This is a genomic window from Segatella maculosa OT 289 (assembly GCF_000243015.1).
Taxonomy (GTDB): domain Bacteria; phylum Bacteroidota; class Bacteroidia; order Bacteroidales; family Bacteroidaceae; genus Prevotella; species Prevotella maculosa.
Map to the genome: position 1 here is coordinate 403700 of NZ_JH594501.1, position 107184 is coordinate 510883.

Consider the following 107184-nt stretch of genomic DNA (forward strand, 5'->3'; position numbering starts at 1 on the left):
GCAATTGGAAGCGATGATGGGATTACCCTCATATTTCACCCAATCGAGCAGGTTGTTGCTGCGCACGAGGCCCGCCTTTCGCAGGTGAACGTCGTTCTCATAGTGGTCAAGGCCATAGTAGCCCCAATACTTGTAGCCGTCCTTGTTGGCCTCAACCACCGAGAAGGTGTGCACGGTGCCGGCATCCCAGCCGCATTTGTCGCCTTGAATGACCAGCTGGTCATCGGTGGCTTGCGGGTAAACGTTACGCTGTCCGAAGGCATTGACGCTCAATGCCGCGAACAAGCTCAATGCAATGAATGATTTCTTTGTTCTCATACTTTCTTGTTTTTATGTGTTATGAATGTTTCTTCTTACCAAGTCACCCCGACAAGCCATGAAGAAAGTAACACGAACCTTACTCGTATGAGCTTCCTGCGTGCAGACTTTACACCATGTACACCTCCACTTTGTCGGTCAGAAGCGAGCGGAACTCCTCGTCGGTGAACCGTTTCGTGGTAATGAGCTTGTCGATGTGCTTCACATCGGAAATGACACCGAGACTCCGCCGCCCGAACTTCGAGGAGTCAACCAGCAGGAACACCTCGCCCGCGGCCTCCATCATCACCCGGCTTGTCTTGGCTTCGTTGATGTCGGGCGTGGTGAGTCCAACCCTAAAGTCAACGCCGTCGACGCCCATGAAGAGCTTGTCGGCCGACACACGGCGCAGGGCTTCGTCGGCCAAAGGGCCCACGAGCGTAGCCGCTTTCTTCAACAGACTGCCGCCCACCATGATAACCTCGATGGAAGTATTGCTCAGTTCGGTGGCGATGTTCAGCGCATTCGTGATCACTACCAGCCGCTTGAAGCCCTTGATTTCCTTGGCCAGCAGACTCGTTGTGGAGCCCGCATCGAGGATAATCGTGTCGCCTTCGGAGATGAAAGCCGCAGCCTTGCGCACGATACGCATCTTCTCTTCGAGGTTGATTTTCTCCTTTTCGTTGAGCGCAAGGCCCGGATAGAGTTGCTTCACCTTGACGGCTCCGCCGTGCGTGCGCTTGAGCAGGCCGCGCTTCTCAAGCAACAGCAAATCCTTGCGCAGCGTCACGGGCGTGGCCCCCAGCGTATCGACCAAGTCTTTGGTCACCAAGCGTCCCTCTTTCTCGAGCAATGCGATGATCTTTCCCAGCCGCTCTTCTTGGAAGAGCACGTTCTCTGTCGTTCCTTTCTGTTGTTCCATGCTGAAATCTGATTAAGTCCGTAGTGCAAAAGTACGAAATTCCGTTTACTTTCGTTTCTTTTTGCCCCTTGATTTTCGGTTCCTGCATGCCGCCGGCAGTCTTACCGGCCCGAAAGGTGGGTCTCGTTGTCGTCCAAAGTGTGAAAGATCGCTTGTCTTGTTCGGCCCGAGGCCGATGGTAAAGGGCTGCGGAACGGGTCTACAGTGCCCTGTGTCGGCTGATGCTTATAGCTGTCCTTGCCTCCTGATACCGTCATTCTTATCGGAGAGATACTTGGCATTGCGAATTATCACCATGGTGAGACGAATTTATCTGCATGCAGAGAAATATTTATCACCATGGTGAGAAATATTTATCACCGTGGTGAGACAAATTTATCTGCACGCTGATAATTCGATACATCAAGTATCTTGGCCCCTTGCATCAGCCTTATTCGATGACGGTATTCCTATAAGGACGACCGAAGCCGGCCCGTTAGGAAGAGGACGACGGGTGCTTTTGGCCCGCGATGCTCAGGGTTTGCGCTTGAAACTCCAGCCCCAACCTTCGCCCGAGCCGGGCGTCGTGGGAGCCTTTTGCAGCTGCCAAAGCACCAGTTCGTCGTCGGTGAGCTTCTTGATTTGGTAGACGCCCGTGGCCGCAGCGGCCGAGTTGGTGCAGGCAGCATTGTGGTCGAGAATGAAAGGGTTCTTCACCGTGAGCGTCATCTTCTCGGTGTCGAGAATGAAAGTGCCCTTCACGCCGGCGTCTCCTGCCACATGATGATAGGTGAAGTTGATGCCGCCGTCGAGGTCGAACGTCATTTCGCCGTTGATGTCGGGCGTGATGCGGTCGCACTGTCCCCAACTTGCCGAGGGCATCCAGTTGTCGGGATAGTTCACGAGGTCGCCCGTCGTCTGGTAACAGTAGTCGGGCGAGCCGGTCAAGGGGTTGGTGTTATAGACCCACGTGCGTCCTGCTCCGCCGCCCGTCAGCTCTTTCCACACGGGTTTGTTGGCTATGGTGGGGTCGGTCTTCGCCACCTTGTAAGTGGTTTCGGCCGAGGTTTCCTGCGCACCTTCGCCGTATATGGTCACGCCCACGGTGTAGGTGCCGGCAAAGGGATAGTAGGAAGTGGCGGAGTTTGCGCCGGGTGCGATGGTCTGTCCGTTGCCCATGTCCCAGTGGAAGATGTAACCTCGGTCGGCCTTTGCCGTGAACACGGGGTTATAGGGGTCGGTAGCCTTCGTCTCGATGCGTGCGTTCGCAGGTCCGGGGCCCATTTCTCGCGTCTCCATCTGCTGCGGTTCGCAGGCTGCCAGCAGCGTGATAAGGGCGGCAGCCGGGTAGATATGCTTTTTCATTGTCGTTTGGTTTTAAGTTGATGTGCGTCAATAAGGGTTCTGTTTCAAGTTGGGATTGAGGTTGATTTCCTTCTGCGGTATCGGGAAGTAACGCTTGCTGTCGGTGTAGCCCTCCATGAGCGAGCCGCGTCCCGTGCGCACCAAGTCCCAATAGCGGTGACTCTCCAAGGCAAGCTCCACACGTCGTTCGTGATAGACGGCTTTGAGCGGGTCGGCCTTGTAGGGACTTTCGCCCAATCCCACTCTTGCCCGCACGCGGTTGAGCGGTGTCTGCCAGTCGCTGTTGTTGTGAACGGCGGCCTCGGCCTGCCACAGGAGCACGTCGGCAAAGCGAACGACGCGCACGTTGAGGCTGGCAGCGTCGGTCATATCAGGCCGTTGGCTCTTGGGTAGCGTGCCTTTGCGCTTACAGTAGCCGATGCGCGGTGCATCGGGGTTGTGAACGGGGTCGTAGTTGGTGTAGATGGTCTCCTCGTCTGCCGTCCCTTGCCAGAGCACGTCGCCGTTTTTGATGATGGTCCACTCGCGTCGGATGTCTCCCGGCTCGAACTCATCGTACAGACTCTGCGTGGGTTGGTCGAAGCCCCAGCCGCCATTGCGGTCGTCGCGGCTGCGCTGATAGATTTCGAGCATGCTTCCTTCGTTCTCGTCGCCCCACTGCGTCATCTTGAAGTCCTTGAGTTGAATGTCGAACACCGACTCGATGCCGTTATCGGTGGCTATCGTGAAGAGGTCGCCGTAGTTGGGTTGCAGGTCATAGTCGCCCGAAGCCACGATTGCTTTGGCCTGCGCTTCGGCCGGTTTCCACTTGGCTTGGAAGATATAAGCCTTGGTGAGGAAGGCCGCAGCTGCTCCCCATGTGGCCCGTCCGAGCTCTGTAGCCGGCATGGCCTTCTTGTGTGGCAGTCCTTCCATGGCTGCCTTGAAGTCGTTTTCTACGAAGGTCCAGCACTGTTCCAGTGTGTTTCTTGGGCCTTTGTATTCGGAAGGGGCGAGGATATGGTCTACGATGGGCACGGCACCGAATACCTTTATCAGGCAGAAGTAGTAGTAACCGCGCATGAAACGAGCCTCGGCTATGAAGCGTTTGCGCACGTCTTCCTTGACGGCCGTGTTGTCTTTGAGGCCTTCAATCAGTCGGTTGGCGCGGTTGATGCCCTCATAGTTCTGCTCCCACACGGTGGAAAGCGTTGCCATTTCGGGTGTGGCACGGAAGTGTTCGAGGTCATAAATCTGCGGTTGGTCGCTGTCGCCGCCTCCGCCTTTCGTGGCATCGTCGGACACAACGTCGCCGATGGCCCAGTCAAGAGACTGAATATATTCCATCCAACCGGCCGGATCGTAGATGCCGACCAATGCACTATAGGCGGTTTGCTCGCCGGAGAAGAACGTATGTTGGTCGATGCTCGGCACGTCGGTGTCCAAAAAGCCTTCGCACGAGGTGAAGCCAAGGAGTGCAAACGAGAGCACGTAGGTTAAATATCTTTTCATTGCTGTGTTGTTTTAGATTGTTTTGTTGTGTTGCATGACGTATTCTCCTTTAGAAGGTCACGTTCAATCCGATGCTGTACAGGCGTGGCATGGGATAATAGCCGCGGTCTACACCGATATCCAACGGATCTTCGCCGCCTTTCATGCCGATTTCGGGGTCGAGTCCCGTGTATTTCGTGAAGGTATAAAGGTTCTGTGCGTTGAGATAGACGCGGGCCGACTTGATACCTGCCTTTGCCGTGAGTGCGGCGGGCACGGTATAGCCGAGCTGTACCATCTTGATGCGTAGGTAAGAGCCGTCTTCCAGGTAGCGATCGGACTGGAGAATGGAGTTGTTGGCGTCCAATCCTCCCAAGCGAGGATAGCGGGCGTCGGTCTGTGTTCCCTCTCCTCTCCAACGCTTTGTCATGTCGCGGGAGTAGTTGTAGGTGAGGTTTTGCGTCGAACGGGTATAGGTTGACGGGCCGTTATAAATCTTGTTGCCATAGACACCTTGCAGGGCTACGCTCAAATCGAAGCCTTTATAGCTCACGGCACCGTTGACGGAGTAGCTGAACTTGGGTAGCGGACTTCCCAAATAAGTGTAGTTCTCGCTGCTGAAAAGGTTCTCCTTGTTCACTAATTTGTATCGTACATCACCCGGAGCAACGTTCTTCTGTGCCGTCTGTGCATGCACTTCGTCCCAGTTTTGGAACAGTCCGTCGGTCTTCAGTCCGTAGAACTGTGCGATAGGTTTGCCCACTGCGGTGCGCGTAAGATGTACCGTATTCATGAAAGAAGCTCCTTCGATGTAGGCATTGTTAGCTCCCAAACTGAGCACACGGTTCTGAATTGTGGTGAAGTTTGCCCCGACGGAGTAGCCCACAGGGTGGTCGTAGTTCTTATATTGCAGCGAAATCTCCAAGCCACGGTTGCGCATCTTGCCTGCATTCTGGAAAGGCGGCTCGCTGATTCCCGTCTGTCCGGGAACGGGAACACGCAGCAACATGTCGCTTGTCACCTTGTTGAAGAACTCTATTGTGCCGCTGAGCTTGCTGTTGAAGAAGCCAAAGTCGAGCCCGATGTTCGTCGTTGTGGTCTTTTCCCACTTCAGTTCAGGGTTGCCGGTGCTGTTGAAGCTGAAGCCCGGTGCAAAGGTTCCGCCGAACAGATAGTTGGAACCGGCGGAGGCAAACGTGGCATATGAATAGGCATCGACACTGCCTTCGTTACCGATTTGTCCCCAACCTAAGCGGAGTTTCAGGTTGTTCAGCACCTTTACTTTCTTCATAAAAGGTTCCTCGGTGATGCGCCATCCGACAGAAACAGAGGGGAACGTGCCCCATCGATGCCCTCTTACGAACTTCGAAGAACCGTCCATTCGCACGTTAGCCGTCAGGAGATAGCGTTCCAAGAAGTTGTAGTTTAGGCGGGCAAAGCCCGAAGCCTGTTTACTTTCCGTGGTCATTCCTTGGGCCGCAGCAGCGTTGTCTTTCGTGCGGGCATTGTCGATATGCATCACACGTGGGTCGTTACTGGGAACGTCTTTCGCTGAAGCTTGGAGCTTTCTGTAGGTGACGGCATACGTTTCGCAGCCCAACATAGCCGAGAACGTGTGCTCTTTCAGCTTCTTGTCGTAGGTCAACGTGTTGGTGAACTGTCTCACATAAGTGCTGTAGGTGTAGTTTGTCAGCGAGTTCACATTGGGATTCTGCTGTGCAGAGAACACGTAATAAACCGGTATGTAGCTTGAAAATTCGTTGTTGGTATACTCGGTTGAGTAGGCAGAACGGAACTTGAAGTTCTTTAAGAAATTGATTTCTCCATAGATATTTGCCAGCACCCGGTAGGCGGTATTCTTAGGATTGTTGTACTCGATGGTTGCCAACGGGTTCCAAATGTCGCTGAACGTGGACTTTGTGAAGCTGCCGTCCTCATTGCGGATGGGTGTAATCGGGTCGCGGGTATAGGTGGTCATGATAGGACTTGTCCACTCGTCGTTCTCAATTCCACCTTTGTGGTTCGTACGAATCAGTGTGATGTTCTCGCCGACCGTGAGCCATGAGTTGGCCTTGAAGTCGCCGTTGGCACGCAAGGTGACGCGATCAAAGGTCGTCTTCTTGATGATTCCGTCTTGACTAAAGCCGTTCAAGCTTAAGAAATACGTTCCTTTTTCGTTGCCACCTGATATGGATAGGTCGGCATTCTTCACCGGTGCATCTTTGTGAAGAATGGCATCGAAGTAGTCAACCGTGGGCAATGTGCGCGTATCCTCTATGAGTGTGCCACCGCCAAGGCCTGCCGACATCTCGTTTCGTAGCATGCCCCACGTCGGACCGTCGCACATATTGTTCGACTTCCACACGTTCTGAACGCCATAATAGGCTGACAGATTGATGGTGGCCTTGCCCGTATTACCTTTCTTTGTGGTGATGATGATGACGCCGTTTGCACCGCGCGAGCCGTAGATAGCCGTGGCCGAAGCGTCTTTCAGTACCTGAACCGACTCGATGTCGCCCGTATTTAAGAAGTTGATATCACCCACCATCATGCCGTCGACCACGAATAACGGATCGGAATCATTCAGTGTTCCGATGCCTCGCACGCGTACCGTGATACCCGAACCGGGCGACCCTGAGAAGCTCGTCACGTCAACTCCGGCCACTTGTCCCTGCAAAGCATGGCTCAATGTCGATGCCGAAAGTTTATTCACCTCTTTCATATCCACTACGGAAATGGCTCCCGTGAGGTCTTCTTTCTTCTGTGTTCCGTAACCAACGACGACAACCTCGCCCACAGAATTGGCTATTTCCGAGAGCGAAATACTCAACCGGCTCTTTCCCACCACGCTTACGTGCTTGGGAGAGTAGCCTATATAAGAGAAAGATAGCGTGGAGTCATTGGGCAGAACCTTGATGACAAACTTCCCGTTCAGGTCGGTCGTCACCCCCGTTCCACTCTTTGGAGAGCGCACGGTTACGCCTATTAGCGGCTCACTTGTTTCGGCATCCAATACAACGCCTGCGATTGTCCGTTCTCCTCCAGTCTGTCCTATTATATAAATAGGTATAAAGGAGAGCATGAACAACATCAAGAATCTCATTCTTTTTGGTCTCATAGCAGTAATGATATTAATGTATATAGGTTATTTTCAATCACAAAGATAATAAAAAGAAAGCAAACGAAATTCATTTGCTTGTATTTTATCTGTTAATTAACATTATTTACATAGATAAACCACTATTGTTAATATGTATGAGTTGTTAAATAATGATGCTAAATCCATTTATGCGACTCGTTGTCGGAACAATTTCTCTATGTAAAACAAACTTAAAAAACCACGGAATATTCATTATTTTACATAATAATGGGGAGGAATAGCGGTCTATTTGCGGAATTCTACTTAAATTTGCAGGCAAGAACCTGTGAGACAGGGTGTCTCTTCGGGATTAAACAACATAAAATCGTGTGAATGAAAAGGAAGCTATTATCTTCAGTACTGCTGTTTTCAGCTGTTTTTGTTTTTACATCATGCTTGAAAAGTAACGATGACGACCAGACAAACTATGCTGATACGGCCATTACGGCTTTCTCTCTGAACACACTGAAACAAACCAAACACGTCAAGACGAAAGCTGGAAAGGACTCCACTTATCAGGACAAACTGACGGCAAGTGGCTATAAATTCTATATCGACCAACTCAAGCACGAAATCTATAATGTTGATTCTTTGCCCTATGGTACCGATGCACGAAAGGTATTGTGCACGATTTCGGCAAAGAACGGCGGTACGGTTGTTTATAAAAGTCTTACGTCTGACACACTTCACTACTATACAACGAAAGATTCTGTCGACTTCTCTAAGCCGCGGGAATTCCGTGTTTACAATCGTGAAGGAGCCTATTGCAGTTACAAGGTGACGGTAAACGTCAGAAAAGTGGCCGAAGGCGTGTTCGCTTGGCATCGCGTCAGTGCGCAAGATGCACGTCTGGGTGCCCTTACGGCAATGAAAGCCGTGGCCTTGAACAGCAAAGTCTACGTGATGGGAAACGAAGGAAGCACGGTCAAACTCTATGCTACGGCCGACAATAACATAGCCGGTTGGCAGCAATTGGCCCCAAATGTAACGCTCGACGGGCAGGCTTACGCCAACTTGATGGCGCTGAATGGCTATCTTTATACCTATAGCAATGGCCGTGTACTGCGCAGTCAAGACGGTATTACATGGGAGCATAGGGGCAATGTCGCGCTGAAACAATTGGCCGGTGGCTACAACAATATTATATATGGTGTCACCGAAGGAAGCGTTCTTCTGTCTGAAGATGGTGGAACTACATGGAAGAGTGATGCCATGGGCGCCGAAACGGGCTATCTACCCACGCAGAACGTGCGCTTGTTCGGCTTTGATTCAAAAGTGAACGCCGGTGTTTACAACCTCGTGTTGACAGGTATTCGCCCGTCAAACTATGTCGATGACAGTGGTATGGTGTGGGGGCGATTGCTTGGAACGAATGACAACACGCAGACATGGAACTACTACGGACAAGGCTTTTCGCCCTATCAGACTCCGCGACTCACCAATCTGCAAGTAGTTAAGGTGGGCAGTCAGTTGTTAGCTTTCGGTGGTGTAGGTCTCGGAGGCTACAAGGCAAAGGCCTTTGCACAGTTCCATTATAGTGTGGATAAGGGTGTTACGTGGCGGAAAAACGACAGCTATTCGTTGCCGAAGAACTTTGAAAGCGATGCAACATCGTTTGCCATGACCGTCGATGAACACCACAATCTGTGGCTGATAGCCGGAAAGAGCGGGCGTGTTTGGAAGGGAAACCTTGCCGGAATGCTTGCAAAAGAATAACAGACCGAGATGCGAAAGGTGACGCTCTTGCTGCTGCTGATGGCTTCAACGCTTGGAATCAATGCACAAACCGACGATGAATACCTGATGGAAGTAGGCGGAGGCATGGGGCTCATGGGCTATCTGGGCGACTATAATGGGTCGTTGACGCGTGGCCTGCAGCCGATGGTGACACTGATGGTGCGCCGTAATATGAATGCTTATATGTCATTTCGGCTTGCAGTTTCGATGGGAAGGCTGAAAGGAGACGAAAGGAATGCCGGCACGTATTATCCACTCATGGGCGGTACGGCTTATGCTTTCAACCGTTCGGTGACCGATGTGGGCCTGACATATGAATATAACTTCTGGCCTTATGGCACGGGCAACGACTATTATGGAGCCAAACGACTGACTCCTTTCGTCTTCATCGGAGTGGGCGGAACGTATGTCAGTGGGGCGGAAAAAGTCTTTACGGCGAATGTTCCCCTTGGTCTTGGCTTTAAATATAAAATAGGTGAACGCATGAATGTTGGACTTGACTGGGCCATGCACTTCTCGTTGAGCGACAAACTCGACGGAAGGAAAGACCCTTACGGCATTCCTTCGACGGGAATATTCAAGAACACCGACTGCTATTCCGTGCTGCAACTGACGTTGACTTACAGCTTCATGCCTAAATGTTCAACTTGCAATAAAGATTAAAAAAGAATATGGACACTTCATTGGATATGACACGGATACCCGAACACATTGCCATCATTATGGATGGCAACGGGCGTTGGGCCTCAGAAAAAGGGCAACCGCGCAGCTACGGCCATCAGGCTGGGGTCGATGCCGTGCGTCGTATCACATCGGAAGCCACACGGTTGGGTGTCAAGTTCCTTACGCTCTACACCTTCTCCACCGAGAATTGGAGCCGACCGGCTGACGAAATAAGTGCTTTGATGGGGCTTGTGCTGACCTCACTTGAAGACGAAATATTCATGAAGAACAATGTGCGCTTCCGTGTTATCGGCGAGGTGAAGCGTCTGCCCGACGACGTTCAGCAGAAACTTCGCGAGACCGAGGAGCATACGGCAGGCAATACGGCCATGACAATGGTGGTGGCTCTGAGCTATAGTGCACGTTGGGAAATCACACAGGCAATGAAAGACATCATCGCTGCGCACGAAATGGGCGCTAAAACCCCATCTCATCGGCCTCTTTTGCCGGCAGATATCACGGAAGAACTCATTGCCAAGCATCTGCAAACCAACTTTATGCCCGATCCCGACCTGCTGATCAGAACGGGTGGAGAGCTGCGCATCAGCAACTACCTACTGTGGCAAATTGCCTATTCCGAGCTGTATTTCTGTGATACCTATTGGCCCGACTTCAGTGAGGCAGACCTTCGGATGGCTATTCTGAGCTATCAGAACCGGCAACGTAGGTTTGGAAAGACCGAGGCACAGGTGGAAGCCGAGGCAACCGAATAGTAATAAAGCGTTGAAACATCTTTGATAATGAACCCTATAAAGAAAGTTTTTTTCATATTGGCAGCGGGAATCACTTATGGAGTGCCTGCTTTTGCGCAGGATAAGATACTCTTTCCCGATATATCCTACGCCGGAACACCACGCTCATGTATCATCGGAGGCATCAATATCTCGGGGGTTGAGGGCTATGAGGACTATATGTTGTCGGGCATTTCCGGCTTGCAAGTGGGACAGGAAATCACGGTTCCGGGAACAGACATTACCAATGCGGTGAAGCGTTATTGGCGTCATGGTCTCTTTTCCGATGTCCGTATTTCGGCCGACTCCATCGTCGGGCGAAAGATTTATCTGCATATTGCCCTGAAAACGCGGCCACGTGTCTCCACAATCAACTACGAAGGACTGAAGAAGAGCGAGCGCGAAGACATGGAAAACAAGTTAGGACTGCTCAAAGGTTCGCAGATTACGCCTAACATGATTGACCGTGCAAAGATTTTAGCCAAGAAATATTTCGACGATAAAGGCTTCAAGAACGCAGAAATCACCATCAACCAGCGTGACGATGTGGCTAACAAAGGCCACGTAATCCTTGATGTTATTGTCGACAAGAAGCAGAAGATGAAGGTGCGCAGCATCATCATTGAGGGGAACAATGCCCTGAAACTTTCAAAGATAAAGGGCGGATTCTTAAAGAAAGGAGCCTTTGCTAAGACGCACGAGGCTGGAAAACTCGGCTCGTTCCTCAAAGCAAAGAAGTTTACCCCCGAACGTTGGGCGACGGACAAAAAGAACTTAATCGAGAAATACAATGAATATGGCTACCGCGATGCCGTCATTCTGAAAGACAGTGTGTGGAATGCCGACCCGAAACATGTCAATATCTATCTGAAAGTCGATGAAGGTCGGAAATACTACCTGCGCAACATCACTTGGGTGGGCAATACAGTCTACTCAACGCAGCAGCTGAACCATATCTTGGGAATGAACAAGGGCGATGTCTACAATCAGAAATTGCTCGAAAAACGCGTTTCAAGGGACGAAGATGCAGCCGCTAACCTCTATTACAATAATGGTTATGTGTTCTCAAGCATCAGTCCGACCGAGGTAAACATCGACGGTGACTCGATAGACCTTGAGATGCGCGTCACTGAAGGGCCGCAAGCCTATCTGAGTCACGTACGAATTAATGGCAACACACGCCTGTATGAGAATGTAATCCGTCGAGAACTGCGCACCAAACCGGGCGACCTTTTCTCACGAGAAGCCTTGATGCGCTCGCTACGTGAGATACAATCCATGGGACATTTCGACCCAGAGAAGAGTAGTCAGCCTGATGTGAAGCCTAATCCCGAGGACGGAACGGTCGATATCACCTATAATTTGGAGCAGAAAAGCAACGACCAGATTGAATTTTCCTTGGGTTGGGGACAGACTGGTGTCATTGGTAAGATTGGTTTGAAGCTCAACAACTTCTCCATGGCCAATCTTTTCAAAAAGAATAAGGAGCATCGTGGCATCATGCCTATCGGTGATGGCGAGGTGTTGAGCCTCGGTGCACAAACCAACGGTACCTATTATCAGAGCTATAATGCCAGCTATTCCACCAATTGGTTTGGTGGCAAGCGGCCTAATCAGTTCAGTATCGGTCTCTATTTCAGCAAGATGACCGACGTTTCGAGCAGTTATTACAACGATGCCTACCGTCAGAACTATCTGAATTCCTATTATGGCGGCTATGGTTACGGCTATGGCAACTATAACAACAATTATTACGAGAACTATTACGACCCCGACACCTACATGCGCATGTATGGTATCAGCTTGGGTTGGGGAAAACGGTTGCGTTGGCCTGACGACTACTTCGTGCTTTCGGCACAGTTGGCTTATCAACGCTATGAGTTAAAGAATTGGAAATACTTCCTGATGACCAACGGAATAGCCAACAACCTGAACTTGAGCATCTCTTTGAGCCGCACGTCAACGGACAACCCGCTCTTCCCACGCCGTGGTTCGGAGTTCACGGCCAGCGTTACGGTCACTCCGCCATGGAGTGTATGGAGCCATAAGGACTATAAGAACCTTGCCGTGAACCCTTATTCGCCCACCTATTCGGCCGAACAGCAGGAGAAATATCGCTGGGTGGAGTATCATAAGTGGAAGTTTAAGGCCCGCACCTATACCGCGCTTAGTGGCGGACAGAAGTGCTTCGTGCTGATGACCCGCATCGAAATGGGTTTGTTGGGCAGCTATAACAAGTATAAGAAGACGCCGTTCGAGACCTATTATGTGGGTGGTGACGGTATGAGTGGCTCTTCTTCGAGCTATGCCGACGAGACAATCGGACTGCGAGGCTACGACAACGGTTCGCTGGCTTATAATGGTTATGCCTACGACCGCTTCTCTTTGGAGCTTCGTTATCCGTTCCTCTTGGGCAACACCACTATCTATGGTCTTGGATTTGTTGAAGCTGGTAACGCTTGGTCAGACACGAAGTATTTCAATCCGTTCGATATGAAGCGCAGTGCCGGCCTTGGTGTGCGCATCTATCTGCCGATGGTGGGTCTGATGGGCATCGATTGGGCCTACGGTTTCGATAAGGACAACGTGAACAACAAGAAAGGCGGAAGCCAATTCCACTTCATCTTGGGACAAGAATTCTAATGAGAGTTGACGAGTTGATAGTAACCGGGTAAACAAGTGAACAGATTGACGAGTCAATGGTAATGTTTATAAAAAGAATAATGGTTGACAACGTGTTCGAATGGACAAGCCATTTGCCTGTTCGTTCACTCCTTTCTCTCGGAAGGAATGGGCTGGGTGCGTCCTCTCATCCGCTTGTCTGCCAGTAAACTAAATATAAATGGATATGGAAAAGAAGATTTTAAGAAAGGTACTAAGGTTTGTTTTACCTTTTTATCTTTTTACCTTTTTACCTTTATCTGCCTCTGCGCAGAAGTTCGCATTGATCGATATGGAGTACATTCTGAAGAATGTTCCGGCCTATGAACGTGCCAATGAGCAGTTGAATCAGGTGAGCAAGAAGTGGCAAGCCGAGGTCGAAGCACTCAATACCGAGGCAAGCACGATGTATAAGAACTATCAGAACGAGTCGGTCTTCCTCTCACAAGAGCAGAAAAAGGCTAAACAAGAGCAGATTATGAACAAGGAAAAGGCTGCAGCCGACCTGAAAAAGAAATACTTCGGCCCCGAAGGTGAACTCTTCAAGAAGCGCGAAGCCCTCGTCAGTCCTATTCAAGAAGAGATTTACAACGCCGTGAAAGAAATCTCGGAGCTGCGCGGCTACAGTCTTGTTCTCGACCGTTCGAGCGACCAAGGCATCATCTTTGGCAGCCCGAGGATTGATATTTCCAATGAAGTGCTGCAAAAATTGGGCTACGGAAAGTAAGCAAAAAATAATTATACAACAACAAATAAAATTCAGAACAACATGAAGAAGATGATTTTAATGATGCTGATGTTTGCCCCTTTGGCAACATTTGCACAGAAGTTTGGCCACATCAACGCACAGGAAGTGATGTCGCAGATGCCCGAGTTTATCAAGGCTCGCGGCGAAATGGAAGCTAAAGCCAAGCAAATGGAGAACGATCTCAAGGCCATGCAGGACGAACTCCAGCGCAAGAGTCAGGAGTATGACAAGAACAAGTCTACGATGAACGCTACCAAACAGCAGGAAACGGAAGCCGAACTCAACACTCTTTACCAGAAGTATCAGCAGGCTTTGCAAGACAACCAGCAGACACTGTCCAAAGAACAGCAGGAGAAGATGCAGCCCATCACGACAAAGCTGGTCAATGCCATTAAGGAAGTGGGCAAAACCGGTGGCTATGTCTACATTATGGACGTAAGTTCAGGTATTCCTTACATCAGCGACACCCTGAGCAAAGACGTTACTGCCGAGGTAAAGACGCAACTCAACAAACTGAAGTAATTCACGATACAGAACAATAGTGGTGGGGGCGGAATTCTTTTCCGTCCCTCTTTGCACTTTACAGGGGTTTTGCTCCCTCGTCATTCAACATTCTTTTAATTTCAAACCAAATTTTATAGCGATGAAAAAGCTATTCCTGTTGCTCGCATTCACGGCACTGACGCTCTCTGCCAATGCACAAACACCTTTGAAATACGGCTATTTCAGCTTTTCAGAAGCATTGAAAGCCATGCCCGCCTATGCGGTTGCCGAGCGCAATATGGCCGACCTTCGGGCCAAATATGCCGAAGAAGGCAAGCGCGTTGAGGACGAATTCAACAAGAAATACGAGCAGTTTCTTGACGGACAGCGCGACTTTGCACCGTCGATATTGCAGAAACGGCAAGCCGAACTGCAAGAGATGATGGAGAAAAACGTGGCTTTCAAGACCGAGTCACAACGGCTGTTGGCACAGGCCGAGGCCGACAGTAAGGCCTCATTGAAGGTACGTTTGCGTGCCATTGTGGCAAGGATAGGTGCCGACCGCGGCTATGCTTTCATTCTCAACACCGACAATGATGCCGTTCCCTACGTCAATAATGTCGTCGGCGAGGACATCAATGCCTTGGTGAAAGACGCAGTAAGAAAGTAAAATGACGCCATTTCCCAAGCTACCCGGCCCCATCGGTGTGTTCGATTCGGGCTATGGTGGACTGACCATCCTGCATGGTATCCGCCAATTATTGCCCATGTATGATTACGTTTACTTGGGAGATAACGCCCGTGCACCCTATGGTACGCGCTCGTTCGACGTGGTTTATCAGTTCACCCGGCAGGCCGTGATGAAGCTTTTCGAGATGGGTTGCCACCTTGTTATCCTCGGTTGCAACACCGCTTCGGCCAAGGCTCTGCGCAGCATTCAGCGCAACGACCTGCCCGAACTTGACACTTCGCGCCGCGTTTTGGGTGTGATTCGTCCCACGGCAGAGGTCATTGGCACGCTCACAAAGAACAACCACGTGGGCCTTTTGGCCACCGAAGGCACCGTGAAAAGCCACAGCTACGACCTTGAAATCCGCAAACTGTGGCCCAAAATCAAGGTAACGGGCGTGGCATGTCCGTTCTGGGTGCCGTTGGTTGAGTACAACGAGGCTGACAGTCCCGGTGCCGATTACTTCGTCAAGAAGCGCATTGACGAGCTTATGCGGCGCGATCCCGACATCGATTCCATCATTCTGGGTTGCACACATTACCCCCTTCTGATGCCCAAAATCGTGAAATACGTGCGCCCGGGCGTGCGCATCATTCCGCAAGGTGAGTATGTTGCGGGCAGTCTCCAGGCCTATCTCGAACGTCATACGGACATCGTAGCGAAGCTCACCCGTGGCGGTTCGTGCCGTTATTTCACGACCGAGAGCCCCGAACGCTTTGAGGAAAGCGCCCGCATCTTCCTGCATGAGAAGGTGAAAGTGGAGCATGTGGAGCTGTGACAAGCCCTCTTGCCTCCCGCTTTCAAAGCCTGAGAATACCGATTTCCCCTTTTCGGAAATCAATGTCACTCCTATCGCAATTCAATATCAGCCATTTCATCGCCTAATATCACCCATATTGCACGATGAAATGGCCCATTTAGCACGGTAAAATGGCTGAGATTGGAACGCAATGTGTAAGTTGTTGATTGTCAATAGGGTTGACACTGAGAATCAGTTGAGCGCATGTAGGGACGCCCGGCTCGTTCGTCCGCTCCAATAAACAGGTGTATATACTTGTCGGTTCACTTTGGGCGAACATCCGAACAGTGCGTCCCTGCATTTCTAACCCGACCACTTCGCCGTGCAATCTCACCCGTATTGCGCGACAATAGGACTGAAACAAAGTTGTCGAATGCATACAATCATCAAACAGCGTGATGTGCTGTGCGGCGCGATGCGGTTATTCCCGTGTCGTCGGTTTGTTGTTTGTGGCCTTCAAAATATGGAGAATTGACGCTATCTAAGGCGGGAAGGCAGACTAATCTGCGGCTTTTCAGCCTTCGTTTTTTGCACACCTTTGTACTAAATAGTGTTAATTTTCGTCTTTTAATGTATGATAGTGTTTCTTAAAATTGTATATTTGATGCAGTCAAACCATGTTGACACGAACACCTGTCAGGCACTTCACAAGCGCAACTCCGGGCTATAGGAAATCCATGTAAGACCTATTTGTCAATCTAAATACTATTAAACCAATCTAAATTTAATTTTCATGAACAGTAAAAACATTGCAAGACGCACGTTGCTGTTGCTTTTCAGCATCGTTTGTGCTGCTTATTCGCATGCACAGTCTGTCGTTCAAGGAAGTGTTAAAGATGCTTCGGGCGAGCCATTGATAGGGGCCACGGTGCAAGTGAAGGGCGTTCAAGGCGGTACCGTCACCGATATTAACGGCCATTATGTGCTCTCCGACGTGAAAAACAATGCCACGTTGGTCTTTTCCTATATCGGATATAGGAACAAAGAGGTGGCCGTCGGGCATCAAACCACGGTCAATGTTTCTCTTGAAATGGACCATCAGCAACTCGACGAGATTGTTGTCGTGGGCTATGCTGTGGGAACCAAGCGTACGGTTTCGGGCGCAATCGACCGCATTGGCAAGGCCGATATGAATAAAGGCGTGGTGACATCGGCGTCGGATGCGCTGAAAGGTAAGGTGAGCGGCGTCGTTATCAGTCAGAACGGAGGCGACCCGATGGGGACAACCAGCATACGTGTGCGTGGAACCTCGTCGTTATCGGGAGGCAACGACCCACTCGTCATCATTGATGGTGTGTTTGCCGACATGACAATGTTCAATGCCTTGCAACCCGGAGACATTGAGTCGATGACCATATTGAAAGATGCTTCCGAGACAGCCCAGTATGGATCGCGTGGTGCTGCAGGCGTTATTGTGGTGACAACGACCAAGGGAAGGAATGGATTTTCGAGCATTAACTATAGTGGAACCTTTGGTGTGAATACTGTTTACAAGAACCTGAAGATGCTGAATGCTGCAGATTATCGTGCAACGGCAACCCGTTTGGGCATTGCCTTCACCGATTTGGGCGGAAACTCCAACTGGTTCGACGAGATAGAACGGTCTGTGGGGCTTACTCAAAACCACAATGTATCGTTCTCTTCGGGCAATGACACCGGCAATTATCGTGCAAGTTTGGGTTTCATTCAGCGTGAAGGAGCCCTCAAGAACTCGGATATGAAGAACTATACAGCCAAACTCGATGCCATGCAATATGCTTTCAACAAGCGATTGAAGCTCGAATTGGGCATCTTCGGTAGTGAACGTGACGGCAAGATGCAGTATGATCCGCAGAAAATGTTCTATTCTGCAGCGGCATATAACCCCACTTATCCCACTTACAAGAACAAAAATACGGGCGAATGGGACGAGGACAGACTCGCAAATGAGATATATAACCCCATGGGACAGCTGGAAGTGACGGACCGTTACGATGTGGGCTCGCTCAATGTGCATGGAAAAGTAACCTATACGCTCTTGGACGGCTTGTTCCTTAGCGCATTTGGCAGTTATACAAGGCTGAACCTCGACCACAAACGCTATGTTCCCAACGACATTCAACAAGGACGTATCAACGGAAACGGCTGGGCATACATCAAGAATATCAAACGTACGGACCTCATGGGCAATCTACAGCTCACTTATACGAAGGACTTTGGTAAGCATCATATCGATGCTTTGGCCTTGATGGAGGGGCAGCAATACAAGAGTTTCGAGAACATGGGGCAGGCTTTCAAGTTTGATACCAACTATTTCGGCTACAACAACATGCAATCCGGGGCGAATGTGTCGTGGGGCGACGTGACTTCGGAGGCGAAAGAATATAAATTGATGTCCTATATGGCCCGCCTCAACTACATGTTTGCCGACAAATACATCGCAACAGTGAACTTAAGGACCGATGGTTCATCTAAACTCGGCAAAGGACATAAGTGGGGTTGGTTCCCTTCGGCATCTGTTGCGTGGGTCGTTTCACAAGAGAATTTCATGAAAAATGCCAAATGGATAGACAATCTCAAGGTCAGAATGGGCTACGGTGTGACGGGTAATCAGGACGTCATCGAGCCTTATCAGTCGTTAGCACTCTATGGTCCGAACGGTGTTACAACCGTTAACGGTGCCAAATCCACCACTTATGCAATACAGAGTAACGACAATCCCGATTTGAAATGGGAAGTAAAGCAGACCTTCGACGTGGGCGTGGACTTCAGTGCCTTCAAAAACAGACTGAACGTGACGCTTGATTGGTACACTTCCACAACCAAAGACCTGCTCTATCTCTACACGGTTCCCGTGCCTCCTTTCACATATAACACCTTGTTGGCCAATATGGGAAAGATGACCAATATGGGATTTGAAATCGGTGTCCGCGGGGATATTGTCCGTTCAAAGGACTTTACCTTCAACTCCGGCCTGAATCTCAGCTTCCAAAAGAACAAACTCAATTCATTGAGCGGCTATTATAAAGGGCAACTGCTTACAACAAGCGAGCATATTGCCGTGGCAAACATCAATGCGGCAGGCTTGACACAGAACACCGGCGTTAGTTATCTCATCGAAGGACAGCCCATCGGCGTCTTCTATCTGCCTCATTGTGAGGGAATCAACGCCAACGGACAGTATGTTATCTCCGATCTCGACCACAATAAAACAATAGATACCGGAGATTCCGGCGACAGAAAGGTCTGCGGACAGGCCATTCCGAAGGCTTATTTGGGCTGGGACTTCACGTTTAAGTATAAGAATTGGGACCTGACGATGCAGTTCAACGGTGCGTTCGGGCATAAAATCTATAACGGAACAGGCATGACATACAGCAACATGAACAACTTTCCTACCTATAACGTGCTGGCCGAGGCTCCCCAAAAGGGAATCAAGGATATTCAAATCTCCGATTATTGGTTGGAAAAAGGCGATTATGTGAACTTTGAATACGTCACCTTGGGCTACACGTTCGGCAAAAAGCAGCTCAAAGCCAACTGGATTCAGAGCCTGCACTTAGGGTTATCGGTCAACAATGTGTATATGTTCACCGGCTATAAAGGACTCTCTCCGCTCATCAACTCGACCTCTTTGGTACGCGTCGACGAGGGAAGGACCACTTATGGCACCATCGGTGTAGACGATAAACGCCTTTATCCGCTCTCACGCACCTTCTCTTTCAATGTAAGCGTCACATTCTAAATGTCAAACTTAAAAGTGAATACAATTATGAAACATTATATTTTTATTGCATCCTTGCTTTCAACGGCTCTTCTTGCCAGCTGTTCCTTGGACGAAAGTCCTAAAAGCAAGTTCAATGAAAGCGAAGCTTTTGGCAATTCTACCCTCACTTACGTCAATTCGGTAGCCAATGTTTACGCTGCAATAGGTGATGGCATCTACGGGGGAACCGATGCTATCCATTGTTTACAGGAGTTTACCTCCGACGAAGCAATCCTTCCGGGCCGGCAAGGCGACTGGGTTGATGGCGGAAAGTGGCAGAATTTCTTCTTACATAACTTCGCTTCGTCGGTCAATACCTATAACGACAACTGGAAGAACATATATAAGATCATCGGTCTCTGCAATTCTTCCATTGATAAGCTGACGCCTATGATCTCACAGCGGCCCGATTACAAGAAATATGTAGACGAGTTGCGGGCCTTGCGGGCCATTTATTATTACTATGCCATGGACCTCTTCGGACAAATCCCTTTGGTTACCTCGTCTTCACAGACCATAAGGAGCGTGAAACAAAGCAACCGGTCCGAAGTTTTCAAGTTTGTCACCACCGAACTGGCTGCCGTCATTCCCCATCTTTCAGCAGAACCCAGCCAGAAAACGGGCACTTATTACGGTCGGATCACGCAAGCCGTGGCCTACATGTGTATGGCTAAATGTGCCATCAATGCTCCTGTTTACACCACTGACGCCACATCAGTCAGCAGTTATAAGGCTTTCGTGGGCGATGACATGTCAAAACAGAATAAAGCAAGCGAGACTCTCGGCGCACATGTATCAACCATGGGAGCCGGTATCAGTATCACTGTCGACGGAACGGCCCGAAATGCGTGGCAAACCGTGGTTTATTGCGTCGACAAACTGGCTGCGTTGGGCTATGGTTTGGCAGCAAACTACAGCGACAACTTTGTCATGCAGAACCAAAACTCCAACGAAAACATTTTCACGCGGCCGAATGACGACAAGACCTATAAGATAACGGATTATAACCTCATTCGTTCCGTGCACTATAACCATGCAAGTGCTGCCGGATTCAATGGTTGGAACGGCGCATGCGCCACTGTTCAGGCTATGAAGGTCATGGGTTATAACACGCCGAACGAGGACCCCCGCTTGAGAATCAACTATTGGGTGGAACGTGAATACACGCAGCAGACGGGCGGAAAGACCGTAGACGACGGTGTAGGAGGAACCTTGGAGTATCGTCCTTTGGCCGTTGTTGTTGATTTCAACAACGCAGCTGACAAGCATGATGTGAAGTGTGCCGGGGCAAGATTCAAGAAATACGAATACGACCCCACGGCCGCAGCACAGGGACAATACAACAACGACCTTGTTGTTTGGCGTTATGGCGATGCCTTATTGATGAAGGCCGAGGCCGAATATCGCTTGGGTAACACGTCGGGCGCATTGACATTGGTCAATCAAATACGCCATCGTGCGGGTGCAACGGCCTTGACTTCGGTCACGTTGAACGACATTCTCAATGAGCGCATGATAGAGTTGGCATGGGAAGGGGTGCGTCGTCAAGACCAAATCCGCTTCTGCACGTTTACCCAACCCACCATTGATCGCTATCCAAATGTGTGGCATAACGCTTCTGCCGGCGATTTTAATGAGGATAAAACAGGCTATACTTGCCTTTATCCCATTCCTTATGAGGTGCTAAACTTGAATAAGAACCTGCATCAAAATCCCGGTTACGCCAAATAGAAACGGTCAGTTTACCGAGGCACTCCATGATGTCTGTTTAATGACAAAAGGCTCATGGAGTGCCTTTTTTCATGTGGTAATTTGCCATATCGCCCAACCTGTTTTCTTATTTAACCCATTTTACACCGCGTCCCCACATGCTTTTCGGTGCAGTTTGATGGAAACAAATGGCCGACAATCCCTTTTCAGTGCATAATTTCAAGGTTCAAGTGCCGGGATATGGTGTTTTTTTAATAAATTTGTGCACACGATAGTTTCTGTCGTGACCTTATAAGGAGCATAAAAACGACAGAAAGCCGACTTAAAAAGTCGGGTGTACCCATTTATATCAAGAAAAAAGAATGAAAGAACTCATCTGTCCCAATTGTCATAAGGCCTTCACGGTAGACGAAGCAGGCTATGCTTCTATTGTGAACCAAGTGAAGAATGCCGAGTTTGATGCCGAAATCAATCGTCGTCTTGTTGAATTACATGAACGTCATAAGGCCGAAGAGGCTCTCGTTGCGGCCAAAGCTGAGCAACAATATCAGCAAGAACGAAGCAGGCAAGCGCAGAAGTTATCGGAAAAAGAGGCCGAGATAGTCCGTTTGCAGACGGAACTCGGGCATGCGGAAGAGAAGAAAAAGGGCGAAATTTCGCTGGCTTTGGCTCAGAAAGACCAAGAGATTGCAGCCTTGCAAGCCTCGCTCAACGAGAACGACAGCCGGTTGAAGATGGCGGTGATGGAAGAACAGCGCAAAGCACAAGACAGTTTGCAGCATCGGGAGGCGGAGATTGCGCAGTTGAAGGCCTCGGTGGAACTCGACAAACAGAAGGCGGCCAACCACGAGAACGCTATCAAGGAGCAATATGAGCTGAAACTGAAGGCTGCACAGGAGCAGGTGGAGTATTACAGAGACTTGAAGACGCGTATGTCGACCAAGATGATTGGCGAAACGCTTGAGATTCATTGCGCAACGCTGTTCAACCAGACCATGCGTTCGATGCTTCCTAACGCCTATTTTGAGAAAGACAACGACGCATCGGGAGGTACGAAAGGCGACTTTATCTTTCGTGATTATGCCGAAGATGGTACGGAATACGTGTCGATTATGTTTGAAATGAAAAACGAAGCTGACGAAACAGCCACGAAACACAAGAATGAAGACTTTTTCAAGAAGCTGGATAGCGACCGACGTGCAAAAGGTTGCGAGTTTGCCGTGCTGGTGTCGCTCTTGGAACCCGATAACGAACTCTACAACGGTGGCATCGTAGACGTCTCTTATCGCTATGACAAGATGTATGTCATTCGTCCGCAATTCTTTCTGCCACTCATTTCGCTCTTGGTCCAGACCTCTAAAAAGAGCCTGGCATATAAGCAACAGCTGGCAATCGCACAGAGTCAGTCGGTCGATGTCACCAATTTCGAGAGCCGGCTCATGGATTTCAAAGACAAGTTTGCCAACAACTATCGGCTGGCCAGCGAGAAATTCCAAAAAGCCATTGAGGAAATCGATAAGTCGATCGAGCATCTTCAGAAAATCAAATCGGCCCTCTTGGGCAGCGAGAACAATCTGCGACTGGCCAACAACAAGGCCGAGGCGCTCACAATCAAGAAACTCACCCACAACAACCCCACGATGAAGGCCAAGTTTGATGAGGTCCGCCGGCAAGAAGAGGACACGGACGAGGAATAAGGGCTCGGGCTTCTGCGAAATAGTGGGTTGTCTGTTGGGAACGACAGCCTTGCGGTCTGCAGTCGTCTCCGTTTTTCCGGAGAAAGGAAAAGGACATGCGGGGCAAGACAAGTCTTTGTGGCGTCAGGAGTGCGGCCGTTGCGGTGGAACATCAGCCGCATTGTACGATAATATGGCCGAAGTAGCCATGTAGGGACGCACGGTTCGTGCGTCCGATCAAGTTGATTTAAAAAGACGCTCCATCTCCAATCGATCATTTGAAAAAGATAGTGACACAATAGCCAATGACCGATGAGATTAAAACACCGTTTTTTCAACCGATTTTTTGCTTGATTTTTTGTTCAAATGTCGTGTAAATTAATGTTAAACAACAAAAAGTTTAAATTAATTAACAAATGGAAAGCTTGATAATCAGTTGGTTATGTTTCTAAAGAACAAAGAACAAGAAAAAAGAAAGACGAAGAAAAAGAAGTAGAAAGAGTTGTCGTCGCCGCCGTTCCTTCTCAAGATGGTTTTTATTTTCGCCGCCGTCGTCGTTTCCGCTTTTTTGCTTAAAAAACATTGCCGGCCGTTTCGATTATAAAAAAAAACTGCGAAACTCTTGCAATCGCTTGCAAAATTTTGTATATTTGCATCAGTACGAAATCGAAAAACATTTTCCTGGGATTCGCCTTCCATGCCGGTTGGGGGAGCAAGGTGGCAGAAGCGAACCAATATGACTGATATTGCGAACCAATGTGGCTGATATTATCGTGTGAAATGATAGATATTGGTTCGCACAATGGCTGAAACAGCGTGGCAAAATGGCTGATGTCGCACGGGTACAATACCGTGGGTAATCCATATAATGAATAGGTACATATGAGAGTGATACGAAAGATAATGTTTTGTGCATTGACTGGGATTGCTTTATGTTCATGTGAAAGCGTTATATATCTGAATGGTATTGTTACAGATGCCAATAATGTTCCATTAGATAGCGTTATCATTACAAGTAGCGGTGTAAAGGTTCGTACTGATTCTGCAGGAAGGTTTAAATTTATCAGCATGGCAGGATGGAAGCACCGGGGTGAAATGAACTTTCTTTTTTCAAGAAAAGGCTTTATCGAAAGCAGACAGAAACTGAAAATAAATACAGATAGCATTGCAATCATAATACTGAAAAGAGAAAAATGATATGGAAAAGATAAAACAACACTTTCAGATTCTGCATTTTTGTAGTACGCTCGGCTCAGTTTCTTACATTGACAAAATCATACAGTTTTATGCAAGATCGTTAGATAAACTAAATAAAGGAACATACGAATTATTTATTGAATTGTCGTGTTCTGATAGTGATAGCATAAGCGTCATTCGTGCGAAAAACAGAGTTGATTGCATATATCCAAACTATTTATAAAGTAGTAAAATTTGGCGTAATGGACATTTGGTAGACTGGTAAATATTCAGTATAGGATAGTAGATTTTGTGGATAATTATAATGTCATAGCAAAAGAAAGCGCATATAATTGTGGATATGACTGGCTATTAGGTACACACACACATAGTACTTACTGGACAGAGACTTGGGCAAACTATTTGGCAAAGCAATACTTTGGAACAAAATGGCTTGGAATGGAGAATCTTTCACCAAAGAATTGGCAATTTTACTATCCATCAAAAGAACTTAATACATTACTTAAGTTTGCAAAATTTGGTTGGAAAGGTTTTTGTTTTTAAATGATGCTAGAACTACTAGAACCATTAGTAAATACATAGGCTTATGAGTAAACAGAAAATTGATAAAATTCTATTTTTAGCGTCTATTATTTTAGGAGTATTTGTACTCTATTCTTGTGTTATGGACAGAATTACTGCATTTTGTATAAGAAATTGCACAAATGATACTCTTTATATTGAACTATCAGAGTCGGATACTCTTGACAATTGGATATATTGGAGTAAATATCCTAAAGACACTAAGAGGCCTATTATGCCAAAAGATACAACTTGGATTTATATACATAGAGAAAAAGTGGTTATTGATAATTTTTTCTATGCACCGCCAGATTCTATGGTATTTGCTAGTCCATACTCATTTAAAAATAACGATACGTGTTACATATATGCCATAAAGCACTGGGTGGTAACACACTATTCGTTGGAAGAGATTCGTACAAAAAAACTTTATGACAGAAAGACTGTAATCAAGAAGGATTTTTGTAATAGCCTGTATGAATACAGGGACGTAGATTCTGCTGAAGATCATTCACTAGTGTCCACTAAAATCGATTAACAAATGGCATAATATGCTGAACGATAAATAAATACGACCCCTAAATGGACTCTATGGGTTAGAACTGGCTAACTTTGCAGGAAGTAACAATCTGTAAGTATCAGTACACCCATGAATCAAGGTAAATACATTTTTAGCCAGTTGACAGACTTTCTCCCGAAAATAAAGTTTGATTGGCTTGTAAAGAAATATGAAGGTAATAAATACGTAAAGAAGTTTACTTGCTGGAATCATTTATTGGTTATGATTTTCGCACAGCTTACACAGCGTGAGAGCCTAAGAGACCTCGTTTCTACACTCAATGCGCATAAGTCCAAGTTTAACAGACTTGGATTTGGCGAGGCTGTGACAAGAAGCAATCTCTCGAAGGCTAACGAACAGCGCGAAGCTAGGATCTTCGAAGAGATGGCAGTTTATCTTGCACAGGAGGCTCGTGAGTATCGGATTGGAAGTGTCTCTGAAGATTCCTTCTATGAAGGTTCTGTCTATGCCTTTGACTCTACGATGGTTTCCCTCAGTCTTCAGATATTCTGGTGGAGCAGGCTTCATCATGACAAGGGAGCAGTTAAGATGCATACCTTGTATGATGTCAAGACGGACATCCCTTCTTTCTTCGTGATTACAAACGGAGACATCCACGATTCAAAGATGATGCACCTAATCCCCTATGAACAGGGTGCTTTGTATATCTTCGACAGAGGCTACATGAACACGGCCCAGCTTTGCCTTATCAAACGTATAGGAGCCTTCTTTGTTGTCAGAGAGTGTACGTTGTCAAATAAAAGTGCACAACTGGGACCTCAATTAAGTTTGGGGTTTTAGTATGAATTATATTAATAAAAAAGTATATTTGCACAATGACAACAAAAAAGAATCTTTCAGCAGGTTCTCAGCAGAGAACGTCAGAATCCTTGTTAAAGGATATTCGTCGTAACACGAAACGAATTTTCACTTCAGAATAAAAGGTTTTAATTGTGATGGAAGGAATCCGTAGCGAACAGAGCATCGCAGAGCTCTGCCGTAAATATGGCATATCCGATAGTACTTATTACAAATGGAATAAGGAATTTATTGAGGCAGGTAAAGCTCGCCTTGATGGTGACATCGTCCGTGAAGCAACAAGTGATGAGGTGAAGGAACTTCGTCAGGAAAATATTCGCTTAAAGAAAGCCCTTGCCGATTTGGCAGTAAGATATGACGTTGTAAAAAAAAGCTTGAAACTCATCGAATAAGCCCTATGCATGAATCGTATATACGTTATAGCGCGGAAGAGAAAGAGACTATAGTTCTGTCAGTAAAGCGTTCAGAGTTAAGTATTGTTCAGGCCCTCAAACGTTTAGGTAGTCCAAGGCGTACTTTTTATAACTGGTATCAGAAATATGCCACTGGGGGAGTGAATGCTCTTAGAGAAACGCCTTATAGGAGGCAGACGACATGGAACCGAATCCCCGACAATATTCGACAAATAGTGGTTGAACTTTCTTTAGAGCATCCTGAGCTCACTCCCAGAGAGTTATCCGTCCTTTTATTGGAGGAAAGTCAGATATTCGTTTCAGAATCAAGCTTTTATCGTATTTTGCGCGAAAGAGGTCTATTGGAACGTATGGAGCATGATTTCGTCCTTGCAGCCGACGAGTTCCATCATAAGACTAAATTTGCCAATGAGATGTGGCAGACCGATTTTACCTATTTCAAAGTCAAGGGTTGGGGCTGGTATTATCTCTCTACGGTAATCGATGACTACAGCATGTATATTATCCATTGGGAGCTATGCTCGAGCATGACCTCTGAAGATGTATCCAAAACAATAGACAAAGCAATTGAGAAGGCAGGAGTTACACTTCAGAATCCTCCTTGCTTACTATCTGACAATGGGCCATGTTATATTGCTTCCTCGCTCAAGGAGTATCTCGGTAAGGTATATAACATCAAGCATATTCATGGCAAGCCCTTGCATCCACAGACGCAAGGGAAGATAGAGCGATATCATCGATCAATGAAGAATGTGATAAAACTAAATCATTATTTCTGCCCCTCTGAATTAGAAAAGGCTATTGATGAGTGGGTGAAATACTATAATGAGAGGAGGTTTCATGAATCGTTGGATAATCTTACACCTAGAGATGTATATTTAGGGCAAGGGGAGAAAATCAAAAAGATAAGAGAAATAATAAAGCAAGATTCAATCAACAAAAGAATTTTTGAAAATAAAAGAATGAAGTATCGGAGTAAATAACTATATTTGCAGTTGTGCACTTTCGTTTGACAACGTACAGATGGAAGCAATGGGTTAGGTTAGGAAATTCTTATTCTAAGAGTGGAGACTTTCAAACAAAATCTCTTCGCTGGGGGGCATCACCATATTACACAAAAAAGATAGGTAATCCTACTTTAAGAAACATAAATCAAAATTTGAGAAATACAAAATTTCCTTATGACAATTGGCGCACTGCTGATCCAGGACATATTCATTATAAATGGCGATTAAATGATGAAGACTCATGGCATTGGTTTCGTTAAATATTAAGTAGTACAAATTTATGAAATATTTTATTTTAAAGTGGTCATCAGAAAAAAAGCAGAACAATAAAACAAAACGAAGCTTATGGTGTCGTTTGCTGCATAAGATGATCGTTCCACTCAGTGCAAATCCTGATTTTGATGATAAAATAGAGGATGTTACTCTATGGTTTATTGAATATGACGATGTGGTAAATCATATTGCAAACAGAGAAATTGGATTTGCTAAAGATGGTAGGATTATTGTAAAAATGCCAGACGATAGAAATTATGGTTATTGGCTGGATACAAATTGCGAATTGGAAGATTTCAAAAAGATGGGTATAAATATGATAACCGAAAAGGAATTTAACGACTTATGGAATTCGGTCTATTACGATAGAGAAGCAAAAGAATTCAAGCAGACTGTTATCAAAAATGGAGACAAACGCAAACAATGTGCTTGCTAATAAGGACAACTAAATGTACAAAATGGAGAACCTATTTTACCTTATCTTTTTATTTGCAGGAATTGTTGTTCCTGGGTATCCTTCGAATCCGAGAGTGGACAGTAATAACCGTATAAGTGTTACAGGGATAAGGAAGATTAGTACTACAACACACGACAAATGGAGCATTGTTTGTCATTTCGCCAGACGAGGCTTTCTTATTCGTGAGCAGAGCTTTTACAAAGGAAAATTGAAGTCTGATTATACATATGATTACAGGATCATGGACAGTGTCGTAGTGACAAGTATAACAGACATGAGTGCTCCGTACCCCAAATTGGTGAAGAAATACGAAGACTACTTTTCTCCTTCTGGAAAATGTTACAAACGCAGGGTGTACATGAATGGTTCGGCAACCGTATCATTATATATAGACAACTTTGTATATGACGGTGATTTGCTGATAAGCTATGAAGAGGCAACCGCTTGGCAAAAGGAAAATGGCAATGTCTCGAAAGTGAATTGTTATTATAATAAAAAGAAGCAGAAAATTCTAGAAACCAAGTCTTTCAATGGAACAGACAGTGTATTCTATTCCTATAATGAAATGGGGCAATTAACAGACGAGATAAGAAAATCAGATAGTCTATCAGTTTTGAGTGGTATTGTTCCCTATGCTGACAGCGAATTAAATAAAGTACAACTCACATATTCTAATTTTGATAATAAAGGAAATTGGACGAAGAGTTATTATGCTACTCAAGAAGGAAAGAAAATGCGCTCAAAAAGAAAAATAGAATATTGGTGATCAGCGACATATTGGCGAGGATTGGCCGTAGGAAGCTAAATGGACTGGACAGATTTCGATTGTTTTTATAGAATTATTCTGTAAATTTGCACTTGCTTGCTGAATTCGTCCCGGAAATGAAAGAGCAGAAATATGAACAGAAAGTGAAATTGTTCAGGAATAGCTTGGCTTCATACATAACAACACGCCACAAAGAAGACCTTCTTGCCATTCAAGATTCCGTAGTCGTAAACGTCGTGGTGAATGGAAATGGACGGGTAGACACTGTTTGGTTGGTGCATCCGAAGTCATTCCCTTTTGAAAATATGTATCGGTTCATCAAAAGCTATGATTTCAAAGGGCCATTGATAGAACATTACACTACCGAACCAAAACAAGGACCTTCCCAATGAAACTGAAATTGGTCTTGGACAAGAAAAAAAGAATGTTACATATCTCCTTTCATTATTTGTCGGTAAAGGAAGAAAGAGAATAGTTCTTGCGATACACATATGGAAAGGAGATGTTTAATTTTTGCTATGAGTTGTTTGTTTTTTGAGTATTTCAAAAGCTCAGGCTTTAATTGCGCAGATTGAACATGCTTAAGTACGCTTGACTCTGCTTGGAGTGGCGTGGGAAGAGATGCCGCTGAAGACATGTTTCCTTGCAAATGAAAAACAGCCTGCAACAGGGGGTGACCGTTGCAGGCTGTCGGTGGAAACCGCGAAAGGGAGGTTATCCGTCAGAGTAGGCTCTTGATGGCAGCATCAATGTCTTTCACTTGCACGTCGCGCAGCTTCACTGCGTTGTCTTTTCCGATGAGGAAGAACGTAGGAAGGCTTTGTACGTTGTAGAGATTAAGCGTCTGTGACTCTGTTCCGGCCTCGTCTCGGACGCTGATCCAAGGTAGTGCGGCCGTCTGTGTCTTCCAGAAATGTTCGTCGGGGTCTACGGAAACCTGATAGATTTCAAAGCCTTGGGCGTGATATTTATTGTAGAGGTCGCGCAACATCATGATGCGTCGGGTGCTATTTTCGCCGGCAAAGACGTGGAAGTCGAGCATGACTACCTTTCCGGAAAGGTCGGACAGGCGACGAATGTTGCCCTTGTTGTCGGGCAATGCAATGTCGATGATGCCGCTCACTTTCACCTTTTCGGCACTGAGACGGGCCCGTTGCTGTTCAGCTTCGATGAGGCGGGCGTCTTTCATGCCCTGCAGGGCGATATTGTGTAGGTTGATTCCGCGCTCGGCTTTTGGGTAGAAGGTGTCCCAACTCGTGGCCACGGCCGCATATACCTTGTTGTCTTCCTTGCTATTGCGCGGATTGAAAATCAGATGTTGCTGGTCGCCCAGTACAACGGTTTGGAAAAGGGCAAAGTAGGCATATGCTTTCATGGGTTCCTTAAAGATATAATTGCGCTTCACCTTGTCCTTATAGGCCTCAAGGGTCTTTGCGATGGTGGCCTCTACAGCGTCGATGCCCAGATCGGGACGCTTGATGATGTTGTCAATCTGCGTCTGAAGCGCCTGTTGCATGCGTGCCAGCTCCTTGATTTTACGGCAGTTCTCGCTTCCGTTGACCTCATATTGGGTGGCCATTGCAGGATAGGTGGCCTTGATGTGCACGGTTTCGGTGGAGTCGATGCTCACATTGATCATCTGTCCGGCAATACGCAGGCGATAGAAATCGGGGGCTTCGGGGGCCTTTTCACTGAAAGAGAAACTCCCGTTCTCGCCTAATTTCACGGAATCCACAATGACAGGGCCGTTGAGGCTCATGTTTTCGAAATACAGCATGGAGTCTTTGGCGTTGGAAATCTCACCCTCAACGCGGAATTTCTTGTTCGTGCAGGAAGTCAGGCCCAAGGCGGCAAGCGCGAAGGCTGCGATCATAAAGCGTTTTCTTATTCTCATTTTCTTATGGATTTTTCATGTTCCGAATGCAAAAGTAGTGCAATTAGGGCAAACGACAAAATTTGAAAGGAAAAAAACGAAGGGAATCCGAAAGTAAACTGGGCGGAAACGGAATGAGAGCGTAATGACGTTGTGATGGAACGACAGGGAGAAGAGACGATATTCCGTTAGAACAACCTGATAATTTGCAGGCCTGCATAGACTGCGATGATACCTAAGAAGACGCTTCCTCCTATATAAGCAGTCGCTTGCCACAGCTGATGGGCGCGAAGCAGCGTCAAACTCTCGTTACAAAAGGTGGAGAACGTAGTGAAACCGCCGCAGAATCCCACGGTCAAGAAGAGCTTCCAGCCTTCCTGTATGCCTGTCCCTCGGTCGGCAATGCCATAAAACAAGCCGATAAGCAGGCAACCTAAAAGGTTGACGGTCATCGTTCCCAATGGGAAGACGCTTAAAAACGTGCCCTGCAACAGCTTGGGTAGCAGCCATCGCGAGACAGATCCCAAAGCACCTCCGGCAGCAATACACAGTATAGAACGTATCATCATCGGCTACAAAGGTACGAATTTATCCTTTGGAAGCGCTATTGCCGGTTCTTTTTTGCATAAAATAATGAAATAATGGGCCTTTTACTTTTTTTTCTCATATATAATAGGTAACTTTGCGCGGATTTTAAGATGTTAGATAAAACAATAAGAATTATTTAGATGAACGTTATTACAAAAACAGTTCAATTGCCTGATGGGAGAACCATCACGATTGAGACCGGAAAAGTTGCAAAACAAGCTGATGGTGCTGCGGTGCTCCGCATGGGCAACACAGTGCTCTTGGCAACGGTTTGTGCAGCAAAGGATGCCGTTCCGGGTACAGATTTCATGCCTTTGCAGGTTGATTACCGCGAGCAGTACAGTTCTGCAGGTCGTTTTCCGGGTGGTTTCACCAAGCGCGAAGGCAAGGCGAGCGACAATGAGATATTGACCTCGCGTCTCGTTGACCGGGCACTTCGTCCGCTTTTCCCGTCTAATTACCATGCAGAAGTTTATGTTCAAGTGATGCTTCTTTCGGCCGATGGTGTAGACCAGCCCGATGCTTTAGCCGGTTTTGCAGCTTCTGCGGCTATGGCTTGCTCTGATATTCCTTTCGAACATTATATTTCCGAGGTTCGTGTTGCCCGCATTAAGGGCGAATATGTCATCAATCCTACCTCCCAACAGATGGCAGATGCCGATATGGACTTGATGGTTGCTGCCACCAAGGACAACATCATGATGGTGGAAGGCGAGATGAAAGAGGTTTCAGAACAGGACCTTATCGGTGCGTTGAAGGTTGCAGCTGAGGCCATCAAGCCGATGTGCGAGCTTCAAGAAGAGCTGGCTAAGGAACTCGGTAAAGACGTGAAGCGCGAGTATGATCACGAAATCAACGATGAAGACTTGCGTGAACAAATCAAGAAAGAGCTTTATCAGCCCGTTTATGATATCAATAAACAGGCGCTCGAAAAGCAGGCACGCCACGATGCTTTCGATAAGATTTTGGCCGATTTCCTTGAGAAATACGATGCTGCGCACAGCGATTTGTCAGAAGAAGACCTTGAAGAGAAGCACGCAGAGGCCAACCGTTACTATGAAGATGTGATGCGTGATGCCATGCGTCGCTGTATTCTTGACGAAGGACAACGCCTCGATGGTCGTAAGACCACGGACATCCGACCCATTTGGTGTGAGGTTTCTCCGCTCCCAATGCCCCACGGAAGTGCGCTTTTCCAGCGTGGTGAAACTCTCTCCCTCTCCACTTGTACGCTCGGAACAAAGCTCGATGAGAAGCTTGTAGACGATGTTTTGGAGAAAAGCTACCAGCGTTTCCTCCTGCATTATAACTTTCCTCCGTTCTCAACCGGTGAGGCCAAGGCACAGCGTGGCGTAGGTCGTCGTGAAATCGGCCACGGTCATCTGGCATGGCGCGGACTGAAGGGGCAGATTCCCGAGGATTATCCTTACACAGTTCGCTTGGTCAGCCAGATACTTGAGTCGAACGGGTCTTCTTCTATGGCTACCGTTTGTGCCGGAACCCTTGCATTGATGGACGCAGGTGTGCCGATGAAAAAGCCTGTCAGCGGTATTGCTATGGGCTTGATCAAGAACCCCGGCGAAGATAAATACGCCATTTTGAGTGACATTCTTGGTGACGAGGATCACTTGGGTGACATGGATTTCAAGACCACCGGCACACGTGACGGTCTGACCGCCACGCAGATGGATATCAAATGCGACGGTTTGTCGTTCGAAATCCTTGAGCAGGCATTGATGCAGGCCAAGGCCGGCCGCGAACATATCCTGAATTGCATGCTCGAAACCATTTCCGAGCCTCGTGCAGAGCTTAAACCACAGGTTCCACGCATTGAAGCTTTCGACATTCCCAAGGAGTTTATCGGTGCAGTGATAGGCCCCGGCGGTAAGATTATCCAGCAGATGCAGGAAGAAACCGGTGCAACCATCACCATTGATGAGACCGAAGGAAAGGGTCATGTGACCGTTTCGGCACCCAACAGAGACAGCATCGAGGCCGCAATGAACAAAATCAAGGCCATCGTAGCCGTTCCCGAAGTGGGCGAGGTTTATGAAGGTACGGTTCGCAGTGTGATGCCTTACGGTTGTTTCGTTGAGATTCTTCCGGGCAGAGATGGCTTACTTCACATCTCGGAAATCAGTTGGAAGCGTCTTGAAACCGTTGAAGAAGCCGGCATCAAAGAGGGAGACAAGATCAGAGTGAAGCTCATGGAGATCGATCCCAAGACTGGTAAGTACAAGCTTTCTTGCCGTGCACTGCTCGAAAAGCCTGAAGGTTATGTAGAACGTGAGCGTCGTCCGCGTCCTGATCGTGGCGAACGTCGTCCTCGTCGTGACGGAGATTACCGCGAGAACAACCGTGGTCGTCGCTTCGAACACCAAGACAACGATGCAGATAATGGCGCCGTTGAGTAATCCTTAACGGACATTCCAACCTAAAAACAATCCCTGTACATGGTGAAAGCCATCGTGCAGGGACTTTTTTTTGTTATTTCTTCATGTAATCTCGCGGCGACATGCCGTAAAGGTTCTTGAACATGGTGGAGAACGAGGCCGAGTTGGTGAAGCCACAGGCGTACATCACCTCCGTAATATTCTGTCCGCTTTTCTGTAAAAGCCGGGCCGCTTGCTGCAAACGTGTGTTGCGAATGAAGGTGTGGGGCGTCTGATTGGTCAGTTCTTTCATCTTTCTGTGCAGATGGACACGGCTGATTCCCACTTCTCGGGCAATCATATCCGTGTTCAAGTCGGGCACGCTGATGTTGGCATTGATGACATTCAAGATGCGTTCCATGAGCTTTTCGTCGGGCGAATCCAGCGCGATCGGTTTGATTTTTCCCTCTTGTGTCTGGCTGCCGTTGAACTTATTACGCAGCAATTCGCGTTGATGCAGCATGTTAAACACTGTGCGTCGCAGGATATCCATGTTGAACGGCTTCACGATATAGGCGTCAGCACCCGTCTCTAAACCCTCCAATCGGTCTTCATCGCGGTTCTTTGCCGTCAGCATGATGACGGGAATGTGGTTTGTATTGGCGTTTGCTTTGATTTTGGCACACAGCTCATTGCCGTTCATCACGGGCATCATCAAGTCGGTAATGACCAGTGCAGGCAGTTTTTTCAGGATAACATCGAGCGCCTCGCGGCCGTTATCGCAGGCAATGACGTGGAAATTGCGCCCCAATTCCGTTTGCAGATAGTGGCTGATTTCGTCATCATCTTCGGTAATAACGATGGTCTGACGCTTGCGATTAGACAGTTGTTCGTTGAGTGAAGGCCGAGGTCTTTCTCCCGTTTCACCCTCTTGACCTGCGTTTTCAAGTGAAGTTTGCGATTCATCGAGGTCGATAGGCCCGTCTTTTTCAGTCTCCTTAGCCATCATTTCTTCAGGTTTGAGGTGACTGTTCCCCAAGGGCAGCGTGACCACAAAGGCACAACCCCTTTCGTTTTCAAGGTTGTGTGCCTCGATATTTCCGTAATGCAGTTCCACAATCGAGCGTGCCAAGTCGAGTCCGATGCCTGTTCCGATATGCTCATCGTTGGTTTTTGTGTCGGCTTGATAGAAGCGTTCGAAAATCCGTTTCAGCTTTTCTTCGGGTATTTTCTCGCCATTATCGCTGATGGTGATGCGTGCTTCGGTGTCCGTATGGCTGAGGCGAATAGCGATATTGCCCCCTGTTGGTGTGTATTTGAAGGCATTCGAGATGATATTCACCAGCACTTTGTCGAAGTTCCTGCGGTCTATCCACACGGAAAGCGGCCCATCATGCCCGAAGCGGAAGTCGATGTTCTTCGCCTTGGCCTGCTCTTTGAAGAGTGCGTAAACGTCGTCTATGAAGCCCACCAAGTCCGTTTTCTGCATGTGCATGGCCAACATTCCCTTGTCAATCTTGCGCAAATCCATGAGTTGGTTGATGAGATGGAGAATGCGTTCGGCGTTCCTTTTGATGGTGGTATAGATGCCTTGTCGGTGAAGGTCAGTGTCTTCCTTCATCAATTGCAGCAAGGGCGAGATGATAAGTGTCATCGGTGTGCGAATTTCATGGCTGATGTTCATGAAGAAGCGCAGCTTGGCTTCACCCATTTCCTCGGCATGCATGTGGGCTTGAAGGCGCATGCGGTCGCGCGTCTTACGCTTCTGATAGCGGTAAAACAGGCAGATGAGCGCGACAATCGTCAGCAGATAGACCATGTAGGCAGGCGCAGAACGATACCAAGGTGCCTCTATTTCCACCGTGAAAGCCTTCACTTCCGACGGCATATTGTTATACATTGCCTTCACCCGAAAGGTGTAATTGCCCGGCGAAAGATGGCTGAACATGATTTCGTTCATGCCGGGTTGCAATCTCACCCAAGCTTCTTTGTTGATGCTGTAGAGATAGGTGATGTTGTCAGGGTCGTCGTATGTGAGGGTTGAAAGCTGAATGGAGAACGAGTTGTCCTCGTATTTCAGCCGGATATTGCTATCGTTGATGCCGATATTCTGCTGCTGGTTGCCCACGATAAGCCCTGTAATCATCACCTTGGCCGTCCACAATTGGTCCGTTTTCCGAGCCGTGTCAAACCAGTTGATGCCTGCCGTTCCGCCCAAAAGCAGGTAGCGTCCGTCGCTTATATAGGAGGCTCCGTCGGAGAACTCGTTGCTTTGCAGTCCGTTGTTGGCATAATAACAAGCCAATACGTTTCCTTCTGTCGTCATACAGCACAGTCCGTGGTCGGTTCCTACCCACAGCCTGCCCCTCGAATCCTGCTCGATGCAGGCAATACCGTTGTCGGATAGTCCGTTTTGCATGGTGAACAAGCGATGCTTGCGTGCCTTGATGTCATAGCAATAGAGCCCATCGTTGGTGCCGAGCCACACACGACCGCTTCGGTCTTCCAGCAATACGCGCGAAAAGGTGTTGTAGTTCGGGCAGTTGGTTCCAAAGACATTGGTCCAGCTTCCGGCCGTCAAATCGAGGCAACTCAGCCCTACTGCTCCCGCAACATAGACGCGACGGCCGTCGCGCGACACCACAACTTTGTTCAGATAATCGTTGGGTATCGAGTTCATCTTGCGGTCGAAACCGGCTCCGGGCAACTGTCTGTAGTGCTTGATGCCGTAGTTTTGGATATCGAGGCAGGCCAATCCCTGTCCCATCGAGGCAAACCAAAGATTTCCTTTGGGGTCGGTCGTGATGCCAAAAATGCTTGGTCGCTCACCCATTTCAAGGTCTACGGGGTGATAGGTCGCCGAACTTGCTGTCACCCAGCCACAACCTTGCTGATAACTTCCCGTCCAGATGCGGCCCAATCTGTCCTCCGTCAGGCTGAGAATGGTGCCGGGTATGGTGGTATAATGGCGGACGAGACGATGGTCTTTGTCCAACAAATAAAGTCCATCACGGTCGGTTCCCACCCAGATGTGGCCCGTTTTGTCGCGCAAGACCGCAGTCACGCAGTTGTTGCCTATCACGTTGGCCCCTGATTTCGGTCCCATATAGCCGAAATCCGAGTGTGTTGAGGGCTGCATGTAGACGCCTTTCTGAAACAATCCCAGCCATATATTGCCGCTACGGTCCTCGACTATCGTTTGAACCTTGGTCTTTGAGAGGTCGATGTTGTCGTAATAAGGATTGGAAACCAGCTGTTGATGTTTCGGATCGTACACATAAAGGCCCGAACCATCACAGCCCAGCATCACTTGTCCTGCCTGGTTTATATAGACTTTCACGATGGGTAGGTTGCCCGTTGCAGCTATCTTCACAAACTGTTTGGCTCCTTTGGCCATGCACCACAGGCCCATTCCCTTGATGCCCACGTAGACATTGCCCTGTCGGTCTACCCCAATGTCGCCACCTTTCACGAGTTCTCGCTCTTCGGGACGTGTGAAATAGCGCAGCAACCGCTTGCCGTCGAGACACAAAAGGCCTTGGTCTTCGCTCACGATCCAAAGGCGGTTGCGGCCGTCTTCCACGATATGACTCACGTAGTTCACCGTGCGCAGGGCCCCAATGGGCCGGGCTACGTTGCCGTTGAGCCTGAATATGCCGTAACCCGACGAGGAAAAGAGCATCGTTCCATCGTGGGTTTCGAGCAAATCCGTGATATATGTGCGCACGGGTTTGTTGTCGTTGGTCAGCAATCTGACGTCGGCGAACCGCCCGTTCTCCATGCGTTGCACGGTGAGATTGGTGCCGATGTAGAGCATTCCCTTGCGGTCTTGGCAGACACAGTTGATATAATTGCTCGAAAGTCCGTAGGTCTTGTGTTCCTTTTTCAGCGTCTTGAACTGATAACCGTCGTAGCGGTTGAGTCCGTTTCGCGTGGCAATCCACATGAAACCGTCCTTGTCTTGATAGATATTCGTGACGAAACTGCTCGAAAGTTGGTTGTCGCCGTCATACAGTCTGCCCGTTCCGGCGTGGGCATGTAGCGTAAACAGCAGGGAAAACAGCAGCAGATAGCGTTTCATAAGGTATTACATGGTTTCTATAACTGTTACAAAGATACACCTTTTTCCGTAACCTTGCGGCCCCGTTCCCGTTTTTTTCGGCGAAATAATCCCTTGTTTGTTTGCTTGTTCCAATGATTTTCGCGATTTTTGCAAACAAGAAAGGCCCTTGACGGCCGTCATTTCAACATCGGAAACATGAAAAAAGCCGGCTTTTATCTTGGCTTCAGCCTCGTTCTCTTGGTCTTTCATACAGCAAGTTGCATGCATAGAAAGGCATCGACTGTCCGCTCCAATGCCCCAAAAACCGTCAGAAAAGGGCCGAACCCCGACACGATAGGCTTCCGAACCCTGACGGATACGTTTGCTGCACGCCCGGGATTAGACAGCGTGGGCTACGAACTCTCCCTGCCAATCGGCGGTAGCAACCGAGCCGTCAGAGACAGTTTAACGCGCTATGTAGCCGAAATCTTGGTCAAACTTAACCCCGGTATCCTGGGAACCGATACCGAACAGCTGCGCCGACACACCTATCATGGCCCCCTTTCCGACCCCAATGCCGTGCTTGACTATTATAAAAAGGAGTTTCAAAAGGGCTTCGTCGCATGGGCAAATGAGGTAGGAAGGACGACACTGCAGCAGTATCTCTACTTCTGGGGCGGCAAGACATGGGAGTCAGCCAAGGCCATCAGCTATGGAATATCGGTGGAATGCTATTTCGGTGGAGCGTATCCCGAATATCTGTCTTATGGCGCTACATTCAGAAAATCAGACGGGAAGCGTGTCCAAATCATTGATGTAACGAAGGTGAAAGTCCTTCAAAAGCTCATGCGAGAGGCACTTTTAAAACAATATTTTGAGGACAGTGAGGACGGTCATGTGCTGAATGAACTGGACGAAGTACTGTATGGGCCGTTTATTCCGCTGCCCCGTGAGGGATTGTATTTGCAGGGTAGCGATGTGATTTTTGAATATGCGCAAGGCGAAATCTGCCCCGATGCCTACGGACTACCATTTTTCTCGCTTCCTTACCGGCGGCTCCGCCCCTTTATGACCCGCGAAGCTTTGGATTTGTTGCCCCCGGATAGCAAGACGAGAAAAGTGCGATAACAGACAAGAATCGTCTCCACAGGTTGTAAATTCAATTCATAACCGAAGTCAACCTACAACAGCGTGGAATGATTTACGGAAAGTGGTTTGTAAATTCAATTCATAACCGATATTAACTACGTGACGAAATGCCACGCAAGACGGCCATTATATTTGTAAATTCAATTTATAACCGATATTAACCCTCTGCCGGCTGTTTTGTTGAATCATGCACTTTGGTTTACACTATATCCCGCTTTACGGCACAATATGGTCGGGAAGGTCCCTACATGCATTCAAACATTCCCAAGCATCAGCCCTATTGATAATCAATAACTTATATATTGCTTTCCAATCTCACCCATTTCACCGCGCAATATGGTTGAGATTACACGGTAAAATGGCTGAGATTGGCGTGCAATATGGTTGATATTGAAAACCGCGAGGACTGATGTTAAAAATCGCGATAATCAATATTGAAAACCGTGAAGACTGATGTTAAAAACCGAGATGAATAATATTGAAGACCGCGAGGATTGATATTGAAAATCGGGATAATCAATATTGAAAACTGCGAAGATTGATATTGAAAATCGGGATGATCGATATTGAAAACTGAAACTTCCATCATTGCCCGCAAGTATACCCTCCCCTCCCTCGGGAGGGGCTGGGGGTGGGCCCCTCAAAGGCTGGGGGTGGGCCCCTCAAAGGCCGGGGGTGGGCTCCCTCAAAGTCGGGTGTGGGCTCCCTATTTCATCAAATCGGGCGGGCAATCTTCGGGTTTACTGCCCCAATCCATATTGGGACTTGCTCCCATCGTGAACTCCAATAGGCCGTCGCCCGTCAGCATTTCGTGCGTCAGATAGTTGCGCGTGTAGGGCTTCCCGTTGTAGGTGGCCGATTGGATATAGCAGTTTTTGGGTGAAACACCATTCGCCTTGATGGTGAAGCGTCCGATGCGAGCCTCGTCAAACGTGGGCGTTCCTATGACATAATAGGGCGAAACGGGACACACCGGATAGAACCCTAAGGCCGAAAGCACGTACCATGCGCTCATTTGTCCAGCGTCGTCGTTGCCGCTAAGTCCTCCCGGAACGTCAAGATATTCGTTATCGAGAATGGCTCTCACGGCCTGTTGCGTCTTCCAAGGCTGCCCCACGTAGGCATAAAGATAGGGAATTTGCTGGCAAGGTTCGTTGCCATGCCAATATAAACTGTCGCGGAACATGCGGTCAAGTCGGTCGGTAAAGACCTTCTTTCCGCCCATCGCGCCCATCAATCCATAAACATCATGGGGCACATACCACGTGTAATGCGCCACAGTTCCCTCGGTGATGAACTTCACACGCGTGGTCAAATCCCGATTTTTCAGCCATTTTCCATTGGCCCATCTGCCATCTGCCCAACCCGCGGGGCCGATAACGTTGCGCCAATTGCGTGCCCGGGCCATGAGAAGTTGGTAGTCTTCGGTCTTTCCCAAAGCCTTTGCAGCCTGCGCAACGGCATAATCATCGTAGGCATACTCCAAGGTTCGGCTCACTTGCTCATGGGAATGGAAGGCTTCAGGCACAGTGTCGTTCAGCGGAATGTAGCCATATTTCAGGTAACTTTGCATGGCCCTGCGTCCTTTTCCTTCCCGATATGCCTCGGCATCCGGCAGCTCAAAAGCGTTCTTTCGCATGGCTTCGTAGGCCTTTTCCTTATCGATATTTCGTCCACCTTTCACGATTGCCTCGGCCAAAGCAGCCGAAGCGTGGTCGCCAATCATGGCCGAAGTGTAGCTATTCCAGCAAGGAAACACGGGAAGCCAGCCGCCTTCGTCGTACATGTCCACCAAACTCTGCAACATTCCGTTGGCCGCCGGCTCGATAAGCTGGTTCAACGGCAGCAAAGCACGGTAGATATCCCACATCGAGAAGTCCATATAAGCCCGCCGGTAAAGTGGTTTCCCACCGAGATTTCCCATGGAATGCTGCACAATCCGACTGCTTCCGGCAAACGAAGGATAGCGTCCGTCCTTGTCACTAAAGGCACGTGGCAAGAAAGCAGCACGGTATAAGGCCCCGTAGAACTTGGCAATTGCGGCCTTGTCTTTGGAGAATACGCGCACCCGATTGAGCTTTGCCTTCCATCGGTCCACCGTTCTTGCGCGCGTATCGTTGAACTCCCAGTGCGGAATCTCCTGCAGAATGTTGTTGAAAACGCCCTGCATATCGACGAAACTACAGGCTGTTTTGACCATGATTTCATCGCCTTTCGACACGTCGAAGGCTGCCCATGCCACGCCATCTTTCACGCCGTAATCTTGCAAAGGCACTTGGAATACGACGGCAAACCAGCCACTGAAGCCTGCTTTCTCGCCCCAACCCTGATAGATTCTGTGCACGGGATTGCAGCCATAGAGGCAGTTTCGCGCCGTATCGACGGCCACAAAGCCCTCTCCATAGCCATTATTCGTGTTCACAACGATATAGGCTTTGCCGGCTTTTTGATAGGTGAAGCGAAGCATCGCCGCATGACTCATGCCCGTCATCTCGGCCTTTAAATGTTCGTCGGGCAGTGAAACGGCATAGTAATCCGGGTGAGAAACCTCGTCGGTATGACTGAAACGCGTGGCCCGGTCGGCCGGTTTCAGGCGCAAACTGTCCATTAATGGCATCACCGTAAACGAGCCATAATCCTGCGTACAGCCCCCAACGAGCCAGTGACTGCCGCGAAATCCCTGCAGTTTTTCATCACGATAGTAATAGGGTGCCACGCATTTTTGCTCGCCATCCCGTGTCTGTGGCGTCCAGAATGTCATGCCATTGGGTTCAAGGACGGCCGGAAGCGTCTGCCCATGTTTCTCACTCCCCTTGCCATAACGGCTCATCGCGGGCGTAACGGCATAGTCGGTACCCACGAAAGTATTGAGGATTGCCATGTGACCTTGCGCCTCGGCGTTGGCAATACGCTTCTCCACGTAGGCCAAAACGTGGTCCCAACGATAGTAATAGCCCGTTTTTCCGTCTGGTCCCACGTCCAAAGAGCGCACCTTGAAGAGCCGTATTTCGCGTTCGTTGTGCATGAATTTCACGATTACTTGCTGCGGATTGAGCGGCATTCGGGCTTTATCGGGATTGTAATAAAACACAATTTGTAAATTGGCCGCCATGGGAATGACTTCGTCCATTTCGTCTGTTTGCTCGTCGGAAAGGTTGTCTGGACCCAGCAAAGCCAGCAAACGATAGAGCGGAGTGTCGTGACCGAAGCGCAGCGTTGCAGCCAGATTGCCTTGCAAAGCACGCTCGGCTTGGGCCTTAATATTGTGCCATAAGCTCACGGCCGAGCGTTGAGTGACACCGTAGTTGTCAGGGGCTTGCCCATTAGAGAGCCACATTCGCAAGTTGTTCTGCTCATAGATGTCGCGCAATTCCTCCTTTGTGAACAACTGATAGAAATCGAGTTTCAGCCCCACGTCCTGCATATCCGAGGCCACGGCATGCAGTTCTGTCATCAGTTTTTCGGCATCTTGCACCCTTGAAGGGTCTTTGAAAAGGGCCGAAATGAACCGTTCTTTGCCCAAACGACGCGGCGGGTGGACCGTCTTCTGCCATGCTTCCAGCTCGGGACTCTTATAGGCTATCCACGTCATATCGGCCGAATCCGCATGCTGTTCGACCTTCCTTTTCCGCTGATCGTCATCAAGTCCGCGGCAAAAGGCCTGCATGCTCTTCACACAACGGTCTGAAACGCTCGAGAAAGCCTCTATCTCATTCTCAGAAGAAAATAACTCTGGAAAGCGAAGTGCCATGCGTCGGGCAATCTCCTCATGCTGACGGGCACCTATCGGAGAGAGTTTTCCACCGTTGCCGCGTGCTTGTTGCCACACGATTTGCAACATTTTTGCCGTTTCCTTGCCCGCTTTCGTCAGATTATCCTCATCGGAAAACTGCTCAATAATCCATTCATAACGCGCATCAGAGGTCAACCATCGGCTGCCATGCCGCCCATAATGGCTCATATAAAACGGCACAAAACCATCGGGAACTGGCGTAAATCGCCCCACTTTATACTCGGGGTAGACATAATAAATGGCTCCCATCTGTTCGCTACTCTTCTGTGCAAAGGCCGTTAAAGTAAGGCAAAAGAGGAGCAAAATAAGCTTGGCTTGTTTTCTCATATTGTTGTTATATACAAACACTAAGTATCAAAAGGCAGTCTCCAATTATTTATTTGTGGTTCATGTAGCAAGCTTTCGTCTTGCAATTCTCTTAAATCTGCTATATGATGAATTAAATCTTCTCTCACATCGAGGTTCTCTATCTCTTCTCTTCGTGCTTGAGCCATTCTGCAAAAGTCATCTTCTTTTTCAATTCCAGCATATCTTCGCCCACATAGGTTAGCAGCAATGCCCGTTGTACTTGAACCGCTAAACGGATCAAGAATCCAATCATTAGGTTCTGTTGAAGCCAAAATAATACGGCTTAATACACTGAGTGGCTTTTGAGTAGGATGTTTTCCTTGTGACTTTTCCCATCGTCCGATAGCAGGAAAGCGCCAAACATCTGTCATTTGTTTACCCCCATTTAATTGCTTCATCAAAGAATAATTAAACTTATGGGGCTTCTTCGGATTTTTCCTTGCCCATATAATAAACTCTGTTGAATAGGTAAAAAAACGACAAGATATATTTGCAGGCGGATTAGTTTTCTGCCACGTAATGACATTCAATATCTTATACCCTAATTCAGTTAAGCAGTTTGCCACAGAAAAGATATTGTGATAAGTGCCACTTATCCAAATTGTTCCATTGTCTTTCAACTTTTCTCTGCAAAGATGTAACCACTCTCTATTAAACGACATCATATCTGACGGACTCTTCCCTTTATCCCAATCGCCCTTATCCACACATACAATCTTTCCACTTTGCAATGAAATCCCACCATTAGAAAGGAAGTATGGAGGGTCTGCGAAAATCATATCAAACTTAAAATTGAACAGAGGTAACAGTTTGAAACAATCTCCGTGGGCAAGGAGAAAGTCTGAATTTGGAGATGAATAGTAAGAATAAGTAGCCATAAAGTTCCGTGTGTATATCAGTGAGATTCTAAGCTATACTGAAATATTCCTTTAACTCAGACATAAAGATTGGAGATATCAGTAATCTACTAGGCTTCATCTCTGAATCACTTTTACGCTTCAAGTATTCTTCAAACTCATCAATTATTTTTTTATAATCTCTTCTACCTAATCTTACTGAAAGATATAATATAAAGAATATTTTCAAAACCATGACTCGGCCATAGGTTTTATATTCTTCTTTAATCCTAAAGAATATCTCTATATAATCTACAGTTTGCTTAGACAATAGATTTTCTGTGCAGAATAAATTTTCATATTCCTTTGTAAATATATCTTTCCTTTTATTAGAGACTTGTCCAGGATTTCCTTTTACAGCATAAAGTATCTGCCCCATTTGCTGTAGAGTCACACACAGTTTATAGCTTTTACTATCATCTCCTGTATCACCATTCTTCCTAATATACAAAATATCATGAGATGATAGATAATTTTGAAGCTGAACTTGTTCTGTACGCATCGACTTTAAGTCAATTTGAGATATTGCATTTTGACTATTGGTATACTCACTAATTTTACTTTTCAAATCATCTTCTGTAACTTTCATTACACGAACCAAGACACTCGCTTGAGACAATTTATTAATGTTATCACGATTATCTTTATTAAACTTATGTATTGTTCGTAGAGTTTGCCCTCCATTCAAAACTTGGAAATCTTTTATTTGTAACCGTATTTTCCTATTTGAATTAACTTTTTGAGAATTTATATCTTTCGCAACAATCGTCAAACCATTATTATAAAAAAAGAATTTCTCTGGTTCTGAATCTAATGAACGCAAGATATTACCATTAAATTTTGAACGTAATATATATCCTCGCACATTTTCGTACAACACATCTTTTTCAACATCAAGTGAAGATAAACTTGAGTCATCTTCTAAGGTTGCATTTTCTCGCAAATCAGAATTATCGGATGTTATACGAATTAGGTCTGTTAGACATAAACATAAAATATAGGATTTATCAGAAGACAAACTATCTTCACTGTAGGATATTACAGACTCCGATGGTAAAAGTAAATCTGCATTTATTGCTTTTGGATGCATAGACATAAAATCTACTATTTCATTTAGGCCTATAGGTAAAACTATTATTCCATAAACTTCTTCTAAATTTTTTATAGTTGTATTTTTCCTGTCTATACTTATATTCTCATTACTTACAACATAAAATTTAGTTATCCATACTTCAGAACTATCATTACATTCTATTATCTTTTTCGCAGCTTCACCTATCTTACCTTCAAACGATTTTTTACCGATATTTATTGCATTAAAGAACTTATCTGAATGTAATATTTCATTAATCGATTGTTCCTTGTCTAAATTGAACTTTTCTCTAAATTTAAAATTAAAGACAGAGATTATTCTCTCTTCTTCATTAACATGTACTGCATCTATGCCCTCATCAGCAGTACTGTCATCAAAAAGCTTAGAATTAAATTCCTGATCACATATTAATGACGTTAGCTCGTCATAATCGTTAATTCCAAGAACATACTGAAGGATTAAGTAGTAGAAACCAAATCTTCTCTTCGTTTGTTCATCCAGCTTATTAATAATATCCTCATCAAATTTAAAAGTAGAAGAAGCTAATTGAAAGATCCTAAGACTTTTTTGGTTCAAAATTTTAAAATCATTATTTGTAGCCATAGCTATATTAAGTTTATAAAATTATCTATATCTGTCAAATTATATATGCTTGGTATTATACTATATGCCTCTTGTAGTTTATTCTTTGCGGACTTCCAACCAACACCATCGGTTATCCAAACAAACTCAAAACCCGGCACACTATTAATTTTTGGTGCAATATCAGAATAAGAACGAGCTACTTCATTAAGTTTTGAACCGCCTCCACTATAAAAGTTCACCTCTATAAGATAGGTTTTATCACCTGCTTCTATAACAAAATCAAAGCGTTTTTCATCGTCACCAAGAGCGTCGGTTATTTCTTTCCATTCTCGTGAATAAACTTCTCTACGATAATTTATACCATAAGACTCGAATATTTTTGCGACCATATCTTCCATAACATGCCCACTTCTATTCTTACGCGCATTGCTATCAAGACCTGTTTCTATACCAAACACATAATCAACAAGATCTTTTATGGTTCCCTTTCTGAATATTTCAGCCAAACCTGTTGACTCTAAATATTCCATTACTCCTTCAACACTATCAAAGAATCGGTCCAAAACAACACACTCTCCGCATTCATTAAGTACTTTCTTTTTACCTTCGCTTCTAACTGCAATCAGTATATCCATTACGGCGAAGGCTGTTTTATCACGTTTCCATAATATTTCAACGCTATTCCTTAGCTCTCTACTGTTAATGAGACTATTAAGCATACACAGACTTAACTTAATATCGTCTACATTCTTCTTTATTTTCTTAAAGTCACAAAAGAAATCTAAGGTTTGATTCGTCTCTTGTAATTGAGACATAAACAGTTCAAAGTTCTTATTCATAATATAGAATCCTATTGATTTTATGATATACAAAGACTGAAACTTAGTGGTTTCTCTACGATGGCTGTAGCTTTTGTGTCGCAATAATTATGTATCAAGATTTCTGTAAGCTTACCCCTTTTGCTTGCTATTGCATTGACATTTCTTGAAGCCCATACTCTTTCTATATGATAATCAGCGTATAAAATATCAAAAAAATTATCCTTTTTATTCTTTTCCTTACAGTCAGAATTGCTTAGCATAAAGTTGAAGCCGGCTTTATCAATCTTGTCGCAGAAGTTTTTCAATCGGATTTGCGCATCATCATTGAAAGACTCTTTCGTATAATCATTAAAACTAGAGGTTTCGCTTAAAGGTCTGTATGGAGGGTCAAAATAAAATAATGTGTTGGATGCAGCAACATGAAAAGTGTTTTCAAAATCACCATTCAACACCGTGACGTGTTGTAAGAGCCTACTATCCTCTCTTATCGTCTCTGCATCACAGATTTTAGGGTTGATATACCTGCCAAACGGGACATTAAATGCCCCGGATTTATTTACACGATATAATCCATTAAAGCAGGTTCTATTCAAAAATATGAAATAGGTTGTATTGTCTATAGCATTTAGCTTCTTGGTATTATACTTCTCACGAATGTCAAGATAGAATGATCTTCTGTCATCTTCATTATCAAATGATAGATACTGTTCTTCTATATCTTTAAGAGATGCTATCAAACGCTCTGCAGAATCCCGAACAGTACAATAACATGTAATAAGATCCTCATTAATATCATTAATAAATGCATGCTTGATATTCGGATAATGCTGTAACATATAGAATAACATAGCTCCTCCTCCGACAAAAGGTTCTATGTATGTCGCACCCTCCCATCTATCAATGTCATTAGGAAGAAATGAATCCAACTGTTCCAAAAGTTGTCCTTTCCCCCCAACCCACTTGATAAAAGGTTTTGCCTTTGCCATATTTTATAACTTATAAATCAGGAAACAAATATAATTATTTTATACGGAAAATACAACTCCAAGTAGTCTTTTATTCTTAAATAAATCATCTACGGTAGCATCTTATCCTATCTCTCTCTTAAAAGAGCTTCGGTTTTAGACTACAAATATAGCGATAAAAGGGTGAAAGACAAGCAAAACAGAGAGGAAAAGATATATGTACGGCCCTGTATCGGCTTTGCAATGTGATTGTATGGGTCATACGGCGTGATTGCATCGGTCACGATACGTGGCAAAAGGCGGCTCGGCAGAAATTACCGGGGCTTTATTCGTAGGTATAGAGCTTCACATGGAGCACTTTCCAGTCGCCAACGGCAATCCGGGCATGCCGTCCTTGATGGTCTTCATCGCCATTCAGTCGGCGAAGATAGTGCAGGTTGCCATCGGGAAGTACCTCTACCTCGTCTACAAAGCCTATGCCTGCGCGTTTTCCGGTAAAGGTTTTCTGCGGCTTTTTAGCCTTGTTTTCATTGCCTTTCTCGGCAAATCCGTCTTCACCGAGCTTCTTTTCTTCGTGCTGACGATGCTCCGTTTCAGTCTGAAACGACACAACAAGTCCGTTCCCCGCAATGAAATAATCGCCCTTGTCCAGTCGAATTATCATGCCACCAGCCTCAGGCCACGTGGAAGCTTTGGCACGAGGGTCCCAAGGTAGTGTGAAATAGTGGCGAGATGTGATGATGAAGTCGTCTTCATGAATGATTTTTTCATCATCAGCCGTGCCGAATAGCAAGCCATGGTGTTTGAGATTACCTGTTAATAGCGGCCGAAGTTGACGGAGAAGCGCATAACCTTGTCGGACGTTCTCCACGGTTTCGGCATCGGCATGATCGAGTGCAAAGCAGCTGAAGCCCACGGTATTGTGCGCACCAAAGGTGTAAAGGGCACGCACACCCGTGTCTCTGCAACTGCGGCTCTCGGGGATAAAGAGCGGATTATCCTTGAAATCATATTGTGCAGCCCAGCCGGCAAAGCCCGTATCATAGATGTCTGGGGCCATAAGGTCAATGTGTGGGGCAAACTTTTTCCATATTGTTTTCAGATGGGCCAGTGGTCCTGCCGACGGATATTCGCCCGGTTTACGTCCCCGACTGTTCATGGCTGCGTTCACAAAGAGGGGCAAATCGATTACTTTCTTGGCATTGACAGCCAGTCGTTCCACATATTTCGCGTAGTAGATGGCCTGAAAGGCTTCGTCTTCATATTCGTTTTCGGCGGTGAAACCAATGCTTTTGAGTTCTTTTCTCCACGCTCCTTTATCGTATTCTCGGTTCGCAAGCGGTGAATGGTCGCGTGCACTTTCAAGCATTCCAATCTCATTCTCTACCTGAATCATCAGTACTGTGCGGTCTGTATCCACTGCTTTGAGGTGGTGAATGAGGGCCATGAAGGCCTTATTGTCGGCCTGAAACACCGCTTCAGAAAAGGCTGTTGCAATCTCAAGCGGCTTACCTTCGGCTGTCATGGCGCGTGGAAATCGCTTGTCTTGCTTGAACCAGAGGGGTGCATAGCAGCTCATGGAGTTCTTCCACGCACCGAACCACAGGAGAATAACTTTCAGTTTTTCGCGTCGGGCTACGCGGATTGTTTCGTCAATCGTGCTGAAATCGAAGACTCCTTCACGTGGTTCTATGAGGTCCCATTGGGCAGGAACGAGCACCGTGTTGATGCCTGCGCGTGCTACTTTGGGGATAACGCTGTCGATGTCGGCAATGCTTGTGGCGGCAGAATTGCTGAGTTCGGCACCCAAGATAAAGTGTTGTGCAAAGGCGGATAGGCTTGACAGCGTGAGCGTAAGGAGTAAAACAAGTTGTTTCATACAGCTGAAAGGGTTAGGGTTTGTCATAGATGGTCGATACAGACGGCTCGGCTGGGTAGGCAATATCGGTGTAAGCATACTTTATCGGCAACTTGGAAAACTGTTGAAAATAGCGCAGTATGGTGTCACGCCATTGCTCTGCACTCTCAAGTTGCACGCCCAAGAGCGTGTTGACATGCTCCCAACGTTCCCGATCGATTTGAGGTCGAACCTTATTCCACAGCTTTTGATAGGAAATTACTTGTTCGATTCCCCTGTAATATAGCGCACATAGTTCGTCCCAAAGGGTGTCTCCGTTGCGTAATTTATAGTCCCATGGCACGTGATGGAACCATAACAGGTATTCATCGGGACAGGTTTTAAGGTCGTTATATAGGCTCCGATAGGGTTCACGATACTGTGAAACGGCATTCGTTCCCGTTGAAGAACGGTCGAAACCGATGCCATCTTTACTCGCTTTATGATAATAGACGGGACACCATTCCAACGGATATTCGGCTTTAAAACCATTGGGTTCGGGACCGTAATGATGGTCGAAAGCGAAGAGATGGTGCAGTCCTAACGGCATCATATAGTTCACGCAAGCCTCCCGACTCGTTGTCATCATGTCGGCAAGTGCATAGCTGTCGACCTCGTTTCCGAAGGTTTGGCTAATCCATTCCTGTGCGATGAAATCGGAAGAAAGCGAAGGATTCCATGCCAAACGGCCGAAAGCGTACCAATTAGCCTGTGAAAACGGGTGGCCACACCAATTGGTGTCGTCGCCCACATTGCTCACTCCGGCAATTGCTTTAAGGCTGTCGGGGGAGACAAAGTAAAAGAATTCTTTCCACATTGGGGCCAGATAGACGAGGTGTTTGCTCTGTCCTGTGTACTCTTGTGTGATTTGGAACTCCACAGCTTGAGGCGTTTTGCTCATGTTATCGAAGATTGGAGCGTAGGGTTCTCGTGGCTGGAAGTCGAGAGGTCCGTTCTTACTTTGCAGAATTACATTGCTGCGGAACAATCCATCAAGGTCTTTAAACTCGCTGACGGCCTGCTTTACACGGTCTTCACCCTTATGTTTTGCACCGTAAACAAAGCTACGCCACATCACGATTCCGCCGTGGGGGGCCAGTGCATCGGCCAACATATTGGCACCATCTGCATGGGTTCGACCGTAATCAAAAGGGCCCGGCTGCCCCTCGGAATTGGCTTTTACGAGGAAACCACCGAAGTCTGGTATGCGTTTATAGATTTCATTGGCCTTCTCCCTCCACCATTTTATGACGCTTTTATCAAGCGGGTCGGCCGTCTTCGTGTAGCCTAAGGCCTTCGGACTGCCGAAGTTTACGGAGAGATATACCTTGATTCCGTAAGGCCGAAGCACGTTGGCTATCATGCAAACCGTGTCGATATATTCGGCAGTTAAGACCTTCGGAGCAGCATTTACGTTGTTTAATACACTGCCATTAAGGCCGATAGAGGCGTTTACCCGGGCGTACTCTTTGATGCGATTTGCCCAAGCTTGGCCTTTCAAGTGGGCCGAAAAGAAGATGCTTCGCCCTGCATATCCGCGTTCGATTGTGCCATCGAGGTTGTCCCAATGGTCGAGAATGCGTCGCGGAAACTTGGGAGCTGTGTAGCCACCAAGGCCGGGGTCGGCCTCTTGAGCCTGTATGCGCAAGGCCTCGTAAGCCCCGTAGAGTAGTCCTATCTCGGAATGTGCGCAGATGGAATCACCGTCATAGATGAAGCCATCGTCATCTTTCAGGTTAGGATTGAGGATAAGTTTCAGGGCAGGACCTTGCCAATAGCGTTGCAATTCGTCAACGGCAAGCTGTAAAGTTGGTCCGCCTTGCGGTGCGATGATATTGGCTTTGTTGCAGGGTTTGTATCTCAACCAGAGTGCATGGCCGTCTTCTGCCTGCGAAAGCAACGGACTGAAAGCTATTAAAAGGGATAGGATTATTTGCTTCATAAGTAAACGAAGTTTATGAGGTTTGTCAGGATTGGTTTTTGATTTATCCTTACAAAAATAGTGAAAATCTGTTCATTCTGAAAATGTTTCGCAGACAAAAAGGGAAAATCAAGCAAAAATGATACAAAAGGAAATATTCTCGTTACATCTGATGAAGTTTAATAAGAAGGATTTTATTACTTTTGCAGGTATCAAGACTTCAAATAACATGAAAAAGATTTGGGCGATATTTACGTTGATGATGACCTTCGTTTTGGTTCAACCGATAGCTGTGCAGGCGCAGAATTGGGTGGGAACGTGGGCGACGGCCGTTGAGTTCACGAGCCCCGGCGATATGCCGGCAAGCAGTCTTTCCAACCGTTCTGTGCGTAATATCATTCGTGTTTCTCTTGGAGGAAGCTTGCTGCGACTGAAGCTTTCCAATGAGTTCAGTACGCAACCTGTGGAGATTACATCGGTGATGATAGCCGATGTGTTAGGTGAAAGCTGGCAGACGGATGTCCGAACGACCAAATATTTGAAGTTTAGTGGTAAGCAAAAAACGACGATCCCTTCAGAAAAAGCCTTGTGGTCTGACCCAATCAAATATGTATTGAAAGCGGGACAACGACTTGCTATCACGATCAGTTACGGGGCACAAACACCCGAACATGCTACTTCGCACCGTGGTTCTCGCACCACTTCCTATATTATAAAAGGTGAAGCCCGACCCAAATCGGATTTCGATGATAGTGAGAAAGTGGACCATTGGTATAATCTTTCGGCCTTAGACGTGCAGGCAACAGATGTTCCGGTGGTTGCCGTTTTGGGTAATTCCATTACTGATGGGCGTGGAACAACTACCAACAAACAGAACCGTTGGACAGATTTCATGGCAGAAAGTCTTAATACCAATAAATCATATGGCGTGCTGAACCTTGGTATTGGTGGCAATTGTGTTGTCAGGGGTGGGCTTAGTGAACCGGCTTTGAAGCGTTTCGACCGCGATATTCTTGGACAAAGCGGTGTGAAGGCACTTATCCTTTTCGAAGGAACCAATGATATTGGGCTCAGCAAACACAGTGAGCAGATAGTAAAAGAACTCATCGAGGCCTATCAAATGCTGAGCCTGAAGGCTAAAAATAAAGGCATCAAGGTATATGGAGCCACAATAACGCCTTTCAAAGGCAGTGATTGGTACAGCTATTTCCATGAGGCTGCCCGACAAACTGTCAACGAATGGATTCGTAATACCGATTGTTTCGATGGGATTATTGACTTTGATAAATTGGTACGCAACCCGCAAGATACAGAAAAACTCAAGTCGGAATATTCCGATGATTGGCTTCATCTGAACCCCAAAGGCTATGAAGCGATGGGAAGGTATGCCGCAACAATTCTTGGAAATAAACCATAAAATAAACAAGATGAGCACAGAATTGACTGTACAGGAGGCTAAAGGCTTCTACAAACTGAATTGGCTGCAACGCATCGGCTTTGGTTCGGGCGACTTAGCACAGAACCTTATCTATCAAACAATCTGTATGTATCTGTTGTTTTTTTATACGGATATCTATGGATTGCAGGCCGGAGAAGCGGCAACAATGTTCTTGGTTGTCAGATTGGTTGACGTGCTTTGGGACCCATTGGTGGGCACATTCGTCGACAAGCATCACCCCAAACTTGGTAAATATCGTTCATATCTTGTCTTGGCAGGTATTCCCTTGACGGGCTTGGCTATTCTTTGTTTTTGGAAAGGCTTTAGTGGTTCGTTGCTCTATGCCTATATCACATACGTCGGTATGAGCATGCTCTACACCTTGGTCAATGTGCCTTACGGTGCTTTGAACTCCTCGTTGACTCGTGATACCAATGAAATTACGATTCTGACTTCCGTTCGTATGTTTATGGCCAACGTCGGCGGACTCGCCGTTTCTGCCGGTGTTCCCATCCTTGTTGCAGTCTTTGCCTGCCAAAAACTGCCACTTGAAATGGCATTGTTCATGGGATTGGGTTCGCTCCCTTCATTCATTTTCATGCCAATGGTGCCGGCTATCAAACGCAAGGTGGGCAAGAAAAATATGTTCTACATTTTCCTTTCAGTTGCCATTATCGGCATGTTGGCACTCTATGTCATCAGTAAAATATCGTCGGTCGAAGATAATATTACCCTTATTTATATTGCACAATTCATCAAATCCACAGGTGTTATTGTGGCTACGGGATACATGTGGGCCCTCATTCCAGAAGTGATTTCTTATGCAGAGTACACTTCCGGGAAACGTATTTCGGGTATTGTGAATGCGCTTACGGGCATATTCTTCAAAGCAGGCATGGCACTTGGAGGCGTCATTCCGGGTCTTGTTTTGGCCTATACCCACTATCAGGCGACCGCCGAAGCCAATACTTTGCCGAAGGATTCCGGTGCTTGGTTCCTTACTATGCTTATCTTTTCTATCATTGGGTTGGGACTTCTTGTTTTCTGTTTCACGCAGACGGAGGAGCGAGTTGTCATGAATGACAGCGAAACTAAAAATGTAAAGGTGAGCGACCTGTGGATGGAGTTCATGCGCAACCGTCCACTTCGCATCATTGCTCTTTTCTTTATCACGGCCTTTGCCATGATGTCGGTGGGCAATGCTGCAGGAGCTTATTTCATGAATAACCTTGAGATGCAGTCTCCGATGGCACAAGAAGGCATCCGATGGCTCGTTTGCATCATCCCAGCCATGCTGCTTGTGCTGGCTATGTTTATCATTTCCAAATATGAACTTTCCGACGAACTGATTGACAACATCAACATAGAAATCGAAAATCGTAATCAAAAGACCGAACAATGAACAAAAGAATGATTCTTGGTACTATATTCCTTTCTATGGGAATGGTAGCCACCGCACAGACCATGAAGGATGTTTTGGGCAAGTATTTCCTCATCGGAACGGCAGTCAGTACCGCCAATATAGATAGCAAAGACCCGAGAGTGAAGCAGGCTATCGTAGATAATTTCAATGCCATTGTGGCTGAAAACTGCATGAAAGGTGAGGCTATTCACCCTGAAGAAAACCGTTATTATTGGGACGAGGCAGATAGAATTGTGAAATTTGCCGAAGATAATCACATGACGATTACAGGCCATTGTCTTATTTGGCACTCGCAACCTCCCAAGTGGATGTTCACCGATAAAGAAGGTAGCCCTGTATCTCGTGAGGTGCTCATTGACCGTATGTATCATCATATCACCGATGTTGTGAAGCGCTATAAGGGTAAAGTCAAGGGTTGGGATGTCATCAATGAGGCCTTTGAAGACGACGGAAGCTATCGCAAGACACCTTATTATAATATCATAGGTCCAGAATACTTTGAACTGGCATTCAGGTTTGCACACGCTGCCGACCCTGATGCCGAACTCTACTACAACGACTATTCAATGGCAAAACCAGCCAAGCGTGAGGCTGTCTGCAAACTTGTCCGCGATTTGAAGGCTAAGGGGTGCCGCATTGATGCCGTGGGAATGCAGAGTCACAACGGAACGAATTATCCCGACCTTGCCGACTATGAGAAGACTATCGATGCCCTATCGGCTTGCGGTGTGAAGGTGATGATGACAGAACTCGACCTCAATATGTTGCCCAATCCCAAGCGTTTCGGTGGCGCAGAGGTGAGTCAGCACTTCCAATACGACAAAAGTTTCAACCCGTATGTCAAAGGATTGACGCGTCAGGCACAGAAGATGTTCAACGAACGCTACCTCGCTTTCTTTAAAATCTACAAGAAGCATGCTGAACAAATCAGTCGTGTGACTCTTTGGGGTCTAAGTGACGGTGACAGTTGGCTTAATGGATGGCCCATTCCCGGACGTACAAACTACAGTCTACTTATTGACCGTCAGTATAAATTGAAACCTATAGTGAAAGACATTATTAAACTTTTTGAACAATGAAAGCAAGATATTTATTCCCCAAGGATTATATGGCAGACCCTTCTGCCAACGTGTTTAACGGTAAACTCTATATCTATCCCTCCCACGATTGGGATAGCGGAGAGTGCTTTGATGACGACGGTGGACATTTCCAGATGAAGGACTATCATGTGCTTTCCATTGAAGGCGATCCCATGTCTGCCCCTGTTATCGATCATGGAGTAATGCTCGATGTGAAGAACGTGGCCTGGGCTGAGAAACAAATGTGGGATAATGATGTCGTAGAAAAGGACGGAAAGTACTATCTTGTTTTCTCTGCGAAAGACTATAATGGCGTATTCCATCTCGGTGTTGCCGTTGCCGATAAGCCAGAAGGCCCCTTCGTAGCCAATCCTGATCCCATTCGTGGTTCCTACAGCATAGATCCCTGCGTGTTCAAAGACGACGATGGCAAGATCTATTGCTATTTCGGTGGTATCTGGGGAGGTCAGCTCCAATGGTATAAAGACAACCGTATGCTCAAGAGCGAGTATCTTCCTGAGGGCAAGGAGGATCCACTGCCAAGCCGTGTGGCCCGCATGACCGATGACGTTCAGCAGTTTGCTGAAGCTCCACGCCCCATAGTTATTCTCGACGAAACTGGTAACAAGCTGCCTGCAGATTCACCGCACCGCTTCTTCGAAGCCAGCTGGATGCACAAATATAAGGGACGCTACTACTTTAGCTACAGCACGGGCGACAGTCATCTGCTTTGTTATGCTGTAGGTGATAACCCTTATGGCCCGTTCACCTTTAAGGGTGTTATTCTTGAGCCTGTAGTCGGTTGGACCACCCACCACAGCATAGCCGAATACAAAGGCCAATGGTATCTGTTTCACCACGACTGTGTGCCGAGCAATGGCACCACGTGGCTTCGCAGCCTGAAAGTCATGCCGTTGATGTATGACGAGGAGGGCAATATCATTACGATGAAGAGCGAATAAAAAAGATATATAAAAATTTTATCGACAGATTTTAATAGAAAAATTTGGCGGTGTGCAAGAAAAGGCCTATCTTTGCACCGCAAATCGCAACGAAGACGATGGGGTGCCATAGCTCAGTTGGTAGAGCAAAGGACTGAAAATCCTTGTGTCACTGGTTCGATTCCCGTTGGCACCACTTCCTCCTTTCATTGAGCCGCTTGTTCTCGCATGAGACGAGCGGCTTTCCTTTTTATGTAGAGGAGTTAGGCATAGGAATATACCGAAGCGGTAGGTTTGCATGAATATTTACGGAGCGAGACGACGTAGTTTCGTTTTATTTGTTATCTTTGCAGAAACAAAGAAAGATATGACACAGCAAGAGAAGACACAGATTGAGGAGCGCATCGTCGACGTGCTCAAGACAGTGTATGACCCGGAGATCCCAGTGAATATCTGGGACCTTGGCATGATTTACAAAATAGACGTGAAAGACGATGGCAACGTGGAAGTGGACATGACGTTCACCGCCCCGAACTGCCCCGCGGCCGACTTCATCCTTGAAGACGTGCGTACGAAGGTGGAAAGTGTGGAGGGTGTGTCCTCGGCTGACATTAACCTCGTGTTCGAGCCGGCATGGGACCAAAGCATGATGAGCGAGGAGGCACGTGTGGAATTGGGATTTGACTAAATGGGAAAAAACGTATATTTCTTGAGTGACGCCCACTTGGGCTCGCGGGCCATACCGCACGGTCGTATGCAGGAGCGGCGGTTGGTGCGTTTCCTTGATGACATCAAGGACAAGGCTTCGGCGATATACTTGCTGGGCGACATGTTCGACTTCTGGAACGAATACCGTCATGTGGTGCCGAAAGGCCATACGCGCTTCCTCGGAAAGCTGAGCGAGCTGACCGACAGCGGCGTGGAGGTGCATTTCTTCGCGGGCAATCACGACCTGTGGACGTACGGTTATTTGGAGGAGGAGTGCGGCGTCATTGTGCACAAAGCGCCTGTGACGACGGAGATTTATGGTAAAGTGTTCTTCCTTGCCCACGGCGACGGACTGGGCGACCCCGACCGCAAGTATAAAATCTTGCGTAGGGTGTTTCACAGTCGCGTGTGTCAACGACTGCTGAACTTCATGCACCCGTGGTGGGGCATGGCTTTGGGTTTGAACTGGGCCAAGCATAGCAGGCTGAAACGGGCCGATGGGAAAGAGGAACCGTTCATGGGCGAAGACAAGGAGTATCTCGTGAAGTTCGCCCGCGACTACAAGCAATCTCATGATAATATAGACTATTTCCTCTTTGGACATCGCCATATAGAACTCGACCTGGCCATTGATAAAAGCACGCGTATGCTGATACTCGGTGACTGGATTTGGCAGTTCACGTATGCTGTTTTTGACGGTGAACATCTGTTTTTGGGTGAATATGTGGAGGGAGAATCTAAGTTCTGACCTTTTTCTTTAATCCTTGAAGTCTGTTCGTAGAACGTTATAGACAGTTCTTTGGCTGTTGATGTTCAGAATGATTTTCTGATGTTTTTGACGTTGTTTGCTGAGGAATAAATTATACCAAGATGAAAAAAACAATTCTTTTTCTTTGCTTTTTGTGTTCATGGCTTGGCGTTTCAGCCCAGCATGCCATGGATGGTGTGTGGACAGGCAAGCTGAATGTTGGCCCGCAAACATTGACAATTGTGCTGCATGTGGCGCATGAAACCTCGGGAAATCTGGTGTGTTCGCTCGACAGTCCAGACCAAGGCGCCATGAATATACCTGTAAAGAGCGATTATTGCTCGGCAGATTCTATCAGTATTAGCCTTGCATAACTGGCACTAAGCTATCAAGGCAAGTTGAAAGGTAACGAGATTGTCGGAACGTTCACGCAGGGTATGGCGTTCCCATTGACATTGAAGCGTGGCGAAGAAAAGTTGAATCGTCCGCAAACCCCTGTGGAGCCGTTCCCCTATAAGACAGAGGAAGTGACGTTTACGAATGCGACCGATAAGGCAACGCTTGTTGGAACGCTCTCGTATCCAACGGATTACAAGAAAGGAAAAACGCCTGTTGTGTTGATGGTTACAGGCAGCGGACAGGAAAACCGCGATGAGGAAATCTTCGGACATAAGCCATTTCTCGTGATAGCTGATTATTTAGCGCGGCATGGTGTGGCTTCTTTGCGCTATGATGACCGTAGCTTTGGCAAGTCGACAGGTGGCGATGTGAAGCATGCAACGACGGCCGATTTCGCACGAGATGCAGCAAGTGGCATTGAATTTCTACGCACATTGAAGCTCTTTGGCAAGGTGGGTGTGCTCGGACATAGCGAAGGTGGGTCGATAGCCTTTATGCTTGGCGCGAAAGGAAAGGCCGACTTTGTCATCAGTATGGCAGGAATTGGGGTGCGAGGTGATACGGCGCTCACGACGCAGGCCAACAGATTGCTGGAACTTTCTGGGCAACCCACGCGGTTGTCTACCTTGCAATTTCGCGTGAATGCCTTTATTAAGAAGTCTCCTTGGCTGAATTTCTTTATGGATTATGACCCTGCAGAGGATATCTCGAAAACGCTTTGCCCTGTCATGGGCATTAATGGTGAGCGCGATGTTCAAGTGATTTCGTCGTTGAACCTTGCTGGAATTAAGGCACATCTGACAGAAAACTCGAAAAACTTCGTGAAGGAATATCCGACCCTTAATCATCTTTTCCAGCATAGTACGACGGGAAATGTGTTGGAATATAGAATGATAGAAGAAACAATTTCGCCGGAAGTTTTGGAGGATATCGTGCGTTTTATCAAACAATGACTCATCAGAAACAATGTGTTCCTTTGTTTTTGAAGTATTGAAAAGCTTATAATCTTCCGCTGTCATTATATGAATAATACTTGCCGTCTGTGATGATAACGTGGTCGAGAAAGTAGATGCGGAGGACTTCGCAGGCTTTTTTCACGTGCTGTGTAAGCTGGTCATCAGAGCTACTGGGTTGCGTGTTGTTGCTCGGATGATTATGAGCTAAAGCCAGAACAGTGGCGTTACAGAGCAATGCTTCTTTCAAAATAATGCGCACATCGACAGCCGTCTCGCTGATTCCTCCATGACTGATGCACAATGCTTTAATGAGTTTGTAGTGCTGATTGAGTAACATCACCCATGCTTCTTCTACATCTAAATCCTGCATTCGTGGGTGGAGATACTCGTAAATGGCTTTGGAAGAGTCGATAGACTGGCGTTCTTCTGCTTTTTCCATGGCTCTCCGCTTGCCCAATTCGCAGGCAGCGAGGATAGTTATTGCCTTTGCTGGTCCCACACCTCTATATTGTTCTAATTGGTGAATACTTAGTTTTCCGAGTGTGTTCAGGTTGTTATTGCAGTCTGCCATGATGCGTTTCATCAGGTCAACTGCACTTTCATTCGGTGTACCGCTACCGATAAGAATGCCTAAAAGCTCGGCATTGCTCAGGGCAGATGGCCCAAGTCGTTCTAATTTCTCGCGTGGCCTATCTTCTTCTGCCCAGTTAACGATACTCTTATAAGCGTTGTTCAATTCAATTTTCATGGTTGTTCGGTTTATGATTCTCAGCCTTGTTAAAAGGCGGAATACGCTGCTATAAACAGAGTTTATATAGCAATTTCACTTCTTGGAGGGGATGGAAATGACTCTTACTTATAGAAGTTTTTCTCGTAAGCACTGAATTCGTCCTTGCCTTTCACGCAGCGTTTCCACCACGCCTCTATGAAGCCGCAGCCGTAGCCGGTGAGTTGGATAAAGGCTGCACCGATGCTCAAGAGACCAATCTTCGCACTGGCGTTCTTCGAGGTTGCATCGGCGAAGATGAGAAATGCGTAGAGGAGGAGGGGTAGCAGGGCCAAGAGAGATAACGCGAGGCCTCTTGCCTGCATCATGCCCGCAGGCAGAATGAAGAACAAGACAATGCCCAAAATGAACAGCAGAACAAGTAGTGTGCAACCCACCGTGAACAGCATGGGGAGCAAATGAACGAACTTCAGGCTCTCGGGATATTTCTTGTAGAGGTTGATGCGGGCAATGCCGCTGTTGTATACCTGTCGCCAGAACTTGCGGAAGTCGGTACGCCGCTTGTGCCACACCCATGCCTCGGGGAACAGTCGGCATGTGTAGCCGGCCTTGAAGATACGGATGCTGAAGTCAATATCCTCGCCGAAGCGCATCTTGCTGAAGCCGCCGAGACGTTCATATATGTCACGTCGAATGCCCATATTGAATGAACGGGGATAGAATTTGTCGAGTTTCTTCTTGCCACCACGTATACCTCCGGTCGTGAAAAAACTTGTCATGGAGTAGGAGATAGCTTTCTGCGTGTCGGTAAACGAGTCGTGTGCGCAGTCTGGACCACCGAAAGCGTCGACCGGTTCGCGGCATAATTCCTTTTCGATGGCAGCCAAATAGCCCGCAGGTAGCACCACGTCGCTATCGAGAATCAGTAGATATTCGCCCGTGGAATGCGCGGCTCCGTAGTTGCGGCTCTGCCCGGGACCGCTGTTCTCCTTTATGAAATACTTGATATCGAGCAGTCTCTCGTATTGCTTGCAGACGGCTTCACAGGGATTTTGTGAACCGTCTTCCACGATGATGACCTCGAAATCTTTGAACGTCTGCAGGGTGAGACTCTCCAAAAGTTCGGCCACTTCGTCGGGACGGTTGTATACAGGAACGATGATAGCGTATTTCATAGCAAATGTTTTTGGAAATAAAAAAGCCTACCCGCGAATGTCATGCGGATAGACTCGGGTAGGCTCAGTGTCTTTTTATTCGGAAACACGACCGAGATAGCTGCCGTCGCGGGTATCTACCTGAATGGTCTCGCCTTCATTGATGAAGAGCGGCACGCGTACTTCGGCTCCCGTCTCCAATGTCGCGGGCTTGGTTGCGTTGGTAGCCGTATTGCCTTTGACACCCGGTTCGCTATGCACAATCTTCAATGTTGTCTTCACCGGCATCTCGGCAGAAAGGATAGTGCCGTCCGTGGTATCTGTGACCACATCGACAATGTCGCTCTCTTTCATAAATTCAACACCGGTAATCTGATCCCTGTTTATAGGGATTTGTTCAAAGGTCTCTTGGTTCATAAAGATATAACCGGTGGCATCTTCATAGAGGTACTGATAGGGACGATGCTCAACGCGAACGTCGTCAAGTTTGAAGCCTACCTGAAAAGTACGCTCAAGTACGCGGCCGTCGGCAACGTTCTTCAACTTGGTATTCATTACAGTGTTACCTTTTCCCGGCTTACGGTGTTGAAAGTCAACACACTTCCAGATGCCACCATCCATGCGGATGCAAGTTCCGATTTTGATTTCCTGTGAATTAATCATTGTTGTATCATTGAATGTTTATTGTTATCGCCTTTGCAAAACAGTTTTTTGGAAAGCTGAATTTCCGTGCACAAAGTTACGACATTTTTATAAAAAAACATCAAATGGCTACTTAAAATTCTCTTCATTCTTTGGTAATTCGAAAATTATGCGTAATTTTGCAGCCCAAAGCGGAGGGTTTGTACGTTGCAGTCTCGCTCGCTTTCGGCCTTATCAGCAAATCAATAACAAATAAATAAGAAAGAAAATGAAAAGAACATTCCAGCCTCACAACCGTCGTCGTGTGAACAAGCATGGCTTCCGTGAAAGAATGGCAACGAAGAACGGGCGTCGCGTGTTGGCTTCACGTCGTGCTCATGGCCGCAAGAAGTTAACCGTTTCTGACGAGAACCACGGGAAATAATCCGTAGACATCGGGTCGGAAGACGACAAAAAGCAGCAGAGAAGATTGTTCTTTGCTGCTTTTTGTGTTTATTTATTTTGTATTTCAAGGGGATTGTCTTACCTTTGCATCATTAGAATACGAAAGAATAAAGATGAAGTCGTCGGAATTCGTCAGTAAGTTCAAGAGCTGGTATCTATGGAAGAACCTCATAGCCATGGCCGTCGTCGTGGTTTTGCTTTGCCTTGGCGCGAAGTTCGGACTTGATATTTATACACATCACGGTGAAGCCATTGCCATTCCCAACTTGAAACACATGCAACTTGCTGATGCCAAGCATATTCTCAGCAACTTGGGGCTTGAAGTTCAGGTTGTCGATACTGGTTACAAGAAGACACTCCCCCCTGATTGCATCTTGGAACAGTCTCCTGCTCCCGGAGAGCGCGTGAAGTCGGGCCACGTTATTTATGTGACCATCAACTCCCCACATTCTCCGACGATTACGCTTCCCGACATCATCGATAACTGTTCGCTCCGTGAGGCCATGGCTAAGCTGACGGCGATGGGCTTCAAACTCGGAACACCGCAGTATATTCCCGGAGAAAAGGATTGGGTTTATGGCATTTTGGTGAAAGGCCGCCATGTCGTTGCCGGCGAAAAGATATCCGTTGAGTCCACATTGATTGTTCAGGTGGGCAACGGTATGCGCAGTGCCGACGACTCGGTCAATTATGTCGACCCTGAAATTCCTGATACGAAAGAAAACAGCAACGATGTAGATGAGTTTGAAGTCGTGACAGGACCGGAGGCCGGCGAGCCTGCCAACAAGCATAACCACAGCGATCAATGAAGGCACTCGACGGAAACCCCATGACAGAAGAACAGCTCTTTGACATAGAAGACTTGGAAAACGACGCACAGCAGCTCTATGAACACTGGAAGATAGCAGTGGATATGGGGCAGACTCCTGTGCGTATCGACAGGTTCTTGGCCGAGAAGAATCCCTATCAGAGCCGCAATCGCATTCAGCAAGCAGCCGATTCGGGCTTCATTCATGTGAACGACAAGCCCGTAAAGAGCAACTATAAGGTGCGCCCCGGCGATGTGATTACGCTCATGCTCGACCGACCCAAGCACGATACGAGCATCATTGCCGAAGACATTCCTCTTGAGATTGTCTACGAAGACAACGTGCTCATGGTCGTCAATAAGCCTGCCGGAATGGTTGTACATCCCGGTGCCGGTAACTTCACGGGGACGCTTATCAATGCTGTGGCGTGGCATTTGAGAGACTTGGAAGGCTTCGATGCCAACGACCCCGAGGTGGGATTGGTGCACCGTATTGACAAAGATACCAGCGGACTCCTTGTCGTTGCCAAGACAGCAGCAGCCAAGACGGCCCTCGGAAAACAGTTTTTCAACAAGACTACTCGCCGCAGTTACAATGCCTTGGTGTGGGGAAACCTTGTAGAGGACACGGGGACCATCGAGGGAAACATTGCCCGCGACCCCAAGAACCGCTTGCGCATGAAAGTCTTTCCGGCCGACAGTGGCATCGGAAAGCACGCAGTTACCCATTATAGGGTCATCGAACGCTACGGCTATACCACGCTCGTGGAATGCCTGCTTGAGACAGGTCGCACCCATCAGATACGTGCTCACATGAAGCATATCGGCCACCCGCTGTTTGCAGACGAGTCGTATGGGGGAACTGAAATCCTGCGCGGGCAACGCAGCAGCACCTACCGGGCTTTCATTCAGAACTGCTTCAAGTGCTGTCCACGGCAGGCCTTGCACGCCAAAACCTTGGGGTTCGTTCACCCCACGACAGGCCGTCAGATGGACTTCGATTCCACGTGGCCCCACGACTTCAGCGGACTCATCGAGAAATGGCGGGCTTATATCAAGGGAACAACGCAAGACACATTTGCAGAGAACAAGTAAATCAATATAGATTATGGAGCAATCAAAACGGAACATAGCCATCGTTTGCGGTGGTGATTCATCGGAGCACGACGTCTCGTTGCGCTCTGCACAAGGCCTTTATTCCTTTTTCGACAAGGCGAAGTATAATGTTTACATCGTCGATGTGAAAGGTACCGACTGGCATGTGAACTTCAACGACGGTGCAACCGCAGCCATCGACAAGAACGACTTTTCGTTCAAATGCAACGGAAAGCGCGTCTTCTTCGACTATGCCTACATCACTATTCATGGCCAACCGGGTGAGAACGGCGTCATGCAAGGCTACTTTGACCTCATTCACCTGCCCTATTCAACCAGCGGAGTGCTTGTCGAAGCGATGACATTCGACAAGTTTGTGCTCAACAACTACCTGCGTGGCTTCGGCGTACGCGTGGCAGATAGTATTCTGCTTCGGCGTGGTGAAGACTACGATGAGGAAGAAATAGAACAACGATTGGGCATGCCTTGCTTCGTGAAACCGGCGGCCGATGGTAGTAGTTTCGGCGTTTCCAAGGTGAAGAATGCCGATCGTTTGGCTCCTGCTCTGCGCGTTGCGTTCATGGAAAGCAATGAGGTGATGATCGAAAAGTTCATTGATGGCGTCGAAATCTCGCAGGGAATTTACAAGACACGCGATAAAGAAGTGGTGCTTCCTGCTACGGAAGTCGTTACAAAGAACGAGTTCTTCGACTACGATGCCAAGTATAACGGACAGGTACAAGAGATTACTCCGGCCCGACTCAGCCCCGAAACAGCGGCCAAGGTGGCCGCCGAAACGAGCCGCATCTACGATATCCTGCATGCCAACGGCATCATTCGCATTGATTACATCATTGCGAAAGACGAGCAAGGTAACGACCTTATCTATATGCTCGAAATCAATACTACGCCCGGAATGACCGCAACGAGCTTCATTCCTCAGCAGGTTCGTGCCGCAGGGCTTGACATCAAGGACGTTTTGAGCGAGATTGTCGAAAACCAATTCTAAGCTTTTCGTTCTCCGAGACGGAAAGATTTGGGAAAAAATGAAAGGTGGCGGGCTTCACAGCTGGCCACCTTTCGTGTGATGATATTATTAAGATGGATTTGATTATTCAGAACATTTTTTCTTCAACACAGCCAACGCGTCGTCCACTACTCCGCTAAGGCATAGCTAAGTCCCCCTGTATGTGTGGTTTATCGGCTTCATGCACCGTGTTCAGTCGTCGTGTTTCTTCCACATCGAGTGCTTCGGCGATGAGCGAGATAGGGTTGATGACCTTATACTTGGTCGACATTTCTATCTGCCACTTGCAGGTTTCGCAGTCGGTCGACACGCAGTCGGGGTCAACCTCGTTGATATGGTCGAAGAGTGTCGCGCCGATTTGCTGCGAACGCTCATAATTCTCTTTCTTAAACCCATAGGTTCCGGCAATTCCGCAGCATTGACTTTCGAGCATGATGAGGTCGAGTCCCGGCACCATTCGCATCAGTTCGGTACTGTAAACAATCCAGCCCAGCCGCTCCATATGGCATGCCGAGTGATAGGCAACCTTTTTCCGATAGTCTTTTTTGAAAGCCAAGCGTATCTTTCCGGCTGTAATAAGGGTGTGAAGAAAACGAGTTGCCAGCATCAGACTGTCTCTCACGTCGGCGTTGTCAAGTTCAAGCAGATGCTTATATTCGTCGCGCATGGTGAACGTGCAGGTGGAACTTGTGGTTATGATGGCCTCGTCACGGTTCTCAATCGACCGCCGCATCGACTTTAGGTTGACTGTTCCCTGTCGTTTCGCCTGTGCCGAGAGGCCGTTGGCAATGAGGGCCACGCCGCAACACTTCTCTTTTTCGAGCAGATGAACGCCGTAGTTGCAAGCGTTCATAATCTTCACAAGATCCTTACCCAGCTGCGGATAGTTGTAATTAACATAGCAACCGTGGAAGTAACTGACGAACCTTGTGAATTGTTTCTGCTGTTCCTCGGCCTCTTTCTTGAACCAAGTTTCAAACTTCTGGCGGCTGTATGAGGGGAAAGTGCGGTGTTTGTCGATGCCCATTACCGTGTGGAGTACGGTCTTGGCCGGCTTCAATCCCAACGAGAAGTTGACCACCGGAGCCACCATTGTGGCCATGGTTCCCACGAAATCCGTGTTGGCTAACATACGATCGCGCAGTGAAGGCGTGTGCGTACTGTACTTGATTCGCGCCTCTTGAATGATATCTCCTACCTTTACATCATTGGGACAGGCAACCTCGCAACGCTTGCAATTGAGGCACATCTTGAGGTTTTCGTTGAAGAAAGCGGCGTCTTTGATGCGGTAACGCATCAAGTCGGGACCCGAATGTTTAGGCCCCGGATATTTAGGTTCGACCGCCGAGACAGGGCAATACACCGTGCAGATGGAGCACTTCAGGCATTGTTCCAACTCGTGTCGGCTGATATTCTTTAACTGTATCTCTGACATGGCTTACTGGTTTAGAATGTTGTGCGCCACGGCAATGGCCGTAAGCATCGATACTCCCGTGCCCGTGGCCTGCTTGATGCCGCTGTTTCCGCTCAGAACGGAGCCGATGGCGTAGAGGTTGGTGACGGCTTTTCCGTCTTTCATCGGGTGGAAATCGTCGGTTGTCTTCACGCCGAAGGCCATGTAGGGCTGCTCATCGAAGAGGTATTCCGACGTCCATTGCGTGCGACTTTCATGTGCTTCGACCTCGAGATGCAGGGCAGGTTCAGTTATTGTTTGATAGTCCGAGACGAGTCCGCCGCTGAGGAATGAACCCGTGCCCAATACATATTGGTTGGCTTCCAAGCGTGTTTCTTCGAGCTTTTCGGTTGTAATGGCCGTGAGTTTATCACCTTCGAAGAAGCCATTGTTCACCGTGTCGCTGTTCAAAACAACCGCCCCATGCTGCCCGAGAAAGCCGCGTAGCTTGTTCTCTATGCGTATGCCGGATACCGACGGTGGCATGGTTGCAACGCATTCGACAGGTGTTTCGACCGCTTTTCGCAGCAAGTCGACGTTATCATGGGCCAATCCCAGCACGGCCGGCAGCAGGACAAGGTCGAAACCCTTGCCGAGTCGGTTGATTTCGCGGGCCGCATCGGCTATGTTCTGCGCCTTGTCGAGGTACTTGGCTATGTTGATGGCGCGCATCTCCGTAGGACTTTTGCGGGCGAACGCCAGTGCCTCTGTGGTGAAAGATGCCGTTTTTACGTTGGCACCCATGGCCGAAAGACTGTCCGAAAGATAGGCCGTCGGCCAGTCGAGAAAGCCTTCTACATTGGCCAACAACAGTTTTTTGCCATTCAATTCCGCCGTTGTTTCAAGCGTAATCAAGTCTTCGAGCGTCAGCCAAGCAGGGATAGTCGTGCCGATAGGTGATAACCTGAAGTGGTTCTTTTCGGCGTTCCCCTTCATCTTCAGGCCTGCTTCGGCCAGCAAGGTCCGGGCCTCTTCGGCGTAAACCGCCAGCTTCTCGGTCTTGATTTTCCGGTAGGGGTGGGCCTCATTCAGCTGGGCAATACCCTCGAAAGGCCTTTCTACGACCTTTCCTTCCTGAAAACCAAGAAGTTCGATGGAGCCCGAATTGAAGTGAAGACAGCTTTGTCCGGCCGTCACCAACGCCACTTTCTGTCCGTTCTTGGCAAGCATTGCGGCACAAGTCATGCCGCTTAGTCCGCCACCGATGATGATGGTATCGAATTTCATTGTGCAATCTCCTTTCCTTTTCCTGCGCGTTGGTTCAGTCCGCAAAGGCCTTCATACACCACGGACATCAATTGTGCCTCCTTCAACGTGTTGCCCCATGCCACAGGACGCATGCCTTTCCATCGCTCGGCCATGACGGAAGCAAGCTCATATTGGCTTTGTTTCGCTTCTGTTTTGGCGAGTTCGCAGAGCACATGTGCCGCTCTGCAGGCGCAAAGTGTGCCTTGACAAGTCCCCATACTGACGCGGGTGCGACGCCGCATGTTGATGAGTTGCGTCGCATGAAGGGTCTCTACGGCATACTTCATCTCCCCAACAGTCACCTCTTCACACTCACATACCATCGCTCTGTCGATGGCGGTGGCGTTCGGAATGAGCGGAGCAAGCGTGCCATGACGGCCTTCTTCGGCCACAACGGCTGTCGGAAGCCCTCGCTTTCTGTATGTTTTTTCCGAGCCGGGCAGCGGCTTCGTGGCGGTTTCGCAGGCTTTATCGACCCCTAATTTCTTGCAGGCAAGGTCGGTAGCCAGCTCGGCCATGAGTCGATAGGTCATCATCTTGCCGCCCGTGATGGTGATGAAGCCCCCCAATCCGTCGCGCGTTTCATGGTCGAGCAGCACGATGCCGCGGCTGATGTTGCGGCCCGAAGGGTCGTTATCGGCTGCAACAAGCGGACGAACACCGGCATATGCACGCAGAATACGGGTCGTTGCGAGAGCCGGGGCAAGCTTTTCTCCCTCGCGAATCAATAGGTCCACTTCTTCGGGAGTAACCTTCAAGCGGTCTATTTCGTCAAAGGGAACGCGGTCACTTGTGGTCCCGATGACGCAAACGGCATCGTCGGGGACAAGTATATCGGCGTTGGCTGGCTTGCGACAACGGTTGATGACCATCTGATTGACACGGTGACCGAATACCAACAACGCCCCTTTTGCGGGGAACATATTCACGGTAAGGTCGGCCATTTGGGCTATCAAGTGGCCCCAGATGCCTGCCGCATTGATGGTAAGTGGGGCATATGCCTCGCAAATCTCACCCGTTTTATGGTTGCGCATCACGACACCTTCCACGCTGCCATTGCGGATAATGAGCCGTGTTACCTCGTGATAAGTGAGCACGTCTGCGCCATGTAGCTTGGCATCAAGCATGTTTGCAGCAGTCAGCCTGAACGGGTCTATCGAGGCATCGGGCACTTTCACGGCCCCGATTAGCGTAGGGTTGACGGCCGGTTCAAGCCGAATGGCCTCCTTGGGGTCGATGATTTCGGCGCGAATACCGGCTTCGGTGCAAGCCTCGACGAAGTTTTTTTGATAGCAAAGGTCGTCTTCGGGCAGCGTGATGAACAGCCCTTCGGTCTCTTCCACGCAGTGGCGGGCAATCTTTCTGAGTGTCATGTTCTCCTGAATGCACTCTGTGGCCGACTCTTTATCGGTCACGGCATAGCGTGCGCCACTGTGCAACAGGCCGTGATTGCGCCCCGATGCACCGTTGGTCAGGTCGTATTTCTCGACAAGCAACACGCTCAAGCCGCGCAATGCACAGTCTCTGGCCACACCGGCCCCCGTGATTCCGCCCCCGATAACGATTACATCGAATGTTTTATGTTGTCTTTCAGCCATAGCTTTGATTGGATTCTCCGAGTCAATTCGTATTATTCATGTTGATAACGCTTGTCGGCTTGCAAATTCTTTTGTTCGATATTGCAAAGGTTTCATAACGCAACAAAGTTAGTTTTTAATTCTGAAAAAGCAAAACCTGCAAGTGTTTTTGACCGTTATTTAACATCTATTCGTATTTAAGTTGGCGATTTTTGTTTTGTTTGCGCTATTGTCTTGCGAAATATTTAATTAGTATGAACGTTTTTAGAACGTTTGTTTGGAAAGAATGTTTTATGATGTTTTGAAACGAAAGTAATTGTATTTGCTGGTGTATGTCGGTGGAATTGCGATTTCATATCGAAACGTTTGCATGCCTCGGTCGATGCCGTTGCACGGCATGATAGGCGGGCCTGCGTTTCGGTTTACATCTCGTTGGGAATCAATAGGTTGGATATCGGTTTTCAATATGGCCCATATTAGCCCGCAAAATGACCCATATTGCACGATAATATCACCCATATTGCGCGGTAAAATGGGCGAGATAAGAAATCAATCCGTAAGAAACTGTAAATAACAGCTTTGAAACGACTTTGAAAAGTGAAGGTAGGCGCATGGCGTTTGAGCGGACGCACGGGCCGTGCGTCCCTACATTCTCCGCACACTCCATCTGTTTTTGCATGGGAAACGCTGTAGACTTGTAGGGACGCACGGCTCGTGCGTCCGTTATATCAATCATCTTGTGCGATAGGACGGCCGAGACGGCAATGCCACGTGGACCGGCTTTGCAAGCCAAATGATAGTCCTGCGGCGGCCAAAGTTAGTTAATATATTGTTAAATCTTATGCTCGCGCGAACCAATATAGTAGAAAAAGACTATCTTTGTATAGTTTAACCGGAGATGATATTGCTAATTCAATCGGCCTATGACAAAGGAAGAACGCCATACTTATATTTTAGAACAACTCATGAAGCAAAGTTCTGTTCAGGTGTCGGAGCTGGCAGAGTTGCTCAATGTGTCGTCCGTGACCATTCGAAAAGACCTTACGGAACTCGAGAAAAACGGCAGATTGTATCGCAGTCACGGCAAGGCTATCCTCATCAATCCCTTTGCCAACAACCGATCCGTCAACGAAAAGGAGAGCCTCAACGCTGAGGAGAAACAACTCATCGGCATGGAAGCGGCGCAATTGGTGGTGCCTAACGACTCGATACTGCTTGCTTCGGGCACCACGATCCATGCGTTGGCACGCAATCTTCGGCCGGCCGACAAGCTCACCGTGGTCTCTGCGTCGTTGCAAGCCACGGAGTTTCTGGCCGAAAACGAGAACATCGACATCATTCAGATAGGCGGAAACGTGCGCCACAGCAGCCTTTCGGTGGTGGGACAATACAGCGAAATGATTTTAAGGAGCTGCTCGTTCAGCAAGTTGTTCTTGGGTGTTGACGGCATAGACCTTGAGTTTGGCATCTCAACCACCGACATGCGCGAGGCTGAACTCAACCGGGAGATGATTCATACGGCCCAAAAAACCATCGTACTTGCCGACTCGAGCAAGTTCGGACGGCGTGGGTTTGCCCGTATCTGCGGCATGGACGATGTCGATATGATTATTACCGACGCCCATGTTTCGCCGACTATCGCCGCAGCCATCGAAGAGTTGGGCATCGATCTTGTTATTGCCGGCGACACGATGGCCTCTGCCATGCTCTAAATGCTTTAATTTCTAAATCATATATTATGAATATCCCGTCAGAATTTGATTGCATCAGGCCCTTTGAGCCCGAGGAGTTGCCCGCGGTCTACGACAGATTGCTGGCCGAACCTCAATTCCAAAAGGTCTTGGCCTACCTTTATCCCGACGTTTCGCTCGACGATATTGCCAAGAAGATGCATGGGTGTAAGACGAATCTTGAGTTTCAGAAGGCATTCTGTTACCCCTTCTTGCAGCAGTTGATCGTGAAGTTGAGCTTGGGATGTGACATGGATGCCTATAATATCAACATCAAAAACCGATACACTTTCGTGAGCAATCATCGCGATATCGTGCTTGATTCGGCCTTTCTCGACAAGCTTCTCATCGACGTAGGCTTTGATACGACTTGCGAAATTGCCATAGGTGACAACCTGCTTGGCGAGCCTTGGGTGAGGGATCTTGTGCGGATTAACAAGTCGTTCACTGTGGAACGTGCCCTGCACTCGGTCGAAATGCTGCGTGCCAGCAAGCGAATGTCGGAGTATATTCACTTCGCCATCAACGTGAAGCACGAGAATGTGTGGATAGCCCAGCGACAAGGACGGGCCAAGAACTCCAACGATCTGACGCAACCTGCCATTCTCAAGATGATGGCCATGGGCGGTGAGGGGTCTGTTATCGACCGTCTTTGCCAGTTACATATCGTTCCTTTGTCCATTTCTTACGAGTTCGACCCCTGCGATTACCTGAAAGCAAGGGAGTATCAACTGCGTCGTGACGTTCCGTTTTGGAAGAAAACGGCCGAAGACGACATGGAAAGTATGCTCACAGGTATCAAGGGATTCAAGGGTCATATCCATTATGAATGCGCGCCATGTATCGATGATTGGTTGCAAACCGTAGACCAAGAACAACCCAAAAACAAGCTCTTTGACACGATAGCTGCGCATATCGACACCGAGATCCACCGCAACTATCGTCTCTATCCCTGCAACTATATCGCGTTGGATATGCTACAAGACACGCGTATGTACACCGAACATTACACGGAGAACGACCATAAACAGTTCGAAGAATACATGATGGGGCAGCTTGCCAAGATTGATATCGAGAACAAGGACGACCGTTATCTGCGGGTATGTCTGCTCAGTCAGTATGCTTATCCGGCGAAAAACTACATGGCGGCACGTGGCGAAGGCGGAAGGTTCAAGTCGTTGCTCAACTATCTTCCCTTTATGAAATGACACATGGCGCGGTATAAATGGCCTTTTGCACTGCTCGTCGTTCCTTTTCTGGCGGGCAGTTGCTCCAATGACACCTATGAGAGTGGCGATGGGGACTACTCTTATCTTCGAGCCGACTTCGTTGAGGCGCACACAAAGGCCCCCAATGAAATCGATTATGCCGTCACCGACAACAGAGATTCATTGGTGTTGTCTCCCAGATACAAGGTTTCGTGGGCTTCGCAGGCTGATACGAATTATCGCGGACTGCTTTATTACAGCAAAGTAGACCATCATACGGCCATTGCTTCCCGTTTCTTTCAGGTTCCCGTGGTGGCTTGGCAGTCCAAAAGCAAGGTCAAGACGGTTCGTACGGACCCCGTTGTGTTCGAAAGTGCATGGATCAGCCGCAATCGGCGTTATCTCAACATTGGCTTTTCGGTGAAGACTGCCAGACAAAACGATGGGAAAAAAGGACAGACCATAGCCGTGGTTGCCACTGACAGCATGGAACTTGGTGGCCATATCCGTCAACTTTGGCTCACCCTCTACCATGACCAAGGTGGCGTTCCCGAATATTATTCAAGCAAAGGATACATAAGTGTGCCCCTTCAGCGGTTGCCGAAAGGTTGTCATATCCGTCTCACGGTGCGTGATTATCGGTTGATTGTCAAGAAGGATTTCGTGAAATAGCTTGCTTTCCAGTGTAAATGTGGCAACGGGAAAGCAAGTCTCAATCACTTATTCAGTATCTTTCGATACTCAGTCATGTTGCCCAACAGTTTCTTGGCCGCCTTCATTTGTTTGTCGTGCTTCAACGTATAGGCGATAGTTCCGCGTTGATAGTAGTAGACGCCCACGATATCGGCGGCTAACGCCTGTTTGATGCGGTCGCGGTTGTAGTCAAGGTCTTTGGCAACATTGTGTTTCAGTTTGTTCTCAATGGCCTCGAACTCGGCTTTTGCATCATCATAATAGCCTTCGAACTTGGCCGTCTTCACAAGTTCTTTCAAGATTTTCTCGCTCACGCCGTCGTATTTGAAACCGCTGTTGAGCACATGTTGCTTGAAGGCTTCATAGTCGGCATCGCTAAGTTCGAATTCTGACGGGCCGACAATCGTGGGATGCTTTGCCACATAGTCGAGAACGTATTCAAGAACGGTCTCCGTGGAGTCGATAACCGACATGAGGTAGCTCTGAATATTCGAGGCAGTATCGGGGTTTACCTCGATATCGGGCTTAATTCCGCCTCCATCGCGCACCTCACGCCCGTTCCGGGTGTGGAAAATGCGTGAGAGCGAGTCGGGAACATGCTCGGTGTAGCCGCCACGGTCGTGTTTGTAGTTGACAGCCTGAATGCAACGCCCGCTCGGGATATAGTATTTGTGGGTCGTCAGCTTGAGTTTTCCGTTGTAAGGCAGGTCTACCGTGGTTTGAACGAGCCCTTTCCCGTAAGTGCGTGTGCCCATGATGACGGCCCGATCGAGGTCTTGCAGCGCGCCGGCGGTGATTTCACTCGAGCTGGCAGTGTTGCCGTTGACCAGCACAACGATTGGAATTACGGTGTCGATGGGTTCAGAATTGGTCTTATAGTTGCGGTCGAGCCGCTTCACTTTCCCTCGGTTTGACACAATCATCAAGTCTTTCGGCACGAAAAGATTCACGATATCAACGGCTTCGTTCTCTAATCCTCCTCCGTTGTTGCGTAGGTCGATGACCAGTTTTTGCATGCCGTCTTTCTTCATTTCAACGAAAGCCCGACGGAAGTCCTTGGCGGCTCCCTCCGTGAATTGGTTGAGATTGATGTAGCCGAGGCCGTTTCCAAGTAGTCCGTAATAGGGAACTGCCGGCATTTTGATGGCACCTCGCGTGATTTTGAGTTTCATGATCTTGCCCGTCGATGGTCGTTTTATTTTTATCATGAATGTTGTTCCGGCATCACCACGCAGATGATCGCTGACAAACTGCGTGGGTTTGCCTTCCATCGAAAGGGCATCTATCGCAAGGATCAGGTCTCCTTTACGCAGACCGGCATTGGCAGCCGGCATATTTTCGTAGGGTTCGTCGATAAACGTGTTCTTGTATTTCGGACTATAGCGTATCAATGCCCCTACGCCTGCGTATTTTCCTGTCATCAGCAGCTTGAGATCCTTGCCTTTGGCCTGCGGATAATACTCCGTGTAAGGGTCAAGTGACTCCAGCATAGCATCAACAGCGTTGCCAATCACAGTGTCGGCAGGTAGCCGATCCACGTAAAGCAGGTCGAGATTCTTGTAGATGGCATTGAATACTTCAAGGTTTTTGGCCACCGTGAAGTTATGGTCTGTGTCGTTTTGCGCGGCTGCCGGCAAGGTCAACAGTGCTATAATGAATACTATTAGCTTTCTCATAATAGCTACAAAAGTAATATATAAAGATGTAAAATCATTACGATGACAGGCAAATTAGCTAAAATTAGCGATACAATGATTTTTTTAGTCGAAAAGTTTGGCCATTAAAAAAGATTATCTTACCTTTGCAACCGCAAATCGGTATTGATTTTGCAATTCATGCTTCAATAGCTCAGTTGGTTAGAGCACCTGACTGTTAATCAGGGGGTCGTTGGTTCAAGCCCATCTTGAAGCGCATAGAGCGGAAGTCCTTTGCAATGGGCTTCCGCTCTTCTTTTGTTTTGATGTCGGAATGGGGAGCGTGGCAAAGCAAAAAAAACTTATTTTCAACAAAAAAGGGGTTGACAATCAACCCCTTTTGCTTGCTTTTGTCGGGATGAGGCGACTCGAACGCCCGACCCCTACGTCCCGAACGTAGTGCGCTACCAACTGCGCTACATCCCGATTTAGCTTTTATTGTGGGTGCAAAGGTACATAAAAATCTGTAATCACACAATGTTATCCTAAATATTTTCATACGAAAATGAGAAAACATGATGGGTAAGAGACCGTTCGGAAGCCGGGTTTGCCTCGCTTTACGTACCTTTGGAAAGCCTGAAGGTATGGCGGTCAATGGTTTTCACAGCCCCTCTAATATCCGCTTGATAACCACCTCGGCACTGATTTCCCGGTTGGCTGCCTCTGGAATGACAAGACTTTGCGGGCTTTCGATAACGTCATCGGTCACGATAAGACCGCGACGAACGGGCAGACAATGCATGAAATAGGCGTTGTTCGTCCAACTCATGTGTTCTTGGTCTACCGTCCATGCAGGGTCGTTGCATAGGATTTTGCCGTAATCGGCAGGCCGTGTGACACCCGGACAGCTCCAGTTCTTGGCGTAGATGAAGTCGGCTCCTTCGAAGGCCTTACGCTGATCGTATTCTACTTTTATGTTTCCTGCGAACTTAGGGTCAAGTTCGTAGCCCTTAGGATGGGTAATAACGAAGTCTACATCGGCTGCGTTCATCCACTCGGCAAAGCTGTTTGGAACCGCTTGTGGCAATGCTCGACAATGCGGTGCCCATGTTAATACCACCTTAGGACGTTCGCTTTTCTTGTGTTCTTCAATGGTTATAAGGTCGGCAAAAGCCTGAAGTGGGTGCACGGTTGCCGTTTCCATGGCGAAAACGGGGCGGCCGCTGTATGCTACAAATTGGTTGACAATGGTCTCGGCATAGTCAAATTCGCGCTCGACAAGGCCTGCAAAGCTGCGAATTCCGATGAGATCGCAGTAACTGGCCATCACCGGAATGGCTTCTAACAGGTGTTCACTATTGTCGCCATCCATGATTACACCGCGTTCTGTCTCGAGTTTCCATGCACCGGCGTTCACATCGAGCACAATGACGTTCATTCCAAGATTCATTGCAGCTTTCTGGGTGGACAGACGCGTGCGGAGACTGTTGTTGAAGAATATCATCAACAGCGTTTTGTTCTTGCCTAACGGTTGAAAACCGAAGCGGTTGTTCTTTACTTCGCGGGCTTCGGCCAAAGCTTGCGTGAGATTGCCTAAGTCAGATACGTTGAAGAATGTCTTCATAAGGTGAATATTGAGTTGTTTTAATGAGGAATTATTTTAATGGGGAATGGCGAATGTGGAGTTGTTTTTATGATGTGGAGGGTTGAACCATCGGACTTGACATGATTCATTTATCATTTTATATGATGATAACTTCTCATTCAATACTCCACATCCCTAACTCCTCACCTGTCCCCGTCCTTCTATCAGCCATTTATAGGTGGTGATTTCCTCTAAAGCCATTGGTCCGCGGGCACCAAGTTTCTGCGTACTGATGCCGATCTCGGCACCAAGACCGAACTGTCCGCCGTCGGTAAAACTCGTAGGGGCGTTCACATAGACGCAAGCTGCATCAATCATCGTCTGAAACTGATGTTGCTTTTCGATGTCTTCGGTCACAATACTCTCACTATGTCCGCTACCGTAGGTCGATATATGGTCAAGTGCTTCTTCTATACTGCCGACCGTTTTGATGCCCATTTGCATGCTGAGCCATTCGGTATGCCAAATATCCGCGGTCACCAAGGTGAGTAATTGGGCGGGATAATGGCCTTCGAGGACATGATAGGCTTCGTTGTCAGTATGGAGTTTTACACCTTTCTCTGCCAATTGACTGCATAGTTGAGGCAAGTCTTGCAGGCGGTTGCGGTGGACAAGCAGAGTGTCGAGAGCATTGCAGACACTACACCGACGGCATTTGGCGTTTGTGATGATGTCACGGCCCATTGTCAAGTCGCCAGCTTCATCGAAATAGCAATGCACAACGCCTGCTCCGGTTTCTATGACGGGTACTTTAGCCGTGTTTCGAACGAAGTCTATCAGGCGTTTACTGCCGCGTGGAATGCACAGGTCCACGAAGCCGATGGCAGTAAGAAGCTCTTCCGTGGCTTCGTGGCTTGCAGGAAGAAGTTCAACGACGCTGGGATTGATGTCGTGTGCTTTCAAAACATCGTGTATCAAGGCCACTCCAGCCCGATTACTTTCGTCAGCATCCTTCCCACCTTTTAATATACAAGCGTTTCCACTCTTGAAACAAAGGGAGAAAACATCAAAGGTAACGTTGGGACGCGCTTCATATATCATACCGATGACACCGAAAGGCGTGCTGACACGATGCAGGTGAAGTCCGTTATCGAGCGTTTTTTCCTTCAACGTCCGGCCAAGTGGTGAAGGAAGTTGGCTGACATGGCGCATGTCATTGGCTATGTCGTGAAGGCGTTGTGGCGTGAGTTGCAGTCGATCGTACATGGGGTTGGCTTTGTCCATGCAGGATAAATCAATGGTATTGGCAGCCAAAAGGCAGTCAATGTGGCTCTCTATGGCATCGGCAAGAGCCTGCAACACTTCGTTTCGGCGGTTATCGGTGAGGAAGGCCAATGATTTACTTGCTGCTTTTACACGTTTGAAAGTTTCAGAGAGCATCATAGTCATTCCATATAAAGGTAGTCGTAGTGGATAAGGGGCTTCATGTCGTGTGCCCCGATGTGTTGTTTGGCCTTGGAAGAAGCGTAACTGCTCCTACCCACGGCAATCAGCTTATTGTCGTTTCCCACCACGTTGATGATGTCGTTTTCCTCGAATTCGCCTTCGATGGCTGTCACGCCGACAAGCAACAGACTGACGGCTTTCGGGCCTTTCAAGGCTTCTTCTGCCTTTTGATTGATATGAACAACACCTTTGGCAAAGCTTTCGCTGTGGGCAATCCACTTCTTTACCCGTGAAGTCGGGGTGCTGTTGGGGCGGAATTCCGTGTGGATTGTTTCCTGCGGACGCCGGGCAAGGTCAATCAAGATATTGTCGGTTGTACCATTGGCAATGATAACCTTGATACCTTCTTCTGCCACTTTGCGGGCGATTCCCGCCTTCGTTATCATTCCACCACGCCCGAAGCCACTCTTGGTGTCTTGTATGTATTCGCTAAGGTCGCTGTCGCAGTTGACAAATGGAATAACTCGTGTGGTGGGAACCTTAGGGTCTCCGTCGAATATCCCGTCGACATTGCTGAGGATAATCAACGTGTCGGCGTCCATCATTGAGGCGAGTAGCCCCGAAAGTTCATCGTTATCGGTGAACATCAACTCTGTGATGCTGACCGTATCATTCTCATTGACGATGGGAATCACATCATTCTTGAGCATCACAGTCATGCAGGCACGTTGGTTCAAGTATTCACCACGGGTGGAGAAACTCTCCTTCATGGTGAGCACTTGACCAATGCGCAAACCGTATTCCTGAAAGAGATTATGGTAGTAGCCGATGAGTTTCACTTGTCCGATAGCCGAGAATAACTGCCGACGGCCCACGGTGTCGAGCTTGCACTCTGGTTTCAGTTCGCCTCTTCCGCAGGCCATGGCACCTGACGAGACGAGGATGACCTCATAGTCGTTTCGCTTGAGCCATGCCACTTGGTCAACGATGGCCGATAGTCTCGTGACGTCGAGCTTGCCGTCTTCACGGGTCAGCACATTGCTGCCCACTTTCACCACAATCCTTTTCATAAGTTTATGGTTATTTACGGTTGTCTTTCTCCCTGATTTCCACACGGCGTATCTTGCCGGAGATGGTCTTTGGTAGTTCTTCCACGAACTCTATGACACGTGGATACTTATAAGGAGCCGTTTCATGCTTGACATGGTTCTGCAATTCCTTCACGAGTTCGTCGCCCGCCTTGTCCTTGTATTCCGCAGCCAAGACCACTGTAGCCTTGACAATCATTCCGCGGATAGGGTCGGGGACACCGGTAATGGCGCATTCCACCACAGCTGGGTGGGTCATCAAGGCATTCTCAACTTCGAACGGACCGATGCGGTAGCCCGAACTCTTGATAACGTCGTCCGTACGGCCCACGAACCAGAAGTAACCGTCCTCGTCGCGCCACGCCATGTCGCCTGTGTGGTAGACGCCATCGTGCCATGCTTCCTTGGTTCTTTCCTCATCGCGATAGTAGCCTTTGAACAGTCCGAGAGGTTTCTCATCGCCGATGCGAATGCAAATCTCTCCTTTCTCTCCGTCTTCGCACTCTTTACCGTCGGGACGGAGCAGATGTACGTCGTATTGCGGGTTGGGCTTGCCCATCGAACCGGGTTTCGGCTTCACCCAAGGGAACGTTCCCAGCGTCATGGTGGTCTCTGTTTGTCCGAAGCCCTCGTAGATGGTAACGCCTGTGAGCTTCTTGAACGTCTCTGCCACCGATGGGTTCATGGCCTCTCCGGCCGTCGTGCACCATTCAAGACTGCTCAGATCGTATTTGGAGATATCCTCGCGAATCATGAAGCGATAGATGGTTGGGGGTGCACAGAAGGAGGTGACACGGTATTTCTCCATCTGCCGCATGATTTTCTCGGCCGTGAACTTCTCATGGTCGTAGACAAATACCGTTGCACCGGCAAACCACTGCCCGTAGAGTTTCCCCCATACGGCCTTGCCCCAACCCGTGTCGGCCACGGTCAGGTGCAGGCTCTTCTCGTGCAGGTTGTGCCAATAGACGCCCGTGGTCAAGTGTCCCAAGGCATAAAGGAAGTCGTGGGCCACCATCTTCGGCTCGCCACTCGTGCCACTGGTGAAATACATCATCATGGTGTCTTCATTGGTGTTCACGTTCTCTGGGCGTACGAAGGCAGGAGCCTCTGCCCATTCCTTGCGCCAGTCGTGGAAACCTTCGGGGACAGGCTTGCCGCATTCGGAAAGCGAGTTGACCGCAACCAACACTTTCACCGTGGGGCTCTCGGGCATGGCTGCAGCTATCTGGTGAGTTATATATTCGTCGTTGGCGCAGATAATCGCCTTCACGCTGGCGCTCCGGTTGCGATAGACAATGTCATGGGCCGTCAGCATGTGGGTGGCAGGAATGGCGATGGCTCCGACCTTACACAATGCCATGACCGACAGCCACCATTGATAGTGACGTTTCAAGATTAGCATCACCTTGTCGCCGTGTTTGATGCCGAGACTCATGAAGTAGGCCGCCGTCCGGTCGGTCTGTTCCTTGAACTCCTTGTAGGTAGTGCGGATTTCGTCGCCCTTCTCGTCGGTCCACAATAGGGCGAGATTGTCGGGGCGTTCCTTGGCCCACACGTCCATTACGTCGTAAGCGAAGTTGAAGTTCTCGGGTATCCTGAAGTGTAGATGCTTTGCATAATCTTCCTCCGAAGCAAAGCTCGTCTGCGTTAAAAATCGCTCTAACATAGGCTTCTCCTTTTTAGTTTACTACGCATAAGAATTTAGCTGACTTCCCTTCCAAGGCATGCATGCAATGAGGGATAGTCGCATCGAAGTAGACACAGTCGCCTTTCCGCAACACGAGCACCTTGCCGTCGATGGTCAGCTCCAACACACCCTCGAGGATATAGTCCACTTCCTGTCCGTCGTGCGTGTTCTTGCTGTGTCGCTTCCCCTCGGGCAACGGGTCAACGACCACGAGGAACGGGTCCATCTTGCGCCCGCGGAAGCCTCCGGCCAGCGTCTGATACTGATAGCTGTCGCCACGGTCTATCTCGGGAGCCTGACCGTCGCGGGTCAGGTAATAGCTGCTCATGCGCGGCTCTTCGCCGAAGAGCAGCACGTCGAGCGATATGCCGTAACGTTTTGATATCTTCGATAGGCGGTAGACCGAAGGGTCGGCCTCGCCCGATTCAATCTTGAGATAGTGCTCCAGACTGATGTTGCAGAGCTCGGCGACTTCTTCTGCCGGAATGTCGAGTACGTCGCGGAGTCCGCGCAGTCGCTCGCCGATTTGTTTGATAGAATCTTCCATATTGCTTATGATTTAATTGTTTTCATGCCGCCAAAGTTACGAAATCTTTTCCGATTACGCGGTATTCGATACGATTTAATTAGAAAGACTCCCCCGGTGCCTCACAAAGGAAAGGGGGCCGAATAGCTATTCCAAAGGGTGTACCGTACCTCTATTTAAAGGTATATCGTACCGACTTTCATCGGTATACCGTACCGACAACCAAGGGTATACCGTACCGACCTTCGTAGGTGTACCGTACCTATGGTCAAGGGTGTACCGTACCTTTGTTCAAAGGTGTGTTACACCTTTCTCCGAAGGTGTTAAACACCCATGACTGCGAGTGTTTAACACTCATGACTGCGAGTGTTTAACACCTATATTTCTAAGTGTTTGCTGTCGTTGGCACGTCCCTCCTTTCGAGAGGGGTTGGGGTGGGTGTTTGGAGAGGCGCCTCACACTTTGAGTCCGCGTATCACAGCACTCGTGAAGCCGGCATGCTCCATTTCGTTGAGGCCACGTATGGTCAGCCCGCCCGGCGTCGTCACCTTGTCGATTTCGGCTTCGGGGTGGTTACCGTTGGCTTGCAGCAGTTCCACCGCCCCTTTCACGGTTTGCAGCACGATGTCTTTGGCCACGTCGGCCTTGAAACCCAGTTCCACTCCGCCCTCCGTGGCTGCACGGATATAGCGCATGGCGTAGGCGATGCCGCAACTTGCCAGCATCGTTCCGGCCCGAAGGTGTTGCTCGTCGGTGAGGTAAGTCTGACCCACGTCGTCGAACACTTCCTTTACCTGCCTCACTTGCTCGGCGTCGGCACGGCACGGCACGATGAAAGTCATGCTGTTTCCGACCGCAATGGCGATGTTGGGAATCACTTGAAAGAGCGCGGGACCGTTGCCGTCTTCCTGTTCCAGCCACGCAAAGAGCTGTTCCGAGGAGATGGAGGCCGCCATGTTGACGATGATTTGCCGAGGGTTGAGCGCGGGTTTGATGTCGTTGACGACCTGTTCCACCAACCACGGCTTCACCACGATGGCCACAATGTCGGCATCGCCCACGGCGGCTTTGTTGTTGGTGGTGATGCTTGCGCCCATTTCGGCGAAGCGTTCGAGCTTCGAGGCGTGTGGATTGGCCACGGTGATGTCGGCAGATTTGAACCGGTTGCCTTTTAACAGGCCCTCTGCAAAGGCTCCGCCCATGGCCCCGGCTCCGATGATTGCTATTTTCATACCTTTATATTATAGTTCGCTTAAAGCGGTTTCAAGTCGCTTGATGAAGTTGTCTGTGTTGTCGCGCGAGAGGGTCAGCGGCGGAAGCAGGCGCAGCATGTCGGTTCCGGCACTGCCCGTGAAGCAGTATTGCTCGTGAATGAGCTTGTTGCGGAGCTCCTTGTGCGGCATGTCCAACACCACACCGACCATCAATCCGCGCCCGCGCAGTTCGCGAATGTGGCGGGTACGCTGTTGCAGTTGGCGCAGTTCGTCCATCAAATAGTCGCCCACGAGGTGCGCATTCTCCACCAAACCCTCGTTCTCGAACACGTCGAGCACGGCCAATGCCGCTGTGCAGGCCAAGTGGTTGCCGCCGAAAGTGGTTCCCAACTGACCGTAAACGGGCTTGAAGTCGGGCGAAATCAACACGCCGCCCATCGGGAACCCGTTGCCGATGCCTTTGGCCACGGTGATCAGGTCGGGTCGGATGCCGAGCCATTGGTGGGCGAAGAACCGGCCGCTGCGACCGTAACCGCACTGTATCTCGTCGCAGATGAGCACTGTGCCGTGCCGCTTGCAGGACGCTTGCAGGCCTTGGGCAAACGCCGGAGTGGCCATGTCGAGACCGCCCACACCCTGTATACACTCCACGATGCAGGCGCACACGTCGCCTTTGGCCAGCTCTTTCTCCCATGCCGGCAAGTCGTTGAGCGGCAGATAGGTCACGTGTCCATTGGCATTGATGGGTGCAATAATCTTCGGATTGTCGGTTGCTTCCACGGCCAACGACGTGCGCCCGTGAAAGGCTTTCGCTGCGGAGAGCACGCGTTTTCGCCCATTCGCGAACGAAGCCAGCTTCAAAGCGTTCTCGTTGGCCTCGGCCCCGCTGTTGACGAGGAACAATTGATAGTCGTCATAACCGCTGATTCGCCCCAGTCTTTCGGCCAGTTCCACTTGCAATCGGTTGACGACGGAGTTGCTGTAAAAGCCAAGTTCGCCCAGCTGTCGGGTCATTCGGTCGACATAATGCGGGTGACAGTGCCCGATACTGATGACGGCGTGTCCGCCATAAAGGTCGAGATACGCCTGACCTTTGTCGTCCCACACGTTGACTCCTTGTCCCCTCACGATGTTTATATCGAAGAGAGGGTACACATCGAATAGTTTCATCTAAAATCCCGTTGCTTTTAATTTCAATCCTTTGTCTTCCTGCATGCCGAACATAAGGTTCATGTTCTCGACGGCCTGTCCAACGGCCCCTTTCAGCAGGTTGTCTATGCACGACGTGACGAGTAGTTTGTTGCCTATCTTGTCGCAATGGACGAGACATTTGTTCGTATTGACCACCTGTTTCAAGTCTATTGCGCAGTCTACGTAGTGCGTGAAGCAGGCGTTTTTATAGAAGTCCTTGTAGGCATCGACGATTGTGTCGGCATCGGCGTCTGTCTTGATGACCTCGGTGGCAAAGATGCCGCGCGTGAAATCGCCCCGATAGGGAATGAAGTCGATGGAAGCCGTCAACGAACCCTGCACCTGCGCAAGGCTTTGCCTGATTTCGGGCACGTGTTGGTGGTTAAATGCCTTGTAGATGCTCATGTTGTTGTTGCGCCAAGAGAAGTGGGTCGTCGCCCCGGGCTTCTGTCCTGCCCCTGTACTTCCCGTGATGGCGTTCACGGCCACGTCTTCTTTGATGAGCTTCAGCCTTGCGGCAGGCAGCAACCCCAACTGAATACAGGTGGCAAAGCAGCCCGGATTGGCCACATGGTGCGCCTTTGCGATGGCCGCTTTGTTGAGTTCCGGTAGCCCGTAAACAAAGTCGTGAGCCTCTGGGGTGGGCCGTTGTGTCGCCACGACCTTGGCAGGAAGCAGGCGAAAGTCCTGTGCCAAGTCGATGATTTTCACCCGTTCCGGAATGTCATGTGCATGCATGAAGGCCTCGCTTTTGCCGTGTCCGAAGCAGAAGAACACCACGTCTACCTCGTCAAAAGGCATCTCTGACGTGAACCGGAGGGCAGTATCGCCATACAATCCCTCGTGAACATCGGCCACGAGATTGCCGGCATTGCTCTCGCTGTTGGCAAAAACAATCTCCGCTTCGGGGTGATGGAGCAGCAGCCGAATGAGTTCTCCACCCGTATATCCTGCCGCTCCGAGAATTCCAACCCTGATCATACGTCGTAGTTTGTGTCCCGTGGCATGCATATCCACAGGATAATGTAGGCGATGATGCCCGGAAAGCCTACGCTACACAGTGTCAACAGTAAATAGGCAATGCGAAGCAATGCCGGGTCCCAATCCAAATAATCGGCTATACCGCCTAATATTCCGGCCAGCCATCTGTCAGATGACGAGCGCACCAGTCTTTTTCCGTTTCCCATAATCCTTTGTTTCATTCACAATTGTTCATTTATCATGCATCGTTTTAGCTGCACTTTTTTATTTATATGACTCGTTTAAGCGATGAAAAGTTGCAAGGAAGGCCTACGACTTTCGCCGTTTAGTCGGCCCATCTCCTTGCCTCAAGCTCACGCTCCCCTCCTTCGGAGGGGCCGAGGGAGGCTTTCCTTAGGGCCGGGAAAGCTCTTCGGGGTGCATTCCATAGTACACTCTCAGTGGCGTGGAGCTTACTTTTATGAACCCCTTTGCGTCTTCTGCTGTCCAACCATGCTGCATTTCGCCGTATTCTCCAAGCTTCGATTTCGTCAAATCGTCGGCACTATCGATGCCTACCGTCTGGAAACCGAAGGGCCGGAGCCGCAAGATTGCCGTGCCGTTCACGTTGCGTTGGCTGCTGGTGAGCATTGCTTCGATGTCCGGCATGACGGGTTCGAGATACTGACTCTCATGCAAAAACATGCCATACCAGTTGGCAACTTGGTCCTTCCAATACTGTTGCCACTTGCTGAGTGTACTCTTTTCCAACAGTCGATGGGCCTCGATGATGAGCTTGGGAGCTGCAGCTTCAAAGCCAACGCGCCCTTTTATACCGATGATTGTATCGCCAACGTTGCAGTCACGCCCTATGGCATAGGCTCCACCGAGGGCTTCTATCCGTTGAATGGCAGCTATCTTGTCGTCGAACTTCTCATCATTCACGGCCACGATTTCGCCCTTTTCGAAAGTTATCTTTAGCAGACTTTCTTCCTTCTTCGTGACATGTTTCAGGTAAGCCTCCTCGGGAAGGCCCTGCGTTGGGTCGAGTAATTCGCCCCCACAGATGCTGGTTCCCCAGATGCCTACGTTGTAACTGTATTTCAATTTGGCGAAGTCGGCCGCGAAACCATGCGCATTCAGATAGTCAACCTCTTCCTTTCTGCTCAACGCTTTGTCGCGGGTCAGCGTGATAATCTCCACGTTCGGCGCCATTACAAGGAATGTCATGTCGAAGCGTATCTGGTCGTTTCCCGCCCCAGTGCTGCCATGTGCGATGGCATCGGCACCGATCTCGTTGGCGTAGCGAGCGATGGCAATGGCCTGAAAGATGCGTTCCGAACTGACGGAAATGGGGTAACAGTTGTTGCGCATCACGTTTCCGAAGATCATATATTTGAGACTTTTCTCATAATACTCCTGTGTAACGTCGAGCGTAACATAGTGCTTTGCCCCCAGTTTGTAGGCATTTGCTTCGTTGGTCTTGAGCTGTTCGTCGCTGAAACCGCCCGTGTTGGCACATGCGGCATAGACTTCCCAGCCTTCCTGACTGAGTATCATCACGGTGTATGAGGTGTCGAGCCCGCCTGAAAAGGCGACAACGACGCGTTGGCCCACCCCCTTCCCCTCCCGAGGGAGGGGAGATGCGACTTGCTCCTTAACCAAACAAGGTGATTTTGTGCTATGTTCTCCCATATTCAATTATTTTTAATCGTTCTATTTCCTTTTGTATTTCATTCAAAACGCGCTTGGTATCGGCTATAATTTCTTCATTCGTGAACCTCATAATCGTGTAGCCTTGTGCTTCAAGCCATGCAGTGCGCTGCCTGTCGGAGGCCTGCTGGGAAGGCAGTTGATGGTAACCTCCGTCGATTTCTATAATCAGTTTCAACCGTGGACAAGACAAATCGGCAATGAATTGTCCTATGATGTGTTGTCTTCTGAAGCGCACTCCTTGTTGCATACCTTTCAGATAGCCCCATAAGATATGCTCCGCTTCGGTCGGATTTCTTCTGTTCTCGTATGCAAATTCTTTCAATTTACCATACGTCCCACTGTCCGCGGTCTTATATTGTGCTATCTTTGTTGTGTGTGTTGCGCTCCCCTCCCTTGGGAGGGGTTGGGGGTGGGCTTTTTCCTCCTCCTCCGGATCGAACAACATGGCCGTACAGATGCAGTAACGGCGGTTGGTTCGATGGAGCACATCAACGTTGATGCAACCCTCACAGCCGCGCCAAAAGGCGTCATCGTCAGTCAGCTCCTTGAATGTTACAGGCCTATAGCCCAGCTGTGTGTTCATTTTCATCACGGCAGCTCCGCTGGTCAGCGAGAAAATCTTAGCCTTTGGCCATCGCTTTCTGGCTAAAGTAAACGTGAGATCCTTTATCTTTTTGGCCAGTCCGAGGCCGCGGAAGTCAGGGTGAACAATCAATCCTGATGTCGTTACATAGTGCTTGTTGCCCCACGTTTCGATGTAACTGAAACCGGCAAACCGCCTGCCTTGCAGGGCAATGACGGCCTTTCCCTCGCGCATTTTCGTGGCCACATATTCCGGAGAACGCTTGGCTATGCCCGTTCCCCTGACCTTTGCAGCGTCGGAAATCGTTTGCAGAATGGTGTCGACATAGTCGATATGACTGCTGTCGGCCACCATGACGTTGAGTTCTTCCATTTCTTTTTCCTTTCAATATTTCGTGAGGCATCGGCCTCCGCGGGTCACGTTGTTTTGTCCTATCGGCCGTTCCGGTTTGCAATCTCAGCCATTTTGTCGTGTAATCTCAGCCATTTTACCGCGCAATATGGGCCATTTTACCGTGTAAAGTCAGTCTTATTGCAGGCCCGTCTCATGCAGATTACGGTTCCATTTGGCTATCAGTTGATTACGTCTTTTTAGATAGAGAAAGCCAACAACATTCGTGTTTTATACGATGAGCACCGACAATTGATTACACCTTATTATGTATAAGGAACCAACCGTAGCCGGCGAACTAAAAACCGGGGTGCAATCGGTTCAGGCTTTCAGCCGTTTCTTCGTGGCTGAAGCCCTCTTTGATGACAATAAAAATGGTGTCATCGCCGGCTATCGTCCCCAAGATTTCGGGTATATCGCAGTTGTCTATGTCGTAAGCAATGCTGCTGGCGTAGCCCGGACGCGTCTTGATGACTCCCATGTTCCCCGAGAAATTGATGGAGATAAAGCCCGGATTACGCATCATTTCTCCGGGCGAGAGCGGCTTATGTATGCGCTTGTACATCGTTTCGTTGGGCAACACGTAGACGTATTTCCCGTTCATGCTGGCTGCTTTGGCCACTTTCAGCTGCTTCAGGTCGCGGCTCAAGGTGGCTTGCGTCAGCTTAAAGCCCTCTTTCCTTAGTGCTTTCAGCACCTCTTCTTGGTTGCCGAGCTCGTTGCTTGAGATGAGAAGCTTCAGCGTTTCGAGCCTGCTTGTCTTTGTTTTCATGTATGAATGTTTATACAATTAGTGATGCAAAAATACAATTTAATGCAATATAATCCAAATAAAACTGCATATTTTTTATTAGTATTCGTTTTTTTGATTCATAAATGAATAATAATGATGCCATTCATGCATGTATTTTACCACGCAATATGGTTGGGGAGTGAATGTAGGGACGCACGGTTCGTGCGTCCGCCCAAGGTGAATGAAAACGAATGCACACGGTTGGTTGAGCGGACGCACGGGCCGTGCGTCCCTACATACCGCAAAGCATACAACTTGTTCGCCCGTTCAGTCGTCAATTGTCAACCGAAATGTGAGCGGACGCACGAACCGTGCGTCCCTACATTCCCCGCTTCCTGTCATATTGCACATAAAAATACCTACTATTTGTTGTCGTTTCTTTTTCATTTGTCAACAGCTTGCACTATCTTTGCATAAGATAGGCTGCACTCGGCAATTGAAAACGAGTTTCCATTGCGCTGGTTTGCACTATTTTTACATAGGATATGGAATCTGGAAACAAGCTTTTAGGTAAGCTGTTTACCTCATTATAGTTAAGAAAAAGCATGAAGAATATTTTAAAAGAACTCAAACGAAAGGACCACCCACGGGTGTTGGGGGCCTTGGATATCTTCAAATCCGTCGGACCGGGACTGCTTGTGACAGTGGGTTTCATTGATCCGGGCAACTGGGCCAGTAACTTTGCTGCCGGATCAGAATATGGTTATGCGCTGTTGTGGGTGGTGACGCTCTCCACAATCATGCTCATTGCCCTGCAACACAACGTGGCCCACTTGGGCATCGTGACGGGATTGTGCCTGAGTGAGGCTGCCGTGAAATACGCTCCCAAGTGGATTGGCCGCCCAATCGTTGTAAGTGCCATCTTAGCCAGCATATCCACTTCGCTGGCCGAGATACTTGGCGGTGCCATAGCCCTGCAAATGCTCTTCGGAATCAGCATTCCTACGGGTGCGATACTGACGACTGTGGCCACGCTTATCATGCTTTTCACCAATAGTTATCGCAAGATGGAACGTGCTATCATCGGGTTTGTGTCGATGATCGGGCTGTCGTTTATCTACGAACTCTTCCTTGTTGACATTCATTGGCCGCAGGCTTTGCAAGGCGCTTTCGTTCCTTCGGTGCCCCAAGGTTCGTTGCTTATCATCATGAGTGTGCTGGGTGCGGTGGTCATGCCCCACAATCTGTTCCTCCATTCAGAGATTGTTCAGAGCCGGGAAATACACTTAAAGGGCGACGAACGCATTCGTCATATGCTCAAATATGAGTTTTTTGATACGCTGTTTTCAATGATTGTGGGGTGGGCTATCAACTCTGCAATGATCTTATTGGCCGCAACCACGTTCTTTGCCCACGGGCAACACGTCGACGAACTGGCCCAAGCGCAGGCCATGCTTCAGCCGCTTCTTGGCAACAACGCAGCCAACATCTTTGCCATTGCCTTGCTTTTGGCCGGCATATCGAGCACGATTACGAGTGGAATGGCGGCCGGAAGCATCTTCTCGGGCCTTTTCGGAGAGTCGTATAATGCCAAGGATACGCACTCTATTGTGGGCATTTTGCTGTCGTTGGGCATAGCCTTACTACTGATATTCTTCATCGCCGACCCGTTCAAAGGACTGATTATCTCGCAGATGTTCCTCTCCGTTCAGTTGCCGTTCACGGTGTTTCTGCAAGTGGGGCTCACCTCCTCGCGTCGTGTGATGGGTAAATATGCCAACAGTTTGCCCAATGCTGCTTTCCTATATTCACTCGCAGGCATTGTCACCTTGCTGAATATTTGGCTACTCATAGAGAGTTTCCAGTAGAAGGAAGAGGGTTTCGTACGCTCTTTTCCATGTTTTTCCATGGCGTTTTGCTGGAGTAATCGCGTTGAGACAGGCATTGAACTGTGCGTTCTTGCCTGTCTCATCAACGGAAATGCCTACTTTCCCACCTTTGTCTAATAGGAAATCGCCACTTGAAAAGCTGATAAAGCAGTCCGCGGCAGTGAGCGGGAGGGGGAAGAAGAGAAAAGTCAATCCTCAACCTCCAGAGACCTATCTCTAACCCCTCCCAAAGGAAGAGAAGAATAGCCTATAAATAAATTACTTAAGTATGGTTGTATTCATCACAGTTTCAAATCTGCTTAATATGAAATGCTGTATTTCTTTGGTAAAACCATGATCTTGTTTGTTCTTCTTTCTCTTGGAAACGGGCGAGGGTGGGCTGTTCTTATTTGAAAAGTTTTGTTGCGAACACCTTCAAACAGCGTCTCCAAGTCAGCCATTCGTGCGCTGTGCCTTCTGAAACGAAGCTGTCTACCTTCACACCGGCCTTTCTAAGGTCGTCAACAAGCTTTGCCGTACCCATGTCCTCGGCTGTTCCGCAACCCAAAAAGAGGTAATGGAGTTTGCTATTCACCTCATTCGGCCGGGTAAAAATGCCGTTATAAGTCTTGTTAATGTCCAATCCGAAGATGGCACCGCTGAAAGCTCCGGCATAAGAAAACTTGTCGAGATGGGTGAAAACGACGTCGAAAGTCTGGTGACCACCCCAAGAAAGGCCCGCCATGGCACGGTGATCACGGTCGGATTTGGTGCGGAAAGTCCGGTCAATTGTCGGGATAAGGTCGTTCAAAAGCACGTTATAGAACGATGCTCCGTATGTGCTACGGCCTGCATCGTTGCTGCCTCCGCGGAAAGGAGCCTTCACATCGCCACTCTCCATGACCACAATCATCGGCACAGCCTCGCCTTTTGCGATGAGATTATCCATGATATTCTGCATCAATCCCTGCCGACTCCAACCCGTTTCGTCCTCACCCATGCCGTGTTGAAGATAGAGAACGGGGTAGCGTTTTCGGTCATTTTCATACGCAGCAGGCGTGTAAACCAAGGCCCTACGCCATGCGTTTGCCGATGAGGAATAGTATTGCAGCGAGCGAACCTGCCCCTTGGCTACGTCCAGTTGTGGCCGGTAATAGTCGCCTTCCGGGCCTTCGGGCACCTCAATACCGCTCGCTTGACGACCGTAACCGAAGAAAGTTTCGCTCGCAGGGTCGGTCACTTGCGCGCCATCCACCCAGAAGAAGTAATAGTGAAAGCCAACGACAAGCGGCTTGGTAACGCCGGTCCAAAAGCCTTTTTCATCGCGTTTCATATCGTATTTCTTGCCGCAGATGTCCACTTTCACGCTTTTTGCCGACGGAGCATACAGGCGGAAGTAACCCCGACGCGCTGCATCAAGCTTCGGAAATTCATTGTTCGGAATGACTGTTGAGGCCACTACGGCGTCGGAAGGGATGGCAACGGGCTTGAAGACCGAGTAACCCAACAGTGAAAGCATCTTGTAAGCATAACGCCGTCCAAGCTCTCTGTAGCCCTCAGCATCGAAATGTATGTCGTCAGGTCCGCTGGTGCAACCTTCGGAAGAAATGACATGAGCCGTGTGAATGGTCTCCGGTAGGGCGTCAATGATGGAATTCATGGAGATACATTTGCCGCGGCCATCGGCCCGGACCACCTCTCCGGCGAGCAAAGGTACGTCGTTTGCCTTCAGATGAAGGTCGGTAAGGAGTCGGTTATACACGGAATCCACCTTCTCGGGCCATGTCTCATCGCCCGTATTCGACTCGCCTTGATGTAGCAATATGCCCTTGATAACACCGGCTTCTTGGGCTTTTCGGGCTATTTCCACCAGCCGATCATAGGGCTTGTCATTATAAGCTTTGAGCATATTCTTCATCCATTGCGGTGCTCGGGTCTTGACATAGTCGTCTACATATTCGTGCATGAAGGTCTCAATATGACAGCCGCTGACGGCTACATTGATGACACCTACGCGGATATTCTTGGGCAAATGCTCCACCATTGTGCGGCCGAAGTAGTCTACAGGCGTCAATCCTGTGTTCTCACGACACAGCGGTGGCACCGCAGTATACCACTCTCCCTTCTTCCGTCCCAGTCTGTTATTGTCGACGGCTGCCATCATTTGGAAGCGATTGTCAATGCCCACGAGGTCCTGTGGCTCGATTTTCGCATTGCCTTCCATATTGGATTGGCCGAGACAAAGGAAGATATAAAAATTCGGATCCACCGCAGCATGCGTGGCAATAGTAGAGGTTAACAACAATGCGCAAGCTAAAATGCGCTTCAAAAAAAATGTTTTTCGTTTCATGTTTAATGATAATTAGATATTTATTTTGCAAAGATAGGATTTATATTTAAAAATACCAAGAGCAGATGTAGCATATAATTTTGCATTTGTAACATCATAATGCGCCCGGTCGCATGAGGACAACGTCCGGTTTCGTTGCATATATCACCGTTTTCCCAGTCAATTTTCGTTGTACGCCAACTGTCCCTCGACTCTTAAAACGCGCAATACACGTATATCAATACAGTGTCTTATGGCTTTCGGAAGCACAGATTGAAATAGATTTCGCGCAAGAGATTACGAGCAGCGAGCCGCTTTTCGGCCGTTTTATAGCCGTTTTTGTCGGCCAAAAGCTGCTCGACATTGTAGCTATAGAAGCAGGAATCGGGCAAATTACGGTCGAAAAGGTTATTGCCAAGCTTCATGTAATGCGTGTGATGCAGGGCAAATGGGGCTACGGTTGCAAGGATATCGTCGTGGCATCCCCACCGATTCGTCATTCGGCGGTAGTCAGGATGGCGAAGTGAAGGGGGAAGATAGACGTAAAGCGGCACGGAATGTGTCCAGCGTTTTCCAATGAATGAGGGGTCAAGAATGGAGCGGACGTTGTGATCGCCCGTGACAATAAGGATTGTGTTCCGTGCTGCGGGAGAGGCTTTGAAGCTGTCGAGGAATGCACTCAACACCTTATTATAATATCTAAAGCCCGTGATGTATTTGTTCAGCACAGCCGAATCCTTCTCCGCAAAGCATGGATTTGTGTAGAAACGGCTTGGCAGTGGCGATAGAGAAAGGCTCTTGGGGTATTCAAAGGGTGGGTGATTTGTAGTGGTCATCGCTATCATCAGTCTTGGCTTTGCAGCCTTTTTGTTGAGCCTGTCAAGGATAGCAGTGAGCAGATATTCATCGAAGACGCCCACACTGTTGGCCTCGGCATGCGGATAATCCTTTAAGATGCTGAACTTGTCGTAGATGGTTTGGAAGCCCTGATGGCGCAAAGCCTCGGCGCAATTCTCCCATGCCGTGTCCATTCCCGACAGGAATTCCGTCGTATAGCCGCTTGCATTGAAAGGCAAGGCAATGGAAGTGGGAAGGAGGCGCAGCCTGAATGCCGATGCAAAGAAACGCGGATAGGGTGTCGAGACCGTCAGGTTTTCGATGGAAGCGACGGTGCCGTTCTGCACGGATTGGAAGTTTCGGAACAACAAGTCCTCCTTAAAGTGTCGCTGCATACCCAATAATAGCGAGCCTTTTGCGTCGTCCAAGTTGATGAGATAGTTGCTCCAGCTTTCGCTATAGATAATGACAACGTTTGGAAGCGGGTGAGTAAGCGTGTCGGGGGCCTTGGCAAAGAGGGCCTCGCGCAGTGCTTTCAGCGTGTCGTTTGCCTGCAACTGCACGCGTTTGTCAGTATAGATGTCGAGTGCCTGCTGTATGTCGGTGAAGTGATAGCGGGCCAACAAGGCGTCCGGAATTTCGATTTTAAAAGCGTTTTTCTTTTCTTTGCAGGCCGTTTTCAGCATATAGAGCCCGTTGGGCACCATGTCGTTGATGAGTTTATTGTCTGAAACAAAGGTGTCTTCTATCTGCAACGGGAAGCGGGAAAACGAGCCGCGGAGTCCGAAAGTAAGCAATGTAAGATAACTGATGAGCACGGCAATGCTCCATGGTTTGGGCATCACGGCATGAGAAATATGCAACCTCTCGACCCTTTCCGATAGGATTTTCAAGACGATAGCAGCCAAGCAAAGCAGGAAGAGATAAAGCATACAGTGGTATTCTTCCCAAATGGTTTGCAAAAGACCGATGGGTCCTTCGTTGAAAAAGTCGAAGATTGTGAGGTTGATATGCGAATTGAAGTTGGCATAAAAGCCGAGATCGATGATGGAAATGATGAGAATGAGAATATCGAGTACCACGAAATACCAAACGGAAAAGCGTCTCAGGAAACGTTCGAAGCCTTGGTTACGCCATAACAGCACAGCAAAAACCAATAAAGTGGGCAGAATCAGGAGGTAAGAAGCCACCTGAAAGTCGAAGCGAAAGACATTGTAAGCGGCCAAAGGTAGGGCCTGTCGGTTGACTGTGAGCAGGTCGAAGGGAACGTATTTGACAATGAAAACAAGACGAACGACCCATAAAATGACCATTGTTATTAGGGCATGGAGGAGTAGTTTTGATAGTTTCTCAGCCATTTTTTGCGATATTGTGTAGTATATTGGTATTTATAGCGTCTCTTGACAGAGTGAGTCAACGTTCTATGCGCCCTCCCTTGCCTTGCATGTTAGCGATGATTTCGGCCTCACTGACAAGATTTTGGTCGCCGATAATCGTGTTTTTGAGTGCCGAAGCCGACAAGGCAAAGTCGAGACAGTGCTGATCGTCAGCCCATTTCATGCGAGCGTGGATAAAAGCGGCCACGAAAGCGTCGCCACAACCCATGGGATCGATGACAGGATTGATGTCATAGATGCGCGTTTTATAAAGCTTTCCCTCGGCAAAAAGAATGCCGGTGAGTGTATGATGCGTTGAAGTGAGTTGGTTACGGAGGGCTATCAGCATGCGTTTACAGCGTGGAAACTGCTGTCGGAGTTGCCGAAAATAGTCGAGATATGCGGCATCATTGATTTCATAAGTGGCATCCTTGGCCTCAAAGGGAATCTGTTTCAAACCACTTCCCACCTCCCATTCGTTCTGATCGCCAAAGATAAAGGAACTGTATTCCATGAGTTTTCGGAGCGTTTTCGGGGCATCTGCGCCCGGATAATGCCAGAGATTGTGACGGTAATTGATGTCACAAGTGATTTCAACGCCCATACTTTTAGCCAGCTCTAAGGCGTCGAATGTGGTGTTAAGTGCGTCTTTACTCATTGCACAAGTAATGCCCGAGCAATGGAAAAGCGCAGCGTCTTGGAAGACAGGTTCCCACAGAATGTCACCGTGTTTCAATGTATAGAAAGAACTGTTCTCTCGATCATACACCACCATTGCATTGCGCATGGCTGCTGCAGTCTCGAAGAAATAGCTGCCAAGGCGGTCTCCTCCCCACACGACATGGCTGACATCGAGGCCGAATTCACGCAGATGCATCAGTGCGGCATGCCCCATTGCATTGTTGGGAACACGGGTAACGTATTCCACTTGGTCGCCTAAAGTGGCCAATGACACGGCAACATTAGCCTCAGATCCTCCAAAATCGCCGTTGAAAGCACGGCCTTGCGTCAGCCGGGCTTGGTTTTCTTTCGACAACCGAAAGAGGATTTCTCCGAAAGTTACAATCTTTTTCTTCATCGATGTTTTTTGTTTGAACGGTCCATCGTTAGGGTATCAGAGAATGATGTTGGTTTAAAAGTCGAAGTCTTCCCCTGAAGTTGGAGAAGACCTCGGCATACGTTTCCCTACCATTTTTGTCGGTTTACTTCGCTTTCTCCACCAATTCTTTTGTATCGCGAGCGATAACAATTTCCTCATCAGTGGGAACAACAACGACTTTCACCTTGCTGTCGGGCGTAGAAATAATGGCTTCTTCGCCGTGAATGGTCGCATTCTTGGCCTTATCTATCTTGATTCCAAGGAATTCAAGGCCTGCACAAGCTTGCTCACGTGTGCCCGTTTGGTTCTCACCTACGCCGGCTGTGAAGACAATAGCGTCTACTCCACCGAGTGCAGCAGCGTAAGCTCCAATGTATTTCTTGATGCGATAATCATACATTTCCAGTGCGAGTTTAGCACGTTTGTTGCCTTCTTGTGCCGCATTCTCCACGTCGCGCATGTCGCTAGAGATGCCGGTAATGCCGAGAACACCGCTTTGTTTGTTGAGATAGTCGGCCATTTCCTGTGGCTTCTTGCCCAATTTATCCATCAAATATGTAACAGCTGAGGCGTCAATATCACCGCATCGGCTACCCATCATCAGGCCGGCAAGTGGGGTAAGACCCATGGAAGTGTCAATCACTTTACCGTTCAATACGGCGGCAACACTGGCACCATTGCCTATATGACAGGTGATAATGCGCGAGTTATTGACGTCGAGACCGAGGATTTCGCACACGCGTTGCGACACATAACGGTGGCTTGTGCCGTGGAATCCATAGCGACGAATGTGGTATTTCTCGTAAAGTTCGTAGGGAATGGCATAGAGATAGGCATAGTCGGGCATGGTACTATGGAACGCATTATCAAAGACACAGACCTGCGGAGTGGTAGGCATCAGTGCGTCAACAGCGCGGATTCCCTTCAGATGGCCAGCATTATGAACGGGTGCAAGGTCACAAAGCTCCTCAATATCCTGCTCAACCTGCTTGTCAACAATGACGCTCTTATTATATTTATCTCCTCCTTGTACGATGCGATGTCCCACGGCATCAATCTCTTTCAAGTCTTTAATGGCACCGAATTCAGGGTCGAGCAGGCACTTGAACACCAGACTTACGCCCTCTTTATGGGTGGGCAAGTCGGCCATAATCTGCTTTTTCTCTCCATTGGTCAGCTTGACTTTGATGAATGCATTGTCCAAACCGATGCGCTCTACGCCGCCTTGTGCCAATACAGCCTCATTGTCCATGTTGTATAACTTATACTTGATGGAACTGCTTCCACAGTTCAAAACGAGAACTTTCATAGTAATATTGTTGAATGTTTAATATTGAATTCCTCACTTCTCATTGCTCATTCGCTTTAGCGTCTTGCGCTTGACAGGCCGTAATGGCAACCATATAATAAATGTCATCTATGGAACAACCGCGGCTGAGGTCGTTGACCGGGCGGGCAATACCTTGGAGAATCGGACCGATGGCGATAGCATTACCGAGGCGTTGCACGAGTTTATAGCCGATGTTTCCTACTTCAAGGTTGGGCACAATAAGCACGTTTGCCTTACCGGCGATGTCACTTTGCGGTGCTTTCTTCGTCGCAATGTCAGGCACAAGGGCTGCATCGGCCTGCAATTCTCCGTCAATTTTCAGTTCAGGGTCAAGTTCACGTGCCAGCTTAGTGGCCTCGACTACCTTGCCAACTACCTCATGTGACGCACTACCCTTGGTCGAAAAGCTCAGCATAGCCACACGAGGTTCCGTAAAACCGGCAACGCTTTTGGCCGTCTCTGCGGTGCAAACGGCAATCTGAGCGAGCTGAGCTGCGTCGGGAACGGGGGTCACTGCGACGTCTCCGATGACCACAACACCATTCTCACCATATTCCTTTTGCTTGGTAATCAACAGCAAACCACCACTCACACAAGTTATTCCCGGTGCACATTTGATGATTTGTAACGCAGGACGAAGCGTATCTCCGGTGGTACTTAAGGCCCCACTAATCTGGCCATCTGCCTCTTCTGTCTTGATAATCATACAGCCCAAGTAAAGGTTATTCTTGGTAACCAGTTCGCGAGCTTGCTCAATTGTCATGCCTTTCTTCTTGCGAAGCTCAGCAAGTTTGGCTGCATAAACTTCACTTTTAGGGTTGTTTTCGGGGTCGATAATGGTTGCTTTTCCGATGTGATGAAGCCTCCATTGTGCGGCCAGCTCTTTGATGTGGCCGGGATTACCAATCAAGATAATGTCGGCAATGTCGTCAGCCAACACCCTGTCGGCAGCCTTCAGCGTGCGTTCCTCTTCTGCTTCCGGGAGCACAATGCGCTGCTTATCTGCCTTCGCACGAGCAACTATTTGTTGTAATAAATCCATAGTTTGTTATAATGTCAATAAATGTTTTAAGTTCATTTCAACCACAAGATTGTAATTTCTGCTTTGCAAAAGTAGCAAAAATCATTGAAATAGCGAGGCTGCAGAGGCTAAAAAAGTATAAAACTCAATCGATTTCACTTGTCAGAATACGCTCAAGTTCTTCCGCCGAGAGCCGAAGATGGAACTGACCTTTCATGGCTACGCTGATACGTCCGGTCTCTTCGCTTACCACAATGGCTATTGCATCGCTGTCTTGGCTGATGCCCATGGCTGCACGATGACGCAAACCGAGTTCCTTGGGTATGTCGAGATTGTGGCTAACCGGCAGAATACAGCCCGCAGCCTTGATGCGCTTGTGAGCGATTATCATGGCTCCATCGTGCAAAGGTGAGTTCTTAAAGAAGATGTTTTCAATGAGACGCTGGTTGATATTGGCGTTGATGAGGTCGCCGGTATCAACGATATCGTCTAACGGAGCACCGCGTTCAATGACGATCAATGCGCCAACTTTGCCCTTCGACATATTCATACAGGCCATCACAATAGGCATGATTAGCCGGCGGGTTGCCTCAAGGTTCTTCTCATTGCGACGCGAACCGAGGAAGCTGCTGAGCTGTTTGATGCGCTGATGCGCACCGAGCGAGTAGAGAAAACGACGTATCTCTTCTTGAAAAAGCACGATCAGAGCGATGGCACCCACGCCGACCAACTTATCAAGAATAGCCCCCAAGAGCCGCATTTCGAGCACCTGACTCACGAAAAGCCATACCAATACGAACACCATCACGCCGATGAAGATGTTCAGCGAACGGCTTTCTTTCATCAGTTTATAAAGGTAGTAGAGGATAAGTGCAACCAGAACAATGTCGATGGCATCTTTTAATCCGAAGTCGAAAGGCATAGGCAGAGTTTGAAATGTTGAGTGTTAAATGTGAAATGAGGAATTTTGAACTGCAGTTTCAGGCTTTTCAAAAGACGAGGCCGATTGAATGGCCGAGACAATCTGTACGGCTTCCACCGCTTCGCGCACGTCGTGGACACGCAGAATGCCGGCACCTTTGAGCAAAGCGGCCGTATGGAGCACCGTTGTTCCGTTCAATGCGGTCATTGAATCGCCTCCAATGAGCTTGAAAATCATGCTCTTTCGCGAAACACCTACAAGCAAAGGAAGACGCAAAGCGGCCAATTGTTCCATACCATTATATATCTCATAGTTTTGCTCAAGCGTCTTTCCGAAGCCGAAACCCGGGTCAAGTATGATGTCTTTCACGCCACGATCACGCAACTGTTGCACCTCTTCTGCGAAGGCTATCATCATGTCGTGGAGACACGATTTCACCGACATCAGAATGTAAGGCACCTTTAATTCGCCCACAACATCGAACATACTACCGCTTTCATGAATAGGGGTATTGACAATACCTGTGATGCCTCCCTCGCTGACATCATTGATGATGTCGGCTCCCCACTCATCAATACACCGGCGAGCCACGGCAGGTCGATAAGTATCTACGGAGACAATGGCATCGGGTTGCTCGCGTCTGACAAGTTGTAATGCCTTTTTCAGGCGTTCTGTTTCCTCTTCTTCGCTCACTTCCTTGGCCCCCGGACGTGTGGAAAATGCACCCACATCAATCATTGTTCCACCCTCGCTGATAATTTGGTTGGCCCGTTCGGCTATCTCATACTCGGTCTGTTTGCGGCTTCCGGCATAGAAACTGTCGGGCGTGCAGTTCAGGATTCCCATGACTTTTGGGCTACTCAAGTCAATCAGATGACCGCGGATATTGATTGTATAGTCTATTGGTTTCATACCCACAAAGTTATCATATTTTGCTTTATCCTCCAAATTAAATCGCTGTCTAACCGCAAATCGTTAACATTATATATAATAAGTACACGCGCTTACGTACAGTTTCTTTCGTCTTATGCGTTATTTTAATTCCGAACACCTACTTGTCGTCAAAGAAAAAAGCGTAACTTTGCACTACAATATTCGCAAAGCTATGGATATAAACGAACTTTATCGCCTCTACCGGAAGCACCCTTGCATCACTACCGATAGCCGCAACTGCCCCGAAGGCAGCATCTTTTTGGCCCTAAAAGGGGCTTCGTTCAACGGTAACAGGTTTGCCAAGGCAGCCTTGGAAAAGGGTTGTGTCTATGCCATCATCGATGAAAAGGAGTTTGATGAGGCCGATAACGACCGTCTGATTTTGGTTGATAATTGCCTTGTCACATTCAAAGAATTAGCCAGAATGCACCGTCGTCGCTTCCATATCCCCGTGATTGGCATCACAGGAACCAATGGAAAGACAACCACCAAGGAGCTTCTTTCGACCGTTCTTGCCGAGCGTTACAAGGTGATGCACACCGAAGGGAACTTCAATAACGATGTCGGTGTGCCCAAAACACTGTTCCGTTTGGACGAAACACATGAGATTGCCGTCGTTGAAATGGGTGCCAGTCACTCCGGAGACATCGAGAAACTGGTCACTTATGTGGAGCCTACGTGTGGTATGATCACGAATGTGGGCTGCGCACACCTGCAAGGTTTCGGTAGTTTTGAAGGTGTAAAGAAGACTAAGGGCGAGCTTTATGACTATCTGAAGGCCCACGATGGCCTGCTCTTTCTCAACGAAAGCAACCCCGACCTTGTGGAAATGGCACGCCAACGTGAGATGGACCGCATCGTAACCTACGGTCAGTCGGCCGATGCCGACGTGCAGGGTGAGGTCGTGAGTTGCGCTCCTTTCTTGAAATTCTCATGGAGAAACCTTGCCACAACGGCCTCGAAAATGCGTACATATGAGGTAGGAACCCACCTGATTGGGGCCTATAACATTGACAATATGCTGGCAGCCATCACCATAGGGCTACATTTCGGCGTGACGCCAGAGCAAATCAACCATGCCCTCGAAAGCTATATTCCGTCTAACAACCGCAGTCAATTGGAGGTAACGGCCAAGAACAAGCTCATCGTTGACGCCTATAATGCTAACCCGTCGAGCATGGTTGCGGCCATAGAAAACTTCAAGTTGATACAGGCAACGCGCAAGATGGCTATTCTGGGTGACATGCGTGAGCTCGGCGAAGTGTCGGAAAAGGAACACCAAAAGGTTGTGGACAAGCTCAAGGCTGACGGCTTTGAAACGGTATGGCTCGTAGGAGAGGAGTTCGGAAAGACCGAAACCACTTTCCGAAAGTTCAAGAATGTAGACGAAGTGAAGGCCGAACTCGCAGCGCATTGTCCCAAGGATTACTACATATTGATAAAAGGAAGCAATGGCATTCGCCTGTTCGAGTTGCCCGAATTGCTCTGACAAGCGTTGTCTGTAGCCCGGAATTGGACCGGGAATGAACATTGCAAGGAAATAAAACCAAGGTAGAAGGATGAAAAGATTTTTAGGATTATTCTTGTGTTTGGCCTCGATTGCGGCACAAGCACAGCTGTCACGGATCGTGACAGGCAATCATTGGGTGGGCACATGGGCCACAGCTCAGCAGCCGGTTGTCAAGAGTTTCATGCCTTATGATAACAACATGAGCGACCGTTCGGTGCGTCAAATCGTGAAAGTCTCCATCGGTGGCAAGCTGATTCGCTTGGAATTGAGCAACGAACTCTCCACGGAGCCTGTCGTTATTCGTTCGGTTTACATTGCCCACGCAACCGATAGCTTTGCCATTGTTCCCCATTCGGCAAAGTATTTGAAGTTCGGTGGCAGTCATAAGGCAGTCATTCCGGCCGGCAAAGCCCTGTTCAGTGACGCGCTACCTTTCGACCTTCAGCCGCTTGAAAAGCTCGCCATCACCATCAATTACACCAAGGCTCCGGCACAACCTACCGTGCACATGGGATCGAGAACCACCAGTTATATCATGCGAGGCGTGACGAATGCCGCAACAAGCTTCGCCCCGTCGTTCCGTGAAAACCATTGGTTCAATATCGCGTCTATCGATGTTTACGACATGACGGCCAAGAGTATAGCCATCATTGGCAACTCCATCACCGACGGAAAGAACGCAACCGACAACGCAAACAACCGCTGGCCCGACGTGCTTTCGGAGACTTTGCAGAAGAAACACGGCGTCACCGACTGCGGAATCCTTAATCTTGGCATCGGAAACAACCGTGTTACGATGACCGGAGGCTTTGGTTTCATGGCCCGACAACGCTTCGATCGCGACATACTTTCACAGCGGGGCGTGCACACAGTCATTGTTTTTGAGGGCGTAAATGATATAGGAGCAGCTGGCAATGGCGGCAGTGAAGCAGTCGCAAACGACCTCATTCGCGCCTATGAAGAGATGATACGCAAGGCCAAGGAGCGCAATCTGCGCGTCTTTCTTGGCACGATAACGCCGTTCAAAGGGGCCGGATATTATTCTATTTTCCATGAGGCGGCCCGCCAAACCGTCAATCAATGGATCAGAGCGCAGCGCGGAAAGGTTGACGGTATCCTTGATTTCGACGAACTGTTGCGCGACCCTTCCGACCCAGCCCGACTGCAAAAGCAATGGCAGAGCGACTGGCTTCACCCCAACCCCGAGGGCTATCGCGCCATGGGAACGTATGCCGCAGAGGTCATAGCACACAGTTTGTAATACATGATGATGGTTATCGAGGCCTATTTGCGCAATGCTTATCCGCATTCATGGTGCATGAGGTATGATGAATGGTGCATGACAAAAGGCTTTGTTAACGTTTTTTATTGCAAAACGCTGTGATGTTTTCGTTGATAATCCATATATTTGCACCCAGTTTTAATTATTAATTATTACATTTATGAAAAAGCTTAGAAATTTTATCGTATTGTTTGCTGCCAGTGCAGCTATGGTAGCTTGTCATAACAACGGTAAGACCGCTGCAAACGCAGCCGGTACAGACTCTGCTGCTAACGATACTGCAATGCAAGACTCTGCAGTTTACGAAGGTGAAATCCCCGGAGCAGACACCGGTTCTATCTACACCCTCAAGCTGGCCAACGACTCTACCGATGGCTTTTCACTTCAAATCAAATACTTGAAGGACAAGGCTCCTGTAGAAAACTACAACGGCAAGAAGGTTGTTGCCACCAAGAAGGTTGCTGGCAAGGACGTAACAGTTTACAAGTTTGCGCTCGGCAAGGACACAACCTACTTCAAGGTTGTCAACGATTCTGTGCTCCGCATGGTCAACGACCAGTTTGAAGAGGCAGCAAGCAAGCTCAGCTACGACTTGAAGTTGAAGAAGTAAGCATCGTTTCCGCCTGCTTTCACAAAGGCATTCGGACGATATGACATCGGGTTCGCCGGCAGTTTGTTCCACCGGCGAACCTTTTTTGTTTCCTTTTTCTCGCAGGGTTGCCGGTCGAAAGCCTTGACTTGGAATGTCAATAAGCAATTTTTGCGGTGTAACGAATGATAAAATACAGCGAAATTGGCCGTGAATTGCAGACAAAGTGCACAAAGGAAACGATACCCGATAAATGATGAGGGCAAGCGAGAGGGCTTTGAACGTTTGTCAGGTGAATCAAAACTACACAATAGAAGCTTTACTTGAGTGGACGCACGAACCGTGCGTCCCTACATGTTTATAGCGCTTTTCATGCGAAAACAAGCGGAGAACGCAAGCTATATAGGGGACGCACGGCTTCATTCATGGTCTTTTTGATTGCTATAAGTTTAGCTGTGTGCAAGCTATGTAGGGACGCACGGCTCGTGCGTCCACTCAAACAATCGTGCGTCTGCATTCACTTCTCAAAATTATTCGAAAGCTGTTGACGGACAACTTCTTACGGGTTGTCTTTTTACTTCAGCCGTTTTACCGCGCAATATCAGCCATATTGCACGCTAATATCAGCCATTTTACGCCGTAAAATAGCTGAGACTGGAAAGCAAGAATAATAAAAAAACCGATGAAGCCATTGAGGTTTTCAACCGAACAAGGCTTCATCGGCACCGACGATTAAGATTTTTGATTATTTTTTCCTTATCTTCTCATCTCGAATCCCATGCGTATTCCGTCGTAGTTCCTACTCAGTTCGCCAACGGTTTGCAAGGTGCTGTTGCCGCTGAGGGCCGAAACGGTCTGGAGAACCGACAGCAACTTCTTGGATTCCAACAGGAAACTCATGCCCGAAGTGGTGCGTTTTGCATAGACAGGAATGGTGAATAGCAAGGTCTTCAGGGTGATTTTCTGGTTGCTATTGTCGTAACTCCACGTCCCCATAAGGCTGGTTCCGGCGATTTTTCCACTGAAGGTTTTGTCGCTGTTAAAGGTGAGTTGGGTGTTGTTTCGGTTGAAACCGACGCTTCGATAAGCCTCTTCCAACTTTACTTTTGCCTGACTTGCCGCCACTTCTCCGCCTGCTTTTGCCAGCGTGTTACTGCTGGTGAAGGCCACACCGGGGCCATTGTAGTGCCATGCCCCGATGAGTTCGCGCTCTGTGGGCTTGTCAATGCCGAGCACACTGCCCAAAGCGTTGCCGATGGACTTGGTGTTCATGCTGTTAAGCACGTCGCCCAAGATATCGGTTCCAGTGTTACTGTTGTTGTTGACCGTGATACCGCAGCCAATCAATACCATTGTCATGGCCGACACGCCTGCGGCCAAGATGCTTTTTCTGTTCATTTGTGTTGTGGAATAAGTTTCTGAGTTAATTGTTTCGGCCCAAAAGTCTCAACAGATAGATAAACATGTTGATGAAATCGAGGTATAAATCGAGCGCTCCGCACAGGGCAATCTTCTGCGAAGCCTCACTCATGTCGGGCGCCATGGCTAATTGTCGCTTGATGTTTTGGCTGTCCCAAGCGGTCAGTCCGACGAAAAGTGCCACGCCGACAAGGCTGATGATGAGGTCGAACATCGCGCTCTTGAGGAACATGTTGACTGCCAAGGCGATGATAAGTCCGAAGAGTGCCATGAATAAGAAGCTGCCCAAGCCGGCAAGGTTCTTCTTGGTGAAGTAGCCATATGCGGCAGTTGCGGCAAATGTTCCGGCTGTGATGAAGAACGTTTTGATGATGGCTGTCGGTGCAAAAATCACGAAAATGTATGACAAAGTGGCTCCGTTTAGCGCGGAGAAAACGGTAAACATCGCAGTCGTGGCAGCCAAAGAGCGATTCTCTTTCCACAGGCTTCCGCTGATTTTCCATACCAATACCAACTCGGCAATGAGGATTCCCCAGAACACAAGCTTGTTGCTGTAAATCAAATATAACAGGTTTGGCGACGTAGCAACACCGTAAGCGACGATGCCACTGATAGCCAAAGCAAAGGTCATCCATAGGTAAACCTTGCGCATCAAGGCAGGAAAGGCCTCTGAAAGGGCAAACTCTCTGGTGCCGTATTCCTGCTCTTTAACGCTCTCTTCAAATTCTTTATAATCCATATACTTATTTTTTGATGATAATCTCTATGATTTATAATTGCTGTTCCGGTTGTATTGCGGTCGGTTCCTCACCGTCTTTGTCTGCAAAAATACGCTTTTCCTGTGCTATGAACAAATACAATGCCATTTTTCGGCAGCTCTTTAATATTCTTTAGCCTATTTCCCGGTTGCCGATATTCATGCCTAAACTTATTTTGTTCGCCTTGGTATGCTTATATATAATAAGGTGTAAGCATCTAATTCCTTTCTTTTTAATCACAATTTCAAGAAAATAATCCTATCATTTAAACTTTTCTTTAAAAAGATTTGGTTGTAATTGATAATTGTATTACTTTTGCATTCGCTTTCCGAGCCTGATGTTGTTCGGAGGCGAGATGAAATAGCGTTCTTTGATAGGATTAAGATAAACAGAGAAGTAGTACAAGAAGCGAGGTGCGTGCCTTTTTGGGTGCGTACCTTGGGTAGAAGAAACGAGCCGTTCAATTATTTTGGAGAGGTTTTGCTTTAGACTTCGATACTTAATGAAGGAATTCGTTCTGGACAGATTAACTTGAGGTAGATTGGTAGAGTAGGAGTATTCGTGCTTTTTATTCTTTGGCTATTTACCTTATGATTTCTATTTTACAATGGAGAGTTTGATCCTGGCTCAGGATGAACGCTAGCTACAGGCTTAACACATGCAAGTCGAGGGGAAACGATGAGAGAGCTTGCTCTCTTAGGTGTCGACCGGCGCACGGGTGAGTAACGCGTATCCAACCTGCCTCTGACCAAGGGATAACCCGTCGAAAGTCGGACTAATACCTTATGCAGTCGTCGGAAGTCATCTGATGACGACGAAAGATTTCATCGGTGAGGGATGGGGATGCGTCTGATTAGCTTGTTGGCGGGGTAACGGCCCACCAAGGCAACGATCAGTAGGGGTTCTGAGAGGAAGGTCCCCCACATTGGAACTGAGACACGGTCCAAACTCCTACGGGAGGCAGCAGTGAGGAATATTGGTCAATGGGCGCGAGCCTGAACCAGCCAAGTAGCGTGCAGGATGACGGCCCTATGGGTTGTAAACTGCTTTTATGCGGGGATAAAGTGAGGGACGTGTCCTTCATTGCAGGTACCGCATGAATAAGGACCGGCTAATTCCGTGCCAGCAGCCGCGGTAATACGGAAGGTCCGGGCGTTATCCGGATTTATTGGGTTTAAAGGGAGCGTAGGCCGTGGATTAAGCGTGTTGTGAAATGTAGACGCTCAACGTCTGACTTGCAGCGCGAACTGGTCCACTTGAGTGTGCACAACGCAGGCGGAATTCGTCGTGTAGCGGTGAAATGCTTAGATATGACGAAGAACCCCGATTGCGAAGGCAGCTTGCGGGAGCACGACTGACGCTGAAGCTCGAAAGTGCGGGTATCGAACAGGATTAGATACCCTGGTAGTCCGCACGGTAAACGATGGATGCCCGTTGTCAGGCTGTATCAGTCTGGTGACCAAGCGAAAGCATTAAGCATCCCACCTGGGGAGTACGCCGGCAACGGTGAAACTCAAAGGAATTGACGGGGGCCCGCACAAGCGGAGGAACATGTGGTTTAATTCGATGATACGCGAGGAACCTTACCCGGGCTTGAATTGCAGACGAACGATTCAGAGATGAAGAGGCCCTTCGGGGCGTCTGTGAAGGTGCTGCATGGTTGTCGTCAGCTCGTGCCGTGAGGTGTCGGCTTAAGTGCCATAACGAGCGCAACCCCTATTCTCGGTTGCCATCGGGTAATGCCGGGCACTCCGTGGAGACTGCCACCGTAAGGTGTGAGGAAGGTGGGGACGACGTCAAATCAGCACGGCCCTTACGTCCGGGGCTACACACGTGTTACAATGGCCGGTACAGCGAGTCGGCCGCATGCAAATGCGGTCCAATCCTGAAAGCCGGTCCCAGTTCGGACCGGGGTCTGCAACCCGACCCCGCGAAGCCGGATTCGCTAGTAATCGCGCATCAGCCATGGCGCGGTGAATACGTTCCCGGGCCTTGTACACACCGCCCGTCAAGCCATGAAAGCCGGGGGTGCCTGAAGTCCGTTACCGCGAGGGTCGGCCTAAGGCAAAACCGGTGATTGGGGCTAAGTCGTAACAAGGTAGCCGTACCGGAAGGTGCGGCTGGAACACCTCCTTTCTGGAGACGATATTCCATTCTGCCGTATGTTCGGCATTTGTAAAGGTCAGAGCATTCCTTAAGCGTTCGTCCTTCCACCGTCTTCTTGTACTCACGGACCTGTTTTGTATTATAGAGAAAAAGGAAGCCGGGCTCCCCAAGCCCAGGTCTTGGACAGCAACCAACCGGGATTCGTGAGCATGATGATTATTGATTGTTAATTATTAATTAT

84 protein-coding genes, 3 tRNA genes, 1 rRNA gene and 2 pseudogenes (1 of these 90 running past the window's edge) are annotated in these 107184 nt (G+C 48.3%); 43 read left to right on the plus strand and 47 right to left on the minus strand.

What is annotated here, in order from left to right:
• The 6 genes from HMPREF9944_RS03715 to HMPREF9944_RS03735 all read right to left on the minus strand — a co-directional run.
• On the minus strand, positions 1–318 hold the 5' portion of the coding sequence (locus HMPREF9944_RS03715; RefSeq protein ID WP_008564537.1) for a glycoside hydrolase family protein. The gene continues 609 nt to the left of window position 1, outside the view; 318 of the gene's 927 nt are visible here — the first part of the coding sequence; the start codon lies at positions 316–318; its stop codon lies off the left edge, out of view.
• A 109-nt stretch (positions 319–427) separates the two neighbouring features.
• Complete coding sequence (locus HMPREF9944_RS03720) at positions 428–1219, minus strand: DeoR/GlpR family DNA-binding transcription regulator (protein ID WP_008564539.1); 792 nt, start codon at positions 1217–1219, stop codon at positions 428–430.
• Between the two features lie 101 nt (positions 1220–1320).
• Positions 1321–1476, minus strand: a complete 156-nt coding sequence (locus HMPREF9944_RS12925) for a hypothetical protein (protein ID WP_155814598.1) — start codon at positions 1474–1476, stop codon at positions 1321–1323.
• 256 nt (positions 1477–1732) lie between these two features.
• The gene (locus HMPREF9944_RS03725; protein ID WP_008564541.1) at positions 1733–2563 is read right to left on the minus strand and encodes a PKD domain-containing protein; all 831 of its coding nucleotides are present in this window, start codon (positions 2561–2563) and stop codon (positions 1733–1735) included.
• A gap of 27 nt (positions 2564–2590) precedes the next feature.
• On the minus strand, positions 2591–4054 hold the full coding sequence (locus HMPREF9944_RS03730) for a RagB/SusD family nutrient uptake outer membrane protein (RefSeq protein WP_008564542.1): 1464 nt from the start codon (positions 4052–4054) through the stop codon (positions 2591–2593).
• A 49-nt stretch (positions 4055–4103) separates the two neighbouring features.
• On the minus strand, positions 4104–7151 hold the full coding sequence (locus HMPREF9944_RS03735) for a SusC/RagA family TonB-linked outer membrane protein (protein WP_244861107.1): 3048 nt from the start codon (positions 7149–7151) through the stop codon (positions 4104–4106).
• Positions 7152–7505: 354 nt separating this feature from the next.
• Between HMPREF9944_RS03735 and HMPREF9944_RS03740 the strand changes: the two genes are divergently transcribed.
• The 20 genes from HMPREF9944_RS03740 (at position 7506) to HMPREF9944_RS03830 (ending at position 29359) form a co-directional block, all read left to right on the plus strand.
• Complete coding sequence (locus tag HMPREF9944_RS03740; RefSeq protein WP_008564544.1) at positions 7506–8888, plus strand: DUF6242 domain-containing protein; 1383 nt, start codon at positions 7506–7508, stop codon at positions 8886–8888.
• 9 nt (positions 8889–8897) lie between these two features.
• On the plus strand, positions 8898–9572 hold the full coding sequence (gene porG / locus HMPREF9944_RS03745; RefSeq protein WP_008564545.1) for a type IX secretion system protein PorG: 675 nt from the start codon (positions 8898–8900) through the stop codon (positions 9570–9572).
• Between the two features lie 8 nt (positions 9573–9580).
• Positions 9581–10345, plus strand: a complete 765-nt coding sequence (locus HMPREF9944_RS03750; RefSeq protein WP_008564546.1) for an isoprenyl transferase — start codon at positions 9581–9583, stop codon at positions 10343–10345.
• Between the two features lie 27 nt (positions 10346–10372).
• Positions 10373–13006: a BamA/OMP85 family outer membrane protein gene (locus tag HMPREF9944_RS03755; RefSeq protein WP_008564547.1), complete on the plus strand. Its 2634-nt coding sequence runs from the start codon at positions 10373–10375 to the stop codon at positions 13004–13006.
• Between the two features lie 205 nt (positions 13007–13211).
• On the plus strand, positions 13212–13751 hold the full coding sequence (locus HMPREF9944_RS03760) for an OmpH family outer membrane protein (RefSeq protein WP_008564548.1): 540 nt from the start codon (positions 13212–13214) through the stop codon (positions 13749–13751).
• A gap of 42 nt (positions 13752–13793) precedes the next feature.
• Positions 13794–14294, plus strand: coding sequence for an OmpH family outer membrane protein (locus HMPREF9944_RS03765; RefSeq protein ID WP_008564549.1), 501 nt, complete (start codon positions 13794–13796; stop codon positions 14292–14294).
• Positions 14295–14415: 121 nt separating this feature from the next.
• Positions 14416–14925, plus strand: coding sequence for an OmpH family outer membrane protein (locus tag HMPREF9944_RS03770; RefSeq protein ID WP_008564552.1), 510 nt, complete (start codon positions 14416–14418; stop codon positions 14923–14925).
• 1 nt (position 14926) lies between these two features.
• A complete protein-coding gene (murI, locus tag HMPREF9944_RS03775) occupies positions 14927–15763 on the plus strand; it encodes a glutamate racemase (protein WP_008564554.1) in 837 nt (278 codons plus the stop codon).
• A 754-nt stretch (positions 15764–16517) separates the two neighbouring features.
• Positions 16518–19508 carry a SusC/RagA family TonB-linked outer membrane protein gene (locus HMPREF9944_RS03780; protein WP_008564556.1) on the plus strand — a complete coding sequence of 997 codons (2991 nt, stop codon included), beginning with the start codon at positions 16518–16520 and terminating at the stop codon, positions 19506–19508.
• A 27-nt stretch (positions 19509–19535) separates the two neighbouring features.
• Positions 19536–21260 carry a RagB/SusD family nutrient uptake outer membrane protein gene (locus HMPREF9944_RS03785; protein WP_008564557.1) on the plus strand — a complete coding sequence of 575 codons (1725 nt, stop codon included), beginning with the start codon at positions 19536–19538 and terminating at the stop codon, positions 21258–21260.
• A gap of 341 nt (positions 21261–21601) precedes the next feature.
• The gene (locus HMPREF9944_RS03790) at positions 21602–22936 is read left to right on the plus strand and encodes a DUF2130 domain-containing protein (RefSeq protein WP_008564558.1); all 1335 of its coding nucleotides are present in this window, start codon (positions 21602–21604) and stop codon (positions 22934–22936) included.
• A gap of 867 nt (positions 22937–23803) precedes the next feature.
• Positions 23804–24112, plus strand: coding sequence for a peptidase associated/transthyretin-like domain-containing protein (locus HMPREF9944_RS12930; RefSeq protein ID WP_154652109.1), 309 nt, complete (start codon positions 23804–23806; stop codon positions 24110–24112).
• 291 nt (positions 24113–24403) lie between these two features.
• Positions 24404–24655: a hypothetical protein gene (locus HMPREF9944_RS12675; RefSeq protein WP_216594333.1), complete on the plus strand. Its 252-nt coding sequence runs from the start codon at positions 24404–24406 to the stop codon at positions 24653–24655.
• Between the two features lie 43 nt (positions 24656–24698).
• On the plus strand, positions 24699–25211 hold the full coding sequence (locus HMPREF9944_RS03800; RefSeq protein WP_008564562.1) for a hypothetical protein: 513 nt from the start codon (positions 24699–24701) through the stop codon (positions 25209–25211).
• A 111-nt stretch (positions 25212–25322) separates the two neighbouring features.
• A complete protein-coding gene (locus HMPREF9944_RS03805) occupies positions 25323–26033 on the plus strand; it encodes an IS4 family transposase (protein WP_008564563.1) in 711 nt (236 codons plus the stop codon).
• Between the two features lie 155 nt (positions 26034–26188).
• Positions 26189–26443, plus strand: coding sequence for a transposase (locus HMPREF9944_RS13505; RefSeq protein ID WP_008564564.1), 255 nt, complete (start codon positions 26189–26191; stop codon positions 26441–26443).
• Positions 26444–26448: 5 nt separating this feature from the next.
• Positions 26449–27447 (plus strand): IS3 family transposase, encoded by a 999-nt coding sequence (locus HMPREF9944_RS03815; protein ID WP_008564565.1) that lies wholly within the window; start codon positions 26449–26451, stop codon positions 27445–27447.
• Positions 27448–27751: 304 nt separating this feature from the next.
• Positions 27752–28180, plus strand: coding sequence for a hypothetical protein (locus tag HMPREF9944_RS03820; RefSeq protein ID WP_008564566.1), 429 nt, complete (start codon positions 27752–27754; stop codon positions 28178–28180).
• A gap of 22 nt (positions 28181–28202) precedes the next feature.
• Positions 28203–28967 carry a hypothetical protein gene (locus HMPREF9944_RS03825; RefSeq protein WP_244861108.1) on the plus strand — a complete coding sequence of 255 codons (765 nt, stop codon included), beginning with the start codon at positions 28203–28205 and terminating at the stop codon, positions 28965–28967.
• A gap of 116 nt (positions 28968–29083) precedes the next feature.
• Positions 29084–29359 carry a hypothetical protein gene (locus tag HMPREF9944_RS03830; RefSeq protein ID WP_044113311.1) on the plus strand — a complete coding sequence of 92 codons (276 nt, stop codon included), beginning with the start codon at positions 29084–29086 and terminating at the stop codon, positions 29357–29359.
• Positions 29360–29688: 329 nt separating this feature from the next.
• Here HMPREF9944_RS03830 and HMPREF9944_RS03840 read toward each other — a convergent pair whose 3' ends face one another.
• Both HMPREF9944_RS03840 and crcB read right to left on the minus strand, forming a co-directional pair.
• Positions 29689–30861 carry a TlpA disulfide reductase family protein gene (locus tag HMPREF9944_RS03840; RefSeq protein ID WP_044113313.1) on the minus strand — a complete coding sequence of 391 codons (1173 nt, stop codon included), beginning with the start codon at positions 30859–30861 and terminating at the stop codon, positions 29689–29691.
• Positions 30862–31028: 167 nt separating this feature from the next.
• Positions 31029–31409 carry a fluoride efflux transporter CrcB gene (gene crcB / locus HMPREF9944_RS03845; RefSeq protein WP_081475806.1) on the minus strand — a complete coding sequence of 127 codons (381 nt, stop codon included), beginning with the start codon at positions 31407–31409 and terminating at the stop codon, positions 31029–31031.
• Positions 31410–31568: 159 nt separating this feature from the next.
• On the opposite strand from crcB, the gene pnp reads away from it, so the two are divergent.
• On the plus strand, positions 31569–33842 hold the full coding sequence (pnp, locus tag HMPREF9944_RS03850) for a polyribonucleotide nucleotidyltransferase (RefSeq protein ID WP_008564573.1): 2274 nt from the start codon (positions 31569–31571) through the stop codon (positions 33840–33842).
• Positions 33843–33915: 73 nt separating this feature from the next.
• Here the strand turns inward: pnp and HMPREF9944_RS03855 are convergent, their stop codons facing one another.
• Complete coding sequence (locus tag HMPREF9944_RS03855; protein ID WP_008564575.1) at positions 33916–37881, minus strand: hybrid sensor histidine kinase/response regulator transcription factor; 3966 nt, start codon at positions 37879–37881, stop codon at positions 33916–33918.
• A gap of 129 nt (positions 37882–38010) precedes the next feature.
• On the opposite strand from HMPREF9944_RS03855, the gene HMPREF9944_RS03860 reads away from it, so the two are divergent.
• Positions 38011–38970, plus strand: a complete 960-nt coding sequence (locus HMPREF9944_RS03860; protein ID WP_155814600.1) for an RsiV family protein — start codon at positions 38011–38013, stop codon at positions 38968–38970.
• A 727-nt stretch (positions 38971–39697) separates the two neighbouring features.
• On the opposite strand, the gene HMPREF9944_RS03865 is transcribed toward HMPREF9944_RS03860, so the two are convergent.
• The 7 genes from HMPREF9944_RS03865 to HMPREF9944_RS03895 form a co-directional block, all read right to left on the minus strand.
• Complete coding sequence (locus HMPREF9944_RS03865) at positions 39698–43111, minus strand: GH92 family glycosyl hydrolase (RefSeq protein WP_008564578.1); 3414 nt, start codon at positions 43109–43111, stop codon at positions 39698–39700.
• Between the two features lie 20 nt (positions 43112–43131).
• Positions 43132–44010 (minus strand): DNA-methyltransferase, encoded by an 879-nt coding sequence (locus tag HMPREF9944_RS03870; protein ID WP_008564579.1) that lies wholly within the window; start codon positions 44008–44010, stop codon positions 43132–43134.
• A 28-nt stretch (positions 44011–44038) separates the two neighbouring features.
• Positions 44039–45724: an AIPR family protein gene (locus tag HMPREF9944_RS03875; protein WP_008564580.1), complete on the minus strand. Its 1686-nt coding sequence runs from the start codon at positions 45722–45724 to the stop codon at positions 44039–44041.
• 2 nt (positions 45725–45726) lie between these two features.
• Positions 45727–46545, minus strand: a complete 819-nt coding sequence (locus HMPREF9944_RS03880) for a type II restriction endonuclease (protein WP_008564581.1) — start codon at positions 46543–46545, stop codon at positions 45727–45729.
• Positions 46546–46565: 20 nt separating this feature from the next.
• Entirely contained in the window at positions 46566–47513 is a 948-nt protein-coding gene (locus tag HMPREF9944_RS03885) for a DNA adenine methylase (protein ID WP_008564582.1), read from the minus strand.
• A 304-nt stretch (positions 47514–47817) separates the two neighbouring features.
• Positions 47818–49371 (minus strand): DUF5597 domain-containing protein, encoded by a 1554-nt coding sequence (locus HMPREF9944_RS03890; protein WP_008564583.1) that lies wholly within the window; start codon positions 49369–49371, stop codon positions 47818–47820.
• Between the two features lie 13 nt (positions 49372–49384).
• A complete protein-coding gene (locus HMPREF9944_RS03895; protein WP_008564584.1) occupies positions 49385–51331 on the minus strand; it encodes an alpha-glucuronidase in 1947 nt (648 codons plus the stop codon).
• Between the two features lie 118 nt (positions 51332–51449).
• Between HMPREF9944_RS03895 and HMPREF9944_RS03900 the strand changes: the two genes are divergently transcribed.
• The 8 genes and pseudogenes from HMPREF9944_RS03900 (at position 51450) to HMPREF9944_RS03935 (ending at position 58999) form a co-directional block, all read left to right on the plus strand.
• The gene (locus tag HMPREF9944_RS03900) at positions 51450–52727 is read left to right on the plus strand and encodes an SGNH/GDSL hydrolase family protein (RefSeq protein ID WP_008564585.1); all 1278 of its coding nucleotides are present in this window, start codon (positions 51450–51452) and stop codon (positions 52725–52727) included.
• A 10-nt stretch (positions 52728–52737) separates the two neighbouring features.
• A complete protein-coding gene (locus HMPREF9944_RS03905; protein ID WP_008564586.1) occupies positions 52738–54150 on the plus strand; it encodes an MFS transporter in 1413 nt (470 codons plus the stop codon).
• Positions 54147–55250 carry an endo-1,4-beta-xylanase gene (locus HMPREF9944_RS03910; RefSeq protein WP_155814602.1) on the plus strand — a complete coding sequence of 368 codons (1104 nt, stop codon included), beginning with the start codon at positions 54147–54149 and terminating at the stop codon, positions 55248–55250. Before HMPREF9944_RS03905 ends, HMPREF9944_RS03910 begins: the two co-directional genes overlap by 4 nt.
• On the plus strand, positions 55247–56212 hold the full coding sequence (locus tag HMPREF9944_RS03915; RefSeq protein ID WP_008564588.1) for a glycoside hydrolase family 43 protein: 966 nt from the start codon (positions 55247–55249) through the stop codon (positions 56210–56212). The genes HMPREF9944_RS03910 and HMPREF9944_RS03915 overlap by 4 nt, the downstream gene beginning before the upstream one ends.
• 102 nt (positions 56213–56314) lie before the next feature.
• A tRNA-Phe gene (locus tag HMPREF9944_RS03920) sits at positions 56315–56387 on the plus strand.
• Between the two features lie 171 nt (positions 56388–56558).
• Complete coding sequence (locus HMPREF9944_RS03925; protein ID WP_008564589.1) at positions 56559–56879, plus strand: metal-sulfur cluster assembly factor; 321 nt, start codon at positions 56559–56561, stop codon at positions 56877–56879.
• Positions 56880–57647, plus strand: coding sequence for a UDP-2,3-diacylglucosamine diphosphatase (locus HMPREF9944_RS03930; RefSeq protein WP_008564590.1), 768 nt, complete (start codon positions 56880–56882; stop codon positions 57645–57647).
• Between the two features lie 122 nt (positions 57648–57769).
• A pseudogene (locus HMPREF9944_RS03935) lies at positions 57770–58999 on the plus strand (alpha/beta hydrolase family protein).
• Between the two features lie 46 nt (positions 59000–59045).
• Here the strand turns inward: HMPREF9944_RS03935 and radC are convergent.
• From radC to efp, 3 genes are all read right to left on the minus strand, one after another.
• On the minus strand, positions 59046–59750 hold the full coding sequence (gene radC, locus HMPREF9944_RS03940; protein ID WP_008564594.1) for a RadC family protein: 705 nt from the start codon (positions 59748–59750) through the stop codon (positions 59046–59048).
• Positions 59751–59854: 104 nt separating this feature from the next.
• Positions 59855–60904: a glycosyltransferase gene (locus HMPREF9944_RS03945; RefSeq protein WP_008564596.1), complete on the minus strand. Its 1050-nt coding sequence runs from the start codon at positions 60902–60904 to the stop codon at positions 59855–59857.
• Between the two features lie 75 nt (positions 60905–60979).
• Entirely contained in the window at positions 60980–61546 is a 567-nt protein-coding gene (efp, locus tag HMPREF9944_RS03950) for an elongation factor P (protein WP_008564597.1), read from the minus strand.
• A 247-nt stretch (positions 61547–61793) separates the two neighbouring features.
• Between efp and rpmH the strand changes: the two genes are divergently transcribed.
• The 4 genes from rpmH to HMPREF9944_RS03970 all read left to right on the plus strand — a co-directional run bounded on the left by rpmH (position 61794) and on the right by HMPREF9944_RS03970 (position 64881).
• On the plus strand, positions 61794–61949 hold the full coding sequence (gene rpmH / locus HMPREF9944_RS03955; protein WP_004378018.1) for a 50S ribosomal protein L34: 156 nt from the start codon (positions 61794–61796) through the stop codon (positions 61947–61949).
• 133 nt (positions 61950–62082) lie between these two features.
• A complete protein-coding gene (locus tag HMPREF9944_RS03960; RefSeq protein ID WP_008564598.1) occupies positions 62083–62778 on the plus strand; it encodes a PASTA domain-containing protein in 696 nt (231 codons plus the stop codon).
• 20 nt (positions 62779–62798) lie between these two features.
• On the plus strand, positions 62799–63872 hold the full coding sequence (locus tag HMPREF9944_RS03965; protein WP_244861111.1) for an RluA family pseudouridine synthase: 1074 nt from the start codon (positions 62799–62801) through the stop codon (positions 63870–63872).
• 13 nt (positions 63873–63885) lie between these two features.
• Positions 63886–64881, plus strand: a complete 996-nt coding sequence (locus HMPREF9944_RS03970) for a D-alanine--D-alanine ligase (RefSeq protein WP_008564601.1) — start codon at positions 63886–63888, stop codon at positions 64879–64881.
• Between the two features lie 154 nt (positions 64882–65035).
• Here the strand turns inward: HMPREF9944_RS03970 and glpC are convergent, their stop codons facing one another.
• From glpC to glpA, 3 genes are read right to left on the minus strand one after another with little or no spacing between them, the layout of a single operon-like run.
• On the minus strand, positions 65036–66334 hold the full coding sequence (gene glpC, locus HMPREF9944_RS03975) for an anaerobic glycerol-3-phosphate dehydrogenase subunit GlpC (protein ID WP_008564603.1): 1299 nt from the start codon (positions 66332–66334) through the stop codon (positions 65036–65038).
• Between the two features lie 3 nt (positions 66335–66337).
• Positions 66338–67579 (minus strand): glycerol-3-phosphate dehydrogenase subunit GlpB, encoded by a 1242-nt coding sequence (glpB, locus tag HMPREF9944_RS03980; protein ID WP_008564605.1) that lies wholly within the window; start codon positions 67577–67579, stop codon positions 66338–66340.
• A complete protein-coding gene (gene glpA, locus HMPREF9944_RS03985; protein WP_008564606.1) occupies positions 67576–69198 on the minus strand; it encodes an anaerobic glycerol-3-phosphate dehydrogenase subunit A in 1623 nt (540 codons plus the stop codon). Before glpA ends, glpB begins: the two co-directional genes overlap by 4 nt.
• 902 nt (positions 69199–70100) lie before the next feature.
• Here glpA and HMPREF9944_RS03990 point away from each other — a divergent pair.
• The 3 genes from HMPREF9944_RS03990 to HMPREF9944_RS04000 are packed head-to-tail and all read left to right on the plus strand — an operon-like array spanning position 70101 to position 72787.
• Positions 70101–70889, plus strand: a complete 789-nt coding sequence (locus HMPREF9944_RS03990; protein WP_044113315.1) for a DeoR/GlpR family DNA-binding transcription regulator — start codon at positions 70101–70103, stop codon at positions 70887–70889.
• A 26-nt stretch (positions 70890–70915) separates the two neighbouring features.
• Positions 70916–72115 carry an acyltransferase gene (locus tag HMPREF9944_RS03995; protein ID WP_008564608.1) on the plus strand — a complete coding sequence of 400 codons (1200 nt, stop codon included), beginning with the start codon at positions 70916–70918 and terminating at the stop codon, positions 72113–72115.
• Between the two features lie 3 nt (positions 72116–72118).
• Positions 72119–72787: a NigD1/NigD2 family lipoprotein gene (locus HMPREF9944_RS04000; RefSeq protein WP_008564609.1), complete on the plus strand. Its 669-nt coding sequence runs from the start codon at positions 72119–72121 to the stop codon at positions 72785–72787.
• Between the two features lie 44 nt (positions 72788–72831).
• Here the strand turns inward: HMPREF9944_RS04000 and HMPREF9944_RS04005 are convergent, their stop codons facing one another.
• On the minus strand, positions 72832–74484 hold the full coding sequence (locus HMPREF9944_RS04005; RefSeq protein WP_008564610.1) for a S41 family peptidase: 1653 nt from the start codon (positions 74482–74484) through the stop codon (positions 72832–72834).
• A gap of 161 nt (positions 74485–74645) precedes the next feature.
• Between HMPREF9944_RS04005 and HMPREF9944_RS04010 the strand changes: the two genes are divergently transcribed.
• Positions 74646–74719, plus strand: a tRNA-Asn gene (locus tag HMPREF9944_RS04010).
• A gap of 136 nt (positions 74720–74855) precedes the next feature.
• Here the strand turns inward: HMPREF9944_RS04010 and HMPREF9944_RS04015 are convergent.
• From HMPREF9944_RS04015 to HMPREF9944_RS04075, 14 genes and pseudogenes are all read right to left on the minus strand, one after another.
• Positions 74856–74928: transfer RNA gene (locus tag HMPREF9944_RS04015), tRNA-Pro, on the minus strand.
• A gap of 175 nt (positions 74929–75103) precedes the next feature.
• Positions 75104–76066 carry a Rossmann-fold NAD(P)-binding domain-containing protein gene (locus HMPREF9944_RS04020; protein ID WP_008564611.1) on the minus strand — a complete coding sequence of 321 codons (963 nt, stop codon included), beginning with the start codon at positions 76064–76066 and terminating at the stop codon, positions 75104–75106.
• Between the two features lie 156 nt (positions 76067–76222).
• Complete coding sequence (locus tag HMPREF9944_RS04025; protein WP_044113316.1) at positions 76223–77470, minus strand: glutamate-5-semialdehyde dehydrogenase; 1248 nt, start codon at positions 77468–77470, stop codon at positions 76223–76225.
• Between the two features lie 2 nt (positions 77471–77472).
• A complete protein-coding gene (gene proB, locus HMPREF9944_RS04030; RefSeq protein ID WP_008564613.1) occupies positions 77473–78543 on the minus strand; it encodes a glutamate 5-kinase in 1071 nt (356 codons plus the stop codon).
• 10 nt (positions 78544–78553) lie between these two features.
• On the minus strand, positions 78554–80230 hold the full coding sequence (locus HMPREF9944_RS04035) for an AMP-binding protein (protein ID WP_008564615.1): 1677 nt from the start codon (positions 80228–80230) through the stop codon (positions 78554–78556).
• A 13-nt stretch (positions 80231–80243) separates the two neighbouring features.
• Positions 80244–80798, minus strand: a complete 555-nt coding sequence (locus HMPREF9944_RS04040; RefSeq protein WP_008564617.1) for a helix-turn-helix domain-containing protein — start codon at positions 80796–80798, stop codon at positions 80244–80246.
• Between the two features lie 434 nt (positions 80799–81232).
• Positions 81233–82009, minus strand: coding sequence for a pyrroline-5-carboxylate reductase family protein (locus tag HMPREF9944_RS04045; RefSeq protein ID WP_008564618.1), 777 nt, complete (start codon positions 82007–82009; stop codon positions 81233–81235).
• Positions 82010–82018: 9 nt separating this feature from the next.
• Positions 82019–83161: an aspartate aminotransferase family protein gene (locus HMPREF9944_RS04050; RefSeq protein ID WP_008564619.1), complete on the minus strand. Its 1143-nt coding sequence runs from the start codon at positions 83159–83161 to the stop codon at positions 82019–82021.
• Complete coding sequence (gene argC / locus HMPREF9944_RS04055; RefSeq protein ID WP_008564620.1) at positions 83162–84163, minus strand: N-acetyl-gamma-glutamyl-phosphate reductase; 1002 nt, start codon at positions 84161–84163, stop codon at positions 83162–83164. It lies immediately after the preceding gene.
• The gene (locus HMPREF9944_RS04060; protein WP_008564622.1) at positions 84160–84384 is read right to left on the minus strand and encodes a PspC domain-containing protein; all 225 of its coding nucleotides are present in this window, start codon (positions 84382–84384) and stop codon (positions 84160–84162) included. Before HMPREF9944_RS04060 ends, argC begins: the two co-directional genes overlap by 4 nt.
• 172 nt (positions 84385–84556) lie before the next feature.
• Positions 84557–85837, minus strand: coding sequence for an argininosuccinate synthase (locus tag HMPREF9944_RS04065; RefSeq protein WP_008564623.1), 1281 nt, complete (start codon positions 85835–85837; stop codon positions 84557–84559).
• Positions 85824–86180, minus strand: a complete 357-nt coding sequence (locus tag HMPREF9944_RS13300; protein ID WP_406674623.1) for an endonuclease domain-containing protein — start codon at positions 86178–86180, stop codon at positions 85824–85826. Before HMPREF9944_RS13300 ends, HMPREF9944_RS04065 begins: the two co-directional genes overlap by 14 nt.
• Before the next feature lie 66 nt (positions 86181–86246).
• Positions 86247–86813 (minus strand): annotated as a pseudogene (locus HMPREF9944_RS13305) (DUF559 domain-containing protein); the annotation flags it as partial.
• Positions 86814–87129: 316 nt separating this feature from the next.
• On the minus strand, positions 87130–87603 hold the full coding sequence (locus HMPREF9944_RS04075; RefSeq protein ID WP_008564625.1) for an arginine repressor: 474 nt from the start codon (positions 87601–87603) through the stop codon (positions 87130–87132).
• A 566-nt stretch (positions 87604–88169) separates the two neighbouring features.
• Here HMPREF9944_RS04075 and HMPREF9944_RS04080 point away from each other — a divergent pair.
• A complete protein-coding gene (locus HMPREF9944_RS04080; RefSeq protein ID WP_008564627.1) occupies positions 88170–89432 on the plus strand; it encodes an Nramp family divalent metal transporter in 1263 nt (420 codons plus the stop codon).
• A gap of 406 nt (positions 89433–89838) precedes the next feature.
• On the opposite strand, the gene HMPREF9944_RS04085 is transcribed toward HMPREF9944_RS04080, so the two are convergent.
• The 7 genes from HMPREF9944_RS04085 to folP form a co-directional block, all read right to left on the minus strand.
• A complete protein-coding gene (locus HMPREF9944_RS04085; RefSeq protein ID WP_044113318.1) occupies positions 89839–91782 on the minus strand; it encodes a sialate O-acetylesterase in 1944 nt (647 codons plus the stop codon).
• Between the two features lie 230 nt (positions 91783–92012).
• Positions 92013–93956, minus strand: a complete 1944-nt coding sequence (locus HMPREF9944_RS04090) for an LTA synthase family protein (RefSeq protein ID WP_008564629.1) — start codon at positions 93954–93956, stop codon at positions 92013–92015.
• 55 nt (positions 93957–94011) lie between these two features.
• A complete protein-coding gene (locus HMPREF9944_RS04095) occupies positions 94012–95052 on the minus strand; it encodes a sugar kinase (protein WP_008564630.1) in 1041 nt (346 codons plus the stop codon).
• Between the two features lie 124 nt (positions 95053–95176).
• Positions 95177–96382, minus strand: a complete 1206-nt coding sequence (locus HMPREF9944_RS04100) for an acetate kinase (RefSeq protein WP_008564631.1) — start codon at positions 96380–96382, stop codon at positions 95177–95179.
• A gap of 40 nt (positions 96383–96422) precedes the next feature.
• Positions 96423–97445, minus strand: coding sequence for a phosphate acetyltransferase (pta, locus tag HMPREF9944_RS04105; RefSeq protein WP_008564632.1), 1023 nt, complete (start codon positions 97443–97445; stop codon positions 96423–96425).
• 124 nt (positions 97446–97569) lie between these two features.
• Positions 97570–98346 (minus strand): diadenylate cyclase CdaA, encoded by a 777-nt coding sequence (cdaA, locus tag HMPREF9944_RS04110; RefSeq protein ID WP_008564634.1) that lies wholly within the window; start codon positions 98344–98346, stop codon positions 97570–97572.
• Between the two features lie 24 nt (positions 98347–98370).
• Positions 98371–99258, minus strand: coding sequence for a dihydropteroate synthase (gene folP, locus HMPREF9944_RS04115; protein WP_008564635.1), 888 nt, complete (start codon positions 99256–99258; stop codon positions 98371–98373).
• Positions 99259–99451: 193 nt separating this feature from the next.
• On the opposite strand from folP, the gene HMPREF9944_RS04120 reads away from it, so the two are divergent.
• The 3 genes from HMPREF9944_RS04120 (at position 99452) to HMPREF9944_RS04130 (ending at position 102681) form a co-directional block, all read left to right on the plus strand.
• Entirely contained in the window at positions 99452–100768 is a 1317-nt protein-coding gene (locus HMPREF9944_RS04120) for a UDP-N-acetylmuramoyl-tripeptide--D-alanyl-D-alanine ligase (protein WP_044113319.1), read from the plus strand.
• A gap of 70 nt (positions 100769–100838) precedes the next feature.
• Positions 100839–102050: an SGNH/GDSL hydrolase family protein gene (locus HMPREF9944_RS04125; protein ID WP_008564639.1), complete on the plus strand. Its 1212-nt coding sequence runs from the start codon at positions 100839–100841 to the stop codon at positions 102048–102050.
• A gap of 181 nt (positions 102051–102231) precedes the next feature.
• Complete coding sequence (locus HMPREF9944_RS04130) at positions 102232–102681, plus strand: copper resistance protein NlpE N-terminal domain-containing protein (RefSeq protein WP_008564640.1); 450 nt, start codon at positions 102232–102234, stop codon at positions 102679–102681.
• Here the strand turns inward: HMPREF9944_RS04130 and HMPREF9944_RS12935 are convergent.
• The 3 genes from HMPREF9944_RS12935 to HMPREF9944_RS04140 form a co-directional block, all read right to left on the minus strand.
• Entirely contained in the window at positions 102657–102821 is a 165-nt protein-coding gene (locus HMPREF9944_RS12935) for a hypothetical protein (protein WP_155814603.1), read from the minus strand. The two genes, HMPREF9944_RS04130 and HMPREF9944_RS12935, sit on opposite strands and share 25 nt — an antisense overlap.
• 595 nt (positions 102822–103416) lie before the next feature.
• Positions 103417–104058, minus strand: a complete 642-nt coding sequence (locus HMPREF9944_RS04135) for a DUF4923 family protein (protein ID WP_008564643.1) — start codon at positions 104056–104058, stop codon at positions 103417–103419.
• A gap of 25 nt (positions 104059–104083) precedes the next feature.
• On the minus strand, positions 104084–104818 hold the full coding sequence (locus HMPREF9944_RS04140) for a Bax inhibitor-1/YccA family protein (protein WP_008564644.1): 735 nt from the start codon (positions 104816–104818) through the stop codon (positions 104084–104086).
• A 623-nt stretch (positions 104819–105441) separates the two neighbouring features.
• Here HMPREF9944_RS04140 and HMPREF9944_RS04145 point away from each other — a divergent pair.
• A 16S ribosomal RNA gene (locus HMPREF9944_RS04145) occupies positions 105442–106973 on the plus strand.
• Positions 106974–107184: the final 211 nt, after the last annotated feature.

What these genes read in the sequence shown, in the direction of transcription:
- HMPREF9944_RS04095 (WP_008564630.1), bottom strand. Translation starts at nt 95,052, where the DNA reads ATGAAGAAAAAGATTGTAACTTTCGGAGAAATCCTCTTTCGGTTGTCG.
- HMPREF9944_RS03865 (WP_008564578.1), bottom strand. Translation starts at nt 43,111, where the DNA reads ATGAGAAAACAAGCCAAGCTTATTTTGCTCCTCTTTTGCCTTACTTTA.
- HMPREF9944_RS03750 (WP_008564546.1), top strand. Translation starts at nt 9,581, where the DNA reads ATGGACACTTCATTGGATATGACACGGATACCCGAACACATTGCCATC.
- HMPREF9944_RS04075 (WP_008564625.1), bottom strand. Translation starts at nt 87,603, where the DNA reads ATGAAAACAAAGACAAGCAGGCTCGAAACGCTGAAGCTTCTCATCTCA.
- HMPREF9944_RS04035 (WP_008564615.1), bottom strand. Translation starts at nt 80,230, where the DNA reads ATGTTAGAGCGATTTTTAACGCAGACGAGCTTTGCTTCGGAGGAAGAT.
- HMPREF9944_RS03970 (WP_008564601.1), top strand. Translation starts at nt 63,886, where the DNA reads ATGGAGCAATCAAAACGGAACATAGCCATCGTTTGCGGTGGTGATTCA.
- rpmH (WP_004378018.1), top strand. Translation starts at nt 61,794, where the DNA reads ATGAAAAGAACATTCCAGCCTCACAACCGTCGTCGTGTGAACAAGCAT.
- HMPREF9944_RS04065 (WP_008564623.1), bottom strand. Translation starts at nt 85,837, where the DNA reads ATGGGAGAACATAGCACAAAATCACCTTGTTTGGTTAAGGAGCAAGTC.
- HMPREF9944_RS03760 (WP_008564548.1), top strand. Translation starts at nt 13,212, where the DNA reads ATGGAAAAGAAGATTTTAAGAAAGGTACTAAGGTTTGTTTTACCTTTT.
- HMPREF9944_RS03720 (WP_008564539.1), bottom strand. Translation starts at nt 1,219, where the DNA reads ATGGAACAACAGAAAGGAACGACAGAGAACGTGCTCTTCCAAGAAGAG.
- radC (WP_008564594.1), bottom strand. Translation starts at nt 59,750, where the DNA reads ATGAAAATTGAATTGAACAACGCTTATAAGAGTATCGTTAACTGGGCA.
- HMPREF9944_RS03805 (WP_008564563.1), top strand. Translation starts at nt 25,323, where the DNA reads ATGAATCAAGGTAAATACATTTTTAGCCAGTTGACAGACTTTCTCCCG.
- HMPREF9944_RS03800 (WP_008564562.1), top strand. Translation starts at nt 24,699, where the DNA reads ATGAGTAAACAGAAAATTGATAAAATTCTATTTTTAGCGTCTATTATT.
- HMPREF9944_RS03855 (WP_008564575.1), bottom strand. Translation starts at nt 37,881, where the DNA reads ATGAAACGCTATCTGCTGCTGTTTTCCCTGCTGTTTACGCTACATGCC.
- HMPREF9944_RS03840 (WP_044113313.1), bottom strand. Translation starts at nt 30,861, where the DNA reads ATGAGAATAAGAAAACGCTTTATGATCGCAGCCTTCGCGCTTGCCGCC.
- HMPREF9944_RS04040 (WP_008564617.1), bottom strand. Translation starts at nt 80,798, where the DNA reads ATGGAAGATTCTATCAAACAAATCGGCGAGCGACTGCGCGGACTCCGC.
- HMPREF9944_RS04060 (WP_008564622.1), bottom strand. Translation starts at nt 84,384, where the DNA reads ATGAAACAAAGGATTATGGGAAACGGAAAAAGACTGGTGCGCTCGTCA.
- HMPREF9944_RS13505 (WP_008564564.1), top strand. Translation starts at nt 26,189, where the DNA reads ATGGAAGGAATCCGTAGCGAACAGAGCATCGCAGAGCTCTGCCGTAAA.
- HMPREF9944_RS04135 (WP_008564643.1), bottom strand. Translation starts at nt 104,058, where the DNA reads ATGAACAGAAAAAGCATCTTGGCCGCAGGCGTGTCGGCCATGACAATG.
- HMPREF9944_RS03780 (WP_008564556.1), top strand. Translation starts at nt 16,518, where the DNA reads ATGAACAGTAAAAACATTGCAAGACGCACGTTGCTGTTGCTTTTCAGC.
- HMPREF9944_RS03965 (WP_244861111.1), top strand. Translation starts at nt 62,799, where the DNA reads ATGACAGAAGAACAGCTCTTTGACATAGAAGACTTGGAAAACGACGCA.
- HMPREF9944_RS04050 (WP_008564619.1), bottom strand. Translation starts at nt 83,161, where the DNA reads ATGAAACTATTCGATGTGTACCCTCTCTTCGATATAAACATCGTGAGG.
- proB (WP_008564613.1), bottom strand. Translation starts at nt 78,543, where the DNA reads ATGAAAAGGATTGTGGTGAAAGTGGGCAGCAATGTGCTGACCCGTGAA.
- HMPREF9944_RS03995 (WP_008564608.1), top strand. Translation starts at nt 70,916, where the DNA reads ATGAATATCCCGTCAGAATTTGATTGCATCAGGCCCTTTGAGCCCGAG.
- HMPREF9944_RS03830 (WP_044113311.1), top strand. Translation starts at nt 29,084, where the DNA reads ATGAAAGAGCAGAAATATGAACAGAAAGTGAAATTGTTCAGGAATAGC.
- HMPREF9944_RS03790 (WP_008564558.1), top strand. Translation starts at nt 21,602, where the DNA reads ATGAAAGAACTCATCTGTCCCAATTGTCATAAGGCCTTCACGGTAGAC.
- HMPREF9944_RS04085 (WP_044113318.1), bottom strand. Translation starts at nt 91,782, where the DNA reads ATGAAACGAAAAACATTTTTTTTGAAGCGCATTTTAGCTTGCGCATTG.
- HMPREF9944_RS03885 (WP_008564582.1), bottom strand. Translation starts at nt 47,513, where the DNA reads ATGGCAAAGGCAAAACCTTTTATCAAGTGGGTTGGGGGGAAAGGACAA.
- HMPREF9944_RS03990 (WP_044113315.1), top strand. Translation starts at nt 70,101, where the DNA reads ATGACAAAGGAAGAACGCCATACTTATATTTTAGAACAACTCATGAAG.
- HMPREF9944_RS04130 (WP_008564640.1), top strand. Translation starts at nt 102,232, where the DNA reads ATGAAAAAGCTTAGAAATTTTATCGTATTGTTTGCTGCCAGTGCAGCT.
- HMPREF9944_RS03930 (WP_008564590.1), top strand. Translation starts at nt 56,880, where the DNA reads ATGGGAAAAAACGTATATTTCTTGAGTGACGCCCACTTGGGCTCGCGG.
- crcB (WP_081475806.1), bottom strand. Translation starts at nt 31,409, where the DNA reads ATGATGATACGTTCTATACTGTGTATTGCTGCCGGAGGTGCTTTGGGA.
- HMPREF9944_RS03900 (WP_008564585.1), top strand. Translation starts at nt 51,450, where the DNA reads ATGATACAAAAGGAAATATTCTCGTTACATCTGATGAAGTTTAATAAG.
- pta (WP_008564632.1), bottom strand. Translation starts at nt 97,445, where the DNA reads ATGGATTTATTACAACAAATAGTTGCTCGTGCGAAGGCAGATAAGCAG.
- murI (WP_008564554.1), top strand. Translation starts at nt 14,927, where the DNA reads ATGACGCCATTTCCCAAGCTACCCGGCCCCATCGGTGTGTTCGATTCG.
- HMPREF9944_RS03770 (WP_008564552.1), top strand. Translation starts at nt 14,416, where the DNA reads ATGAAAAAGCTATTCCTGTTGCTCGCATTCACGGCACTGACGCTCTCT.
- HMPREF9944_RS03755 (WP_008564547.1), top strand. Translation starts at nt 10,373, where the DNA reads ATGAACCCTATAAAGAAAGTTTTTTTCATATTGGCAGCGGGAATCACT.
- HMPREF9944_RS03765 (WP_008564549.1), top strand. Translation starts at nt 13,794, where the DNA reads ATGAAGAAGATGATTTTAATGATGCTGATGTTTGCCCCTTTGGCAACA.
- HMPREF9944_RS03890 (WP_008564583.1), bottom strand. Translation starts at nt 49,371, where the DNA reads ATGAAACAACTTGTTTTACTCCTTACGCTCACGCTGTCAAGCCTATCC.
- HMPREF9944_RS03905 (WP_008564586.1), top strand. Translation starts at nt 52,738, where the DNA reads ATGAGCACAGAATTGACTGTACAGGAGGCTAAAGGCTTCTACAAACTG.
- HMPREF9944_RS03945 (WP_008564596.1), bottom strand. Translation starts at nt 60,904, where the DNA reads ATGAAATACGCTATCATCGTTCCTGTATACAACCGTCCCGACGAAGTG.
- HMPREF9944_RS04005 (WP_008564610.1), bottom strand. Translation starts at nt 74,484, where the DNA reads ATGAGAAAGCTAATAGTATTCATTATAGCACTGTTGACCTTGCCGGCA.
- HMPREF9944_RS04025 (WP_044113316.1), bottom strand. Translation starts at nt 77,470, where the DNA reads ATGATGCTCTCTGAAACTTTCAAACGTGTAAAAGCAGCAAGTAAATCA.
- HMPREF9944_RS03735 (WP_244861107.1), bottom strand. Translation starts at nt 7,151, where the DNA reads ATGAGACCAAAAAGAATGAGATTCTTGATGTTGTTCATGCTCTCCTTT.
- HMPREF9944_RS04080 (WP_008564627.1), top strand. Translation starts at nt 88,170, where the DNA reads ATGAAGAATATTTTAAAAGAACTCAAACGAAAGGACCACCCACGGGTG.
- HMPREF9944_RS03820 (WP_008564566.1), top strand. Translation starts at nt 27,752, where the DNA reads ATGAAATATTTTATTTTAAAGTGGTCATCAGAAAAAAAGCAGAACAAT.
- HMPREF9944_RS03925 (WP_008564589.1), top strand. Translation starts at nt 56,559, where the DNA reads ATGACACAGCAAGAGAAGACACAGATTGAGGAGCGCATCGTCGACGTG.
- HMPREF9944_RS03915 (WP_008564588.1), top strand. Translation starts at nt 55,247, where the DNA reads ATGAAAGCAAGATATTTATTCCCCAAGGATTATATGGCAGACCCTTCT.
- HMPREF9944_RS03870 (WP_008564579.1), bottom strand. Translation starts at nt 44,010, where the DNA reads ATGGCTACTTATTCTTACTATTCATCTCCAAATTCAGACTTTCTCCTT.
- HMPREF9944_RS03875 (WP_008564580.1), bottom strand. Translation starts at nt 45,724, where the DNA reads ATGGCTACAAATAATGATTTTAAAATTTTGAACCAAAAAAGTCTTAGG.
- HMPREF9944_RS03725 (WP_008564541.1), bottom strand. Translation starts at nt 2,563, where the DNA reads ATGAAAAAGCATATCTACCCGGCTGCCGCCCTTATCACGCTGCTGGCA.
- HMPREF9944_RS03815 (WP_008564565.1), top strand. Translation starts at nt 26,449, where the DNA reads ATGCATGAATCGTATATACGTTATAGCGCGGAAGAGAAAGAGACTATA.
- HMPREF9944_RS12925 (WP_155814598.1), bottom strand. Translation starts at nt 1,476, where the DNA reads ATGACGGTATCAGGAGGCAAGGACAGCTATAAGCATCAGCCGACACAG.
- HMPREF9944_RS04000 (WP_008564609.1), top strand. Translation starts at nt 72,119, where the DNA reads ATGGCGCGGTATAAATGGCCTTTTGCACTGCTCGTCGTTCCTTTTCTG.
- porG (WP_008564545.1), top strand. Translation starts at nt 8,898, where the DNA reads ATGCGAAAGGTGACGCTCTTGCTGCTGCTGATGGCTTCAACGCTTGGA.
- HMPREF9944_RS03825 (WP_244861108.1), top strand. Translation starts at nt 28,203, where the DNA reads ATGGAGAACCTATTTTACCTTATCTTTTTATTTGCAGGAATTGTTGTT.
- HMPREF9944_RS03730 (WP_008564542.1), bottom strand. Translation starts at nt 4,054, where the DNA reads ATGAAAAGATATTTAACCTACGTGCTCTCGTTTGCACTCCTTGGCTTC.
- HMPREF9944_RS03895 (WP_008564584.1), bottom strand. Translation starts at nt 51,331, where the DNA reads ATGAAGCAAATAATCCTATCCCTTTTAATAGCTTTCAGTCCGTTGCTT.
- HMPREF9944_RS03740 (WP_008564544.1), top strand. Translation starts at nt 7,506, where the DNA reads ATGAAAAGGAAGCTATTATCTTCAGTACTGCTGTTTTCAGCTGTTTTT.
- folP (WP_008564635.1), bottom strand. Translation starts at nt 99,258, where the DNA reads ATGAAACCAATAGACTATACAATCAATATCCGCGGTCATCTGATTGAC.
- HMPREF9944_RS04120 (WP_044113319.1), top strand. Translation starts at nt 99,452, where the DNA reads ATGGATATAAACGAACTTTATCGCCTCTACCGGAAGCACCCTTGCATC.
- glpA (WP_008564606.1), bottom strand. Translation starts at nt 69,198, where the DNA reads ATGGCTGAAAGACAACATAAAACATTCGATGTAATCGTTATCGGGGGC.
- HMPREF9944_RS04045 (WP_008564618.1), bottom strand. Translation starts at nt 82,009, where the DNA reads ATGAAAATAGCAATCATCGGAGCCGGGGCCATGGGCGGAGCCTTTGCA.
- glpB (WP_008564605.1), bottom strand. Translation starts at nt 67,579, where the DNA reads ATGAAATTCGATACCATCATCATCGGTGGCGGACTAAGCGGCATGACT.
- HMPREF9944_RS04020 (WP_008564611.1), bottom strand. Translation starts at nt 76,066, where the DNA reads ATGAAGACATTCTTCAACGTATCTGACTTAGGCAATCTCACGCAAGCT.
- HMPREF9944_RS04140 (WP_008564644.1), bottom strand. Translation starts at nt 104,818, where the DNA reads ATGGATTATAAAGAATTTGAAGAGAGCGTTAAAGAGCAGGAATACGGC.
- cdaA (WP_008564634.1), bottom strand. Translation starts at nt 98,346, where the DNA reads ATGCCTTTCGACTTCGGATTAAAAGATGCCATCGACATTGTTCTGGTT.
- pnp (WP_008564573.1), top strand. Translation starts at nt 31,569, where the DNA reads ATGAACGTTATTACAAAAACAGTTCAATTGCCTGATGGGAGAACCATC.
- HMPREF9944_RS04090 (WP_008564629.1), bottom strand. Translation starts at nt 93,956, where the DNA reads ATGGCTGAGAAACTATCAAAACTACTCCTCCATGCCCTAATAACAATG.
- glpC (WP_008564603.1), bottom strand. Translation starts at nt 66,334, where the DNA reads ATGTCAGAGATACAGTTAAAGAATATCAGCCGACACGAGTTGGAACAA.
- HMPREF9944_RS04125 (WP_008564639.1), top strand. Translation starts at nt 100,839, where the DNA reads ATGAAAAGATTTTTAGGATTATTCTTGTGTTTGGCCTCGATTGCGGCA.
- HMPREF9944_RS03960 (WP_008564598.1), top strand. Translation starts at nt 62,083, where the DNA reads ATGAAGTCGTCGGAATTCGTCAGTAAGTTCAAGAGCTGGTATCTATGG.
- HMPREF9944_RS03880 (WP_008564581.1), bottom strand. Translation starts at nt 46,545, where the DNA reads ATGAATAAGAACTTTGAACTGTTTATGTCTCAATTACAAGAGACGAAT.
- argC (WP_008564620.1), bottom strand. Translation starts at nt 84,163, where the DNA reads ATGATCAGGGTTGGAATTCTCGGAGCGGCAGGATATACGGGTGGAGAA.
- efp (WP_008564597.1), bottom strand. Translation starts at nt 61,546, where the DNA reads ATGATTAATTCACAGGAAATCAAAATCGGAACTTGCATCCGCATGGAT.
- HMPREF9944_RS04100 (WP_008564631.1), bottom strand. Translation starts at nt 96,382, where the DNA reads ATGAAAGTTCTCGTTTTGAACTGTGGAAGCAGTTCCATCAAGTATAAG.
- HMPREF9944_RS03785 (WP_008564557.1), top strand. Translation starts at nt 19,536, where the DNA reads ATGAAACATTATATTTTTATTGCATCCTTGCTTTCAACGGCTCTTCTT.
- HMPREF9944_RS03910 (WP_155814602.1), top strand. Translation starts at nt 54,147, where the DNA reads ATGAACAAAAGAATGATTCTTGGTACTATATTCCTTTCTATGGGAATG.